At 49.7% G+C, this 115,343-nt stretch carries 91 protein-coding genes and 2 tRNA genes (2 of these 93 cut by a window edge); 41 read left to right on the top strand and 52 right to left on the bottom strand.

Going from position 1 to position 115,343, the window contains the following annotated elements:
• Positions 1–17, bottom strand: the 5' portion of a protein-coding gene (locus Pan241w_RS13520; RefSeq protein ID WP_145216484.1) for a hypothetical protein. 457 nt of this gene lie to the left of the window's left edge; only the first 17 of its 474 coding nucleotides appear in the window; its start codon is at positions 15–17; its stop codon lies beyond the left edge, outside the window.
• 66 nt (positions 18–83) lie between these two features.
• Entirely contained in the window at positions 84–233 is a 150-nt protein-coding gene (locus Pan241w_RS29405) for a hypothetical protein (RefSeq protein WP_198000511.1), read from the bottom strand.
• 315 nt (positions 234–548) lie between these two features.
• Here Pan241w_RS29405 and Pan241w_RS13515 point away from each other — a divergent pair, with 315 nt between their 5' ends.
• Complete coding sequence (locus Pan241w_RS13515) at positions 549–773, top strand: PF20097 family protein (protein WP_145216481.1); 225 nt, start codon at positions 549–551, stop codon at positions 771–773.
• A 78-nt stretch (positions 774–851) separates the two neighbouring features.
• Here the strand turns inward: Pan241w_RS13515 and Pan241w_RS13510 are convergent, their stop codons facing one another.
• The 6 genes from Pan241w_RS13510 to Pan241w_RS13485 all read right to left on the bottom strand — a co-directional run bounded on the left by Pan241w_RS13510 (position 852) and on the right by Pan241w_RS13485 (position 5,824).
• A complete protein-coding gene (locus Pan241w_RS13510; protein WP_145216478.1) occupies positions 852–1,220 on the bottom strand; it encodes a VOC family protein in 369 nt (122 codons plus the stop codon).
• 80 nt (positions 1,221–1,300) lie between these two features.
• On the bottom strand, positions 1,301–1,516 hold the full coding sequence (locus Pan241w_RS13505; protein ID WP_145216475.1) for a hypothetical protein: 216 nt from the start codon (positions 1,514–1,516) through the stop codon (positions 1,301–1,303).
• 290 nt (positions 1,517–1,806) lie between these two features.
• Positions 1,807–1,879: transfer RNA gene (locus tag Pan241w_RS13500), tRNA-Phe, on the bottom strand.
• Between the two features lie 225 nt (positions 1,880–2,104).
• Entirely contained in the window at positions 2,105–3,466 is a 1,362-nt protein-coding gene (locus Pan241w_RS13495; RefSeq protein WP_145216472.1) for an HD-GYP domain-containing protein, read from the bottom strand.
• 246 nt (positions 3,467–3,712) lie between these two features.
• Positions 3,713–4,954 (bottom strand): hypothetical protein, encoded by a 1,242-nt coding sequence (locus Pan241w_RS13490; RefSeq protein WP_145216469.1) that lies wholly within the window; start codon positions 4,952–4,954, stop codon positions 3,713–3,715.
• A gap of 21 nt (positions 4,955–4,975) precedes the next feature.
• Positions 4,976–5,824, bottom strand: coding sequence for a sugar phosphate isomerase/epimerase family protein (locus Pan241w_RS13485; protein WP_145216466.1), 849 nt, complete (start codon positions 5,822–5,824; stop codon positions 4,976–4,978).
• Between the two features lie 278 nt (positions 5,825–6,102).
• On the opposite strand from Pan241w_RS13485, the gene Pan241w_RS13480 reads away from it, so the two are divergent.
• Together Pan241w_RS13480 and Pan241w_RS13475 are read left to right on the top strand one after the other, a co-directional pair.
• A complete protein-coding gene (locus tag Pan241w_RS13480) occupies positions 6,103–6,573 on the top strand; it encodes a universal stress protein (RefSeq protein ID WP_145216463.1) in 471 nt (156 codons plus the stop codon).
• A 91-nt stretch (positions 6,574–6,664) separates the two neighbouring features.
• Positions 6,665–8,278 carry an SLC13 family permease gene (locus tag Pan241w_RS13475; RefSeq protein ID WP_145216460.1) on the top strand — a complete coding sequence of 538 codons (1,614 nt, stop codon included), beginning with the start codon at positions 6,665–6,667 and terminating at the stop codon, positions 8,276–8,278.
• Between the two features lie 9 nt (positions 8,279–8,287).
• Here Pan241w_RS13475 and Pan241w_RS13470 read toward each other — a convergent pair whose 3' ends face one another.
• The 4 genes from Pan241w_RS13470 to Pan241w_RS29735 all read right to left on the bottom strand — a co-directional run bounded on the left by Pan241w_RS13470 (position 8,288) and on the right by Pan241w_RS29735 (position 13,531).
• Positions 8,288–9,670, bottom strand: coding sequence for a tRNA modification GTPase (locus Pan241w_RS13470; RefSeq protein ID WP_145216458.1), 1,383 nt, complete (start codon positions 9,668–9,670; stop codon positions 8,288–8,290).
• A gap of 24 nt (positions 9,671–9,694) precedes the next feature.
• On the bottom strand, positions 9,695–11,821 hold the full coding sequence (locus Pan241w_RS13465; protein ID WP_145216455.1) for a YidC/Oxa1 family insertase periplasmic-domain containing protein: 2,127 nt from the start codon (positions 11,819–11,821) through the stop codon (positions 9,695–9,697).
• Positions 11,822–11,823: 2 nt separating this feature from the next.
• The gene (locus Pan241w_RS13460; RefSeq protein ID WP_145216453.1) at positions 11,824–12,570 is read right to left on the bottom strand and encodes a metallophosphoesterase family protein; all 747 of its coding nucleotides are present in this window, start codon (positions 12,568–12,570) and stop codon (positions 11,824–11,826) included.
• Between the two features lie 802 nt (positions 12,571–13,372).
• On the bottom strand, positions 13,373–13,531 hold the full coding sequence (locus Pan241w_RS29735) for a hypothetical protein (protein ID WP_232107447.1): 159 nt from the start codon (positions 13,529–13,531) through the stop codon (positions 13,373–13,375).
• A 123-nt stretch (positions 13,532–13,654) separates the two neighbouring features.
• Here Pan241w_RS29735 and Pan241w_RS13455 point away from each other — a divergent pair, with 123 nt between their 5' ends.
• Both Pan241w_RS13455 and Pan241w_RS13450 read left to right on the top strand, forming a co-directional pair.
• On the top strand, positions 13,655–15,049 hold the full coding sequence (locus Pan241w_RS13455; protein WP_145216450.1) for a sigma-54-dependent transcriptional regulator: 1,395 nt from the start codon (positions 13,655–13,657) through the stop codon (positions 15,047–15,049).
• Positions 15,050–15,282: 233 nt separating this feature from the next.
• Positions 15,283–16,449, top strand: a complete 1,167-nt coding sequence (locus tag Pan241w_RS13450; protein WP_145216447.1) for a hypothetical protein — start codon at positions 15,283–15,285, stop codon at positions 16,447–16,449.
• 21 nt (positions 16,450–16,470) lie between these two features.
• Here Pan241w_RS13450 and cmk read toward each other — a convergent pair whose 3' ends face one another.
• Positions 16,471–17,133, bottom strand: a complete 663-nt coding sequence (cmk, locus tag Pan241w_RS13445; RefSeq protein WP_145216444.1) for a (d)CMP kinase — start codon at positions 17,131–17,133, stop codon at positions 16,471–16,473.
• Between the two features lie 3 nt (positions 17,134–17,136).
• The gene (locus tag Pan241w_RS13440) at positions 17,137–20,028 is read right to left on the bottom strand and encodes a glycoside hydrolase family 38 N-terminal domain-containing protein (protein ID WP_145216440.1); all 2,892 of its coding nucleotides are present in this window, start codon (positions 20,026–20,028) and stop codon (positions 17,137–17,139) included.
• Positions 20,029–20,704: 676 nt separating this feature from the next.
• Between Pan241w_RS13440 and pilM the strand changes: the two genes are divergently transcribed.
• From pilM to Pan241w_RS13425, 3 genes are all read left to right on the top strand, one after another.
• Entirely contained in the window at positions 20,705–22,831 is a 2,127-nt protein-coding gene (gene pilM / locus Pan241w_RS13435) for a type IV pilus assembly protein PilM (RefSeq protein WP_145216436.1), read from the top strand.
• Positions 22,832–22,935: 104 nt separating this feature from the next.
• Positions 22,936–24,648: a hypothetical protein gene (locus Pan241w_RS13430; RefSeq protein WP_145216433.1), complete on the top strand. Its 1,713-nt coding sequence runs from the start codon at positions 22,936–22,938 to the stop codon at positions 24,646–24,648.
• 77 nt (positions 24,649–24,725) lie between these two features.
• The gene (locus tag Pan241w_RS13425) at positions 24,726–26,912 is read left to right on the top strand and encodes a hypothetical protein (RefSeq protein WP_145216430.1); all 2,187 of its coding nucleotides are present in this window, start codon (positions 24,726–24,728) and stop codon (positions 26,910–26,912) included.
• Between the two features lie 112 nt (positions 26,913–27,024).
• Here the strand turns inward: Pan241w_RS13425 and Pan241w_RS13420 are convergent, their stop codons facing one another.
• Complete coding sequence (locus Pan241w_RS13420) at positions 27,025–28,464, bottom strand: bifunctional folylpolyglutamate synthase/dihydrofolate synthase (RefSeq protein ID WP_145216427.1); 1,440 nt, start codon at positions 28,462–28,464, stop codon at positions 27,025–27,027.
• 207 nt (positions 28,465–28,671) lie between these two features.
• Between Pan241w_RS13420 and Pan241w_RS13415 the strand changes: the two genes are divergently transcribed.
• Positions 28,672–29,160, top strand: coding sequence for a DinB family protein (locus tag Pan241w_RS13415; protein WP_145216424.1), 489 nt, complete (start codon positions 28,672–28,674; stop codon positions 29,158–29,160).
• Between the two features lie 168 nt (positions 29,161–29,328).
• Positions 29,329–29,661, top strand: a complete 333-nt coding sequence (locus Pan241w_RS13410) for a hypothetical protein (protein ID WP_145216421.1) — start codon at positions 29,329–29,331, stop codon at positions 29,659–29,661.
• Between the two features lie 26 nt (positions 29,662–29,687).
• Here the strand turns inward: Pan241w_RS13410 and Pan241w_RS13405 are convergent, their stop codons facing one another.
• The 6 genes from Pan241w_RS13405 to Pan241w_RS13380 all read right to left on the bottom strand — a co-directional run bounded on the left by Pan241w_RS13405 (position 29,688) and on the right by Pan241w_RS13380 (position 37,615).
• Complete coding sequence (locus Pan241w_RS13405; protein WP_145216418.1) at positions 29,688–30,899, bottom strand: AAA family ATPase; 1,212 nt, start codon at positions 30,897–30,899, stop codon at positions 29,688–29,690.
• 85 nt (positions 30,900–30,984) lie between these two features.
• A complete protein-coding gene (locus Pan241w_RS13400) occupies positions 30,985–32,730 on the bottom strand; it encodes a type II and III secretion system protein family protein (protein WP_198000510.1) in 1,746 nt (581 codons plus the stop codon).
• Between the two features lie 182 nt (positions 32,731–32,912).
• A complete protein-coding gene (cpaB, locus tag Pan241w_RS13395; protein WP_145216412.1) occupies positions 32,913–33,959 on the bottom strand; it encodes a Flp pilus assembly protein CpaB in 1,047 nt (348 codons plus the stop codon).
• Positions 33,960–34,270: 311 nt separating this feature from the next.
• Positions 34,271–34,822, bottom strand: coding sequence for an A24 family peptidase (locus Pan241w_RS13390; RefSeq protein ID WP_145216409.1), 552 nt, complete (start codon positions 34,820–34,822; stop codon positions 34,271–34,273).
• 560 nt (positions 34,823–35,382) lie between these two features.
• The gene (locus tag Pan241w_RS13385; RefSeq protein WP_002649391.1) at positions 35,383–35,556 is read right to left on the bottom strand and encodes a Flp family type IVb pilin; all 174 of its coding nucleotides are present in this window, start codon (positions 35,554–35,556) and stop codon (positions 35,383–35,385) included.
• A gap of 610 nt (positions 35,557–36,166) precedes the next feature.
• Positions 36,167–37,615: a hypothetical protein gene (locus tag Pan241w_RS13380; RefSeq protein ID WP_145216406.1), complete on the bottom strand. Its 1,449-nt coding sequence runs from the start codon at positions 37,613–37,615 to the stop codon at positions 36,167–36,169.
• 309 nt (positions 37,616–37,924) lie between these two features.
• Between Pan241w_RS13380 and Pan241w_RS13375 the strand changes: the two genes are divergently transcribed.
• Positions 37,925–38,839, top strand: coding sequence for a glycosyltransferase family 2 protein (locus Pan241w_RS13375; RefSeq protein ID WP_145216403.1), 915 nt, complete (start codon positions 37,925–37,927; stop codon positions 38,837–38,839).
• Positions 38,840–38,873: 34 nt separating this feature from the next.
• On the opposite strand, the gene Pan241w_RS13370 is transcribed toward Pan241w_RS13375, so the two are convergent.
• The gene (locus Pan241w_RS13370; protein WP_145216400.1) at positions 38,874–40,667 is read right to left on the bottom strand and encodes a divalent metal cation transporter; all 1,794 of its coding nucleotides are present in this window, start codon (positions 40,665–40,667) and stop codon (positions 38,874–38,876) included.
• A gap of 279 nt (positions 40,668–40,946) precedes the next feature.
• On the opposite strand from Pan241w_RS13370, the gene Pan241w_RS13365 reads away from it, so the two are divergent.
• Positions 40,947–41,843 (top strand): hypothetical protein, encoded by an 897-nt coding sequence (locus Pan241w_RS13365; protein ID WP_145216396.1) that lies wholly within the window; start codon positions 40,947–40,949, stop codon positions 41,841–41,843.
• Between the two features lie 7 nt (positions 41,844–41,850).
• On the opposite strand, the gene Pan241w_RS13360 is transcribed toward Pan241w_RS13365, so the two are convergent.
• The 5 genes from Pan241w_RS13360 to Pan241w_RS13340 form a co-directional block, all read right to left on the bottom strand.
• The gene (locus Pan241w_RS13360; RefSeq protein WP_145216394.1) at positions 41,851–43,008 is read right to left on the bottom strand and encodes a glycosyltransferase; all 1,158 of its coding nucleotides are present in this window, start codon (positions 43,006–43,008) and stop codon (positions 41,851–41,853) included.
• A gap of 76 nt (positions 43,009–43,084) precedes the next feature.
• Positions 43,085–45,775 carry a M16 family metallopeptidase gene (locus Pan241w_RS13355; RefSeq protein ID WP_145216391.1) on the bottom strand — a complete coding sequence of 897 codons (2,691 nt, stop codon included), beginning with the start codon at positions 45,773–45,775 and terminating at the stop codon, positions 43,085–43,087.
• A 181-nt stretch (positions 45,776–45,956) separates the two neighbouring features.
• Positions 45,957–46,868, bottom strand: a complete 912-nt coding sequence (locus tag Pan241w_RS13350; RefSeq protein ID WP_145216387.1) for a rhomboid family intramembrane serine protease — start codon at positions 46,866–46,868, stop codon at positions 45,957–45,959.
• 81 nt (positions 46,869–46,949) lie between these two features.
• On the bottom strand, positions 46,950–47,966 hold the full coding sequence (locus tag Pan241w_RS13345) for a hypothetical protein (protein WP_145216384.1): 1,017 nt from the start codon (positions 47,964–47,966) through the stop codon (positions 46,950–46,952).
• Between the two features lie 45 nt (positions 47,967–48,011).
• On the bottom strand, positions 48,012–50,324 hold the full coding sequence (locus Pan241w_RS13340) for a transglutaminase family protein (RefSeq protein WP_145216381.1): 2,313 nt from the start codon (positions 50,322–50,324) through the stop codon (positions 48,012–48,014).
• 206 nt (positions 50,325–50,530) lie between these two features.
• On the opposite strand from Pan241w_RS13340, the gene Pan241w_RS13335 reads away from it, so the two are divergent.
• The 7 genes from Pan241w_RS13335 (at position 50,531) to Pan241w_RS13305 (ending at position 60,951) form a co-directional block, all read left to right on the top strand.
• A complete protein-coding gene (locus Pan241w_RS13335; RefSeq protein WP_145216377.1) occupies positions 50,531–51,970 on the top strand; it encodes a sulfatase family protein in 1,440 nt (479 codons plus the stop codon).
• Positions 51,971–52,326: 356 nt separating this feature from the next.
• Complete coding sequence (gene csrA / locus Pan241w_RS13330; protein WP_145216374.1) at positions 52,327–52,560, top strand: carbon storage regulator CsrA; 234 nt, start codon at positions 52,327–52,329, stop codon at positions 52,558–52,560.
• Between the two features lie 701 nt (positions 52,561–53,261).
• Positions 53,262–54,986 carry an ArnT family glycosyltransferase gene (locus tag Pan241w_RS13325; RefSeq protein WP_145216371.1) on the top strand — a complete coding sequence of 575 codons (1,725 nt, stop codon included), beginning with the start codon at positions 53,262–53,264 and terminating at the stop codon, positions 54,984–54,986.
• 44 nt (positions 54,987–55,030) lie between these two features.
• A complete protein-coding gene (locus Pan241w_RS13320) occupies positions 55,031–56,740 on the top strand; it encodes a glycosyltransferase (RefSeq protein ID WP_145216368.1) in 1,710 nt (569 codons plus the stop codon).
• Positions 56,741–57,079: 339 nt separating this feature from the next.
• The gene (locus tag Pan241w_RS13315; RefSeq protein WP_145216365.1) at positions 57,080–58,480 is read left to right on the top strand and encodes a DUF1501 domain-containing protein; all 1,401 of its coding nucleotides are present in this window, start codon (positions 57,080–57,082) and stop codon (positions 58,478–58,480) included.
• A 110-nt stretch (positions 58,481–58,590) separates the two neighbouring features.
• Positions 58,591–59,208, top strand: a complete 618-nt coding sequence (locus Pan241w_RS13310) for a hypothetical protein (RefSeq protein ID WP_145216362.1) — start codon at positions 58,591–58,593, stop codon at positions 59,206–59,208.
• 249 nt (positions 59,209–59,457) lie between these two features.
• The gene (locus Pan241w_RS13305; RefSeq protein WP_145216359.1) at positions 59,458–60,951 is read left to right on the top strand and encodes a protein kinase domain-containing protein; all 1,494 of its coding nucleotides are present in this window, start codon (positions 59,458–59,460) and stop codon (positions 60,949–60,951) included.
• A gap of 85 nt (positions 60,952–61,036) precedes the next feature.
• Here Pan241w_RS13305 and Pan241w_RS13300 read toward each other — a convergent pair whose 3' ends face one another.
• From Pan241w_RS13300 to Pan241w_RS13275, 6 genes are all read right to left on the bottom strand, one after another.
• Complete coding sequence (locus tag Pan241w_RS13300) at positions 61,037–63,067, bottom strand: ATP-binding protein (protein ID WP_145216356.1); 2,031 nt, start codon at positions 63,065–63,067, stop codon at positions 61,037–61,039.
• A gap of 123 nt (positions 63,068–63,190) precedes the next feature.
• Complete coding sequence (locus Pan241w_RS13295) at positions 63,191–63,766, bottom strand: hypothetical protein (RefSeq protein WP_145216353.1); 576 nt, start codon at positions 63,764–63,766, stop codon at positions 63,191–63,193.
• Positions 63,767–63,834: 68 nt separating this feature from the next.
• The gene (locus Pan241w_RS13290; RefSeq protein WP_145216350.1) at positions 63,835–64,494 is read right to left on the bottom strand and encodes a hypothetical protein; all 660 of its coding nucleotides are present in this window, start codon (positions 64,492–64,494) and stop codon (positions 63,835–63,837) included.
• 484 nt (positions 64,495–64,978) lie between these two features.
• A complete protein-coding gene (locus Pan241w_RS13285) occupies positions 64,979–65,254 on the bottom strand; it encodes a hypothetical protein (protein WP_145216347.1) in 276 nt (91 codons plus the stop codon).
• Between the two features lie 125 nt (positions 65,255–65,379).
• Positions 65,380–67,800, bottom strand: a complete 2,421-nt coding sequence (locus Pan241w_RS13280) for a fatty acid cis/trans isomerase (protein ID WP_198000509.1) — start codon at positions 67,798–67,800, stop codon at positions 65,380–65,382.
• Between the two features lie 97 nt (positions 67,801–67,897).
• On the bottom strand, positions 67,898–68,350 hold the full coding sequence (locus tag Pan241w_RS13275) for a hypothetical protein (protein ID WP_145216341.1): 453 nt from the start codon (positions 68,348–68,350) through the stop codon (positions 67,898–67,900).
• A gap of 222 nt (positions 68,351–68,572) precedes the next feature.
• On the opposite strand from Pan241w_RS13275, the gene Pan241w_RS13270 reads away from it, so the two are divergent.
• Entirely contained in the window at positions 68,573–69,940 is a 1,368-nt protein-coding gene (locus Pan241w_RS13270; protein WP_145216338.1) for a sialidase family protein, read from the top strand.
• A 215-nt stretch (positions 69,941–70,155) separates the two neighbouring features.
• Here Pan241w_RS13270 and Pan241w_RS13265 read toward each other — a convergent pair whose 3' ends face one another.
• The 3 genes from Pan241w_RS13265 to Pan241w_RS13255 all read right to left on the bottom strand — a co-directional run bounded on the left by Pan241w_RS13265 (position 70,156) and on the right by Pan241w_RS13255 (position 71,591).
• Positions 70,156–70,674 (bottom strand): barstar family protein, encoded by a 519-nt coding sequence (locus Pan241w_RS13265; protein WP_145216335.1) that lies wholly within the window; start codon positions 70,672–70,674, stop codon positions 70,156–70,158.
• 187 nt (positions 70,675–70,861) lie between these two features.
• Complete coding sequence (locus tag Pan241w_RS29890) at positions 70,862–71,173, bottom strand: NfeD family protein (RefSeq protein ID WP_261344294.1); 312 nt, start codon at positions 71,171–71,173, stop codon at positions 70,862–70,864.
• The gene (locus tag Pan241w_RS13255) at positions 71,130–71,591 is read right to left on the bottom strand and encodes a hypothetical protein (RefSeq protein ID WP_145216329.1); all 462 of its coding nucleotides are present in this window, start codon (positions 71,589–71,591) and stop codon (positions 71,130–71,132) included. The genes Pan241w_RS29890 and Pan241w_RS13255 overlap by 44 nt, the downstream gene beginning before the upstream one ends.
• A 1,135-nt stretch (positions 71,592–72,726) precedes the next feature.
• On the opposite strand from Pan241w_RS13255, the gene Pan241w_RS13250 reads away from it, so the two are divergent.
• The 7 genes from Pan241w_RS13250 to Pan241w_RS13220 all read left to right on the top strand — a co-directional run bounded on the left by Pan241w_RS13250 (position 72,727) and on the right by Pan241w_RS13220 (position 78,915).
• Positions 72,727–73,467: a hypothetical protein gene (locus tag Pan241w_RS13250; RefSeq protein ID WP_145216326.1), complete on the top strand. Its 741-nt coding sequence runs from the start codon at positions 72,727–72,729 to the stop codon at positions 73,465–73,467.
• Positions 73,467–75,542 (top strand): RiPP maturation radical SAM C-methyltransferase, encoded by a 2,076-nt coding sequence (locus Pan241w_RS13245; RefSeq protein ID WP_145216323.1) that lies wholly within the window; start codon positions 73,467–73,469, stop codon positions 75,540–75,542. Before Pan241w_RS13250 ends, Pan241w_RS13245 begins: the two co-directional genes overlap by 1 nt.
• A gap of 2 nt (positions 75,543–75,544) precedes the next feature.
• Positions 75,545–76,066 (top strand): DUF6817 domain-containing protein, encoded by a 522-nt coding sequence (locus Pan241w_RS13240; RefSeq protein ID WP_145216320.1) that lies wholly within the window; start codon positions 75,545–75,547, stop codon positions 76,064–76,066.
• Positions 76,067–76,151: 85 nt separating this feature from the next.
• The gene (locus tag Pan241w_RS13235; protein WP_145216317.1) at positions 76,152–76,484 is read left to right on the top strand and encodes a hypothetical protein; all 333 of its coding nucleotides are present in this window, start codon (positions 76,152–76,154) and stop codon (positions 76,482–76,484) included.
• A gap of 232 nt (positions 76,485–76,716) precedes the next feature.
• Positions 76,717–77,775 (top strand): hypothetical protein, encoded by a 1,059-nt coding sequence (locus tag Pan241w_RS13230; protein ID WP_145216314.1) that lies wholly within the window; start codon positions 76,717–76,719, stop codon positions 77,773–77,775.
• A 295-nt stretch (positions 77,776–78,070) separates the two neighbouring features.
• Entirely contained in the window at positions 78,071–78,517 is a 447-nt protein-coding gene (locus Pan241w_RS13225; protein WP_145209666.1) for a transposase, read from the top strand.
• Entirely contained in the window at positions 78,514–78,915 is a 402-nt protein-coding gene (locus tag Pan241w_RS13220; protein WP_145209663.1) for a transposase, read from the top strand. Before Pan241w_RS13225 ends, Pan241w_RS13220 begins: the two co-directional genes overlap by 4 nt.
• Positions 78,916–79,540: 625 nt before the next feature.
• Here Pan241w_RS13220 and Pan241w_RS13215 read toward each other — a convergent pair.
• Positions 79,541–79,984 (bottom strand): response regulator, encoded by a 444-nt coding sequence (locus Pan241w_RS13215; protein WP_145216311.1) that lies wholly within the window; start codon positions 79,982–79,984, stop codon positions 79,541–79,543.
• A gap of 1,105 nt (positions 79,985–81,089) precedes the next feature.
• A tRNA-Arg gene (locus Pan241w_RS13210) sits at positions 81,090–81,163 on the bottom strand.
• Positions 81,164–81,473: 310 nt separating this feature from the next.
• Between Pan241w_RS13210 and Pan241w_RS13205 the strand changes: the two genes are divergently transcribed.
• Positions 81,474–83,129, top strand: a complete 1,656-nt coding sequence (locus Pan241w_RS13205) for a Na/Pi cotransporter family protein (RefSeq protein ID WP_232107446.1) — start codon at positions 81,474–81,476, stop codon at positions 83,127–83,129.
• A 20-nt stretch (positions 83,130–83,149) separates the two neighbouring features.
• Here the strand turns inward: Pan241w_RS13205 and Pan241w_RS13200 are convergent, their stop codons facing one another.
• Both Pan241w_RS13200 and Pan241w_RS13195 read right to left on the bottom strand, forming a co-directional pair.
• Complete coding sequence (locus Pan241w_RS13200) at positions 83,150–84,250, bottom strand: acyl-CoA dehydrogenase family protein (RefSeq protein WP_198000507.1); 1,101 nt, start codon at positions 84,248–84,250, stop codon at positions 83,150–83,152.
• Positions 84,251–84,379: 129 nt separating this feature from the next.
• Entirely contained in the window at positions 84,380–85,690 is a 1,311-nt protein-coding gene (locus tag Pan241w_RS13195; protein WP_198000506.1) for a hypothetical protein, read from the bottom strand.
• A 217-nt stretch (positions 85,691–85,907) separates the two neighbouring features.
• Here Pan241w_RS13195 and Pan241w_RS13190 point away from each other — a divergent pair, with 217 nt between their 5' ends.
• The 3 genes from Pan241w_RS13190 to Pan241w_RS13180 all read left to right on the top strand — a co-directional run bounded on the left by Pan241w_RS13190 (position 85,908) and on the right by Pan241w_RS13180 (position 89,886).
• Complete coding sequence (locus Pan241w_RS13190) at positions 85,908–87,005, top strand: tetratricopeptide repeat protein (protein WP_145216299.1); 1,098 nt, start codon at positions 85,908–85,910, stop codon at positions 87,003–87,005.
• A gap of 266 nt (positions 87,006–87,271) precedes the next feature.
• The gene (locus tag Pan241w_RS13185; RefSeq protein ID WP_232107445.1) at positions 87,272–88,747 is read left to right on the top strand and encodes a trypsin-like peptidase domain-containing protein; all 1,476 of its coding nucleotides are present in this window, start codon (positions 87,272–87,274) and stop codon (positions 88,745–88,747) included.
• A gap of 212 nt (positions 88,748–88,959) precedes the next feature.
• Positions 88,960–89,886 (top strand): thiamine-phosphate kinase, encoded by a 927-nt coding sequence (locus tag Pan241w_RS13180; protein ID WP_145216296.1) that lies wholly within the window; start codon positions 88,960–88,962, stop codon positions 89,884–89,886.
• 22 nt (positions 89,887–89,908) lie between these two features.
• On the opposite strand, the gene rpoN is transcribed toward Pan241w_RS13180, so the two are convergent.
• The 4 genes from rpoN to dnaX form a co-directional block, all read right to left on the bottom strand.
• Positions 89,909–91,399 carry an RNA polymerase factor sigma-54 gene (gene rpoN, locus Pan241w_RS13175; RefSeq protein WP_145216293.1) on the bottom strand — a complete coding sequence of 497 codons (1,491 nt, stop codon included), beginning with the start codon at positions 91,397–91,399 and terminating at the stop codon, positions 89,909–89,911.
• A gap of 70 nt (positions 91,400–91,469) precedes the next feature.
• The gene (gene recR / locus Pan241w_RS13170; RefSeq protein ID WP_145216291.1) at positions 91,470–92,096 is read right to left on the bottom strand and encodes a recombination mediator RecR; all 627 of its coding nucleotides are present in this window, start codon (positions 92,094–92,096) and stop codon (positions 91,470–91,472) included.
• An 82-nt stretch (positions 92,097–92,178) separates the two neighbouring features.
• On the bottom strand, positions 92,179–92,532 hold the full coding sequence (locus Pan241w_RS13165; protein ID WP_145216288.1) for a YbaB/EbfC family nucleoid-associated protein: 354 nt from the start codon (positions 92,530–92,532) through the stop codon (positions 92,179–92,181).
• A gap of 2 nt (positions 92,533–92,534) precedes the next feature.
• A complete protein-coding gene (gene dnaX, locus Pan241w_RS13160; RefSeq protein WP_145216285.1) occupies positions 92,535–94,331 on the bottom strand; it encodes a DNA polymerase III subunit gamma/tau in 1,797 nt (598 codons plus the stop codon).
• A 424-nt stretch (positions 94,332–94,755) separates the two neighbouring features.
• Here dnaX and Pan241w_RS13155 point away from each other — a divergent pair, with 424 nt between their 5' ends.
• Entirely contained in the window at positions 94,756–96,081 is a 1,326-nt protein-coding gene (locus Pan241w_RS13155; protein WP_145216282.1) for an amidase, read from the top strand.
• A gap of 72 nt (positions 96,082–96,153) precedes the next feature.
• Positions 96,154–96,783, top strand: coding sequence for a hypothetical protein (locus Pan241w_RS13150; RefSeq protein ID WP_145216279.1), 630 nt, complete (start codon positions 96,154–96,156; stop codon positions 96,781–96,783).
• Positions 96,784–96,918: 135 nt separating this feature from the next.
• Here Pan241w_RS13150 and Pan241w_RS13145 read toward each other — a convergent pair whose 3' ends face one another.
• The 3 genes from Pan241w_RS13145 to Pan241w_RS13135 form a co-directional block, all read right to left on the bottom strand.
• Positions 96,919–97,971 (bottom strand): acyl-CoA desaturase, encoded by a 1,053-nt coding sequence (locus Pan241w_RS13145; protein WP_232107444.1) that lies wholly within the window; start codon positions 97,969–97,971, stop codon positions 96,919–96,921.
• Positions 97,972–98,150: 179 nt separating this feature from the next.
• Positions 98,151–98,885, bottom strand: coding sequence for a response regulator transcription factor (locus tag Pan241w_RS13140; RefSeq protein ID WP_145216274.1), 735 nt, complete (start codon positions 98,883–98,885; stop codon positions 98,151–98,153).
• Complete coding sequence (locus Pan241w_RS13135; RefSeq protein WP_145216271.1) at positions 98,882–99,889, bottom strand: sensor histidine kinase; 1,008 nt, start codon at positions 99,887–99,889, stop codon at positions 98,882–98,884. Before Pan241w_RS13135 ends, Pan241w_RS13140 begins: the two co-directional genes overlap by 4 nt.
• Before the next feature lie 343 nt (positions 99,890–100,232).
• Here Pan241w_RS13135 and Pan241w_RS13130 point away from each other — a divergent pair, with 343 nt between their 5' ends.
• The 3 genes from Pan241w_RS13130 to Pan241w_RS13120 all read left to right on the top strand — a co-directional run bounded on the left by Pan241w_RS13130 (position 100,233) and on the right by Pan241w_RS13120 (position 102,620).
• A complete protein-coding gene (locus Pan241w_RS13130) occupies positions 100,233–100,667 on the top strand; it encodes a DUF2784 domain-containing protein (protein ID WP_145216268.1) in 435 nt (144 codons plus the stop codon).
• A gap of 131 nt (positions 100,668–100,798) precedes the next feature.
• A complete protein-coding gene (locus Pan241w_RS13125; RefSeq protein ID WP_145216265.1) occupies positions 100,799–101,527 on the top strand; it encodes an SDR family oxidoreductase in 729 nt (242 codons plus the stop codon).
• Between the two features lie 37 nt (positions 101,528–101,564).
• Positions 101,565–102,620 carry a YheT family hydrolase gene (locus Pan241w_RS13120; RefSeq protein ID WP_145216263.1) on the top strand — a complete coding sequence of 352 codons (1,056 nt, stop codon included), beginning with the start codon at positions 101,565–101,567 and terminating at the stop codon, positions 102,618–102,620.
• Positions 102,621–102,649: 29 nt separating this feature from the next.
• Here the strand turns inward: Pan241w_RS13120 and Pan241w_RS13115 are convergent, their stop codons facing one another.
• Both Pan241w_RS13115 and Pan241w_RS13110 read right to left on the bottom strand, forming a co-directional pair.
• A complete protein-coding gene (locus Pan241w_RS13115) occupies positions 102,650–104,086 on the bottom strand; it encodes an aldehyde dehydrogenase family protein (protein ID WP_145216260.1) in 1,437 nt (478 codons plus the stop codon).
• Between the two features lie 134 nt (positions 104,087–104,220).
• Positions 104,221–105,324, bottom strand: a complete 1,104-nt coding sequence (locus Pan241w_RS13110) for a phenylacetate--CoA ligase family protein (protein ID WP_145216258.1) — start codon at positions 105,322–105,324, stop codon at positions 104,221–104,223.
• Positions 105,325–105,758: 434 nt separating this feature from the next.
• Between Pan241w_RS13110 and Pan241w_RS13105 the strand changes: the two genes are divergently transcribed.
• On the top strand, positions 105,759–106,334 hold the full coding sequence (locus Pan241w_RS13105) for a GNAT family N-acetyltransferase (protein WP_232107443.1): 576 nt from the start codon (positions 105,759–105,761) through the stop codon (positions 106,332–106,334).
• Positions 106,335–106,525: 191 nt separating this feature from the next.
• Here Pan241w_RS13105 and Pan241w_RS13100 read toward each other — a convergent pair whose 3' ends face one another.
• Positions 106,526–107,932, bottom strand: coding sequence for a mandelate racemase/muconate lactonizing enzyme family protein (locus tag Pan241w_RS13100; protein ID WP_145216256.1), 1,407 nt, complete (start codon positions 107,930–107,932; stop codon positions 106,526–106,528).
• Between the two features lie 630 nt (positions 107,933–108,562).
• Between Pan241w_RS13100 and Pan241w_RS13095 the strand changes: the two genes are divergently transcribed.
• Both Pan241w_RS13095 and Pan241w_RS13090 read left to right on the top strand, forming a co-directional pair.
• On the top strand, positions 108,563–109,813 hold the full coding sequence (locus tag Pan241w_RS13095) for a M16 family metallopeptidase (protein ID WP_145216253.1): 1,251 nt from the start codon (positions 108,563–108,565) through the stop codon (positions 109,811–109,813).
• Positions 109,800–111,032 (top strand): M16 family metallopeptidase, encoded by a 1,233-nt coding sequence (locus tag Pan241w_RS13090; protein ID WP_145216251.1) that lies wholly within the window; start codon positions 109,800–109,802, stop codon positions 111,030–111,032. The genes Pan241w_RS13095 and Pan241w_RS13090 overlap by 14 nt, the downstream gene beginning before the upstream one ends.
• Before the next feature lie 90 nt (positions 111,033–111,122).
• On the opposite strand, the gene fxsT is transcribed toward Pan241w_RS13090, so the two are convergent.
• Both fxsT and Pan241w_RS13080 read right to left on the bottom strand, forming a co-directional pair.
• Positions 111,123–113,441: an FxSxx-COOH system tetratricopeptide repeat protein gene (gene fxsT / locus Pan241w_RS13085; protein ID WP_261344306.1), complete on the bottom strand. Its 2,319-nt coding sequence runs from the start codon at positions 113,439–113,441 to the stop codon at positions 111,123–111,125.
• A gap of 20 nt (positions 113,442–113,461) precedes the next feature.
• Complete coding sequence (locus Pan241w_RS13080; RefSeq protein WP_198000505.1) at positions 113,462–113,947, bottom strand: toll/interleukin-1 receptor domain-containing protein; 486 nt, start codon at positions 113,945–113,947, stop codon at positions 113,462–113,464.
• Between the two features lie 336 nt (positions 113,948–114,283).
• Between Pan241w_RS13080 and Pan241w_RS13075 the strand changes: the two genes are divergently transcribed.
• Positions 114,284–114,799 carry a TlpA family protein disulfide reductase gene (locus Pan241w_RS13075; protein WP_198000504.1) on the top strand — a complete coding sequence of 172 codons (516 nt, stop codon included), beginning with the start codon at positions 114,284–114,286 and terminating at the stop codon, positions 114,797–114,799.
• A 330-nt stretch (positions 114,800–115,129) separates the two neighbouring features.
• Positions 115,130–115,343: the 5' portion of an IS481 family transposase gene (locus Pan241w_RS13070; protein WP_198000503.1), read on the top strand. It continues 923 nt past the right edge of the window; only the first 214 of its 1,137 coding nucleotides appear in the window; it begins with the start codon at positions 115,130–115,132; its stop codon lies beyond the right edge, outside the window.

Here is a 115,343-nt window from a genome sequence, read left to right as displayed (position 1 = left end):
CTTGCATAATGAGCCACTTTCCCATCTTCCTTTCAGTAACGTTCTTTAAAATAATGACCGGGTAACAACCCTTACCAGGTCATTCAAACATAAGTAAATTCAATCCGCGTCACCGGAGTCGCCGGGATCACTTTGTATTTCTTGCAAAAGCAATTCACAAATTCTGCACCGGTCAGATGCGGATACCCTTCACGAGCCGCCTCCCGCTGACCGTATTCGCGATCATGAACCATTTTGCTCAAAGCTTCTTTTCGGACAGAGACGACGCGAATGGCAACGCGGAGTAGACCTTCGCAAACTAATGTCTGAAAGACGAATATTTGGTGTTGTTACGAAGTCAGCCCGTAAAAAATGACTTTGGAATTTCTATTACCCGGCACTGTTGAATTGGTTCGCATTTCAGGCAGGTCTGATACAAGTTGCAGCGTCCCTCTTTTTTGAATCGAAATAATATTCTGGATTGTGAAAAAAGAGTCGTTTAAACTGAAGTCACATAGTCTGGTGCTATCTGGACTCTTCGTTTCCCCAAGATAAAGGAAATCGATGATATGAATTGCCCCAAATGTAATGCGGAAATGGAAAAGGGTTATCTGCTTGACTCATCTTACGGCGGAGCGAGAAAAGCAGCCTGGGTGAAAGGGGACGAGCTTCCCACCATTAAGATTACCGCCTTTCCCCCGGCAGTTGAGATTACAGGCGAACAATATGAACTAGCCGTTTACCGCTGTCCATCGTGCGGGCTGGTCGAGACCTATGCCACTGAGCAAGTTTAGTTCTCACGAAGAATAAAAGAAGGTACTCAATCAAGTTCATTGATCATAATCACCCGGTATTTACCGTTTTCAGCACATTCAGTCCGTGTTTTCTGAGATGCGCCAGAGGACGCCAGAGGGGTCGGTCAGGATGAAGTCGCGCATGTTCCAGGGGCGCTGTTCGGGTGGGGAGATCGGCACGTTGTACTTTTCGGCGATTTTTTGGTTCTGGACGTGAGCCCACCAGGCATCGACACTGGTTACCGAGAGATGCATCATGAAGTTTTCAGCGTGCTGTTTCTCGTAAAAATTTTGTAACAGGAACGTGCAGTTCCCGTGATAGAGATAAGCCAGTTCATCGGAGGACCAGGGAATCGTGAAGCCGAGGTCTTCGTAAAACTGTTTCGACAGCGCAAAGTCTTTTGCGGGAACGAACGCTTTCAGTTCGACGGTTTCCAGATCATTCATTGATTATTTCCTGGTACGGATTTAAGAGTTAGAATTTTCAGATAGTCCGTCCGTCGGCCCAACGCTAACAGAGGAACGATTCATAATTCTGTTTGATCCTGCTGAGGCCCGTTGCGGAGCGCAGGCCATTCTGCAAATGCGAGGAAAAACAAGAGGACAATATTCAGGACCGGGAATAGGACGGCGAGGCTGATCCAGCCAGGGAAGCCCGCCTTGGAACAGATCATCCAAAACGGAAATATCGCAAGTCCCACTACAAGAATCCCGATGATGAGCAGTTCAAAGAGGCCGGGCATGAAAAGATCTCCTTTTGCTAGATTGATTAAAGTCAGAATGTAGCGCCGCATAATGACCTGCTTGCCCTACACCCGTTGTGATCAGGTCAAATCTATTGTGATCGAGAGTATACCACAATTCAACAAAGACGCTTAAGCTGTCCAATTGGGATGAGTTCGTTGCAGAGCAGGGCGCACAAAAAAACGAGCAAGAACCGTGAATTCGATTCCTGCTCGTTTTTGATGTATTTGATACCAGGACTAGTGAGTCTGGAGAGAGCCTTAAAAATGCCTGCAATTTAAGACTAGAGTGGGCACGGGCGGGATCGAACCGCCGACACCAGGATTTTCAGTCCTGTGCTCTACCAACTGAGCTACATGCCCTTCGTTTCCGGCTACGGCTTCAGGAGCGTTAACTCCCTGTGAAATCGTCGCTTAATGGAAGCGAGATGGAAATATAAGCCATTCCCCGTTCAGTTTCAAGCAAAACCGGCCATTCCTCGACAGGATTCGTCAGTTTTCCTGATTCTGGTTCCATTCCACCTTAAATACAGGCTCAGAGAGGGTTTGGACCGCGAGGAATCTACGCATTGTAACGATCAGATTCACTTAAATCTGACCGTCAAACAGTTCAGACGAAAGATCAATCTCATCTTTACCGGGCGTCGGCAGAGCCTGATCGATCTCATGATGGCTCTTGTTCAGATCCAGAATATTCTCCGGATTCATGGGATCGGCTCGCTCGCCTTCTGCGGTCTGAATGATCTGCACAATCGGGCTCGTATAAAGGTTCTCATTCCTCCGAATCACGCGTGCAGCACTGCCATCGGTTAAGGTCACGAAACTTCCCACAGGAAAGAGTGACAGCAAATTGAGCAGAGCCCGCATCGCTGCGGAATCGATGGATTTGTCGTTCGTCTGTCTTAACAGATATTCCATCGCCGCATAAGGCATCAGAGCAGGGCGGTCTTCCCGAGACGTCGTCAAAGAGACATAACAATGTGCGACGTTCAGAATCCGCGCGAACATATGAATCATATTTTGTGTACGGTTTCGCGGATAACCTTTTCCGTTTGGTTGTTCATGCACCTGATAGCAGACGACAGGAACCACACTGGGAATGCCCGCGACATCTTCCAGCATTTCCAGAGAGAAAATGGGATGTTTCTGCATTTCCATGCGTTCAACGGGATTCAGCTTACGGCGCCATTTGCCAATTTTATCTTGTACGCGAACCATGCCCCAATCATGCACGAGTCCACAAAGTCCGATATTTCGGACGTTGGATTCATCTAAATTTAATTCTGCACCAATGGCCATTCCCAACAGCGACATCTGCAAACAGTGTTGCGACAGGGTTTCATCTTTACCTGCTTCTGCTGCTGCCGATATGACATTGTCAGCGTCCGCAGTCAATTGAGTCAAATAACTGGCTGCCATCCCTGCGATATCAGATCCTTTGGGAACTTCACCTTTGAGTGCCCCGCGCATCATCCCATCCAGAGATTCGCCGAACTCCTGTTGTTGCTCAAACAGCTTTTCCCGGTGCTCCTGGTCATAACCTTTACAACCATGAACCACCATCGAGTCCCGCATGGCAGGCCCGGTATTGGCCACAAACATCGACCCCGATTCGATGAGCTTATCCAGTTTCTCTGTCAGCTCAGTCGCAAAGAGTCCCTGTCCGGATTCCAGATCCTCATCACCCGAAAAAGCAGCACTCAGACTGACGGCAGCCGCATCCTGATTATGGATGTTGACATCTGGCATATTTCGATCGCGCAACAGCTGTTTAAAACGCGAATTAACGACCGAACCGGCAGCCAGCAATAATACACCGTTATTATCATAGATGGGATTATTGATTTTACGGCCAACGATCAGATCCTCGACGCGAATCGAAACGGTATCCTGATTCGCATCTTGAGATTCGTCAGTCTGCTCTAATTGTTCTTTAATTTCTGTTGTCATTCTCACAACCTGAAACGTGCCCGTTTCTTCTTACTCTAAAAGAAATGCAGGCAACGCCTTTGATGAACGGGAACACGACTTTTGGCTCCCAAGGGGTAAAGCTCACCATAAACCTAGGTTAAAAAACCTTCAAACCCAGCTATGGAGGGATATCCGATGCGAAATATCAACAACAATTTTGACGATCATTCCGATTAAGAGGATCAGTGAATCTCGATAGGAGGGGAATGACTGTTGCTTTAGATACTAAGTCCGTTTCAATAGCGCGCGGATCTCAGAGAGCACATCCGCTTCGCTGGGCAAACCTGTGGGCAAATAGCCACGTAAAGGAATCGGAGTCCCATCCAGGCGGTAAACCACTCCTGGAAAATGGATGCCCGAAACACCCGTGGGAAGAAAGACTTCCGTTTTGAATTGTTCGAAAGCAACAGGGCCGGTCAAAATCAGGGGAGTCTCTGACAGACGTTCGAGTGCCAACTCGGATAAGCCGGAGAGTGGCTGTGCTCCGACCAGAATACAAAGGTCGGTTTCAGTCTGTTCCAGCAATTGATTCGCAGAATACTCGCGAGGCGAATAGCGGGGGTAGCCTGCTGCAAAATTCACACTTGCGGCGTATCCGGTCTGCCAGGCCAACACTGTTTCAGCGCCTCTGGTCTCGCCGACTCCGGGGACATTCAGAGTATGACAACGACGTTCTGCCTGGATTTCCCGTACCAGCAGAGACAGGGCTTCGATGTTCCGATGTGCGAACGGTCCTCGTTTAAACTCTGGGCCAAAAAAGATGACGATATATTGACTCTGACGAATCAGACTCACCAGACTTTGCAGATCAGAAGTGGAAAGCCCCGCAGATTGGTTCTCTTCCAGATCAATGTCTTTCAGGAGTGCTCTCAGACTCCAGATCAGTTCGAGCTCATTTCCAGGCTCTAATGAAATCGATTGATCGACGTTGTCGCCAAAGTCAGTTTCCTCTCCGCTAATCGTCACGATCTTTCGAGGTAAATCAGCTGCGCGTCGATTCAAACTGTTTCTGTGACACTCAGTCCCCCGAAACGCATCTGCGCCCCAATAAATGATTAAATCGGCACGACTACGAACTTCTCCTAGCGTACACGACGCTTCGCCAACCTGCTGGAGTGCCCGAGTCGCGGAGGCAGCGCCCGTATCGATGGTCGCACCGATCTGATCAGCGAGACTAATGGCAGCCCGTTGGGAATCCGTGGCAGACTGATACATTCCATAGATCAGGGGAGATTGTGCCTGTTGAATCAGTTCGGCGGCCCGCTGAATCGCTTCCAAATGTGAAACTGCCACCCCCTTGACAGAAGGTTCCAGATGCTCAGACTGCGAAGACCGATCAAACCACGCCTGCCCTTGAAGGCAGGGGGTTTGTACTTCGGTAATCTGTTGTCCGTCGGTTGTCACCTGGATCTCATCGCAAACGCAACAACAACTGGCACAGGCAACGTCTTCGATCACATTTTTCACAGACGGTCTCCGAAACCGGGTTTAACCGATCCGATTTTTCAGTTCATTTAAAAGCGAAACAGCTTTTCCGATATCGGCTTTCTGCTGTTCTCGGTCTTCGGGAATTTCGCGTTCAATCGTCAATGGGCCGGTATAACCAATGTCATCAAGAGTTTGCAAGTAGGTTCCCATGCCGACATCACCTTCACCCAGGGGAACTTCTGCGCCCCACTCGATGCCTCGTTTGCCTTCTGCGGCCCAGGTCGCATCTTTGCAATGTACGCTCGCCACCAGATGACCAACACGCTTTAAGGCGGCAATGGGATCGCCCGTACCATATAGAATCATATTGGCAGGATCAAAGTTAATCTTGAGGTTATCACGTCCGACATCACTGATAAAATCGAGCAGGTGATCGGCTGATTCCTGTCCGGTTTCCAGATTCAGCTGCTGGCCATTCACTTTGACGTGATCGAGCAGATCCTGAGTGACTTTGACCAGTTCCTTATAATCGTCTGAATCACGATCTTCCGTGACGAATCCGATATGCAGGGCAACGGTATCCACGCCCAGCAGTTTGGCGAAATCGGAGATTTCTTTCATTTCTTCAACACGTGCGGCACGGGTTTCTGCAGGCACCAGACCAACGGTCTTCTTTGTGGTCGGAATATCAGCGTAGCTTTCTCCATCAAAACCACCAAAGACACAGGTAATGGTAATTCCCGCGGCGTTACAACGGTCCAGAAATTCTTTAGCGACTTCGGGAGTTCGGGTTTGCTTATGAGGCGCATGAATCTGAATCGTCGGAATTCCTAATTCCTGAACGACATCAAAATGCACTCCCAGACCTGCGTCTACTGAAGCAAATACGCCAATGGGCCACTTTTCCATTTTTCCTGCCTCCACAAAGTGTTCGTTTATGATTTTCAAGGTGATCGGATTTCAAGACTGATGTCCCATTTCCTGACAGGGACGACATTTATCATAAGGAGATTTCCTGTGTTTCACAAACGAGGGCCTCGATTTCTTTACAAAATAAAGAAACACATAACTGAATGTGTTAATGCAACTTGCCCCATCTATTGTTTCCCGCCCAACTCCTCTTATAATGGACTCTTCCTGCGAAGATCGCAATTGCAGACGGCCTTGAACGTGAAAGGGAAGACACCATGATCGAAATCAAAAAAATCCTGTTACCAACCGACTTTAGTGAACCAGCACAAGAGGCAACCCAGTATGCTGTGGAACTCGCCAAAAAGTTCAATGCCAAGCTCTATCTGCTGAACGTGATCGAAGACCCGGTCGTTTATATGCCGATGTTCGAAAGCTATGCATTGCCTCCCAAAGAAGACTTTGAGGAATTTGCCAAAACCCGACTCGATAACTGGATACTTGATGAAGACAAAGGCGACCTGGATATTGAAACCCACTGGGTTCATGGCAATCCGTTTGTCGATATTCTGAAATTTTCCAAGCGGGAAGAAGTCGATCTGATTATCGTGGGTACACACGGTCGTTCCTTAGCCGCCCATTTACTGCTCGGCAGTGTGGCAGAAAAAGTTGTCCGCAAGGCATCTTGCCCGGTGTTAACCGTTCGACCGAAAGGGCACCAGTTCATTCACCCGGAATCAGCGGAATAAGAAATTCTCGATTCGGTTCTCGTTCATCGCTCATTCTTTACTTTGCATTTTGAATGAGACACTCATTTTGTAAATCAGGAATTTCCTTTTCGTGATTGGCGACTCATCACATTCTGCAGAAAGCCGCATTCCCTTTTATGGGAAGCTGTTCAGCATCATTGCCTTCCTGGTGATCCTGAATTTGCCGACGCCGTCGGATATGACTGCGTCGGCACAACGGCTGGCCGCGGTCACCGCGCTCATGGCGATTCTGTGGATGACGCAGGCACTGCCCATCGCGGTCACGAGTCTGATTCCCCTCGCGCTGTTTCCGATTTTCGGAATCCAGGATCCCAAAACGGTCAGCCAGTCCTATATCAATCAGAATATCTTTCTGTATATGGGCGGCTTTATGATTGCCCTGGGGATCGAAAAGTGGGGCGTGCATCGACGGATTGCCCTGCATACGATTAAAGTCATCGGCTCCAGTCCCCGGCGGGTTGTCTTAGGCTTCCTGTTCGCCACCGGCTTCCTTTCCATGTGGATCAGTAATACTGCATCGACCTTACTGATGCTGCCGATCGGCATGGCCATTATAGGATCGATTTCAGAACTCACCCAACTCGAGTCTCCCGAAGATTCCTCGGAAGGCATCCGCCATTTTTCGGTGGCACTCCTGCTGGGTATCGCCTATTCCGCCAGTATTGGTGGTGTGACCACGTTAATTGGGACCCCCACCAATATCGCCTTTCAACAAATCTGGCTTTCTCAATTCCCGCAAGGCCCTCAATTATCTGCGGGCGAATGGATGGTGATGGTGGTTCCGTTTGGCATCACCTTTTTACTCATCACCTGGGTGGTGCTTTGCTGGAATATGCCACGCCTGTCGAATTCCAAAGAATCATCCCAGGCCATTATCAACGATCACATCCAGAAATTGGGGCGTGCTTCGCGCCCTGAAATTCTGATGTTACTCATTTTCGTGACGACCGCCATTTTATGGGTAACGCGGAAGCCGCTCATCTTTGGCGAATTTGAATTACTGGCCGGCTGGGAACAATTCCCGATTCACTTTCTGACCAAATGGGGCATCTCGGCCGAAAGGGCCTCGGGCTGGGTCCATGATTCGACAGTCGCGATGGGCATGGCGATTTTAATGTTCGCGATTCCCGCACAAAAAACAGAGCAGGGGACGACCGAATATTTGATGGACTGGGAAACGGCCGAACGGCTTCCCTGGGGCGTACTCTTACTGATTGGAGGCGGCTTCGCGATTGCGGGGGCTTTTCGCACTACGGATTTATCGGGCTGGGTCGGTCATGTTTTCTCACAGGTCATCGCAGACTGGCCGCCCTGGGCTCTGGTCTTTGCTGCCTGTCTGATGTTGACGTTCCTGACCGAATTTACATCGAATATCGCGACCGTGAATACCGTGCTCCCCATTCTGGCGGCGACAGCGGTCAGTCTGGAAATCGACCCACGACTGATCATGATTCCGGCGGCAATCTCTGCCAGCTGTGCGTTTACGATGCCCATTGCGACACCGCCGAATGCCATCGTGTTTGCGTCGGGGCAAATTAAAATGTCCGACATGCTGAAGTACGGGATCATTCTGAACCTGATTGGCGTCTTCCTGCTGACGGCATTCATGTTCTTCTACTTCATTCCGCAACTCGGAATTGAATTCGGAACCGTTCCCGAATGGATTCATCAGAACAAACCCTGATGAGAGTGCTTATTTGCCGATGCAGAATTTACTGAAGATGCGGTCCAGAATGTCATCGGTATAAACCTGGCCGACTATCTGTCCCAGATGCTGCAGCGCTTCGCGAATTTCAATCGCGACCAGTTCTTCTCCCAGTCGTAATGAGGCCGCTTCTTCTGCCGCGTGTAGAGAGAGTCCGGCGGCGCGCAGGCTTTCCCGACAGCGGGAAGCGGTGGAACCGATCAGCAGTTTACTTCCACGCCGGTATTCCGCCAGTCGCGATAAAACCAGCGTCTTCAGATCGTCAAGTCCTGCTCCCGTGGCAACCGACAGCTCAACCTCACAGTCTCGATACAGCTGGTTTGCTGACCGCGCAGGGGCTAGGTCGCTTTTCGTCATAATGTGCAGCAGATGTTGTGATTCCGAAATCTGATTCCGCTGCAGACGATCGATGTCTTCCCACTCCGGTTTCAGATCCGCGGCTGTGCACCAGACAACTAGATCGGCCTGGGCCACCTGTTGTGCTCGAAACTGTTGCGCACTGATAGAGATTTCATGCTCCCCCGATTCCATCCCGGCCGTATCAATTAATTGAATCGGCTGTCCGTGCCAGTTTAAAGTGGTCGCCAGATAATCGCGTGTGGTCCCCTCGACATCCGAAACCAGAGCCGCCTGCGCGTCTCCCACGAGTGCATTATATAACGTACTCTTGCCCGCATTCGGCAGGCCCGCCAGAACGAGTGACAGACTACCCGTCGATTCCATTCGTGTCGAAGAATCCTCGTAAAGCCGTTCGCAAAAAATGCGAATCTGTTGCAGGCGGGACACGAGTGTTTCGCGACTAATAAATTCGATGTCTTCTTCGACGAAATCCAGCCCCGCTTCCAGTTCGGAAAGTAACTCCAACAAATCCACGCGGGCTGCTCCGATGCGCGTTGAAACACCACCCGCGAGTTGGCTGAGCGCCAGATTGAGTTCGGCATGATCGTGCGCATCAATCACTCCGAGCACGGCTTCCGCCTGCATCAGGTCCACGCGCCCTGCAAGAAACGCCCGCAGAGTGAATTCCCCCGGCCGGGCCATGCGGGCTCCCTGGGCGGCTAAATTTTCAATCGCCGCTTCAAGCAGGGGAGGCGCACTGATGGTATGAAATTCTGCCAGCGGCTGACCGGTAAAACTGCGTGACGTCGGCCAATAGTAAAGAGCGCCCGGAAGAGACTGCGTTGATCCTGCCAGGCGTAATTGTCCCGGGTGACGTTCCGAACGGCTGGACTTCTGCCAGGCTTCCTCGGACTGAAAGCAGGCCAACAGACAAGGAACGATATCAGTACCGCTAATACGAATCATGCCGGCCGCGCCTCCACCGGGGGCTGATGCTAGTGCCACAATTGTGTCGTCAAACTGCAAATTCATGCTGAGCCTCTCAGGAAACGATCGTTACCGACGTTTCTTAGGCTTCTTCCCCGTGCCTTTGTCGCCGCGACCGTTTTGCTGCTGCTTCTTTTCATTAAGCGCTGCCTGCGCCTGTGCCTGATCAGCAATTTCCTGCAAACGGGCAAACCAACCTTTTTTCGCTGGTGTTTGTTCTTCAGAACTCTCTTTTTTGTTCTTTGTTTTTTTCGATTCTGCTTTTATTTCAATCGTCTTCGAGTCGGTTGTCTCACTTGCTTTCGGAGCGCGTTTTGACTGAAAGTCCAGCAGTTTCCGTTCGCAGATCCCCCAGAGGCTGGAAGCGATGAAGTAAACACAGAGACCAGCGGGCACACGATAGAACATGAAACCCATCGCGATCATCATGTAGTTCATGATTTTATGCTGCAGTTCCTGGTCTTTGTCAGTTGGGGGCGGCATGAATAGTTTCTGCTGTACGACAAACAAGCCTACTGTCACCAATGGCAGTAAATTGAAATTATCTCCCAGGAAGGGCAGAGAGAAAGGCAGCTTAAAGAGAGCATCTGGCGCTGCCAGGTTATCAACCCACAAGAAGGGAGTTCCCCGAAGTTGAACCGCGTTATTCAAAGCCGTATACAATCCGAAGAAAATCGGAAGCTGCAGAAAGATCGGCAGGCATCCGGCCAAGGGGTTGTAGTTGTTTTTGCTGAACAACTCCATTTGCGCCCGGCCGAGCTTTTCGCGATCATCTCCGTATTTCTTTTTGAGTTCAGCGATCTGCGGCTGCAACTCTTTCATCTTTTGGGCACCAACGGCCTGCTTGCGCGATAGCGGATACAGGCTGCCTCGCACCATAATTGTCAGACCAATAATGGCCAGGCCATAAGACAAACCGATTCCGTGCAATGTATTCAACAGCCACAGCATCAGCTTGGCGACGGGTCCGAAAAAGCCGAAATCCATGATCTCGGTCGCTTTCAATGGGGGACCAAGTAACGATTCCCGCTTGGGGCCGGCATACAAGGCGTAACCATGCTGCGCATCTTTGCCGGGCTCCAGCTCGATCTCATTGGAATTGACCTGAATCGTCGTGCGGCTCTGTGATTCGTTTTTGAGATCCTGCTGAATGAGGACGGGCTCAATACTGGCAGAATAGTTCGAACGCATTTCTCCGTTCACCAGCTTTGGCTCGTAATTTTTTCCATCCGGTGTTAACAGGGCAGCAAAATATTGAACGTCCACACCCGCAAACTGAAAGGCGCGTGTAAATTTTTCGACGTTCTTCGCCTGCACTTCTTCAATGATATCCGCTGCGTACAACGTCTCGGTATCCACGGCGAGATCATTTTGCAGAAAGCCGATACGCACATCGCGAAACTTCCGCGTGTTGTCGGCGTTCTCCAGCGGAATTCCCACGGGGCCGAGCAGATGGTAATCGAGTGTCTGTTTTTCCCCACCATGATTGATCACCTTGATATCAAAGTGAATCAGGTATCCGGCCTGTTCTTGATTTCGGAACTCGCGAAAATCCTGATCGTCTGGTTTGGGATATTTTTTAAGCGAAAATGTCTTTTGAACTTCGGTACTTCCATCAGGAGCTGTCAGCCCCAGACGAACCGCCTGGATGATTTCCTTGTTCTGGGGGTCCTTGATCTCTTCGAGGACTTTCCAGTCGACCTGACGTGTGTCAGTAAGCAGGGGCGCCAGTTTCTGATCCAGTTGGGGAATCTCGGTTTCCAGAGAACGGATGGTGGCTTTGCCACCGATAAATTCATCAAGGACTTTCAACGGCTGCTGCTGGTTCTTCAGATCACGATACAACGGATCGTTGAGAAAGGCATCGATGACCGCAGCCCCTTGCGTGGAGATGGATGCCTGCATGAAGTAGCCGGTATCAGGGTCGAGTGACCCCAGCACAATTTTCTTGTGCGGGTTCTTGAGCAAATCGGCCTGTTTTACTTTAGGCTGCTCAACCGGTTTGATTTCTGCGTCTTTGGGCTCATCCGGTTTTTTCGCTACCAGGGGCGCATCATCATCCTTGGCTTCCGCTTCTTGAGCGACCTGCTGTGGCGCAGGTTTGGGAGGAGCAATGACGGGCATGACGAACAACTGCCAGAAAAACAAAACAGTCGCAGACAGAGTGACGAAGAGTAAGAGTCGTTTTTGTTCCATTGTTATCGACCATCTCGAAGACGATCGCCCAAGAAGTTATCTAAATCAGAAATTTCGTAAATCTTTTCTGCGGTAGCTGTAAAATCGTATTCGACTCTGCAGAAGGTCACTTTTTCATCATCAATAATGACATAAGAAGATCGATTGTCCGCATCACGCGGTTGCCCGACCGAACCGACATTCACTAGAAACTTTTCCGGGCCAAACGGATAGACATTTTCCACTTCCTCTGGTGAAAGGAAATTCATGCTCTCGGTAAAGACGCCGGGAATATGCGTGTGACCTTGAAAACAGTATTGATCCACCAGACCGAAAATGCGTTCCATTTTTCGCTGGTTATAAATGTCTTCCGGAAAGACATATTCATTGAGTGGGTTTCGAGCAGAGCCATGCACAAACAGAAGCTTGTCTTCGCGAATCATGCGGGGGAGTTCCCCCAGAAAATCCCAGCGATCCTGATTTTTAGACGCATCGCCTGTCTCCAGCATGCGTCGCGTCCAGAAAATCGCCCGTTCTGCGCCTGCGTTAAACCCTTCCGGATCGAACAAGGCTGCCTGATCATGGTTTCCCAGCAGTGATTTCTTACAACGCTTTCGGACGAGATCGATACATTCCCTGGGGTTAGGCCCATAGCCAATGATGTCTCCCAGGCAATAAATCTCACTGATTTCACGGCGATCAATGTCAGCCAGAACCGCTTCCAGCGCCTCAAGATTACCGTGAATATCACTAATGATCGCTCTTAACAACGGACAACTCCCACTTTCTTTTTACCGGAACCTTCTTTTAAGCAGGCAAATACCGGCCGTAATCACTATGAGGAGCCTGAACAAGAGAGGCTATCTTCTGTAAACAAAACACCCTGAACGAAGGGAATATCACTCGATAAGTTGATTCCGGGAATCAGACTCTCTCTCTACCTCGGATCAAATACGCCCGTAGGTACAGCGACTTTTGAGCCATCCGATCGCTTTTCCGAGATCTATGACCGGCCTAATCCTGCAAGATCGGCTGGAAATGTTCTACCAAAGTCCCAATAGTAGCAGTACAAGGGCACCATCTCAAGGCTCTGTTTACAGTTATCATTCGCTATCTGCTGGTAAATCTTGGCTAGGAAAGGCGAATTTCAGTGTAAAAGCAGAGCAAGTCTCCCAATTGCCGGGCACAGACGCAATTGGGGAGCCTTGAAAGCACGTTCCCTGAATGAATCGGATCTGCACATTGACACGCAATCAATTGAGACAAATATGGGAAAACCTGGCAAAACAGCAAACCTGCTATCATTCATAGCGATCATACACCGTCTGACTTTTGTAGGGAATGGGACGATCTTTCAGCAATGCTCTGCCGTGTGATCAGGGCATCATAACCCTTGAAATCGGCAGAACCCGTTTGTGAAGTCGGTTTCGATCGGGATTCTGAGGCCTTTTTACCTCTTTGTGCAGCACGTCACGCAGAAATCAACAACATCTGATTCTCAAAAACAACAGACACAGTCATCCGCATGTTGCCTGTTTGAAACTTGTGTCCTATGTTTTCAATATCCCTTCATTAATGTTTGCCTCCCAGTTTGATTGACGGGCGAGGGCGTTTACCGATCAGGTAACAACCTTGTCTGACATGAAACGGCGGATCGGTTTCCTCATTTGTATTGAGGAAAAAACGCATCCAGCACTGCACTCTGTCAAAATCAATGATTGATTTTGTCATGAGTAAATTCGATTTTCAATTTCATAATTGTGAATCCAAGAGACACAACACTGATTATTCACAACCAACACAGCTGTACGACGATTGCAGCATTACATGGACACTTTGGGCGAGACATATTCAATGAAGACAAATTCTGGTTCATTACTGGTAGTTGACGACGATCAATATATTCTGGAAGCGATGGCCGACTATTTGCGAAGCCTGGGGCATCGCACCGAAACATCGCTCACGTGCCTGGATGCGATCGAACGGTTAAAAGAATTTCCCTTTCAGGTCGTCGTCTGCGATGTCAACCTGCCAGACCAGGACGGATTTCATCTGCTGGAATGGGTTCAACAAAACGCACCCGATACCGCCGTCATTATGCTGACTGGCTATGGTACCATCGAAAGTGCGGTCGAAGCGATTCGACTGGGCGCGTTTGAATATCTGACCAAACCAGTCATTGACGAAGAACTCAGTCTGACAATCGAGCGTTGTCTGGACCAGAGGCAGGTCGTCGAAGAAAACAAAACTCTGAAGGCACAACTTGATCAGCGTTTTGGCCTGGCGAACATTGTCGGTCAGGACTATAAAATGCAGAAAATGTTTGACCTGATCGAAAGCGTGGCCGACACCAAAACTACCGTATTAATTCTGGGTGAAAATGGAACCGGCAAAACCATGACCGCGCGGGCCATTCACCAACTCAGCGACCGTTGCAATCAACCTTTTGTGGAAGTTGCCTGCGGTGCGCTGCCTGACAGTTTACTGGAAAGCGAACTGTTCGGTCATAAAGCCGGCTCGTTTACCGGCGCAACCCACGATAAAGTTGGTAAGTTCCTGCAGGCTGACGGCGGCACGCTGTTCCTGGACGAAATTGCCACCGCTTCTCCCAGTCTGCAGGTGAAATTACTGCGGGTGTTACAGGATCATGAATTTGAAGCGGTCGGCGATAACAAAACGCACACCGTGGATATTCGTCTCATTCTGGCCACCAATCAGAACCTGGAAGAGATGGTCGCCAAAGGAGAGTTCAGACAGGACCTCTACTACCGGATTAATGTCATTACGTTGACACAGCCCGCTCTCAGAGAACGCATGAGCGACATTCCACTTCTGATTGAGCACTACCTCAAAATTTACAACGAACAAATCGGGAAATCCATCAAAGGCTTCGACGCCTCTGCCATGCAGGCCATGCTCAAATATTCCTGGCCCGGCAACGTGCGGGAACTCATCAATGTCGTCGAACGTTCTGTCGTGCTGACCAAAGGGGAGTACATCCGGGTTCACGATCTTCCAGAACAAATTCGACAGGAACAACCCTACGCTCTGGCTGCAGACAGCCGCATGGGAAGTGGTTCTCTGAAAACCGCACTGGCCAATCCCGAACGTCAAATCATCATTGAAGCACTGGAAGCCAATGGTTGGAACCGCCAGAATACGGCGAAAGCGCTGGGCATCAACCGGACCACGCTGTATAAGAAAATGAAAAAATACGATATCGATTTTGAGAAACAATTGATGCACTAATCGGCTGTTCTCAATCGGAAATCAAACTCAAATGCACGTCGACTCGGCGTGCATTTTTTATTGCTAATCCCCCCATGCAGTATTTTCACTCAATTGCGAAAAACAAATAAACTTCAGCTTATACACCTATTTTTACAATTTGGAATGGTCGATATGTATGGAGAGATGAAAGGAATCTTCTCATCACAGGCGAAATATACGCTCAATTATCTCATTTCCAGGAGGGGGAATATATGAGATTCGCATCGATTGTACTGATCACCGTTTCATGCAGCCTGATTAATTCGGCAATTTATGCCGCAGGGCCTGCAGAGCCTCAGACACTATCCGATGTCTTAGCCGATGGTGTCTATGAAGGAGAAGCAGCACCAGCGCCTCCTGTCATCGATCCTCCTGACACTCTGAATTCGGCAACTGAAAATTCCGTTTCAGAACCAGAAACTCAACTCATCCAGACGCCGACAGGCGAACAACCGATTTCGCTCTCAGGGCAGCAGCCATGTTCGTGCCCGACGTGCAGTACTCAAGCATCGGCGTGTAACTGCCAGTCATGCGAGTGCAATGCCTGTACGCTCTGTGATCGCATTCCACTCTTGAATAAATTCCCCAGCGATCGTTGTTTTGACGACTTTGTCATGCCCGTCAGTAACCCAGTCTGGTCAATTGACCCTCGCTCACTGACTTATGTCCGTGGTATTTTCATCAACCAAATGATTGACGCGCAAACTCCCGTTCTCGGAGCAGGGGACCTGCAGGTTTACGCTTTGCAACTCGGAATCGCCTTAAACGAACGTCTCTCCGTAATTGCCGTCAAGGACGGCTACAACACCCTGCAAACACGGGGCGTTGGCAATGCGACAGGTTGGTCTGACATCGGCCTGGGACTGAAATATGTTCTCATCCGCGATGTCGAAAACCAGTTCCTGCTCTCAGGCGGTCTGATTTATGAAGCCACCAATGGAAGCAGCCGCGTCTTTCAAGGCAACGGCGATAGCGTCTGGACTCCCTATCTCTCTCTGGGTAAACAGATTGGTTGCGGTCACCTGATTGCTTCCACGGGTTACCACGTTCCCGGCGACACCGCCGAAGAATCGCAGTCCATCTATTACAGCGTGCATTACGATCACCCGATCACAAGCAAGCTCTCAGCCGTCGCTGAGCTAAATGGGATCGTCTATACCAAAAGTGGTCAGGCACTGCCTCTGAATATTGAAGGGGGCGACTGGATCAACCTGGGCTCAACAAATGTCGCGGGTAACAATTTTATCTCGACTGCATTTGGAGCGAATTACCGCTTGAACCGCTGCCTGTCGGTCGCCGGTGTCTGGGAATTCCCCATCACGGGTCGCAAAGATCTGATGGACAGCCGCACGACGGTGACTTTGACACTTCAGTTCTGATCGTTCGAACTGGCACCCATCTCAGAGTGAGTCCGAGTTGATCCGTGAACGTACTAGTTGCTCCAGTTGATCAATCACTTCATCGATTGTCAAACAGGACGTATTGATCTCAACCGCATCGTCGGCCGGTTTTAACGGGGCGACGGTGCGTTGTTCATCGCGCTGATCGCGTTCATAAATTTGCTGCAAAATCGCATCAACGGTAATCTGTTTCCCCCGCGCAGTCAGCTCTTCATGCCTGCGACGCGCGCGTTCCTCAGGATCAGCGATCAGAAACACCTTGCAGAACGCATCCGGGAATACCACGGTTCCCTGATCCCGGCCTTCGCTGACAATATCCACGCCTTCGGCAGCCTGCTGTTGCAGACGAACCAGTTCCTGTCTGACAGCAGGGTACTGTGCAACCACCGAGGCGGCGTCCGTCACTTCGGGAGTCCGAATGGTCTCCGAGACATCCTCGCCATCCAGCAGCACCCGATCACCCGAAAACGTGATTTTGATCTGCTGACTGACGTGTGTCACTGCCTGTTCGTCCGCCGGATCCACATTCCGCTGCAGAACTCCCCAGGCAACGCAACGATACATGGCGCCCGTATCCAGAAACTCAAACCCCAGACGTTTGGATAAACCACGGGCTGCAGTGCTCTTTCCCGATCCTGCAGGACCATCAATCGTCACGATCATCGATTAAGCTTGCTCCTCGAACAGGATTTCAATTTCCGCAATTTCATACTGCGACACCTCGACCAGCACCGCGTCTTCTTCGATCGGAAGTTCGACGACCGTCTTCCCATGAAAATCGCGCTGACGGGCACTGACGGGAGATTTGAAACAACGTAATTTCACCGAACGATGCATGCCTTCGGTTTCAATCAGACGCACCGCGAAACCAGTTTGGCCCCCAGACGCTTCGTTCGACGAATCTCCTTCCGGAGGTAACAAATCTAACACGCGCGTAATCTGCACGTTGCTGGCTGAAACATGAAACAGCCATCCCTTTTCGCCCATTCGGGGAGGTCCAACCTGACTGGAAACCTGACCTGCCGGCACCATGACATTCCGGGCCAGCTGCATCGGGAAAATCTGGTTCACGGCGATGGAAAAGGAAAACTCCCGTTTGGTTTCGCCTTCCACGATCAGCATACTGTCCAGCATCCGTGGTCCGGTTTTGCGATGAAACGGCAGCCCATGATTCAAAATCGTGACCCGTTCTTCTCCCTCTGCAATCTCAAAATAATGCGGGCTTTCAAAGCGTTCTCCCTGGAAGGCATGCGCACTTTCCAGGAGAGATCGAGTCAAAGAAGCGGTACTGTCCCCCCAGGCAAAACGCGCTGCATAGTAATGATCCCAGGGATTCCCATCAGGCAGAGTTTGCACATCCAGCTCGATTTTCACATCCAGAATCGGTCGCCCGCGCCAAAGCTGAAACGTCTGTCGGAACGATGCCAATATCGTGTCACTGACCTGGTCATAAATCTCGCCTGTCGTCACGATTTCTCCCATGCCGGGTCCCGCACAGGTGAGTTCTGCGTTCACATTTCGAATGGCAGAGTAGGGAGTCTTGTCTTCGAGGCCGCCCAGTGCACCGGGGGTTGAAATCGTGCGTTGATAGGGGAATCGATAGGCTAACTGCTGGCTTAAACGGTTCGGCTTCCGACCGTATTCCTTGATCTGCGCAATGCCGCCCGTCTCTTCATGAATATGCACTTCAAAGAATTCATTTCGCAGTAACAAAGGCTCCGCGATCGGAACACTGCTTTTTGCTGGTGCTGACGGAGATGTGCCTGGCTGGAGCCAGACAAATCCGGCACCAGGAATTTCGACGACCGCTTTTTTCTGCCGTTCATCAAACTGCGTTGCTTTCACCGCATCCTGTGCCGGTTCATGGGGAAACTCGTGCAGATCAACGACCACTCTTCTGGGAAATGAAAGTGAGTTCAACAATAACACGCCGCTCTGCTGCGCTGCTCCCTGAAGAATGATGTCCGCGAGTTTCGCTTCTCCCGACTGGCGAAATCCTTCTAGCGCGGTGACTGCAGTTTGAACCCGTTCCGCTTCCGCATCCGGATGCCCCTGTTCCACATCCTGCTCAATTTTCAACAGCGAATCATCCGAAATGGCTTGCCCATAGATGGCTTTGGAAACCGCATGAAACCAGAGCCCGGCCGTCAATTCATCGTGCCTTTGAAAATGGTCGATAAAACGGCTGAGCGGATCGGGCTTGCGCATCGCCACAAGTTGGCTCAGAAAGGGGGACAGGTATTCCCGCGCATCATAGGAGGAATGCCGGCCTGACGATTCCGTGTTTTGAAAAAAATCATTCAACAAAACAAAGCTGCCCAACACCGGGGCATAGCGATGAATGCGTTTAAAGTCTTCAAAAAAGGGGGATTTTACATCAGGCCAATGGGCAAACATCAGCGCGCCCACCTGATCTTCTTCCATCGATTCCGCCATCCGTTGTGGAAAACGGAGATAACCGGCTGACCCTTCAGCCGACATGGGAATCCGGGAAAACGCATCCAGAATCGTGCCGTCTGCACCTTCCCAGTGAATTTTGCTCTGCTCATAATCGGGATAGATCCCATCATCCAAAACCAGATGTAGGGCGGAATGAAAGCCGAAGCGATGCAGCAACATTGGTAGAATGGAAGCCAGACCAAAACGCCGCCGGGCCCAAGTGGTTGGAGTCCGATCGGTGAGTTCCTGAATTTTGCGTGTCCCCGCATTCAACTGCCAGATCAAAGACTCCACAGGGACAACCGGCGTGGCAATTTGATCCTGCTCCCCCCCGATGACTTCGGTCTCCTGATTCTGACAACTCGTTTTCAGAATTTCTGTCAACTCAGGACGTTCTTGAGCGATCGTTTCCAGATCGTCAGCGGTGAGCAGCAAGTTAAGAGGTTGTTCGTCCGCAATCGCCGCCTTGAGCGAATCATTGGCCCACTCTGGCGCGACCAGACACAGATCGATCAGATAGCAGTCGATGGGATAAAATCGCTCCCGATTCTCCAGCAGGACCTCAAAACATCCTTTCAAATGAGCCCGCGCTGCTTCAACATCATTGGCCAGCGCCGCGTCGGCAGCGGCAATCGCCTCTCGTTGGATGGTCGCTTCATCCAGACTACTGAAATGATGCATACAACGCGTCAATAACTCTAACTGAATGTAACACAGCCCGAGTGCATAAAAGTCGGCAACCAGTTCAGCTGATAATTTCGGCTCAGAAGCTTGTTCGGTGTCGGCATGTAACGGTTCGAGTGCCGCTTCTGCCATCTCGTCACGGTGAATCTTTCCACTGACGACGGTTGCTCCGTTTGACTCCGCCTCTTCAATCCAGCCGTAAGGCAGCCAGTCTTCGGACGTCTTGGGAACCAGCAATAAGCGATCTGCCAGAAATTGAGGTGGCTCATCGGAACGATGCCAACTGGGAATCACTCGGGACGAGGCCAAAAGTTCAGGATGCCAGGCGACGGCAAAGGCATTCAGCAGGCTCTCGGCGTCTTTTTCTTCCAGCTCCGTCGGGAAATCTTCAAGACTGTGGCAGGGGATCAAGATTACTATATCATTGTATGTCATTGTGTCACAATACTTTAGAAACGTAATAACATTCAATTCGTACCTTCGAGAATGAGTCCGGTTCCTTCTCTGACTCAGATTAGCATAAGCAAACTACCGCCGAGTATCTATAGTGCGGTATCCATCACCCACGAGAAATCACAAATCACAGGCTAACTTATACTTAGTCAAATCCACTTCTGAAGCCAGAAACATAAACATACACACAGATCATCGCAAAAAAACTGATTGAAGAATCCATCAATAAAACTGATAAATTCGTAATAAAAACTGACTTATTGGGAACTCTTTGATTTTGAGCCTCGTCCAATCAATTGAATGAACCAAAAACGAAGCAACTTGCGACAGGAATTCGCAGACGATAGTCCGTTTGGCATACAAAATCATAGCGGTTGACTGATTATTTTTTATGAAGTCGTTTTCAAACATCCACTATTTCATTGACTTTATACGAAATCCTGTGATAGCCTTATGTTAGGGGATTGTTTATTCTGAAATTATTCCCTCAGCCTATCTAACTGAAACTAAGTAAATCTGATACAATTCCGCTGGTTTGAAACGATTCCGTTCAGCCAGCATGAAATAGCATCTCGTTCATTAAATTTCGGAAACATTTCCGGTTCAATCTGGTAAGCACTGATTCAGGTATTTCCAGAAAGTAGGAGTGACCAGTCACATGGCAGAAAATCAAGCTGTTTGGGGCATTGAAATTGGGCAGGCCGGCTTAAAGGCCATTCGACTTCGCTATGCAGAAGCCGCTGATCAGGTGATTGCCGTTGCATTCGATTATATTCCCCATCCCAAAATTCTGAGTCAGCCTGATGCTGATCCTGATGAATTAATCAGCCAGGCTCTGGATACTTTTCTGTCACGCAATGAAACCAAAGGAGACCTGATTGCGATCAGCGTCCCGGGACAGACTTCATTAGCGCGATTTATTCAACTACCGCCGGTTCAATCCAGCCGCGTTCCTGAAATCGTCAAGTACGAAGCCAAGCAGCAAATTCCGTTCGCACTGGAAGACGTGATCTGGGATTACCAGCCTCTGGGGGGCGGCGTGGAAGAGAGCGGTTACATGCTGGATGCCGAAGTTGGTATCTTTGCCATGAAGCGCGATCAGGTTCTGAAAACGCTGCAGCCATTCGTCGACCGAAAAATTGAAGTGGAGTTGATCCAGATCGCTCCCTTAGGTCTGTATAACACACTCTGCTACGATTCGCTGGGAATGCGGGTCGGGCAGGAATTTGAAGGCAATCCGGAAGAGTCTGCGATTGTGGTCGACATGGGTGCCGACAGCACCACATTGATGGTCACCAACGGCAGTAAAATCTGGATCCGTAATGTTCCCATCGGCGGTAACCACTTTACCCGTGCGTTAACCAAAGAAATGAAGCTCACGTTTGCGAAAGCAGAGCACCTCAAATGTAATGCGACTCGTTCCGAAGACCCCCGCGCCGTTTTCCAGGCCTTGCGACCTGTGTTCAACGAATATGTTTCTGAAATCCAGCGTTCGATCGGCTATTTTTCCAGTGTGAATCGCGATGCGAAAATTTCCAAAGTCTACGGGACCGGTAACGGCTTTAAGCTCGCCGGTCTGCAGAAATTTCTGCAACAAAACCTGCAGTACGAAGTCGAACGGCTCGATGACTTCCAGTCATTAGTGGGAGACGCCGTTCTCAACGAACCGCTGTTCCAGGACAATATCCTCACGTTTACCGTTCCCTACGGGATCGCGTTGCAGGCCTTACAACAGACTACGATTCATACCACACTTCTGCCGCCTGAAATTGCCACGGCTCGTAAAATCCGTCGTAAAAAACCCTGGGCCGTTGTTACTGCAGCAGCCTTACTGGTGGGGCTTTGCATTTCGACAGTCGGCTTTAGCAATGTCGCCAATTCGGTCAGCACAGATCGTTTCGGCAGCGTGGAAAGCAAAGTCAAGAACTTGACCACACAGGTTTCCGGATACCAGTCCAGTTACAGCGGCGCCGAAGGGGAATTCACTGCTCTCATTGAAAAGGGCGATAAACTCGTCTGGAATCTCGACACCCGAGATGACTGGCTGGAAGTTTATAAGGCCATTGATGAATGCCTGCCCCGCGACGTAGACGACCAGCTTGACAACGAACAGATTGAGAAACGCAATCGGATCAAACTGCCCGGCATCACGGTCGAGCATCAGGCCGACCTGGCGCAATGGTTTGAAAAGCTTTCCCCCCAGGCAAAGTCACTTCTCCCGAAAGTGGATCAGGAAACTCCACCCGAAGGGGAAGGCTACGTCTTCACTCTTCAGGGTGTGCACTACCATCATGATGAATCCAAACCCACCACCGACGTTGGCGTCTTGTATGTTCATGAAACGCTCTTGAAAAACCTGCAGTCCTGGACGGTGAAGAATCCGGATTCGGCCCCTGTGGATGTTCGCAAAATGGGCATCACGCATGCAACCGTTTTGGAAGACTCACGGGACACATTTGACTACTACCCCAATGGTCAACCTCGCGGAATGCGACGGGGGATGGGCGATGGAGGTTTTACTCCTGGTGGATTTGGTGGTTTTGGCGGTGGTCGCCCCGGTGTCCTGCCTGGTGAGGAAGCCGGTTTCCCCGGAGGTGCGGGAATAGCCGGTCGTCCCCGTGTCGGTGCTAAACGCCCCGAAAAAGACCCCAAAATCATACCACTTCACCGTACAAAATTTAAACTTCAATTTGTCTGGAAACCAATTCCTGTCCTGGAACGGCAGGAACAGCCACCAGAATCCTCTACCTCAGAAGGGGAGGAAGCGACGGCTGAAGCAGGCTGATAAAGGCTTGCCAGACAGACGTTACTCAACAATAAGATCGATTCACTTTAAAACGTTTTTTACGCGACTTTACATCTCTTTGGAAGAGAGCAGAGGACAACCCGATGGACAAATTAAAACCGATTCTTGTTCATAAATTCTGGATCATTCTGTTTATTGCTCTGCTGCTGCCTGTGATTGGCTGGAGTATGGCGACTGGTAGTCTTGCCAAAGAAATCGATGAGCGAAAAGCCGCGATCGATAAAGCATTCACCGACGCACAGGTTCCCCCCAATCCTCCCAATGAAACCTGGTCTTCTGCCCTGAAAGAGATCAACAAGGAAAAAGAAAAGTATATTGGTCAGTCCCACAAGTACCTCTGGGATAAACAAAAGAGCTTATTTGTCTGGCCACCAGACGTCACTCCTCTGATGAAAAATACGCCGTATCGCGGTGAAATCTCGCGTGTTCCCCGCAACCTCTATCGAAGTGCTTATAAATTTGAAATCTTGCGTGCCCATAAACTGGCCAACCCATTCAGCTTGAAAGATGGAACGGGAACGGTTGATATCAGCCCGAACACCATCCCCCATGTTCCATTAGACAAATGGAAAACACTACCTCCGACTTCGGAAGAAATGTGGGATGCTCAGGAAGATGTCTGGCTCGTCAGCTCGATCCTGGAAGCTATTGCCGAAGTCAACAAAGGCGCTGCGAATATCAGCGAGTCGCCTGTCCGCCAGATTATCCAGCTGGAACTGCGCGGGGGGACCGTTGGCGATGATGGGAGTGCTCCCGCTGGTGACGGCAGCATGGGTGACATGGATGGTATGGCGGGAATGGCAGGTATGGATAGTGGTGGATTTGGCGGCGGAGGTGGCGGTGGGCGCGCCGGCATGACGGATGCGATGGGCGGCGGCGCGATGCAAATTGATGTCGATATGGATCTGACCAAAATCTTCGGAAATGATGTTGATGGCTCTGCCGGAGGTGGAGACGATAGTGGTGACGTGATGGCAGAAAGCGCCGGTATGCTTGGTGGTGGCTTTGCAGGAGGCCAGGGCGCACAAAACCTCAAACGTTACTACCATGAAGACGAAGCACTCCCCTATAAAACCCGTGCGTTTTATATTAAAGCCGTAATCCAATCTTCAAAACTGCCTCACCTGCTTGCCCAGTTATCCAGCATGCCTTGGCCTGCAGAAATCGTCCGCGTTCAACGCGCAGACATGTTCGATGACAACCTGACCCCCATTGCCAGTCTCGGTGGTACCACAGGCCGCCGGGGCGCCAGCCCCATGGGAGGTGACGCCGGGTTCAGTGCCGATTCAGGATTTGGTGGAACGGAATTTGGTGGAGGCCGTCCCGGCGGTGGATCTGGCTTCAGTGCTGAAGCCGGAGGACAACCGGGAATGGGACAACCAGGCCTCGAAAATAAAGGCCTGCTGGATGCTGCTTTAAGTGACCCTGAGCTGTCTGTCGTCACCATTGCCGGTTTAATGACACTTTACAAACCGTATGAACCACCCGAAGGAGAGATGGTGGCTGAAGCAGAGGGGACAAACCCCAATAACCCGGGGCAACCGGCGGCCGATGCTGCCACACCAGCAGGGGATGCAGCCAATGCAACTCCTGCAGGCTCTGAAGCAAACCCAGCGCAGCCGACAGATGCTGCGGCTGCCAATACCGAAAACCAGCCCGTACCCGCGGGCGATACTCCTGAACAACCAACAGAACCTGCATCTCCGGCGACGCCAGCTGCAGATTCCGCACCGGCGGATAATAACCCACAGCCTCCTCCGACCGAATCGAATTCTGAGGAAGCTGCTAACCAGTGATACAGACTTACTAGAAACTGAATCCCATCAGCTACAGTAAACTTTAATTAAACGGAGAAAGTCCCGTGAAGAACTTGATGTCCAATCTCAAAGGAATGAACTACAAAGAATTTGCAGTGAACCATGGCGAAAAGATTGTCCTGGGCTTCGTTGCATTGTTTGTAGTCTTTGCCATCTTTACATCAAAGTGGACAACCGAAAAACGGACTCCGCTTGAGCTCTCTCAAAAGGTCGAGACGGCTGAATCCCAGGTCAAAAACAGTCAATGGCCCGAAGAACAACGCAAGGAATTTCTTAAAGATGACGATCTGCGGGAAAAAGTGTCACAGCTGATCGATAAAGGGATCGAGGTTACGAACTATCAATTCTCGCATCCTCTCTCCTGGCGGTTATACGCGAAAAAAGAGCGTGCCAAAGAAGTGGACTGGATGCCGATCGAAGATCTGGTCGCCACTTACGGTCGGTTTATAATGATGACCCGACCACTCGACGCTGCAATGGAAGAAGGAGCTGAAGGCTCGGATTCAAAGGAAACTGAAGAAGCCAAACCGGATGAACCAGAATATAACCCGTTCAAAAAAAGAACCAATGTTGCCGGCGCTGGTATGGGAGGCCCCGGCGGCTCTGCCATGGCAGGCCTGACTTTTGGTAATATGCCTAATGCTGAAGCAGACATGATGGCTGCGGGAGGTCCCGGTGGTTACGACCCAGGCGGTTATGCTCCCCCCGGTGAATTAGGAGCCGTGCCTGATGGGTCGATGATGGAAATGGGAATGAGTGGTGGTATGGCAGGTCCCGCTCGTGAAGGTCGCGGCTTACGATTTATTGCCGTCAGAGGCGTCTTCGATCTGGCCACACAGCAAGATAAGCTGGAACGATCTTTGGGTGATGCCTATTCAATGCAGAACATGCAGGCAGGCAGAATCCTGGAGTTCCTCGATTTTCAATTACAACGCCAAAAAATAGTCCCCGGAGCTAACCCTGCAGCCGGTAAATGGGAAGACGTTGATATCGAAACATCGATTGAGGTCTTAAAAGAAAGTGCCGACTTCGACCCTGAAGTCGTCAACACCGGAATCACCGACCGCGTTTTCACCATGCCGCTTCCCAGCCGAATCGCGGGGTTCTGGTATAAAGTCGCCACGCACCCACGCGTCGAAAACTTCACCCTCAGCCAGGAAGAAATTGAACAGGAACTCGAATTCAATCGACTGGTTCTGGATCAATACAAAAAATCACACGCCGGTGAAAGAGTCTTCAAAGAAAAACAAAAAGGCTTTTCGAACTTGCAGCTTGGCATGCGTGAAATTCGCAGTCAGTTTATGTCGGACGGACAACCCGAGCAAATGGATTCTGTTTTTCAAGGTATGGCAAGCTCCATGCAGCAGATCAGACCTGGTGAAGAACTGGACGAGAAGAAACTCATCCAGAAATTGAAAGCCAATGTCACAGCCGCTGGCCGACTCTTGTTATTCCGCTACTTTGATTTCGATCTGAATCCAGGCGAAACTTACAAGTATCGCGTCCGGCTTGTCGTACGAAATCCGAATTTTCAGCGTCCCATCGAAGAAGTCGTGCTGCCTGCTGTTGCGGAAGGAGAAACAAGAATGACTCCCTGGAGCAATGAGACTGCCGCTGTGACTGCCGAACAGGATGTCTACTATTATCTGCAAAATGTTCGACCTCCCCGTGGAGCCAACGGAATAACGGCACAATTTGAAGTCTTCCAGTGGTATCCCAAAACCGGAACCACGATTCACTCTTTTTTAAAAACCGCCGTTGGCGACGAGATTGGCGGAGAACAGTCTGCAGAACTTTATGATGTTGCGAAAGAAGAATACGACGAGAAAGCAACCGTCCAGTTTGATACACAAAACTATCTGGTCGATGCGATCCCATCTCCTTCTATCCGGCTGGAAGATCACCCCGATTTGAACTTGCCCAGACAAACTCGAGGGCATTTACCCATCGATGCGGAAGCAATTATTGTTGATAATCTGGGGAATCTGAAATCTTCAAAGCCCCCGGCAGCTTCCGAAACTTATACCTATGCCAAAAACATGTTCGACCGCGAGCGTCAGAGTCTGGCCTGGGTCAAAGAAGCAGCAGAAGCCAGAGCCAGTGCTCCCACCGATGCGTTTGGCTTTGGCGCTGAAGAATCGGCCTCAGCTGAATATTATGGTTTGGAGGGTGATATGATGGGTCGTCCGCAAAAAGGAAAGAAAAGCAAACGCAAAAAGAATCCCATTCGCGTGGGACCATAATTTGCTGATTTGATAACACGAGAAGGGAAGGGTAGCGGCAGTTACTCTTCCCTTTTTTTACGCATGCTACAATCAGAGCTTCGCATGCAAGCAACTGGTTTTCTGGCCCCGCTTAGCAGAATTCGGTCAGCAAGGCCTCATCTGTTGCCCCCAGCAAGAGCTCTCGCATTTCCGCGGCAATGAAAAAGGAACCTGTCACACATATCAACGTCTCTGGCGTCGAATTTGCCTTCGCCTTGAGCCAGGCATCGGCGGGACTGGCAGTGGAAATCAGATCGGTATGACTGCCAGACTCCTGCTGAATCGTTTGCGCAATGTCATTCAATTCGTTTACCGGAATTCGACGCGGATTAGAAAGGTACTGGGTCAGAATGACTGTCTCAAAATGTGGCAGCAGCGCTCCCAGCATTTCGCTCACATCTTTTTCCCGAGTCGCAGCAAAGATTAACAAACGATTTTGCTGCGAGAAGCACTCGTCGAGCGTTTTGATCAAGGCGTTGATAGAAGCACCATTGTGGGCAGTATCAATAATCACCGTCGGGTTCTTCTGTACCACTTCAATGCGTGCCGGCCATTTCAAGCCAACCATCCCTGTTCGCATTTGCCCGATCTCAATCGGAGTCCCTGTGTGACGTAAATAATCCAACAGCACAACAGCCAGCCCGGCATTCATCGCCTGATGCTGCCCCAGCAGACTGACTGGCATCTCATCAATCACGGACCACGGGCTTTTGACCTGAATTTTCTGCTGCCGATTCGCATCTAGAGAACCACTTGCGGCAGTCAGGGCGCCAGCCTTTCCTGATTCTCGGACTGTCTCATAGAAAAAGTCCCGGTTGAGCAGGTACAACGGTGCCTGTCGCTCTGCACACACTTCCTCAAGAACGGCAATTGCCTCTGGCTGTGTGACGCCACTAAAGACAGGAATCCCCGATTTGATAATCCCCGCTTTTTCACGGGTAATCTGTTCGATCGTGTCCCCCAACAGGGCCGTATGGTCATAGCTGATATTGGTTATCAAAGTTGCCAGCGGTTCACAAACATTTGTGGAATCCAGCCTGCCCCCCAGCCCCACTTCCATCACTGCATAATCGACTTGATTCTGCTTGAAATGCATCCACGCCAATGCAGTGGTCAACTCGAAAAATGTGGGGGTCATCTCCCCCTCACCAAAATCAAGTCCTAACTGATCGACCGCCTCAGAGAGCACCGTGACCTGATCGACCAACTGCTCGGGAGCGATCTGCTTTCCGTCAATCAGAATCCGTTCTTCGTATCTGGTCACGTGCGGTGAAGTAAATAATCCGGTACGGTACCCTGCGGCAGACAACATTTCAGCAATCATGGCTGAAGTGGAGCCTTTCCCTTTCGTCCCTGCGATATGAATTGTCGGCACACTGGACTGAGGATTCTCCAAGGCCTTTAGCAGTTCTTGCATTCTTCCCAATTTGAAGTCTTTGGTGGAATACTTATTACTCCCCATTCGTTCATAATTGAGGCGTCCAAAGAGAAAGTCCAGACTGTGCTGATACTGTTCTGCCGAGACTCCCATGTCAGGCAGTTCCTTTTATATAATTGACGGTAAATACGATCGGTTAACTGTCGAAACAGCCTCTGCAGAAAAAATAACGAGAGATTGAGGCTAAGTCGCGAATATTATAGCTAAGCACTTTTCGGATGTAGACCGTGAGATATACAATCAAGCAAAGATTTTCACAACTGTCAGAACCATTCGGATACTTAAAGGTGAACAGGTCATATGAGCATTGATACCGCAACCGTCGGCCAACTCCTGGAATTGAATCGAACAATGACGTTGAAACTGCTCAATGAAATCAGCCAGTTTGATGACCCACAAAGTGCGTTAGCATATCGGCCCGGCCCGGAAAGGGCACATATTGCCTGGCAAATCATGCATATCGCGATTACTGAGGAATTATTCGCGACAGATCGCCTGAGAAAGACCCCTTCCAATCTTTCCGACTGGTTTCCCCTCTTCCAGAAAGGGAGTATCGCGGATCAGAATATTCCGACTGTGGAAACGATCCAATCGGTCCTGGAAGAGTCGCGAGCGAATTTACTGAACACGATTTCTCAGATCTCCGAAGCAGAAATGGAGCAAATTCCGGAAGGGCTTCAGGAACGCGGCTGGACTAACCAAATGGCGCTGCAAATTGTCTGCTGGCATGAACCTCATCACCAGGGTCAGGCACATTTACTGCTGAATTCGTGGAAAACAGAACAGTAATAAAAGCCTCCCCCACTCCCGTGATGCTCCGGACAAGCGGATCACTCTTGACATTTTTCCCGCTTCACCCAAAATATCAGCTTCAATACAAGAATTGAGCCAGCCGCTTCAGACATTCAACCTGATTTTGAACAGCAAACAGGTAAATCAGCTGAAGGATCTCTGATTATGAGTTCGATCAATCCCGGTTCTGTGAATTTAGCGAGTTCGTTTGCCGGTGCTCAACGAAGTGATGCCAGCACCGATAAACAGAAAGCCGAAGCAGCTCAGCAAAATATGGCCATCGACAAAAAAGCGATGACCGATCACCAGCTTCACGACGTCGGCGATGCAGACAAATCGGGTGATCGGGACGCTGATGGCCGCATGCCGTTAGGTCATGATGATGAAGAGGGACGCGGCGCACAGTCTGAGACCAACGAACAGGAAACCGAAGAAGAGCATCACAAAGCACCTGATGCGGAAGGTACGTTAGGCACTCACCTGGATCTGGATGCCTGAAGCACAGAGAAATCAGATCCTGATTCTTATTTGGAATTATTCAGAAAACCAAACAGGCTCTTCTTCTTTCTTGCAGCAGAATCATCGGTAACAGAAATGGATTCGCCGCCGACACTGTTTGCCAGTTCCATAATCGTTCTGGTCAGCTTGGCCTTCGGCGCCTGCACGACCAGTGGAACGCCATTGTTTCGCGATTCGACCATCGTGGCATAGTCATTCGGAATCTGGCAGAAGATGTCGCGACCGATGGTCTCCAAGGCTTTGCTGATACTGATTTGAGTATCTTCCAGTCCCAGACGATTCATCACGACTTTGATTTTATCAGAAACATATTCATTGTTGTCAAAGAATTGTGAAAGTCGGACCACGTTCCTCAAGCAAGGCAGATCCAACTGCGCCGTCAGCAACACGGAATCCGAAAGCTCCATCGCTGCCATATCGAGACTGTTATATGATTTACTGACATCAATCACCAGGTGCGTAAAGGTTGCACGCAATAAAGCAATAATCCGCCTTAAGACTTCAGTCGTAATCTGCACCGACATATCCATTTGAACGGGGCGGGGTAGCAGGAACGCACCACAACTATGCTTGGTGAGTGATCGCTTCAATAACGAATAATCGAGCCGTGAAATATTTTCGGCGACATCCTGAATCGTATAATCTGGAATAATATCGAGCCAGACATCAGTATCACCCAACGCGAGATCCAGGTCGATCACTGCCACACTGTTACGCTCGTTGCTGGCCAGACAACAAGCCAGATTGATTGCCAGTGAAGTACAACCAACGCCACCACTGACTCCCGCGACCGTAATCACCTGGCTCGATCGAGGGGCATTCAGATCTCCCTCTGATTTCCCCGAAGTCATCTGAATTCGGTTCAACGCAGCCAGGAAGTCTTCCAGAACCAGCGGATAGCCTAAAAATTCTTTGGCCCCATTTCGCATCGCCTTTAAAATCAGGCTGCCTTCCTGCGAACTACTCACCACAATCACATTACAGGTAGGCAAATCCCGGGTTACCTGAGCGATCAGGTTCAAGGCCATCTCCGGATTGGCATCCAGGGAGATTAAAGCAATGTCGGGCTGGGTCTGTGAAACAACCTCCGTGAAGAATTCGTAACGACTACATTCTGCTTCAAGCCAAACCATATCGACGCCAATCAGCATATTCTTCAGCTCATTGCGTGTCGATTCATTTGGATCGATGATGGATAATCGAACAACTCCACTCATTAGATGTTCACTTATGCTTAAGGTTTAAGTTATTGCGATTGCATTTTACTATTATCGAATCAGCTCATGGCGAGTTTTAGTTTTTCTAGCCTCCCGGTCCAATTAAACCCGGGCGATCTCCGGCAGGCTTGCTCACACTACTGGGCTTCTTAACCGGCTTCGGACTCGTTGCTTTCTGCTTTGCCTTCCATTCCTGTTTGGGAGAACTCGACAGATCAGGCACTTTAGTATTCACTGGAGTCTGGGCAGGCACTTGATTCAGTTTCTGCTGTACCTCCAAATTTTTCACACTTTCTGGTGATAGAGAAGGCTTCCTGATCACTTCAGATTGAATCGTCGGTGCAGGAGGGGCAGGGGGAATTTGCGATGCGGAAGCAGGGGGTAAGACATTTTCCATGTTCATCATCGCTTCAGGACCGATCGGCCCGGGAATCGAATACCGGCACTCAGGGCAATCACTGCCATAGCTGGGAACTTCCAGTACGCCATCCAGATAGAGCTCGCGATCTGTTGGTGTCGCCGTAAATCGGCCAGGACCACCTGGAGGCACCTGACCTGACTTCAGCGGCGAAACCAGTTCCGGCGTCACCATGATCACCAGTTCTGTTTCTCCTTCGGTGTATCGCACACGACGGAAGGCCGCCCCAATCACAGGCAACTCTCCCAGGAAGGGTGTTTTGGAAGTCTCTGCCGTTTTTCGGCTGGAAATCAAACCGGCAATCACCATGGTTTCACCGAAATTCATTTCTACAGCAGTATTCGCACGACGCACGGTTAACCCGGGTACTGTCGTCCCGGCAACCTGTACCGCATTGGAAAAATCGCGTTCGCTGACTTCAGGTTGTACTTCTAATCGCAGACGCCCATTACCGAGCACAATCGGAACTGCTTCCATTCGGACACCAAATTCACGCCACTCGATAGTCACGGTACCTAAACTTTGAGGAACCAGAATGGGAAACTCACCACCGGACAGCAGATTGGCAGGGCGACCACTGGTTGTTACCAGTTCCGGCTCTGCCAGAATTTTCAATAACGCTTCCTGCTTCAAGGCTTCAATGAAGGCCTGAAAGATACTGGAACTGTCTACTAAACCAAAACCAAGTGAAGTCCCACTAATCAGGTTCTGTGAAGCAGTCAATGCAGGGGGTCCACCAAAGGGAACTGTAATCCCCGTGATGGGAACTAACGTCCCCGGCGTACTGTAAACATAAGAGGATTGATTCAGGAATAACCAGTTTACGCCTAACTGGCGAATCTTGGATCGCTGAACTTCCATGATTTTGACTTTGAGCAGTACCTGCTGCACACCAGCCAGTTTCATCTGATTCAACACACCATTGGGGAAGAATTGCTCAGCAATTTCTACCATTTCGGTAATCGCTTCCGGCTCTGTCACCCAGCCACGCAAGACGACAGAATCCTGAACCTTGATGGCAGTCACAGATGACTTGGGAAACAGCTCGCGAAGATAAGCCTGCAGGTGCCGTGCATCACCACTCACAAATGTCTCTACAGAAAACACTTTCCCGTTTTCGTCTGTAATGACCAGTGTGGTCACGCCCGGAACCAGAGCTTGAACCCGGATCTCATTGGGAGTCAGGGCGGTGATCCCCAATACGGTGGGATCGAAACCATCCACGCGTTTAATTTTACCGGGGAACTTAAGAATCTTGGAGAATTTTTCAGTGACTTCCAGCTTCATCTTGTCAGCTGTAACCTGAACGATCGGCTCGCTTGCTCCGGGAGGAGCAGGCGGCTCTTCCTGCGTATATCCTTTTGCATTGATGAGACTGCACACCAATGCGAAAAACAAAGGAAGACTATTCATTCTTAAGCATTTTTTTAAGGCCAGCATCCTTGCCCCTTACTTTTTAAACAGTGAAACCATTGAAACCTGGGAAAACCCCGGTTTCAATTCACTCAGTTCAATAACATGATCCCATACTGGATCGGAATATTTCTTTCTGGCCCACTCACTGCCTCTGCACTCCCTGACAGGGCAGGGCAGAATCAGTTGATCTTCTCTTTCTCTTTTTTGTTCGTAAACACTTCCCACAAATCTTTTAATGCCTCTTTTTGATCATCCAGCTCTTCTTCCAGAAGTTCGACTTCCTGAATGATTTTTTCTTCCCCGGCATAAACCTCAACTTGCCACATTGGCTTGGCTTCTTCCACCTCTGGCTCCACTTCTGCAGAGGTCATTTCCTGTGGTCCCTGTTCTTCGTCCAGAAACTTTTTGGCTGAGCCGCCTTTGCCTTTTTGAGCCAGTTTTTGAGATTTGTCTTCTTTCACATCTCCTTCTGAGTTGTCTTTTTCCTCATCCAGATACTCGCTGCCATCAATCGAAAAGACTTCCGCCAGCTCATCATCATCAAATTGAACGTCTTCTGTATCCGAATCATCAGAGGCAGCCCTCAAAGCCAGGTGAACTTCTCCTTTTTTCTCGGCCAGCTTCAGGATGGCCCCTTCTTTGGGAGAAAGTAACAAGGAAATATTCTTCGATTTCACCTGATTACTGTCTGTTCCTCCAACATCCGTTAAATTGTCTGTTGCAAATATTTTGACGCGTTCCAGAATGACCTTGGTAATCGTTGACAGACCGCCCTGTGGCTTGCGTGCCGTGAATGTCACATAGACATCCACAAAGTCACCTGGCAGGATTAACCCACTGTGAGTTTTTGTCATATCCACCGATGTCGTAAAGACTCGTTTCCCATCTGGAATTTCTACCGATGCTCCACGCACCCCTTGTTCACTGAGCTTCGCTTTCATCACGATCTCACCAGGAACTGCCCGGGTTTTAATAGAACGATCTTTATACTCTTCCAGTTTTGTAACAGAGCCTTCCGGCACCTGGTCGATTGGCCATGACTTGAATTTCACATTGGACTCAGTCAGAGGAGTCCCAGGAGCGATCTCCGCAATCGTCACCAGAACGTTTGCAGTCTTGACCGGTTCCTTATCCCCATCTTTACTGAGAACTTGCCTCACGCCCAACATCGCAACCAAACCACAGCCGATTGCGACTACCAACATCATTAATGACTTAACTTTCATATCTGTCACCCGTCAAAGAGAAACAAATCAAGTGACTCTCGTGTCTGAAAACAGCCTTGTCCCCGCTAAGAGCCAGTCGCTGTTTCCCGAAATGTCAGACCTGATTTCATCCTGAATTCACAGGTGATGCAGAAAGAAAATTCTGCCATCATGGTCAACATCGGCACTTTATGAGTACTTGCTTCAATTTATAACGATTTTATCGTTTGGAATAATAATTCTGGTTACGGCGCCCCGAAGGGCGCCCTAACCAATAACCCGCACTTGTTGTATTTTTTCTATTTTCCCATCAACCTTTTTCGATCCGAGTCTTACAGTAAGCCGGCATAGAAAAAGTAGGCGATGGATCCAATGCAAATGGGAATCCCATAAGGCAGAAGATACATGGTCGGTTTTCGCTCTTTCGCGATCCGAGATAGTTCACGTGGATTCTTGACCGAACGCCATTCATCCAGGATCAAAATGGCCTGACCTAAATGCTTGTAAAAGCTCTTGCGGTAGAGGACCATGCCGATCGCCATAATGGCACCAACGACGGTTGTGACACAGAATGCATAGAAGGTAATTTTGACACCCAACCAGGCACCGATGCCTGCCATCAACTTCACATCACCGGCTCCCATGCCCCCCACGCTGTACAAGGGGAGAAGAGTCGCCAGGCCAACTACCATTCCGAGCAATCCCCAACCCAGGCCTGCCAGTCCGCCGGTCCAGGTCATATAGACCAGTCCGGAAAGTACCATCGGGTAGGTAATCCAGTTCGGAACCCGCAGCTCTTTTCCATCGATGTAAGCAGCATAAATCAAGACGATGGAAACAAACTTAACATGCCAATTCTCGAGAAGTATCTGATGCCAATCCATCAATCTGGCCTTTCTTATTCAATCTGATTGAAATGTGTTTTTCACATTTCGTTGGGGATGTTTCTTGTTTTAAATCAAAAATTCAGAACTGGTTCCCAAAGCGGAAAGAACCTAGACGACCAGAGCTGAATCATTTTACTTTTGTATTCTTATTATTCAGTTTAGGTCACAAGCAGAGCAGAGCAGGGAATATCTTGCAAAATTATGCAGTTTTCTTACAACCCGGTTAAAGCACTCTGGGTTGTGTGTCATCCCGGCGTCATCTGTTTCAAACAGACTAGCAGCGGCTACATGTTAGAAGCGATGTAAACCAGACAATGACGGGAACGATCAGCATGATCATTTCCAAAATCGCACTCGCTGGGGCATCTATGCAGAAAGGAAACATTCTGCTCTCTCCTCGAAATTAAGAAGTAATTACAAACACGCTTCGGGTAAAACACAGGGATCAAAAGATTTCAAACGGTCTTTTAAAGAATCTATTACGCGAGAAAACGCCCAGCCGAACGGTTCGGCTGAGCGAATTACACGCAATTTTGTTGCGAGGCAACTAACCACTATTAGGTCAATGCATCACGAACAGCTTCGAATTTCGCATTCGCGTTTGTACCGACAGCCTGAATAGCAGTCAGACAAACAATCACGATCAGAGCAAGCATCACAGCGTATTCAACAGCTGTAGGACCATCTTCTGAAACCAGGAAATTCTTGATGCTCTTTGTCAGATTCTTCATTGTTGTTGCTCTCTTTCTTTCCAATTGGAGTCGATTCATGAACCACATGTCTCGACACAAAACAACCAAGCTATGGAAGAGGTAACACGGCGTGCCCGCATCTTCACACAACTCACCCGAAACATTTGCCTCTTTGAGTTACATCCTCAAATGAAGCGCCCAATATGCCCCCTCTTTAGAAGAGCAAACTTTCTGCACTCCCATCAGAAATGCAGAAAACGTATTGGAGATTTAAAGTTTCATAAAAACGGAACAGGAGTTCCGAGATAATGTCATTTAACTTGTTAGCACACTTGATTCATTGTTTCTCAATGTCTTGTGCTGACACACAAAAGTAGGTCACCGGTTGAAACAGTCAAGCAGAGATACAAAAGATTTTTTGATAAAAATGACACGTTCTGAAAAAGAAACACTCAAGTGCCCGCAAACTCTATGAAATCCGAGAACTGAAAGCATGTTGCCAAAAATCAACATCCACTTTTTTTCGCGACTTACGATTCAATGACAACAGACGGTGCACTGGATTCTGGATTGGGAGCATTCAATCAACGCTGCCTCACGAGAATTTCTGCGCGGTCAGAGTAGAAAACAGGGAAGCAACGCGGCCCGTTTATTTCTGCCGTTCCCATTCCTGAATCTTCTGCTCCATCCGCTGGCGATCCAGTTCATCAGGATTCGTATCCTGTAAGGCCTGCCTGATAATCGCGATTGCCCGCTCCGATTCCCCCTGGCTGTGATAGCTGTTCGCCAGTTGAATCTGCACGACAGGCAACTGAGGCACCTGCTGCGATGTGTAGCGCCATAACGTAAGACCATCCTTCCAGATCGTCAGATAACGCTCTGTCAGCAGGCTGTAGCGGGTTAATAAAAACAGAACCAGCACGCCGAAAATGCCCGGAACGAGGTACCCCGAAATATGTCTGGGACTCAGCAGAGGTTTCAGAATTCGTTCCCGCATTAACTCTAAAAGCTGCAGAGAGGCACTAAATAGAAGGGCAAAAAATGGGATACAGGGCAGATAGAGATAGCGATCATTCATTAATGTGGTGATCGGAAATAAGTTGAGTACCGGGATCAATAACAATACAAACGTCGCCCCGGCAAATAGAATTAAGGGCTGGCGTTTTCCCATCCGCACAAACAGCCAGGCTGCAATCAGCCAGACACCAATCGAAATCATGATATTCAAACTGATTCCCGAAGTTGGCGGATCGTAAAGGACCGATCGCGCGTCAGGCCAGAGCAGCATCTGGATGTATTTCGACATGATCACGGTATCAACCGAAAGAATTTCCAGTTTGCTCATGCCGAAATGATCGCGGACGCCCCCCAGTTCGCTGGTTTGTGCCAACATGGTAATCACCAGCAACAGCAGGGCACAGCACCCGGGAAAAATCTGTCGTTTCACTGCTTCACGGAACGGCACCTTTGCCACCCAGTAATCAAAGCAGAAGACAATCGCCGGCACGATCACCGCAAGTGCTTTGGAGAGCAACGCAAAAATAAAGCAAAGAAACCCGCAGGTATTCTGCTCCAAAGTGCGATCTTTCCGCAGCCAATACCAGAGCGACGCCAGAATAAATGCACCAGACAACAGGCCTTTGCGTGAAGAAATCCAAACCACCGTTTCGACTTGTACCGGATGTATCGCAAATACCGCTGCTGTAGCCCAGCCAATCAGACGGTTGTGAGTCAACCGGGTGACGAGCAGAAAGACCAGAACCGAATTGATCAGATGCAGTAGAATATTCGTCAGATGATACCCGCCGGCCCACATCCCGTACAAACTGTGATCCACCAGAAATGAGAACACCGTCAGCGGTGCGTAATTCCGGGTGACCACTTGAGTTGCAATCTTCTGCAGATTATCCGGGCTCCAACTTTTCACGAGCGGATTATGAATCACATACCAGGGATCATCCCAGTTGACAAAACCAAAGCTGATCGCAATTCCAAAGCTGACCAGCACCGTCAGTCCCAATGAAATAATGGGCACTTTCTGGGTCCGGATCGCCTGAAATAATTGCCAGGGCAATGTTTGCTGGTCTTGATTCGTCATCGTACCTTTTCCATTTGCTCTCAGGGCGAGATGAAAGGAGCCCTGCGTATTCTTAACATAGGTCGTGGATGGATTCCCGCTGACACTTTGCAACGTTTGATGATTAATTGAAACATCAATCAGAGAATCAGACACGACGATCGATACAATCGGTTCAATCGGAATTAACGTGAAATGAGATCAGGCTTCCCCATTCTCCAGACGGAATCAAGTGAATCGCCGTTTCATTCTGTAAGGTAAGTTTTCGATATCAAATTTAGATCGGCGACAAAGACAATCAACGACTCGATTTATTTCCTGGAGACTCACATGCTGGAATCCATCTCAACATCAAGCTCGAATTCCCATCTGGCAGAACCTGTGATTGCTCCGGATAGTGCCGAGGTCATGTCGCAGTTCCGTAATCTGGAACCCCTGCTCGAAGAAATCGAACGTGCCAGCGCACCTGTGGGAAAGACCATCGTTGTGATGCCTGCCTATAATGCGGCACCGACACTTTTAAAAACATTGGCTGATTTGCCGACAGATGTGGTGGATGAAATTATCCTGGTGGATGACGGCAGTACCGATGGCACCATCGACCTGGCTTTGCGGGAAGGGCTCACCGTCATTCAGCATAAGCAGAACCGGGGCTATGGTGGGAATCAGAAAACCTGTTATGAATATGCTCTGAATCACGGAGCAGAGTATGTTGTGATGCTGCACCCAGATTATCAGTACGACAGTCGGGTCGTAGGGATCGCTGTTCAGCTACTCAAACTGGGAATTTGCGATGTCGTCATGGGATCGCGCATTCGCACCCGCCAGGAAGCGCTGGCCGGAGGCATGCCTGCCTGGAAATATCTCGCCAACCGTTTGTTGACAATTACGGAAAACGTCGCGCTCGGCCAGAACCTGGGAGATTTTCACAGCGGATTCCGCGCTTATCGCAGAGAAGTCCTGGAAACGATCCCGTTTGAACAGAACTCAGACGACTTTGTGTTCGACAGCCAGTTTTTAGCACAATCCGTTCACTTCAAATTCCGTGTCGGCGACATTCCCGTGCCGGTCCGTTATTTCCCGGAAGCATCGAGTATCAATTTCCGGCGTTGTGTCAAATACGGGCTGGGAACCCTGTCTGTTCTGGCACGCTTCTGGGCACAACGACTCAGAATTCGGCCTTCAAAAATTTTCTTCAGTAAGAAAATCGAATCCGAAGCCGACAACCGCGTGCAACTGCAGTAATCGCAGTTACCAGCGGTATCGGGATTTTTGAATCTTAGTCTGCTTGCGTATCAGAGGAATGACTGCCGCCGGCCATCCGCATGAAATGCACGATGATCGCCAGCCCAATAAACGCGCCCAGCGCAATAAATCCATAAGTCGCAAACGGGCTGGACTTGATACTCCAGACACAACCGAATGTCGCCAGTAGTGTCGAAATCCCCATTGCCAGGTTCCAGGCAACACGCTTGCCCCCTTTGGGAATCCGATCTCCCAGAATTTTCGGCGAGTTCATCATGAAGAAGAAGGTCGCATAAGCAATCGGCAACAGCACCATGCCGAACATGGATGTCGGCACGGCCAACCAGGCCTTGGCATCCGAATCACCCCAGATAAAGGGTCCTGCAATTCCGGTCAACGCCGGCATATAGCAGCCGATGCGGTGGAAGGTTCCCCGCGGTTCGACTCCCAGCATTTCGCAGAACACGAACCCGTTGATCAGCATGAGAATGATAATTGTAGAAATAGCCATCGCGACCACGCCCATGCCGAAGACCACCTGAGACACCGTTGCCCCCGCCAACGGCTTGAGTGCTGCCGCCAGTTGGAATGCATCCCGGTTCACCAGCATGGCTGCCAGCGTTCGTTCGGGCAGAGGCAATTCGTTCCGTTTTGCCTGCAAAGCCTCCCCTTTGTCTTTACGCTGCAATTCGCTCCATTTTTTCTGCAATTCTCTCCATTCTTCAGGAGAGACTTCTGCTTTACTACGGTTGTCAAACAGCTCTTCTTTAATACGGTTGTCAAGCAGTTTGTTGTACTGGCCTAATAATCCGGGGTCGGCTTGAACAACCTGGCCTTCGGCATTTTTTTCGCCCAATAAGCCTGCCGCCGGCTTCGCATGAAACTGTGAAGCAGCTGCGATGACAACACAACTCGTTGCCAATACAAATGGGACAAACAGGCCCGTTGATAAGTCAAACATGGCCAGTCCGCGGAAATCCTTGTCCCAACCTTTGGCGCGCATCGAGTAGGGCAAGAGGAAGGTCATATTAATTCCGACTGCGGTCGCAGCTGCCGTGATCATCACCTTCTGTTGATTTCCCACAATCAGATTTTTCCAGTAATCAGCATAACTTCCTGCCTGTGACAGGACGTCAGAAAATTCCGGCGAAGGATTCGCGAACAGACTGAAATTGGGAATATAGCCGGCGAGAATCTTTCCCCAGTCCAGATCATTGGTGGAGAAACTCATTTTCAGTACGACGCCGAAGAAACAGAGTACGACGATTCCCACCAGAATTTTCAGGATCGCTTCAAACAGTTTGATGCCCCATCCACCGGAATCGTAAAACCAGATCACAATTGCTGAGATCACAAACAGGACTGCGACCGCAGAGATGAGACCGTTCTTTCCGTCACCAAAAAATTCGGGCGCCAGATTCTGCTGCAGGGCTGCTGTCCCTAACGCATACTGAGGCATAATCCAGACCAGGTTTGCCATCAGAGTCGCAATCGCCCAGCCCCAACCCAGAACCGGGTTGATGTGAGTATTGATCGATGCGAAGGGTCGTTCCTTCGTTGATAATGCCACATAACCGATGGCACTCAGCATGATCACGCCCATGATCATCGCCACGGGCTGTAACCACATCAGGTGATATCCGGAAAGAATCCCCAGATAGAGGCCACCTGCCAGCGAACCGCCACCGAGTGTAATCGCACTCTGCAACCACCCAGGGCCGGAGAGCTTTGTGTACGCGGCAATCTTTGCCCCCGTACCACGCTGTTTGGCATCCAGGATGAGTTGGCGGTCTTGTTCAATTCGGGAATTTGCTGCTTCGTCTGTCATTGCAAACTCTTGCTATACCAATAGTTATTGGATATGTTAAATAAAGATTAAGTCTGAGATACAGGAAGAACCAAGGTAACCAGTTATGGGCTGAGAATCAAGCATCGCTCCTCGATCCAGCGTGAGAATCGCTTAACTCAAAGAAAGCGTGAACGAGTGCTGCTGTTCTCGCATTCGAATGAACTGAAATCAGAGTTTGAATTCAAATGACAGTTCACATGTGCCTCTCACAATCAGCTCACAAACACTGCTAATCAAGTTCCTTTAGAAATCAAAACCATGAGCTTCAAATCGAACTTAAAAAAAGCAGTCTCCCGTATCATTCAGGTTGATTTCGTCTGGAAATTTCTGGACGCTTCATTTCTGCAACTGGCACGCTTTATGGAATGGGAACACCGCGTTCAGAAACAAAGGTTGCGCGGCATCCCGCTTGAAGTGACCGCCATCGAGCGCTTCTGCCCGGATCTGACGGTTCAGCACGGCCCGTTTCAAGGCTTAAAATACCCGGCCGATGCAATTCGCCGCGGAACCATCAAGCAGGTTGAATATGCTGAAATTAATCCGATGTGCGGCAATCTGTTCCCCAAACTGATCGGCTCGTACGAGCGCGAACTGCATCCGATTATCAACACGTTGAACAACCGGGCTTATTCGGAAATCATCAATGTCGGCTGTGCGGAAGGCTTTTATACTGTCGGCTGCGCATTGAAATTCCCCGAAGCCAAAGTTTACGCCTACGATCTGATTCCATCAAAACGAGAATATTGTTTCCAGCTGGCACAACTCAATCAGTGTGAGCAGAGAATTCAGATTCACGACTCCTGCGATCCGGAAACGCTGATCTCCATCCCAATCAAGGGCAGGGGACTCATCATCTGCGACTGTGAAGGCTACGAAGTAGAACTCTTTACCGCAGAGGTCGTCCCTCACCTGAAACAATGCGACCTGCTGATTGAATTACATGATTTCATCGACATGACGATCTCGGAAACAATTAAACAGCGGTTTGCGAATACACATGAAATCATGATGATTCAAAGTACGGACGACAATGAAAAAGCGCGAACGTATCCCATCGAAGAACTGGCAGACTACGATCTGAATCAGCGGCGAGAATTATTGCGGGAAAACCGCGCGTCCCTGATGGACTGGATCTACCTGACTCCGAAGAAGTAATGGAGTCTTATTTCGCCGCGATGCGCTCGAAGAGTGATTCGAATTTTCGCATCACTGCCCCCGCATCAAACATCGTTTCCACACGCTCCCGCGCCGCGGGCACAAGTGTTTGCCAGGCTTCATAGTCGGAAACAGCATCGGCAATCTGGTCGGCCAGCGCATCCGCATTGGCGGGAGGAACCAGACGACCATATTTTCCGTTCTCCAGAATTTCAGCAGGACCGCTGGGACAATCCGTCGAAAGTACGGGAATCCGACACGCCATCGCCTCCGCCAGCACCAGGCCAAACCCTTCATACAGGGAAGGCAGACAAAACAATTGTGCCTCGCGATAATATTGAAACGGGTTGTCCTGAAACCCTTCCAGTAAAACAGCTTCACCCAGCCGACGCTGCTTGATCTGTCGCTGTAATTCTTCCCGACTCGGACCTTCTCCCAGAATATGAAAGCGTAAATCGGTCAGACCATTCTGATAGATCAGTTTTTCAGCCGCCTCCAGCAGATAACCAAACCCTTTTTGCGGATGCAATCGCCCGCAACTGACAACATGAAATTTGTCGAGGTCCAGCCGCAAGTCCCCCTGAGCGTAGAGCGCATCGATGCGTTCCAGATTGACCGGATTATAAAACGTCTGCACGAGCGCGGGATCTAAATCGTAATATGCAATCGCCGCCTGCCTTACTCCTTCAGAAACAGCAATCACGGTATCCGCCGAATGATATGCCTGTTGCAACAGACGTTTTTTGAAGAACAGGAATCGGCTTTCACTGTTGGTAAGATCCTGTTCCGGATCACAGACAATGAGAGAGAGTCTCGGGGTCTTCGTTTTTCTCGTAGCGGGTCCTGCGATCAGTGTCATATGAAACGTATGATCGAACACCAGATCAACCTGCTGTTCTTGAATCACACGTGCCAGATCAGAAACCAGTTGGCGATGAATTCGGCCAGGCCAGTTCCAGCGCGGCGTGGCATTCCGTGAAGAGAACGCATACACAGGCACATCTTCGGGAAGCTCTTCCAAAAGCGAACCCGAGTGCGAAACCAGATATAACAGTGGCGTAAACTGGTCACGATCCAATCGGGCCAGTTGATCCAGCAGCACACGTTCGGCTCCCCCTCCTCCCAGGCTTCCAATCGCAAAAAGAATCCGTATCTTTTTAGTCATCGAATGCTCAATAGCAGGCCATCAAGAGGAACCGAACTTCTTGTACTCCATTTCACTGGAACGAACCAGCTGACTCCTATTTCTTCAAGCTGCCGGAAACAACAATAATCAGATTTTCGGGGTGAATGTACTTCGCAAACGCCTGTTGCGCTGCGTCAGTAGTCACCGCATTGATTTTCTGTTCCAGCTCTGAATAGTAGGTCATATTCCGATCGGCGAATAAATTCGTTGACAGAATCGAGGCCAGTGAAGCATCGCTGGTCCGCGAAACTTCCTGCTTCTCTAAATAACCTTTCTGAGCATTCGCCAGTTCTTCTTTCGTAATCCCTTTGGAGATCAACAGTGCCAACTCTTCTTTGATGGCAGTTTCGACTTTCTCCATATTATCGGGATTACAGCTGGCATAAAGGGAAATCGAGCCACGCATATCAATCGTGTCAGCGTGGATAAATGCACCCACACCATACGCGAGCCCTTCTTTCTGGCGCACACGATCCCCCAGTCGCGAAGAGAGTCCACTCGAACCGAGCACCGAACCAGCGACAATCAGATCCGGATAGTCGGGAGACGTGCTGTTCATCGGAAAAGTCAGACCGCCAAAATAGAAGGCATTTGCTTTATCGGGAATGATGATTTCTGTCAGCTTTCCAGGAATATCGTGTGCCTCTGCAGGAATGTGAGCATAGGCGGCTTTCGATTCCCAGTTTTCCAGAACAGACCCGAGTTGTGAATAGACTTCCTCTTCAGAAAAATCGCCGACAACCGCAATTTCACCCACCGACGCACCGAGGTAATTCTCGTACAACGATTGCAGATCACTTTGCGAAAGGGCTTTGACGCGCGCAATTTCCTGATCAATATCAGGCACGTAACGGGGGTCTTGCTCACTATATGGTCTCAATTGACGGCGTACTGACAGAATCGCCCGAGACTGCGGATCGGTTTTCTGTTTTTCCAGCATCGCGACTTGCTGGGTTTTCAAAAGTTCCAGCTCTGCTGCGGGCAGGGTTGGCTCGCGGAGAATCTCTTTGAGGATCTCTAATACTTTCCCCAGACTCTCTTTGCGGGTTTTAATGCCCACGTTCACTACGCCGGCCGATCCGGAAAGATTTAATTGCGCACGTAACTTATTCAGTTCGTCTTCAATTTCCTGACGGGTTTTATTCTTTGTTCCCCGCTTCATGATCACCGGTAGAAACTCAGAGGCAGTCCGTTTGCCTTGCAGATTTTCCAGATTTCCATATCGCAGGGTCATCGTCAGATTGACTTCTTCGCCGCGTGTTTTCTTCGAAAGCAAAGCGACTTTGACGCCGCCCGGCAATGTTTTGACGGTCGTGCGTTTGTCGATATTTTCGGGAGAGACGTCGAAGTCTTCTCCCATCGCAACCGCTTCACGTCCTTTGTAGTCGCCAATCATTTTTTCGATGTCGGCGACCTGTGGGATTGCCACTTTCTGACTTTCCTTGACCGGCTCGAAGATTCCGACCGTCCGGTTGTTGGCTCTCAGATACTCGTCTGCAACGCGTTTCACATCTTCGGGAGTGACTTTCTCCAGTGCATCCCGATACAGAAATCGGAGCCGCCAGTCTCCCATCGCCACCCATTCAGACAGTTCAACAGCCAGACGGGAACTGTTATTCTCAGCCTGTTCGTATTGCTTGAGCAGTTTTTCTTTGGCACGCGCCACATTTTCAGGGGAGATTCCTTTCTCGCGGACTTCCTGCAGCGTATCAAACAGAATCCCCAAAATGACCTGCGGATCGTTGCCTTTGACGATTTCCACCATCAGTCGCAATACGCCCGGATCATGCAGTGCAAAGATCGATCCTGAGACACTGGAGGCTTTCTTGGTTTTGACCAGTGCCTGATAGAGAACGCCCGCCGGATCATCGGTCAGCGTTGACTCCAGCACATCCAAAGCCGCCATATCTTTATGGGCGGCTGCCGGAATGTGATACACCACCCCAACGGAAGGAACTTCACCAATCCGGCGCAGCGTGATGATGCGCTCGCCTTCCTGGGCTGGCTCTTCCGTATAAGTTTTATCCAGTTTTCGCTCGGGGCGGGGGATCGTGCCGAAATATTTGTTGATCAGCTTCAGTGCTTCGGCCTGCTCGAATTTCCCCGCCACGATCAGCACGGCATTATCCGGCTGATAATATTTCTGGTAAAACCCTTTCAGGCGATCGATGGGAACCCGCTCGATGTCGGCCCGGTTACCAATGGTCGATTTCCCGTAGTTATGCCATTCAAAAGCAGACGCCATCACTTTCTGCATCAGCATGCGTGAAGGGCTGTTTTCTCCGCGTTCAAACTCGTTCCGCACGACGGTCATTTCTGATGCCAGATCTTCGGCCTTCACATAACTGTTCATCATGCGGTCGGCTTCCATCTTCAGCGCGAACTCCAGATTGTCCTCGCTGGCGGGCAGAGTTTCGTAATAATTCGTACGGTCATACCAGGTTGTCCCGTTAAACTGAGCACCACGGGCCTGCAGTTCCTTCGGGATATTTTGATGCGTAGGCGTGCCTTTGAACAACATATGCTCCAGGAGGTGCGCCATACCGGTCTCGCCGTAACCTTCATGACGGGAGCCAACCAGCAGGGTCAAATTGACCGTCACCTTGGGGCTGGAAGGATCGGGAAATAGCAGCACTTTCATGCCGTTTTCCAGTGAATACTCGGTTATGCCTTCTACGGTTCTGATTTTTTCAGGAGGAGCAGGGTCTCCCGCTGCTGAAAGAGAGGTGTGGGAAGCAAAGCTCATTACTAAAAATACCCCTGCGATTAAACTCCATTTTTGTCGATTCATCATCCGAAAATTCGCTCCACTTGAGAGGGTCAGCAATATTGATGGTCCTTAACTCAACAGTCTTTGTCGACTTCTGTGAGAATTATAGGCGATTCTCTGAACGTCAACAATCACCGTCTGTCAGAAATCGCTCAGTTCACCTTGATTTGCCGGCTTGCCTTAAAAACGACGATCCTATGCCGATTACCATGCCGGTAACCAGACCAAACCCATGTGCAAGATTGGCAACATTCCCAACCAGGCCGGTCATACAGAGAAAAAACCAGCCGATCAGAATAAACACCATATTGGGTGGAATATAAAAAGTCGATCTCGGATCAAACTGGCTCTTCATCCACATATAACCAAACATGCCATACACAACCCCCGATAAACCACCAAAGCCGGGACCAGACCAGTAAAACTGTGCGAGATTAGACGGAATCGCCGTCACTAAAACCAGCAACGCCAGCCGGGTACTGCCGCGATTCATTTCAATCGCGCCTCCCAGCTGATAGGTCATAATTGAGTTAAACAAAATGTGAAACACGCCAAAATGAATAAAGATCGGTGTCACCAGTCTCCAGACTTCGCCATCGCGCACTTCCATTAAGCGGGTATCATAGCTTATCATGTTGCCTGATGTTTTGAACGTGCAGATACTCAATGCCTGCCTGACCCGATTCTCATATTCGTTTGATTGCATGAATAAAAATACAACAATACTCACGCCGATCAGCAAAGAGGTCACCGGACAACGGCTGGTAAACGGGCGATTCCAGGTCTCGCGTACATCAACCCGCTTTTTTGCATCCTCGCGCACTTTTTTGATTCGTGCATCGCGAATTTCATTCGCCTGCAGCCGAGCACTCAGATATTTTTCGGCTTCCGGATTCCTGGAAAACTCGGCGAGCTCCGCTTTGGACTGTTCGACCTGATCTTCATCTAACACCCAGACCGACCATTGATCGCCGGATGTCTCCACATTAATGTCGACTCCCTGCGTCAGCAGATAGTCTGCAAAATGCCTTGCCTGCTGCTCGGATTCGAGCGAGCCAATTTTTCTCATTGTTTAAATCAATCCATGCTTTGGACAACAAACCTGATTTTGATCCTGAAACCAGTTTATTCCGAGAAGTTGTTGTCGAAATTATTTTTGAGTCAGAGCAGATAAATGTTTTTGAATGGTATGTTGTAATGTGTCGTGATCGGTCCAGGGTGCATAATGCGCCCGCATGACAAATCCGTAAGCCTCACCCACTTTGTAATCGGGAATAAACCATTGAAAATCCCAGGCGGGGTTCTGTTTCCCGCCTCCCGTAGGAGATTGCGCAAACCAGATCTGATCACGCTTACGAAACATCTGAGTATAGGAATATTTCTGGCGAATACCATAGAACCATGGCTGCGAATAAACATACCGCGAAGGATGGTTCACCAGGGTCAGCGGAAATTCAGCCGACACATCCGGGAAAAACGTGGCATTGTCGGGGGGATGCGTGCTGTCCACTCCATGCGCGGGCGTTCGGGCGGCAATCAGAGATTCGCCTTGATTGAGAGCCGACTTTGCTTTTCCGTAAAAATAGATCCGGCGATCTTCCGGAGCCTGCATGTAGCTGGCCCAAAACAGACCTATATAACCCTTTTTAAACAGAGCCGCACGCGGAATACATTCAAACGTATATTCAATCGTGCCGTCATCCAGCAACTGATAGCGGCCGCAACTCTCCAGTTTCCAGTTCGGGGTCGGCGACTGATACAGTTCGACCGTGTCGTCGGAAATGATCCGGAGTTGCATCGGATGTTTACGGGGCTCGAATTTTTCCTTTAGCGCGGGCGTTCCATCGTGAATGTGTTCAAAATTCAGGCCCGCCACCGCAGGCACAAACAGATTTTCAGTTTGCCCCTCGTACTTCAGCGACGCCACTCCATTATAACCGGCGCGATGACCGGGAAGCTGCGCGGTATCAATGGCCGCGTTATCCACGATGATCGTGGTGACCTTACCCCGCTTTAAAACAACCGCATGTTGATCTGTCAGCTTATACTTCACACTGGGATTGGTCAGACTGGTGACGCCGGGCGCAGAGTAGGGGTGTGCTCCCATTGAAATGGTCACATAAACCATCAAAGCCGACAAAATCAGAAACTGCTTCACCAGACTCATACGACGTCTCCACCTTTAATTTGCAACCGCCAGGAAAAACATACTCTATTCCGACTGCTTGACCGTCTCCAGATAATTTCGGAACTCATGAATCCGACGCAGGTCAAAGCCCTCGGGAGATTTTTCCAGCAGATAGTCGGCGTCCGCCATCGCTTCTGTAATCCGCCCGGTTTGATAACGCAGCACCGCCCGCAACCAGCGTTCCTGCAACAACTCGTCATCAATGGCAATCATTGTCTCAACATAGCGCAACATCGATTGAACGTCTTCACTGTCCCGCGCCAGATTCAACAGATTCCGCAACATGCGTTTGATAATTTCCCGCTTCGGCTGTGCTTCCAGAAACGATTCATCAAACTGGCCGCTGTTGGCAGAGACAATCATGACCTTGGCGGCTTCATCACTCAATATCGCGCCACTTTCAAATACATCAACCAACTCGCCTTTCTCGGCGGTCGAGTTCACGCGAACGACAAAATGGCCGGGCAGACCAACGCCTTCGATATCCAGTCCCAGGCGGCGTCCCAGTTCCATATACAGAATCGCCAGAGTAATCGGCAGCCCTTCGCGATCTTCGATCGTTTCATTAATATAACTGTTTGAGCGACTGTAATAATTGGTACGGCTGCCGTGAAAGCCGGTTTCATGAAACAGATATTGATTCAACGCCTTGAGCTTTGCTTTCGCGTTCGCATCTGCAGGCAGTGTCTTCTGAATCTCATTCACCATACTAGAGACCTGATTGAGATAGGCCTTTAATTCCACTTCAGAATTATCGAGTCGTGCCACCAGCAGGGCCGCAGACAACAAATCGATGTCTGCTTCTTTCTTATCGGTAAACAGCGCCCGCAGTTCATCCCGCACCGCACGCTCATGAATCGACTGCGCCAACTGTTGCAGACGCTCCGCCTGCTTCTTGAGCAATCGTGCCCGTTCCTGCAATGCCTGCTGTGCCCGTTTTTGATCCGTCTCTTTGACGACCTCTTCGATCAGCTCTTCTTTCGGGGGTCGATCCACTCGTAGGTCTTCGGTTAGATCCAGAATCTTCTGTGCGGTTTCTTTGGAAGGCCGATAAGGGGCAATTTCGGAGGCCACCTGAAATCCCCGGAAGGAGGCCACCGTGTTGCGAAATTTCGCCAGTCCTACTTTGCCTTGGGTATAGCGTTGGTCCTTCACCTCAAAGACTTGGTCATCATTGACATAGCATACAATACGTTCGGCTTCGAGACGAACCTTCAACTGATTCCATTCTCCGTCACGATACGAATTGCTTTTCTTCTCTTCCAGCACACGCCACAAAAACACATCGGGTCCGTCAAAACGACTGATGCGCAAACTTTTATTGCTGGGATAAAAACCGTAGTGCTTCGTATTTTCATCGGAATAAAAAATCAGGCCGGCCGCCCCCGATTCATCATCCAGCTTGACCTCGACCGCAATTTCATAAGGCAGCTCCGGCAGTGCTTCCTGTGAAACGCACAACGAACGGCTGCCCAGGCCGGAACCAAAGCCATCCACCATGATTCGGCCGGCCCGCTGTCGCCAGCGCGAACCGAACAACGGCTTCCAGAGCCGCTCATCCAGTGTTCCGATCGTGAGCCAGCGATTAATGGGCACCGGATTCGGCTTCTCCAGCAGTTGCTTCAGTGCACTGATATTGACGGCATATCCCAGGTTCCTGGTCACCGCTGATTTCAAAGTCACAATTCCCTGCACGCGTCCCAGGGAATCGAGTACGGGGCCGCCACTGTTTCCGGGTTCAATCGGAATCGCCAGTTGGATCATCGGCTTGCCGTCAATCTCCCGGGTTCCGGAATTCACCCCTTTGACGACACTGTAGCGCAGCCCCTGCGGATTTCCGAGCACGACAATATCCGCCCCTTGCTTCAATGTCTCGGGTTCCGCCAGGGGTAGCGGCGTCAAATCTTTGGCGTCGATTCGTAACACCGCCAGATCCATCTGCCGATCCGTCGCATACACTTCTTTGACGTCATATTTCTCGCCGTCGGAAAGCTGCACGGTAATCGGTCGTGCTTCTCCAATCACATGCAGGTTCGTCGCGATCAACCCGTCCGCGGAGATGACAAAACCGGTCCCCAAACCGGCCTGCTGTCCATCTCGCCCCGCAAAGGAAACGGAGGCCACCGATTCTTTGGCTTTCTCGGCTAACTCTTCCACCGTCAGAATATGATTAGAATCAGGCTGATTAACGACAGGACGCTTCGCGGCAATCGGCTGGTCCGAATCAGTCTCCGCCGCAAGGGTTATTGGAATCAAACAGAGCACAAACAAGCCAGACCATATCGAGACTCTATACCACCGTTCGTATTGCACAAACTGATTTTGCGGTTTGACCATTAGAAGAGATCCCACTGGAAGGAAAAAGAGGAAAGCGCACTTCGTAGCCAGTATTGTATTTTCTTTAGCCACAGAATGCAAAAAAGAAGCCCCGGATTCGCGTTCTTCCCCGCAGAAAACGAGAACACTTGACGCGTCCCGTATCAGATGACAAGCTGGAAGCCTGAACTGATTCGAATTCTGAAACAAAATCTGAGGCAATTCCCATGCGCTTTCTTCTGATCACATTTGTCTTTCTGCCGTTTTTCTTCCATCTGGGACCCACTCAGACAGAAGCAGCTTCCCAGCCGAACATTCTGTTCATTTTCACCGATGATCAGGCTCCCTGGGCATTGGGAAAGTCCGGGCACCCGCATGCCAAAACACCAAACATCGATCGGATCTTTCAGGAAGGCGCGTATCTGGTCAACTCCTTCACCACGACGCCGGTCTGCAGTCCTTCGCGTGCCAGTCTGGTCGCCAGCCGCTACGGATCGGAACTGGAAATCACCGATTGGATTCATCCCCGTACGGAACCGGAGCATGGCTTAAAACCTGATACCGTGACCTGGATGAAACTCCTGCAAGATGCCGGCTATCGCACCGGTCTGATTGGGAAATGGCATCTGGGCCTGCTCGACAAGCATCATCCCACGCAATTTGGCTATGACTATTTCATGGGCTTCCGCAGTGGAGGCAATGTGCCGAAAGATCCCACACTCGAAGTGAACGGCAAAGACACGAAACTGAAAGGGCTGCTCCCGGACATTCTGGTGGATGATGCGATTCGATTTATCAACAAAGAGCAGGGGACGCCGTTCATGCTGTCGCTGCACTTCAGAGCACCGCACACCCGCTGGCTGCCGGTCGCCGATGAAGACTGGGCGCCCTTTAAAGACCTCGATCCACAAATTCCCAACCCGGACTATCCCGATTTGAATGTAGAACGAGTCAAGAAAATGACGCGCGAATATCTGGCCAGTGTCGCCAGCGTAGATCGCAATGTGGGACGCCTGCTCCAGGAATTGAAACAAAAGCAGCTGGATCAGAACACGGTCATCATCTTCTCCAGTGATCACGGCTATAACATGGGACACAACGGAATCTGGCATAAAGGCAACGGACATTGGGTGCTTAACAAAAATCCCAAACCGACTCCCAATATACCAGCAGGCCAGCGCCCTAATATGTATGACAACTCGCTCAAGATTCCCACTGCGGTCCTCTGGCCGGGCGTGACGCAGCCCAATCAGATCGTCAAGCAGACCGTCTCCAATCTGGACTGGTTTCCGACACTGCTCGAAATGGCTCAGGTTTCCCAACCAGCCAATCTGACCATCCGAGGTCGCAGCATCGTTCCCTTGCTGAAAAAGGGATCACAGGCCGAGTGGGACAACGATTTCTACGCGGAATACAGCACCAAACACCAGTCAAAAACTCACATGCGGATGTATCGCACCCCGGAATGGAAGCTGATCCGGGACTTCTTAAACCCAAGGCGGGATGAACTGTATCACCTCACGGAAGATCCTGCAGAAACGACCAACCTGATCAACTCCCAGGATCCCCAGGTCATCAAAATCCGCAAGCAACTGCACCAGAAAATCCTCTCCCGGATGAAGTCAATTGACGACAAAGTCCTGTCTCAAAAGGAGCAGGGGACCTAGCTCAAAATTTTTTTGTAAAAAAGTAAAAACTGCTCTTGCCAAAAAACGCGGGGGGAGGTAAATTTCGCGCCAGCAATCAACAACTTGCCCGGCAGGAGCCGGCCGCATGCTCGCCGCTGGAGGAGCGAGCCTTTCAAAAATTGAGATACGCGACAGCAATATTTTGCTGAATTGAGCTGCACAACTAGTTCAATCGTATTTTTTGGTTGCCTTTGTTTCTGAGCCAGCATTTTGCACTGTCTGGCTAAACAACCGAATTCATCTATCCCTTGCAGAATTAGATGACTTCACCCCGCACTGGCAATCCAAAAGATTGTTCCACACACACCATCCACATTGCAAGAAGGAGTCTTCAAATGTTGGTCTTATCCCGCAAAGTCAACGAAACGATTCAAATTGGCGACAACGTCCAGGTGACCATTCTGGAAACCAGAAAAGGGACCGTCCGCATCGGCATTGCCGCCCCCCGGGAGATTCAGATTTCCCGCCCCGAGCAGGTCAAACAGACCGTGACACAGGAGCCTGCATCACAAGAAGGAACACGAGAAAATTCCCAATTCTCCCTCGCCTTCTGTGGCAGCATTTCCTGAGTAACGAACCGCAAATTCAACGACAAGAAGGAGAGCTCTTCGTAGCTCTCCTTCTTATTTCAGCGACACCAGTTTCGATCCCCTCATGTACTCCTCAAGGTCAGCTTGAAAGAATTGAGGCTGCGCATTTCTTGCCTGTGGACTCAATTTCTTTTGTGTCGCTTCACATTCTGACAGATCTCAACGAACTTTGATCACCCGAGATGTACAATCACTCGGCACCCAGTTTTCGACAGCCAGGCCGTCGAAAGTGATCTCATTAGCAGAATACCTTCATCTCTTCCCAGGCAGAGCAAAGTACAACCGCCCGTGCATCGGTCCCGGCTTTCATCAAATGTAAATGAATTTTAACAGTTTTTTCGGATTTGATAAGAATCTTAAGCTGGAACCACTAAGCACCTTACAGCCATCTACAAACGAGCGGATTCCGAATGCTGCAAGCAATTCCCTCCCTATGAGATGGGCACAAAGATTGCTGAATTCTATTGGCAAGAAACACGAGAAATAATGCCTCTTACGAGAATTTACAGATAGAACCTTGCCGTAAGCATAGGTAAGATAAAGAGAATAAGACACCCGCAAAAACAGTCAGCGGAACACGATTCACTGGGCACGAAACGTATTCACGGCAAGCGAATGCGCTCAGCGCATCACCTCAACCGACATGTGAAGCCAATAAAGATGAAAAATTAAGGGCGATAATGGACATCAGGGGAGCTGAAAGCTCGGCCACATCAACTCCACAAAGAGTGGCAGAACTTCCTACTAATGTATTGAATACCGACACCGAAGAAGCTTTTAGTACGACTGCTTCTTACTGGGTCTGGTTAGCAGTGGCGCTGATTATTCTTGGGGGGATTGTCTTCCGGGCAATGTTACTGGAAGCCTTCTTTCTTGATTTTGATGAATCAATGCACTTCCAGGCCGCCAGGGAAACCACACTGGCAGATGCCTGGCGTGCCAGCCTCATCCATACGCACCCGCCGCTGACGTTCTTAATCTATCACTTCTGGGTGAAGCTTGGTGACTCCGAACTAATGCTTCGAATGCCGGCCTTGCTGTTTAGTATTTCCGCTCTTGTTTTTGGATTCATGTGGCTCAAGGAATTAGTCGGACCACGTCCTGCACTGGTGGGCCTTGCATTTCTGACATATTCGATGCCGATGATCCATCTCGGCGCGCAAATGCGGAGTTACACACTGCTGCTGACGTTTTTCTTCGCGGCTCTCTATTTCCAGGAGCGATTTCTGCGTACTCAATCAATTGTTTCACTGGCGGGAAGCGGCTGCTGTCTGGCTCTGGCTATGCTGACGCACTATAGCGCGGCATGGATCATGCTCGTGCTCGGGCTGTTCATCACTCTGCGAATTCTATCAGGCACACTGCCTCGACGTGCGGTCATTAGCTGGGGCATTCTGCAAGTGATACTACTTGGTGTCTGTGTCGCTTTGTACTTCGGGCATGTTCGGCGATTCGTCAAAAGTGAACTCCAGACTGATATGTGGGATTTCTGGCTGATTGACAGTGCCTACGATCCGACAACGACTCACCCCGCCTACCTCGCGATGATGCGTGTTGTCGAATTTATTCAGTATAACGCTGGTCTGATGTGGCCTTTGATTACCGGGATGGTAGTATTCGGCGCGATTGTTTTACTGCGGAAAGGATATCGCGAGAGCGGGTCAAAATGGATTGCTGTCGAACGTAGTCTGCTGGTACTGCTGCCAATGATCGTAGCAATGCTGCTGTTTCACTTCCGAGTGTACCCCGTGGGTCACACGAGGCATTCGATATGGATTATTCCGTTTGTCGCACTGGGACTTTCGGCTGCGACTTTGCCCCTGCTGAAACGCCCCGGTTTTATACGTGGGGCAATCGTATCGTTGACTGTCGCTTTGTGGGTTTATTCATACGCTTACCCAAACGTCTGGAAGCTGCAGACGACACAAACTCCCGCGATGGCGCGTGAAGCAGTTGCATTATTGAAAAAGACCGTCCCTGAAGGTGGGCTCATTTTAACCGACGACAGTACGCGTAATGTCCTGGAATACTACCTCGTCGGCAATTCCATCATTCACGGGAAGCCACTCGGAAACGGTTACACTGAATATAAGATGGCAGGCTATCGAGTCGTGACAATTCCCAAATTCCAGTTTTATATGTATGACTTTCGCGCAGACTGGTCCAGCTTCAAAAAAGTCTTTGGCGAGAATGCAGTAAAACCACTCTGGGTGACATACATCGGATTTGAGGTACCCGCAAATAATCCTTCATTAATCTTTAAACGATTCCCAGCAGGACGCCTCATTAAAAAAGTAAGTTACCTGGATAACCAGATCCTGCACGTACAATTCCGTCCCCCCCGGAAAGAAACGAACGGCGATACCAGCCATCCCAAAGACACAGCCAAAAAAAACGCGTCATAGAAAAACTCTCTTCAGATAATTAAGCAAGGTTCCATTTCGAACAGATGCAAACGACTCACTCATCACACCGATTTCTTATCTATGTTGTCGCCTATGAAGCGGAGCAGCATTTGTACGACTTGTTTGAACAGATTCCATACGATTTGTTCAATCGGTCAGATATCCATTTCCTCGTCAGTGATGATGCATCCTCCGACAACGGAGCACAAGTTTTAAAAGAATGGCTGGAAGCCCACGACATCTACAATGTCACGATTCTGAAAAATCGCGTCAACCAGGGATATGGGGGAAACCAGAAAATCGGTTTCCGGGTAGCCGTTGATGAAGGATTTGACTGCTTGATCCTGTTGCACGGCGATGGACAATATACCCCCGAACGTCTGCCGGAGTTTTTAAATACCTGGAACGAGTCACAACCGGACGTGATTTTGGGCACACGAATGCATTCGAACAGCAGCGCCCGCAAAGGGGGAATGCCGCTTTACAAGCTGGTTGGCAACCGAATTCTGACCACGTTTCAGAATTGGCTGACGGGCTGGAAATTGAGCGAGTACCACACAGGCTATCGTGCGTACTCAACGAAATTCCTGGCAAGTGTCCCATTCGAAATCAATACGAACGAATTTCACTTCGATACAGAAATCCTGTTGCAGGCTGCGCATGTGGGAGCCAGCGTACGAGAAATTGAAATTCCGACTTTCTACGGCGACGAAATTTGTCGGGTACCGGGCTTGAAATACGCCTGGGATGTCGTCACTGCTACGGTACAATTCAAGATGCATCAGTGGGGCATGCTGTGCTCACTCAAGTTACGAAACTTGTCTTCAGACCGATATCGTGACAAAACCCAGGCCGAATATTCATCACACGCGCTAGCACTGAATGTGTTGCAGAAACATCATGCCCGGAAGGTACTCGACATCGGCTGTGGTCTGGGACACGTTGCTTCTCGTTGCGAACAATCCGGAATGCAGGTCACAGGCATCGACTGTGTGACGCCACTCCCCAAGACAATGACAGAATTCCATTCTGTCAATCTGGAACACGACGCGTTGCCCGTTTCCATCTCTCAATTCGACGCCATGCTGTTGCTGGACGTCATTGAGCACCTTGCGGATCCGGAAGAATTTTTGCTGTCGATCCGCAACGCAGACCATGAGAATTCAGAAGACGCGATTCAAGCACCCATGCCATCAGAACCAGACCAGAACCCTCCCTTCGTCTCGTCTGCAACCGATTCAACAAATTCATCCACACAAAACCATCGCGACAACACTCCAGCAACGAACGACGCTCCCCCAACGGACAATAACACATCTCAACCACTGCTCATCCTATCAACCCCCAACATTGCATTTGTAGCAATCAGGCTCAATTTGCTGTTCGGCCAATTCCGATACGCTGAACGGGGAATTCTGGACATCACCCACAAGCGACTATTCACAAAACGCTCACTGTTACAGATGCTACGGGTTTGTGGATATGAAATAGAGCGGGTACACGGGGTTGGTGTTCCGTTCTCAGCAGTCATGCCAGGTCGCACAGGTCGTATGCTTGGTTGGGCTGCCAACCTGCTTGCAAAATTATGGCCCTCTTTATTTGCATTTCAGATTCTGGTGGAATGTCGGCCCCGTCCCGGTGTAAACCAGGTATTAAAAAATGCAATCCGAATCCACGAGTTAACCTCAGCGAATGATTCTCAGGAAAACAAAAATGAACCGGGACACCCAGAGCCACACGAAATGTTAGAATGATTCTCTTTCGTCAATCAGGTCTCTTTGCCTGTCAGCGACTCCAGTCTCAATCCTGTTCTGTCTCATCGACCTTGGGCTTACTCATTCACTTTGAATCGTTCTAAACGTACTTTCCAATAGGACCGGATGAGACTTCTCAATCAAGCAGTCGAACCAAAACCGGACCCTTAAAACACCTCTTATAACAGTCAGCGATTCTCGCGGGTTTCGGCTTGCGATGAGATTCAACGTCAGTTACACTAAACTTAACAAAGTTACGAAATTCAGCATCCCTCCCTATGGCTTACCTATTGACCTGATACACTCCGAACGCCTGACTCTTACATAAGAGGTATCTTGATGAGTTCTGATCAGTCCGTTTTTTGTCCTGGTCCCATGTCCCGACGCAGCTTCCTGGAAGCCGGCTACCTGGCATTAGGGGGGCTCGGATTATCAGAGTTGCTACAGCAGCGGGCGCTGGCCAATGCGATCTCCGGCGGCACCAACTCAAACGACGATACCGCGGTCATCTTCATCTGGCTTTTGGGTGGCCCCAGTCATATGGAAACGTATGACATGAAACCCAACGCCCCCAGCGATTACCGGGGGCAGCTCAACCCGATCGCGACCAACGCACCGGGTATCGAGATCTGTGAACTCTTGCCGCTGCATGCGAAGGTGGCGGACAAATTTTCCATCATCCGTTCGATCTCGCATGAAGACTCACAACACGCCCGCGGCTCCGTCCGGTTTCTGAGTGGCCGGAAAACCCAGAGCGTGAATCCGATTTCCGAATTTCCTACCGTAGGACCGATCGTGGCCAAAATGCGCGAGCACCGCAGTGTCGGTGTTCCCAACTACGTCGCCAGTTCGCCCCGCGCCTATGGCGGGGGCAGTGCCTATCTTGGTGAATCGGCAATGCCGTTTGTCGTGGGCGGCAATCCCGGCGCCCCCGGTTATAAGGTGCCCAACTTGTCGTTATCCAATGGACTGAAAAACCGCCTCGATGATCGCGTGGGACTTTTAAAAGCATTCGATCAAATGCGAAAAGACACCGACCTCAACGGCTCGATGGAGTCTCTGGATGACATCAACCAGCAGGCGCTCAGCCTGTTGACCAGCGAAAAAGCGCGGCAGGCGTTTGATCTCACGCAAGAGAGTGACGCCACCCGCGACCGCTATGGTCGTCACAAATGGGGTCAGCGTGCGTTACTGGCCCGGCGTCTTGTCGAAGCCGGCACCAGCTTTGTCACCATGTATATGAACAACCCCGATGTCCCCGGCACACAGAAAAACCGCATCCATTCCAACTGGGACATCCACGCCATTAACGGCGACCTGTATTACGATCTGGGCGTCCGCATGCCGCCCTTTGATCGCGCCGTCTCGGCTCTGATTGAAGACATCTATGCACGCGTCCTCGATAAAAAAGTGATGCTGGTCGTCTCGGGCGAGTTCGGCCGCACACCACGGATTACGGTTCAGCCGGGCACCAAGAGCAAAGTCATGCAACCGGGCCGCGACCATTGGCCGGGTGCGATGTCCGTTCTCGTCTCAGGAGGCGGCGCCCCCATGGGGCAGGTGATCGGCTCCACCACCGCCAAAGGCGAATACGCGAAGGACAACAAGCTGGACCCCAACGACCTCCTGGCCACCGTCTACCGCTTCCTGGGAATCGACCAGAACCACGAATTCCTCGACCGCAGCGGCCGCCCCATGCCCATCCTGCCGCACGGTGCTCCTATCAGCGAATTAATCTGATGGGCAGGGGAGCACAACAGGAGGAAATCTGGTTCCTGAAACCGTTTTCTTGCTAGATAGATTCAAATTCACTCTATCAAAATAGATGAGGCAAGACTAAGCTTACTCTCATGGCTGATCTGCTGAATAATCTGGATTCACAGCTTTGGAATTGCGAACATGCGTTTTCCAATCTCTGTCCCAAACAATGGGCGGAACTAACTCCCACCGAGACGCCTGGCGTTCGTTTCTGCGATGTCTGCTCCGAGAACGTGACCTACTGCACGACGCCGGAGGAGTTTGTACAACTGGGGAATGCCGGCAAATGTGTCGCGATCCCCAATGGCTATACCACCGGCTCATTGAAACAAATGCTGCTCGGCAGGATCTCAGTCAAAAAAATGAAGTCCAACCGTGACCGCCAGGAGCGGACCGCAAACTGGTGGCGTACCGTGATTGAAGCGGACCCGGAGTTTGGTAAAGCAGCCCTTGAGGAAATTGCTCAACTGACGAAACGACAATGTTTGGAGCCCCGGGGCCTTTCTGACGAGCAGCGCGAAACTCTGGTTCAACTGAAGCAGGCGATTTCAACAGGCCCTGAAGCCCTCTATCGGCACCTGCGTCTCAAACCCAACGGTCAACCCGACAATCAACAAAACATTTTCCGCCAACTCCGGTCTCACTTCAAACTAACCTATCGCGAATGCAAAGAACTGGCACAGCGTGTCGAATCGACAGAAGCCGAGTAGCAGTCTCAAGAGTCTTTCGCTCTCGTACGTCGAGCAGGAAAAGACCACTAGCCGCAGGGCGTTAGCCCCGGTTAACGTCTTTGGCATAGACCGTACGTCTTCTGAAACGCGTCTTGTCAAATATTGAGGAGACCTGACGCCTCTGTTCTGTTTATTTCGTCCGATTTATGGTATCAGGGAAGGGATTTCGTTATTCAGGCCGGAATGCGAAAGACTCTTTTCTGACTAACCAGTGTTAAAGGATCGTTGATGAACTCCGAACAAAGCTGCGTCGTTGGGTCCCGGGTTCGTCCCTTTCAGTTGCACGCGGTGACTCCCCAGCTTCAACAACAGCAGATCAACTCGGAAGATTACCGGGGACGCTGGCTGGCACTCATCTTCTATCCGCATGACTTCTCGTTTGTCTGTCCCACCGAACTCACCGGGTTCAGTGCGGAGAAGCCGCAGTTTGATCAACTCAACTGCGAACTGCTCGGCGTGAGCATCGACTCGCTTGAGACACACGCGAAGTGGCTTCAAACTCCAGCCGATGACGGCGGCGTGGAAGGACTCCGCTTTCCCCTTGCAGCTGATCCCGAGGGCGCGCTGTGCCAGTATTTTGGTGTCTGGCGTGAAGCTGACGGCCTGCCCAATCGCGGCCTGTTTCTGATTGACCCGGAAGGCATCCTGCGTTTCGCCGCCAGTTACGATCTGAGCGTGGGGCGGAATGTGCAAGACGTCCTGCGTATTTTAGACGCACTGCAGGCGGGCGGCCTCTGTCCGGCCAACTGGAAACGTGCCGATGGCGTGCTGGATACCGCGTCGCTGTTGAAGTCGGGCCGGGTGCTCGGCCATTACCGCATCGTCCGCGCGTTGGGGCAGGGGGCCTTCGGTCAGGTTTTCGAAGCCGACGATTTGCGACTCGAACGCAAAGTCGCCCTCAAGGTGATTCTGAAACAGAATGATCAAACCGAAAAACAACTCCTGCGCGAAGCACGCGCGGCTGCCGGCATTAACCACCCGAATGTCTGCACGATCTATTCCGCGGATTTAATCGACACGCTGCCGACGATTGTCATGGAGTACATCGACGGCGCACCACTCACCGATCTGATTGGCAGCGGATGCGACCACCGTCGGTTCCGCCGAATCGCACAGCAGATTGCCCTGGGCCTGGCGGCCGCTCAAGAAAAGGGGATCGTCCACGGCGATCTGAAGCCGGCGAATATTCTGTTGCGCGACGGAGAAACGCCGGTCATCGTCGATTTCGGGCTGGCCCGTTCGTTTCAACAACGGGAAACCGTCACCAGCGACAGTACAGACAGTGAGCCCCCCGCCTCAGTCACAACGAACACAGACGCCACGCCGGAAGCGGACTTATCATCGCTGGATTTAGAAGAAACGATCGTGTTCGAGAACCATCCGGTGGAAACGGCGACGCTCTCGGCGGCTCACTCCAACGGCATCTCCGGCACCCCGGCGTACATGTCACCCGAACAGGCCCGCGGCGCGGCATTGAGCGAAGCCAGCGACATCTTTTCCCTGGGCTTAATTTTCGTGCAGATGCTCTCAGGCACTTCCGTCATGCGCGACATGACGGCCCTCGAAATCATCGCCACCTTATGGCGCCCCGATTTCGTCGCCTCCCTGACCGAGCAGATTCCCAGCGAATTCCGCAACGAACTGATCGACCTGTTCGCCATGGATCCGACCAACCGCCCCAGTGCGAAAGAAGTGGGCAGGAGGATGGGGGAGGGAATGTGAGTGTTTTGGGGATCGAATTTGCTTGACTGCCTCTGAACATATCGCAGTCACCACGCTTCTGTATTTTGAATTCAATGCCAATAAATTATCCCACCTTTTTTTTCTTAAGCCGAGGTATCAATCCTTGGTATTTCTTCTGAGAACGTTCTAAAGCGGTTTCAATTCTTATATTGTGGGAAAGCCTGTCTTTAAGAAACTCATGCCTTCCTTCTGCGCTTTGAATAATTGCACTCCATGGAAAAGCCCTAACTTCATATTTTCCATGTGATGGTTGAGAGATTGTATACGGAGGCATATTCTGTTGGTGCGCTCGTTCTATGGCAGCATCTGCTAATGAATCACTGACCACAACAAAGACCCACTTTGTCTTATCTTGATCTACTAAGCTAGTAGAAGACACCGCTCGAGCATAGTCTTCGATTTGATTCAATTCTCTTGTATCTAGTGAAACCCCTGGTCTTTTAATTTCGATGACCAGAAACTCATATTCATCAGCACGCCTCTCCTTAAATTTTTTCCAAATCATAAAATCAGGAACTCTTTTAAGACTTGTCTCTTTATTTTTTCTATTTTGATTATACTCTTTGATGATTTTTTTAATGTCTTGATCAGAAATTTCTGTGTCTAGATGCTGCCTACCCAAAATATCGATATGCTTCAATAGTATAGAACGAATATCTTCATCATCAGTACCTAGTGAATACTCCTCCCCAAAGATCCAGGTATTTGGTGAAATCAGCTTTTGTAATTGAGTTCGTTCATAGATAGTTTTTTCAAATATATCTAATGAGGTTACAGCTTTAAATGTTTTCAAGAACTCTAATCTTTGAGTAATAAGATGGATAGTATGAACGATTTTTGATAGAGGAGTATCTTCCAGAAGATCTGCGAATAGCTCTATGTCTTCTTCTCGTAATTTAAACAATTCACGCATTACTTTACCAACAGCAGATGGATCTTGAGTTAAAGTCTCTTTAATCATTCGCAGCAAAAAAGTTCGCCCTTGTGCATCCATTCCATCTGAAAAATTTGGTAAATGTCGATTGATACTTATTGCGCACATATCAAATGCATGTTGCTCCACCTTACCAATCGAACTCTGGGCATCTTTAGTATATGGATAACTGCCTTCAATCTTGAGGCTATTAATTGTTTCACTGTCTTTTAACTGCTTTTGTTTTCTGTAATGACTTTTTATCTTTCTTCGAACTGAATCCATCACTTCTTTGCGGTGATCGTTTGTAGTATTTTCTATAGTCTGAAGATTATTCTCTTCATCCAATATTTCAAAAAGTGAGCTTTTAATAAAAGCTGTTCCTGAATTTGAAGAGCCTAGAAAGGTGTCGCTCAACTTGTGTAAAGGTATGCCTGTTTCCCTGCAAAGAAAAGCTTCCTTTCTAAATGTTGAGGATTTCCATTCAACCATACTGATTGAAACATCATATCTTTCTCCCTCATAATCTACTCTATATTTTCGAATCTTCCGTTGATCCAAAATCATATTTTGAGGATTGATTATTCGATTGTTATATTTCAATTCAAAATCTGGATAACTCAATAGAAATTGTGCGAACCGCGCAGCTAGGTCGTTACAAGTTTTTGACTCCAACAAACTACCCAGTCTTTTATTGATTTTATTAATTGTAACTAAACACCCACAAAAGCTCCCTGGGGGCGCTTTTTTTTCTTCGCACAAATAGAATGGATCAGATCGATTGCTGGTACCAATTATTTCATATACATATAGCGTTTTCCCTTTGTAATAAGTGAATCGCCACGTGACCTGCTCGCCAATACTTAGAGCTTTATGCCTTCCTTCACCCCGGCGACCATGAAGATGCTCACCAGTACTTCGCCTTCTATTTACTTTATCACTTTGACCAAGATTGGTGAATTTTTCGGCTGCATCAAGGTAGCTTAAGCTGTGCCCATTGTCTTCGATATTGATTTCTTCAATACCATCAAGTTGATTCAGTTTGAAACTGACTTCAACCTCTTTTGCATTTTCATCGAACGAATTCCAGATCAATTCTTCAATCGCATCGAGTGGAGATGCCTGACACAAACGTTTTACAAAATCTTCTTTTGCTTCGAGTTTTAGACGTTTACCTGCCATTTCATCTTACTTTCGATCGGAAAACTGTTTTTGCTAAATGCCTGACGCAAAACATGATCAGCCAATTGGGAGGGCTATACCGATTAATTAATGGGACAGCTCTTTTTGATACCGATTATAAAATTACTCGACTTTCTTCTCATCGAGATCAACAAGAATTTTCTTACAGACGTCTCTCAGTGCTATAAGCGCAGCAACATATTCGCGTAGAATCTGATCAAATTTTGCGCGCATTCCATTATATGAGACTAGCTTCTCCCAACTCTCAATTGTTTCATGTTGCGTAATATGAGCATACTTACCATACATGAATGCATTGAATATCTCACGATTTGAAGGAGTGTGCTCATCTATTGTAATGATGGGGATCAAATTGAAGTTATCCAGAAAATCATTCAAACCATCACGAATATCTAAGAACTCATTCTTTAGTTGTTGATCAATTGTTAAGGAATCAATCTTCTTCTTCATATTTCGAAGAGATATCAAATCATTATCTTGACAAAAAAGACGAAGTGTTAAGATGAAGGCTTTAGTCTCTTCTTCACCTGGACCAATTCTTTGTGAAGATGCTATTCCACTTCTCCATTGGATATTAACCGAGAGATTCGTATTTTGAAGGTATTTCCAATAGTTTGAATTCTCAAGTTCATTTGTTTTCGTAATAAAATGGTAAATTGCTTTGTCATCAGTCGCCATTTTAGACCAATCATTTAATTAAGATAGAACAGAGAGTCCCACGTTATTCAAACTCAAATTAGTAAGTGTTATGCAGGGTTTCTTCCAATAAAAGCTCTTATACTATCTATGTTGAGAGCCACTTGTTGATTATCGTAAGCTTCATAGTGACCATGTGCGGCTTTATTTCTCTGTCCGAACCATGCTGTCACGCTCTTTTGTTCTAATTTTGAATAAACCCCTTCTTTCACCAAGCTAACATTCAATGCGTCCCCCGATTTAGGTTTACCATTCTCTAATTCAATCTCAATCTTATTTTTCTCACAAAGCATTCTAAGATGAGCTTCTAAAGTACTTCCTGCAATTACAGCTGCCGCATCCTTGAAACCGTTTTCATTTAAATGCTCCGCCATCTCAAGAAAATCACTAAATAAATCTGAGTGAATAACTTCTTCGAAAGATTTTAAGTAGCCATTTTTCATATCGTGCAGTAAAGATTTGGAAACTCCACAGACTCTTTTCAACCATCCTTCAGTATCAATAGACATCTGATAGAACTCTCTGGCATTCTCATAGTAAACTGAATTTCTGCCTGCAATTCGTTCTATCACACTAAACAAGCGAGTGTGTAAGTAACCTGATCTCTCTTCGCCAAATCCTTCATCAGCCCCAAGGGACTCTGCATGCTTAAGAGCGTCTTCACAAGCAGCAATTACATCCTCAAGTTGATCAATAAAAATATCATTCATTTTCTTAAAACTGCAGTCATCGAAATATACATAAACAACCCCTCGACACACACAAAAGAGCACTGTATACATCGAGACACATTTCGTTATTTATAAATTCCTATCCCCACAATTTCCAGTACCTAGGCTATTTTCCAGTTAGTTTTCTTGGAAGCAGTGCATCCAAGCGTCAAAGCAACATGTTCGAATTAAAACTATCGCTTCATTTTTAAGGCCGCCTTGTAATCATTACTTGTTGTGAAATACGTAAACGAACTGTTCATGAAATCATTCGCTGAGATTCAAGGTTTAAATTCCCGGAATCATTCCCACGCCCCCGAAAACACTCCTCTTTCAACCCACTGCATCCAATTCGCTAACCGGGGCTAACGCCCTGCGGCTAGTGGTTTAATCGACTTTGTCTGCGTTCTAGCGGTTTAGTCTGTTGCGGGTCTTCGTTGGTTTTTGATGCATTGCTTGTCTCTGCTTTTTAAAATCTGCTTCCTCAGTATTGTGGTTTTGGTTTGGGTTGCGACATGCCGGCGTCTAGCCAGTAGAAGATCAAGATACCGATGACCGGGAAGTAGAACTTGAAGAAGGCAACGTAGCCGATACGGTCAGGAAAAGCGGGGGCAACTCTGTGTGGTTGCCCGCGGTATCGATGTGCTTTGCGTGAAGAGGCACGAAGTTGGTTCCGTTTCGTGCGTGATACAACAACGATCATCACCAGGCGGGCAGGCACATAGGCCTGCCCCCTATGATTTGTATTCGGAAATAACATAAAATTCGCATGCTTGTGAATCATTCCACCGTGATTTCAACTCTGTCAAGCAAGCCCATCAATGGCACTCGGTGGCCGAACACACGCGGGGCTTGTCTTCTTTTCTGTCGCAAAAACCGCGGCTGTCAGTGCATGGAATCGAGCAGCATGTAGTATTTCAGGTCGAAGTAGCCGGCGTCGGGTTGGCGATTTGAAAAATTCCAGTCGGTCAGCCAGTCCAGCATTGGCCAGAAGGCGGCCGTATTGCGGAGCGTGCCGAACTTCGTTTTCCAGGCGGCCCACTCCTCAGGAGAGGAAACGGCGTTGAGCTCTGTGAGAAACGCTGCTGCGTCTTCGATTTTCAGATCGATGATCAGATTGGGAAAGTCGCCCACGAGACCGTGGTAGGCGCTCATTGTATCCAGTTCGGGCTGCCGGGCGCCGTTTTCGTCGAACACGACGTTGTTAAAAGCATACGAACGGTTCGCCACCAGCGAGTAGACGCGGCTTTCTTCCCCTTTAGTCAATCGAACAAACGTGTTGCTGGGCAAAAATCGTGTGAACTTGAGCTGTGTCCGCATGGTGAGGGTGGAGACAGCCGCATCCCAGCCGGCGAAGTCGTCGATCGGATCTGACAATTTGACTTCCGGTTTCCTGCCGGGGTTGAGCAGGTCATGCGGGCCGCTGACGGCTTCCGTGAAGCGGCGTTGAATCTTGCCCAGCACACCTGAAACAGGGTCCGTTCCTTCCACCTCGAGTCCCTTGCCGATGTCTTCTCCGGGAAAGGGCATGCGAAACAGCAGTTCCTGACCGATGCCGCGCGTCCAGAGGTCGCGATATTTCTGACGTTCATCAACGGGGAGCAGGCGAAGGAAGTTGTCTTCGAATTCCTGCCGCAGTCGGCTCATGAATTCCCAGGTGGCCAGCTTTTGTTCGACGCTGCCATAATATTCGTAGTTGACTACCAGGGAGTAGTAGAGTCGTTCGAAACCACTGTAGTCGATCAGCCAGAATGTGGGCGGAATGCCCCCCTGTCGTCCTCGCAGCACGGTGGCGTTGGTTTCATTGCGCAAAATGGTCAACCAGGCATTCGGGTTTTTCTGATTCCCGTCCCAGATGTCTTTAATCTCATAGCCCGTCGGTTTGTATTGATCGAGCATCCGGTTATAGGCATCGTTGTATTCGACGTTACCCGTAATGCCATAATCCATGAAATCATTCCACGACTTGAGACCGAGTTCCGGCTTCAAGACAGACGGATCGTGAGCAGGATCAACGAAGAAGACCCAGAAATTGTCTTTAATAGCGTAGGTCGCCAGATTCCCGACGCAGACCGGCCCGCGAATCATGCCGCTGACGATTAAATGAGAATTCTCCACCATAAAATAGGCTCGCGACCGCGCGGGAATCGCCTGAAAAACTTCGAACGGGTTGTGACTGGCGTAGTCAGACCTCAGGCTCTTCCCGGGTACCGGATCGACTTGAAAAAAGAGTTCGTCGAGTTGTTTCAGTTTGGCGTCGCTCAACTTCCACACGAACAGCGACTTCTGAGACCGCGATTCGGTGACCTTTTTCAGGCGGTAGTAAAACTTGTCGACTCCCTTGGGATACGGTGTGTCATAAGGCCGGGCCGTTTTGATCTCGTGAACCGGACTGGCATCGACGACTTGCTTGCCGTCCTCATCAGTTGTCACTTGGATCGGCGGCGTAGTGGAGCGGACCAGTCGAAAGTACTCGCCGGGCGACTCGTCGAAATGCAGCGTTGCCAGAAAGGCATGTTCAAAAATAAAACGGCTGACCAGGGGTGACAACGCCGCTTCCTGGTTCAAAAATGCTTCCCAGCGTGCGATCACTTCAGGCTGCGCCAGTTTACGAGTCTCGGCCATCACTGCGGCCGTCGGTCCCGGTGAGCCAGCGGTAATCCACTGGGAAAACAGTTGATTCTCATCGGGCGAGAGGGCTGGCATTGCGAAAGGCATCCCCGCGGTTGGTCGTTGTTTCAGATAGTCGTCGACTCCCTGTTCGCACGGGCAAATGTGTTTGTTAACGGCTTGATAGACAGGTTGCACCGACTTTAAATCAAAGGGGGGCTGATTATGCTCGGTGCCGGCGACCAGCATACGAAACAGAATACTTTTCGCAGGACGCTCTGCAGGCGGTCCCTGTTGTTCGACCACACTGCAGAAACCCTGCTCGCGCCAAGCCTCGATTGAAGGCTGGTCAGACAGACGGACCGGTTTTTCTGCAAACAGGTGGGTACCGTCGGGATTGCCTTTCCGCGCGCCGCGGAGCAGTCCTTCATAGCAGGTGAGTTTGAGCAGACAGGGCGAATCGAGACACCCATGACAGACAATGCAACGCCGGTTAAAGATCGGCTGAATTTTGCTGAGATAGAATTCACCATCGAGATCTGAGCCGGTCGAATCCGGATAGACGGGGGGAGCATAAACGAAGGGTTGCCAGTCTGATTCGACACGTGCCTGGTCCCAGAGAATGCTGCCGACGATCACGCCACCAGCAATCAGGATGAGCAACACAATGGCCGTATGGTGAACCTTAATTTTCAATGCCCTTATCCTCTACTCCATCATGAGAAACCGATTCTGGATCAAGGTTTACGCTTTCCCGTCCTGAAATTCAAGATAGGCGTGAATAAATTGGGTGTCAACCCAGAGGGCTCCCGTCCCTGACTTTCCGAGCGTTCCTTGTTGCTTCCAGTCCCTGCAGTTTCCAGTTCAAGCGGGGTTGGAATTTGCGAGGCAGCAACCAGATCAAAGTTCTCACACAAATGGTTCCGAGAATGCTGATGACAAGCCCGAACAAAAGCGGGTAGCACAGCATCATCCAGACGGGCAAGCCATGGGTTGGATTGATAATCCTGAAAGAAGGATACTGATAGACTGTTTCATAGCGGTCGGGATCCATTACAGGGGGATCGAAAAAGCCGGGAGAATATTCAGTTGAAGGTATTTTTGGATCGATGTCGGGTTTTAATCTGTATTTTGCAGGATTCACAGCGGACATCAGGAAAGAGATGAGTGCCGCTTGAATAAAAAAAATAACAGCAACTTCTAATAACGAGATCGTAAAACCTGATTTTTTGGATCGATCATTCATGAAAGTACTCAATCTATGGAATTTATTCTCCAGCATGATATCAGTTTTCACCATTGCGTGTCAGTGTTTTTTTAACGGATCGATCTCTGGTGATAAAAAGGGCAAGACTTTTTCTCCCCGCATTTCTTCTCGAGTTGAACGCGCTGAGTGGTGCAGGTACGATGGTAACATACTCTGCTACGAGCCCGTATCAATTCAAAGTCAAACAAAATGAGAACCACCATGCGCTTAACCCTTTGTTCCTTGATGTTCGTATTCGCCTGCGCGACCAGTGCAGTCGCAGAAGAAAACATCAAACTCACAATGGGAAAAGAACGTGTCATCGTGCGGGGGATTCGACCGGAGGAACAGCTCTGGGGGCCGTATCAGTTTCCGCGGCCTTTTAAGCTGGGTGATCGGCTTGTCGTTTCCGTGCACGTCAAAAATGACGACATCAGCAACTATGGGGCAAAGGCCCTCTGGTTTGAAAGCCGCGATCAGGGTCAGACCTGGAACGAGGTCGATGCTTCCATCGCGCAGGAGTGCGGTCTGTTGCTCCCAAACGGTGACCGGGTCTACCTTCCGCCGGAATCGGGCATCGACGTCAGCGACTATAAGATGACACCCTGGAACAAATACACGCCCGACTACGATTTCTCAAAACAGGCGGAAGAAGGAACATTGCCAATTCCCGACGGCATGACATTCTGGATGGGAGGCACGACCATCAATGCTTATAACGCCGATCGCCTGCCGCCCAGTCTCTCTCAGCAGGCATGGACGCTGTTTCGGATTCCCGCGAGACAGACAAAACCCGTGCTCGAACATGCCCAGGTGGATTGGCCGTACCTGACGCGCGTGGTCCACGTCAGCCGTAGTGGAAAGAAGGTCCTGAAGTCGATCTTCCCGCGCGGCAATCCGAAGCTGGGTCCCGACGGGGCAATCTGGGTCAGCGTCTTTTCCGGCGAGGGTCATCTCAATCCCGTCAACGGACAGTACAGTCCCTACTACTCTGCGGAAATCTTCCGCTCTGAAGACAACGGCCGGACTTTCAAGCGACGGGCTCACCTGGAATACGAGGCCGACGGCCACGCGTTTCCCTACAAGAGTGGCGGATTCAGCGACAGTGATTTTGAATTCATGCCGGACGGTTCCATCGTCTGGTTCCTGCGTTCCACCTGGTATTCTTCCACCGGCAAAGAGTGGGACCCGATGTATATGACGCGTTCGACAGACGGCGGCCACACCTGGTCAAAGCCCGTTAAGTTCGACAAGGTCGGCATCTTGCCACGATTGTGTAAGCTCGACAACGGCGTCACGCTGCTCTGCTATGCCCGTCCCGGCACCTTCGTGCGAGCCGCCCTCAACAACAGCGGCACAAAGTGGACCGAACCTCTGGTCGTGATGACGCCAAACGACCGGAGCGCCCTGGCCAACAAACCGGTCGCCGACCCCACCTTCCACGACTGGGACGGCTCCTGTAATAATCCGGAAATCATCCCCCTCGACAAAAACAGCGCCCTCATCTTTTACAGCGATTTTTACTACCCGGACAAAAACGGCGTGAAACGCAAGACGATTCTGTGCAGGGAGATTACTGTCGAGCGGTAGGCCTATCCACAACCTCATCAAAGCCAGCTGCAGGTGAAAATGATTAGAAACACCTCACTGAATTATCTGAAACACCGACTGTAACTAAAACCCACCAGCCGCAGGGCGTTAGCCCCGGTTCTTTCGCACACTCTAAGGCCATTCTAAAAAATGAAACAACATCGGGCGTTTGGATCTATAGACTCTTCCGATCCTTTGTGGGAATCATACATAATTTATTTCTTTGAAAAGGGGCCTTCACGAATTGTCCAATGAGGGCGAAAACCACCTACGACATCGAACTGTATTTCAGAGTCATCAGATTGCAACAACAGCAATAAACGCTGGCCAAGACACATATGATACCTGGCTGCATTCGCAAAGATATCTGCTACTTGGTGGAGGTATCCAGGCTCTTTTTCATGTAACTTTTGTATGTGTCTGGTGACCACGACGATACCTGCACGATCTTTGGGAAACACCAGATCTCCAACCAAATCATTCAGTGCATCCAGATTGGTCTGATCTTTTTGCCCTGACGGAAAGCCAAGTGTTGCTCTGATCGATTTTTCAAATGAAACACTGTCTTCAGAGGTAACCTCACAGTCATGAATCAGGTAATTCTCGGAGTGCAGTTCATTGATAATTTTCTGAAGCATTGATTCAGAATGGACTAGCGCAACACCGCCATCTCGAAACATCTGCCAAATATAAATATTACGATCAATTTCTGACTGGAAAAAGTGGGCCATCATTCACCTGCATTAACTGTATTGGATTCAACGAAGCCATCAGGGAAGCGCATTACATCATAGTTATATTACATTGGGCGCCAGCGTCAGACCAACGAGTAGCTAGCTGAGAGTCTTTAATATGAGCAATTGCATTTAGAAACCCTAACTCGCCGCAGGTATTGAACCGTGTCGGGTTAATTACGACCAATTAATTTACCGGTGTGTTCTCCAATTCGATTTGCTCCGCGACTAACAGCTTTCGATCCTGGATGCCGATCACCTTCAGTTTTGTCCCCGCTGAAATCATTGCACCGGATGCCGATGCTGCCTCGAGTCGCTGGTCCTCAAATTGAACATCCCCCTGGGGAGACAAAGTCGACACGGCGGGCGCCTCTTTCCCGAGATAGGGGCTGAGTTCTGTATCGATTTGGCAGAGGTTTAAGGGGTCAGGTCCAGAATAATTGAGACCAGACCCCTTAATTCTGACCGCCCTTAATTCTGACGGACTTATTCTCAACACCCTTGATATTTATTTCAACGTGATCATCAAAGATGTAAGTTGCGCCATCTTTTTCAGGTCGTGAGTACTTCCAATTGAAGCATTGTAATACGGCACCTGCTAATTCCCGAATACGATTCCACCGTGGATCGTCTCTTAGTGGCTCAGGGTCACACCAGAATACTTCGTTGTCAGAACCGGATAGTTCCGTAAGAAATTCGTCCAGCACTTCGATCGCCTCTAACTGCTCCGTTGTTACTTCGTGGTTCGTAACAAATTCCAGTTTATTATGATCAAAGTCAGATACTAGTTCATCACCAATACACGCCCCTTGTGGAAACAATCTGATCTGCACGTCGGCGGGTGATGCTAGAGCGAGAACTTGATTGCGATATATGATCATTGTTCTGAGTCGAGAACTTTTTGAAGAGCTATTCATAGGCCTAATCGATTCCGTCTCGATTTACCAGCGTTTTGCATGGTGTCAACTATAGTTAACCAAGGCTTGAGTCTATGGAAAAATTATTCATGTAATACTGACATGACAACGGATGTTGCCCCTCTGCTCTCTATCAGGATCACGCAATATCAATATGCCCCATGCATTTCGCGAAATGGGTGGTATTAAGACATGTACTGCAATACGTATAAGTTGATTAGATCACGAAATCACTTTTTTGGTTCGATTCTCGAAGAGATATCACTAACACCAATTTATACCAGAACTTGAGTCTAATGTGTGTGAAAAACTTATCCCGAGTATCAAAATACACGAAACGCATTTAAGCAGTCATAAAACAACGATCCCAGAAAGAAAAGTATCCGGGAAATCGTTACTGGCTGGAACAATTTCTGCGATTTTCCAGAGATGTCGCTGGCGAGTGGCGATATTCCAACTCTAACTTCTTCAAAGATTTTCAGGGCAGTATCTTAACTTCTTCATTTTTTCATAACCAGACAAAACATCTTGAGTGAGATGAAACTCTCACCGTAGCTATCGCGGGTTATCTGGGTTGCAAAAAACGTTCGTTTCACGGCTTGGTCTCAAAATCAGGGCATCTGCTCCCATGCCAGCTCAATTGGCCAGAACACCGGTATTCGATATCGAAGGATCGTTTGTATTCCCTGAGCGATGTTGTTAAAATTTTCAAGTCCAGTCCCTATGCAATCGATCCAGTCCCTATGCAGTCAATAGCGAGAATTTGGAGAGGTGAATCGTCATCTTAAAAACTAACAAGCCTGAGCACTCGGCATCTTTCGGCGGATGGGCGAACCTAGAGAAGGCTTGGGATGATGCTCTGCTCACGAACACTTCTCACCCTGACACGATTCATATCCTCAAAGCAGCTTGGAACAACATTGTTTCGCAACGGCAGAAAAGGATCCCGAACCCAGAGCATTTTCCGCTCATCAAACGTCTCTCTCAACCAACTGAGGAATCCGAGAGAGACTATCTCGTAACCCTTCTCGCCCTGCATTGTGGCCTATGCTCTCCAAGTGACATTCCGTTTCACAACGGGCAATTCGTTCGGTTGATCCATTCACATGGACGCGTTCTCCTGCAAAGTGATGGTGTGTTGAACGACCAATCTCATTTGCTCAGTCGCCTGGACACAGGTGACGACCATCACATTTGGATTTTATACCCGAGCGAGCGTTTGTTCGATGATTTTTTAGAAGCTGATGAATACCCACCTGGCTCTGAAGAATTGACCGAGACAGAACGTCGAGATATCGACTACCGAATCCATAAGGCTTTTGCACTGATCGATGAGTTTTCGAAGATTTGGGCAAACGAAATCCGATGCGTCATCGGAACGATTGCTGTGTTGCCAACCTGCCTAGGACGCACTCAACGTCATTTCAACTGCCGAACACCTTATTGCGGTGTAATTTTCGTTAACGCCTTTGGCATGAACGAAACTCAAATCGCCGAAGCAATACTTCACGAATCGATCCATCAGCTCCTTTGGCAAGGTTGGGAGCTGCACCCCGAATTCCAAGTTAGTGCAGAACACGCTGACATCCAATCTCCGGTAACGGGCAATGTTAGATCCGTGCAGGTTATGTCTCACGCAATGCTGATCTATACCGCAACTATCGAATTGTTGACTCATACAATTCGAACAAACGAATATCTTGATTATGCTGGCGAGCTTCGGTCCCGCGTTGTTGCCCTGAAGCGAGGCATACGCGTTTTGAACGCTCAATTGTCAAACCTGATAAACATGGACGCCGCGCTCGAAATTCTGTTGGATAACGCGACTCCTGAGCGAGTTGTTCAGTACGTCTACGGATTACAGGCGGTAAAGTAATGATTACGGAATCAGGCGGAATCGCTCGTACTGATGCGGCATTGGTCTCCATGCCATTCGGACCACTCTTTAGTCCTTCCATCGCCTTGGGTTTGCTTGCGGCGATTGGCCGAAACTCCGGCTACCGGATTTCCGTACACCACCTGGGGTTTCAATTTGCAGAACGAATCGGAGAAACACTCTACAATAAAATCGCATCGGGATTCCCTGCGACCCAAGATCTCGCGGGAGAATGGTTGTTTTCTGGTCTTGTCAATGATCAAAGCGACGAGGACAACTATAACTACTTGCACCAAGTAGTGCTCGGACACGCCAGGGAACACTCCAAAGATGACCTGAGCGATTGTTCTCGCCTGGATCATTTTGTTTCGGAGTTGATCGTCGCTAAGGTTCGGGCGGAGCGATTCATCCACGATGCGGCAGAAAAAGTGTTGGACGACAACCCGCAGATTGTCGGATTCACAACGGTGTTTCAACAAAACTTCGCTTCCCTTGCTCTTGCCAAAAAACTCAAGGAGCTGCAGCCGGAAATCGATATCATTTTTGGCGGTGCGAATGTCGAGTCGCCAATGGGTGAGTCACTGATGGAAATGTATGATTGTATTGACGCGGTCGTTTCCGGTGAAGGTGAGCAAGCGTTTCTTGATATCCTCGATAGAAGTCGAAATGGACATGATTTCCTGGGTATTCCTGGAGTCTCTGTCTGCTCAAAAGCGACAGGCGATTCCAAAACTTGCTCAACCGATGGGGTGGATGCGCGGTTGCCTGTGTTGGGAAATGGTCGGATTCAGGATATGGACAGCTTACCAACGCCGGACTTTGACGACTACTTTGACACTGTCGGTGCTTTGTCTTGGAAACTCAGTTTTGAACCGCGGTTGGCATTCGAAACATCACGCGGATGTTGGTGGGGGGAAAAACATCACTGCACGTTTTGTGGCTTGAACGGATCAAACATGGCGTTCCGGCAAAAATCTCACACGCGAGCGGCAACTGAACTTCAAGAGTTGATAGAAAAGTACGGGGAACGATCAGTCGATGCCGTCGACAACATTCTCAGCATGAAATATTTCGATGATTTTGTCCCCTGGCTTGGGGATCAAGCTTGGAACCTTTCGATCTTTTATGAGACGAAGGCGAATCTCACGAGAAAGCAACTGGAGAGTCTTCAACGTGCAAAAATCAACAACATCCAGCCCGGGATAGAGAGCCTCAGTGATTTAGTGCTCAAGCTGATGAAAAAGGGGGTTTCGTCGATCCAAAACATCCAACTCTTGAAGTGGGCAATTGAGCTGGGAATCAACGTGGAGTGGAATATCATTTGGGGATTTCCTTTTGAGGATCAGTTAGCCTATGAAGAAATGGCGGGCCTAACGCCTGCTTTAGAGCATTTGCAACCACCTGGTGGAGGCGCAAAGATTCGGCTGGATCGTTACAGCCCAAATTTTAACGAGGCCGACTCGCTTGGGTTTCAAAACATTCAACCCTATCCGTCGTATCGGTTCCTACATCGCTGTCGTTCAAAGTGGCAGTCGGGTGCGATGAACGACAACCACGTATTTAATTCCGCTTACTTTTTTCACTTCGACTCCGATAGCGCCTCCGAGATCACCAGATACACCAAGCCCCTCGCCGATGGGCTCAAACGGTGGCGTGACCACCATGAGCATTCGATCTTTGTAGCGATGACCAAAGGTAAGTACTTGTTGCTCTGGGACACACGTCACGTTGCGACGCGTCCACTGACGGTATTGCACGGGCTTTCTAAAGAGATTTACGAATTTTGCGATTCCTCAAAGAGCTTCGGCTCCATCCAAGCCAAATACGCTTCCGTTTTCAAAGCTCCAATGGGTGAGACAATCCTGGCTATCCTAGAAGCATTTTGCGAAAAACGCTTGATGATCCAGATAAATGGCAGGTATCTTTCACTGGCAGTGCCCCTCTCGTCCCACGCTCCGATCGGAACAGCGCTTGAAACATTCGTCGAACTCGTGCGATCTGTTTCTCAACCTACGGCCAATAATGGCTCGGAGCTGTCGTTTGATTTGTCAGATTACGCTTTTTCGGTGGTTTAATCATGGTCAACCTTGAAGCAAAGCTTGAGTTTCTTCGAACACTAGGTGCGGATTCACAGCACAGCATGGGAACTGCGCTCGAACATTTCTTAGGTACGTATGAACTTTTGCGATTCTGGCAGGAACCAGATCATGTTTGCGACGCGGGGTTGTTCCATTCCGTTTACGGACGAAAATCGATTGATCGAGACTGGCTCTCGACGGATCATCGGCAATTCGTACGGAAGATAATAGGAAAGGACGCGGAATCACTCGTCTACGCATTTTGTTCCATGTCGGATGTAAAAACCGACGAAGGTCGCGTGATTTATATCAATCGTTTCGACGGTAAGGAAACGACTCTGGATCCGTGTGATTCCACATCTTTGGCCACAGTCGCGTTCGCGAACTTTCTGGAACAATATGTCCGTCTAGGCCGTGAGTATTTTGACGGAAAATCGATGCCTTGGTTCGGGATGCATTCCGGACGTTTTTCCCCTCGTGCAAAACTAGCATTTCGAGCCAGCGGACTGCCGAATCAATGAGTCAGGACGCATGGATACATTTGACGGGTTCACAGCCATATGCTAATGTAAGGTTTATCGATACTACTAACCAAGGGGAAAATTCATGAGTGATATTCGCAAGACTCTGGAAGAAGCTAACGACGCAATCGAAAAAGCATTGCAACAGGTTGGGAAGTGTGACGGGGGCGAACTGCCGCCACAGGAGCCGGTCGTTCGGCCGCTTGAACTGAAACGAGAGTCCAGTGAAGTGAATCTACCGGTAGCTGCTGAACTGGAAGACTCCTTCGCAATCTCTGACGATGGTACGGTAACAATCAAGGACAACACGCTTTCGGAAGTTTTGACCCGTAATCTCGACCGAAACAAGGCTGGAATTGCAGGTGACGCAACTACGGCGAAAATCAAGATTCGCGTGATCATTGATAACTACACCTAGCAGCGAGTGATGGCTGCGATCTTCGTGAAGTCCGTTGCTACTCGATATCGAAGCAAACAGGTCTGTAGGTCTCTCTTGAAGTGCGAGTTTTATGTGGGTGATTCGTTCGAGTGTCTGGTGAGTAATCTTTTATTCTCGGTTGTCGACGATTTCCAAATTGTTGGTTGGCAGAATTTATCCTGAGGGCTGATTTCGCAAATGTGGTTCTTTGATCAACGTTGGAAATTACACGATGCCTGAAATCAATTACCGCAGGTGGGACTGTCGCTACAACTGGAGAGTACGTTTTCACCGTGATGGGGACCTTATCTCGGTCAGAATCAAACTCCGGCCCGACTCCTCCATCTCGTCTCACAAAATCGAGACGCTCAAGGAGGAATGGCGTCGTGGGATTCTGTCGAAATGGAATAGGAGTGACGACCAGAGGTTTCGATTCAAGGTGGAGTTCGTCGACCATGACGAACACTATGTCGTTGAAGTCACCCCATCAGTCAGCCGAAGCCATATGAAGCGTTGGGATCAGTTCGATACTGGGCACGTTGCGTCACACGAATTTGGCCACATGATTGGCTTGAAAGACGAGTACCACTATCCCTTTCCTGAGTGCTCTTTGCGGAGCCCTGTCGATACTGGCACGGTAATGGAAACGCCAACAGGCCCGGTTGTCGATCGCCTGTTGTCCTTGGTAGACGATACTGAAGGAGACACGCCTCCCGCTCGTCGGCCTAGCGATATTCGGCCATTGGACATAGAAAGGCCAATAAACATCCAGTTGATTGTCAGTGGCGGATTTCCGGAAAAGAAGTTGCACTTTGAGACACGTTTGGATGAATCGATGCGTACCGCTAAATCGATTTTGAGTGACATGCCCAACAATCAATCGCGCTCGATTGAACGCGAATTCGATGGCGATTCCGTTGCGAGACTGAAAGATCTTCTTCGTTCCCTAATTTTAGACGATTCAGCGATCGATGCGGACTCCATTCCCGAGATACTTCCAGATACACCGGTAGGGGAAATCACGTTCAAGATCGGCGAGAAGAGCCACTCAGTTTTTTACCCGATGGAAGAACTTTCAACGTTTGGGCTCCCCGAAAATCCCGATTATTTTCAGTACCGACTGCGTCCTAGAGTCGACCGAGTAGATCTATTGGAGGCTCACACGTTGATGTCTGAAATCAATCGACGAAAGCAGTTGGAATCAGAATTGCCCCCTCCAGAGCCACCTACAGAAAATAACGATCGCCCAATTGTTGTGATCATCAACAACTATCCTGACACTAAAAACTGACGTTCGATACGATAAAAGCAGTGAATCATTTTTCATAGCGTAGCTGTCAAATTATAATAAGCAGTGGGGCGTGTCGAGGGTGTTCAAAGTGAATAATTTCGAGCAGTCAGAGAAGATTCGAGCCACCAAAAGTATGAGCGACCAAGGTTGCAGTTCAGACAATGTTTCGCAAATGGTTGATTTAATCGCACGTTCCAAAGCCCGTCCAGACTAGAGGTTGTCTCATAACGTCAAAAAAAGTGAACGGTTTGGCGCGTCTTTTGCATGAAGTGTTCTCCTGAAAGGAGAATTTCTTATGTATATGACGCTGGTCTGGTGGCCCAAACGAAAACGGGTTTCCACAAAAACAGCGTCCAGGACGGAACGCCCGGTCGTTTTGACCGATAAACAATGGTCTTTAGTCGCAAAACTGTTTCCCTGGACTCCCCCTTCCAAAAAGGGAGGACGTCCAAAAGCCCATCCACGAGATTGCCTGGAAGGCATTCTCTGGATTTTGGTGACAGGAGCACGATGGAAAGATTTACCAAGAGAGTATCCCTCAAAAGCGACGTGCCATCGACGTTTCCAGCAATGGACGATCGAAGGGCGGCTCTTATCTGCCTGGCAAATCATCTTGGAACGAATGGATGATGCTGGCCAGATTGATTTCTCGGAAACCTTTGCTGATGGCACTTTTGCCTCGGCAAAAAAAGGGGTAGAAGAGTTGGCCCGACTCGTCGTGGCAAAGGCACAAAGGTCATGATTTTTGTCGATCGTCACGGGACACCTGTGGCGATCGACACAGAATCGGCCCGTCGTAGCGAAGTCAAGCTGATCGAACCGCTGCTTGAAAAAATCACATTGCAAAATCGACAACCCGAGCGACTTGTTTATGACAAAGCCGCCGATTCGGACTCGTTGCGCAAACGGCTGATGGAAAAGAATATCGATCTGATCTGCCCGCATCGAAAATCGAGAGTCAAACCGCCGACGCAAGATGGTCGAAAGCTTCCACGCTTCAAACGACGTTGGATTGTGGAACGCAGTATTGCCTGGCTCCACAACTATCGTCGCATTGTCACGCGCTGGGAATATCACGATTACCTCTACGAAAGCTTTGTAATTCTTGGGTGTTTATTTACACTATTAAAAAGGTTTTGAGATGCCCTCTAGAATTGTTTGGTCGAGTCTGAATTCGCAAAACGTACTAGTGCTTTGTAAAGCTAGAAATTGAGGGTTGGGGGTGTTGTTTACGCGCTCCGTTGTCGCACTCTGGTGATATCTATCAACCCAAAATTTAAAAATGACACTTCACTAGTTATCAGAACATGTCTTGGAGTCAGCGAGACCGGTGCTATTAAGGCATGTACTGGAATACGTAAGAGTTGATTAGATGACAAAAGCGAACGAACTCGCTATTCATTTTCGGGTACCAGTACAAAAACGTTGAAAAACGCCAGTGCCGAAAACGCAGACGACCACAGCAATGATGAGAATTTCAAAGAAGACAGGCATGGTTATTTTCCTTTTCGAGAGATCGGTTAGTTGATTAACAGCCATTCGCTGCAGGGCTAGCAACTGTTGGCAACGAAATCACTTTTTTTGTTCGATTTTCGAAGAGATATCAATAAGACAGTTTACACCCGAACTTGAGTCTAATGTGTATGAAAAACTTGTCCCGAGAATCAAAATTCACGAAACGCATTTAAGCAGTCAGAATACAGCGATCCCAGAACGAAAGGTATCCGGGAAATCGTTCTTGCTGGATCATTTCTTCGATTGAGATTCAAGCGTTGGTGACACGATCCCAAAGTTTTTCTTGCGTTTTCATATACTCTGCCAGCGTATCGACCAGAACCTCTGCGTCGACGGGTTTGGTAAAGTACTCATCACAGCCCGCTTGCATGCTTTGATCACGATTGTAAAGATCATCGTGGGCGGTCAGCGCAATGATGGGAATTCTAAGATCTGCTTCACGCAAAATTTTCGTTGCTTCATTGCCATCGAATACCGGAATTTGGATATCCATGAGTATGATATCAAACGGGAGACCGTGATCACGCGCTTCTAATGCAAGCTCTAATGCGATCAGCCCATTGTCAGCGAAGAAAACCTCCGCACCGGCCTGTTTCAAGTGGTACGAGATCAGTCTTTGACTGTCGGGAAAATCCTCTACCAATAGTACCCGACATTCCAGCAGGGGCTTTTCCTGTTTCGGTTCTTCTTCCATATCAAGTCTGAGTCCTTCTACTGAGTGAAATCGATGTGTTTCAAACCAAGTATTGCAATCGATGGTAAAACAGAACTGTAATAAAAGGATAGGTTACAATCTGGTATCTCGCAGGGAGGGATTAGACTGAAAACCAGGGACCGCCCTGGCGCTTCCATCTGTCTCAAGGGATCTCTTCAGGAATGCTGCGGAATGTTCATCTGAGTTGGGCTGGTGATATCGGGTAGGATTCGTCTGCCATTGGTTTGGCTTGTTGCCAGACATTCAAACGACGGCCAAGTAGCGTTTATTTATTGGTTTTGAATGTGATTCTCAAGATTGTACCCTTACCGAGATCGGCATTAACCGGGGCTAACGCCGTGCGGCTGATCCGGTTTTTGGTGATTTCCCATCCGGAATAACTTATTAGCCGAAGGGCGTTAGCCCCGGTTCCTTCCATTTGCAAAGAGGCATTCGAATTAAGAAACACTACCTAGCACCGTACCGCTTGTGGTTGGAACGGGCGCAATTATTTGCCTGTGTCTATTTCAGGGGTGAGTCTCTGCGGGCGGCCACATAGGGCCGCACCCTACTTTGGTAGATGAATTCATGCTCTGGTTTTGTGAGTCGATCTGTTGGTTTCCTACGTGCTGCGTTCGGCCTGGATTTGTCTCCGGGCTTACTCGTGGTTGGAATGAACAAACTCCATTTGTGATGCAGATCATCTGTAGGGGCGTGGGAAAGTCAATGGGAGGACGCTTGTTTTTCCTGCGAACGACATACGATGGGCCAGAATGTCTTTATCAAATAACGAGAAAGCGGCATGAAGCGTTGCGATGTCGTTTGATAATTGAGGTGCAGGGGAGCAGGTGTTTGGAAAATCGGGCTGAAACAAGTGGGTTTGATAGTACTGATTTTCCCAGTGCTACAGGAATCTCAACTGAACCCGTAGTGCTCACTCGCGCGCCCGACTTTATCTCCGCATGATGATGACGATGAGCACGTTGCCGTCAAGTCGGATTTTTTCAGCTGGCAGTAGAGAGAGATTCAGGAATGAAAATTGAAGAAGAGCGCTGTGTTCTGGCTTCAGAATTCGATCTGGATCGGGACGGGGTTCTTGCGAAAGTACCCCCGGCTGGGCTCGAACCAGCAACCTCTGGCTTCGGAAGCCAGCACTCTATCCAATTGAGCTACGGGGGCAAAACTCGGGACTAGATCACTTGAACAGGTTCGTTTTTTAGCCCGTTTTTCGCGTCTTCCTGCATTCCCTGATAAGTCTATGCACTGATTTACCGTGAACTGTGTAATCTCACAAGGACCAGCAGCATAATTTTAGTGCCGAGTTCCAAGAGAGTCCGGCCACAGGCTTGTATTATTAACAGATCTTCATAATAAATATGCACAATCTTAACATTTTTCAATCCAAATGAACACCATTCTATGCGGCCCTGTTTAAAAAAACTGGGGCTGAGAAATATCACAGCAGGGTCCAAAAAATACCATGTTTGAAATGACGACCACCCTCATTGGAGGTCTGGGGATCTTCCTCCTGGGAATGAAGTACATGTCTCAGGGCCTGCAATCAATTGCCGGTGCCAGCCTGAGACGCTTGATCGGGGCGGTTACCAATAATCGCGTCCTGGCAACCATGGTTGGATTCCTCGTGACCGTGCTGGTGCAGTCCAGTTCTGTGACGACGGTGATGACCGTTGGGTTCGTCAACGGTGGCTTGATGTCGCTGACGCAGGCCATCGGTGTGATCATGGGTGCGAACGTCGGCACGACGGTGACCGGCTGGATTCTAGTTCTGAAAATTGGTAAGTACGGGCTCCCCATTCTGGGCGTTTCTGCTTTCGTCTACCTGTTTTCCAAACATGAAAGAATACGTTATACGGCTCTGGCGGTCATGGGGGTCGGCATGGTCTTTTTTGGTTTACAGCTCATGAAAGAAGCCTGTAAATTCCTGAAAGATCTGCCCGAGTTTCAGGAATGGTTTCTTCACTTCCAGGCCAACAGCTATCTCGGCCTGTATCAGTGTATGCTCGTGGGTTGTATTTTAACGGTTCTCGTGCAGTCTTCCTCAGCGACACTGGGGATTACGATTTCGCTGGCGGTCACCGGGCTGATTCCCTTTGAAACGGCAGCAGCACTGGTTCTGGGAGAAAACATCGGAACCACGGTTACCGCATTACTCGCCTCACTGGGTACTACAACTAATGCCCGCCGCGCAGCTTATTTCCATGTACTGTTTAATATCAGCGGCGTGATCTGGATCTCGACCATCTTCTTCTGGTACATCAAATTTATCCCGTGGCTGATTGATGTCGACGTGACGAAAGAAGTCATCGTGAATGGTCAGGCCACGTTTCCGGAAAGCGTGAAAGCGATCGCCGCCACGCACTCGGTTTTCAATATTTTGAATACGATCGTCTTCCTGCCTTTCGCCGGGAAGATCGCGACGTTATTGACTCGCATTGTGAAAGACAAACCTCAGGAAGTTGCGCATCTGAGAAGCCTGGATATCCGCATTCTGGAAACGCCGGTGCTTGCCATTGATCAATCTCGCGGCGAAGTACTTAAGATGGGCATGATCTGCGACGAAATGGTTCAGATACTGAATCGGATTCTCTCTCAGGAAACACCAGCCACTGAGGATGTGGACAAGCTCTTTGAATACGAAGAAGAGCTGGACCGGATGCAGGATGAGATCACCACCTATATCACGCATTTGCTGGCGATGGACCTGCCTCAGGAAGTGATTTCGAAAGGGCGCTGCCAGTTGAGAATGGCAGACGAGTATGAATCGATCAGTGACTACCTGCAGCGGATTGCCAAATTCCGATTGAAGCTCAACAAACAGGGCAGGGCCTTTGACGAAGCTCATAATAATTCACTGCTGGATCTGCTCAACATGGTGGAACAGCAGTTGACCCATGTCACCACGGCTTACCAGGAGGAAAACACAGACATTGTTTCGGCGACCGTCCATTCGGGAGAAGAAATCAAAAAGAAAGTCAAAACGTTGCAGCGTGAGCATCTGGACTATCTGTCGAAAGAGAAAGTCGACCCGTATATCAATGTTTCCTATACGTCAACGTTGAACGCACTCCGCCGCGTCCGGGATCATGTCATCAACCTGGCAGAAGCACTGGCGGGCGAGAAGTAACCGGTAGAACACAAAACGGCTCAGTCGAGCACGCAGGCGAACTCTTTCATATTGGCATGGACCACCGGCTGTGGACAGGACCAGACGAGGAAGAACATCGCTTCGCGAATGGCACGCTCGGCGGGGTGCCCTTTGACAAAGCCGGCGCCTTTCACGGCTGCCAATAAGGCCTGCGAAGCGCGGAGGACCAGCGAGTTTGATTGCTGGCGAATCTTCTCGGAAATCGAACCGTTCAAGGTTCCCGCTGTAAGAGTTTCAAACATCTCATCAAAAATGCCTTGATACTCGGCCTGCAGCGGGTTGAATATTTCCTGCAGATCGGGTCGTTTTTCAGTTTCTTCTTCCAGTTTCATGATGGCGCGACTGGCAACACCCAGTGCGAGTGCGGATGTGGTGAGCGAGCCGGCGCCTCCCTGACCGTCGGGCCGCTTCATTACTTTTTCGACGGGGCCGGCGATCAGACATTCAGCGGGAATGGTCACCCGATTGAGTTTGACGGCTCCTGTCTGCGAGCCTGTCATCGAGAGCATTTCAATCGGAGGCTGTGGTTCGACGCCATCGAGGTCGGTACTGACGAGCCCCAGGATTTGCGTCGCATCTTCACAGACACCACCGGTCACAATGTAATCTGCTTTCACGGCGCCCGTTACCCAGGGAACAAAGCCATCCAGATTCCAACCGTTTGAAGTCTTCTCAGCGGTCACCGTCGGCTTGCTGAGATGCTGACGCGAGGTGGTTAAATGTGAGATGCCCACCGTAGCAAATTTGGTTCCCGAGACCAACTCGTTGAAGACCCGGGCTTTTAATGCTTGATCTTCAGACCAGTTGATCCGCTGACAGGCCGCGTTGAACTGAGTCAGCACAAACGTTGTGGTTAAACAGGCTTCGGCGAGCCTGATATAGCCGTAGGTCATCTCGACCGAATTCAAGTCGGCTCCGCCAAATTCCAGCGGCACGTTCCAGCCCAGGACTCCCGCCTGCTTGATGGCATCCCACGATTCCGCAGGCCAGAGATGCTCTGTATCGCTGCTTTCAGCCAGCTGGGAAATGTTCTTAATTAAACGCTCGAAATCGTCTGTGAAGCGAACAGGTTTATTGAACTGCGAAGAAAATTCGGACATCAGGTTTCTCATTAAAAAAGCGAAAATCAGTTTCCTCTGATAGTCAGTTTATAAAAAAAGCCTCATACCCGAAAGTATGAGGCTTGTCTCTGACTATGGAGAACGAAGAAGCGTTCTTCACATTGTTACTTATTTACACTTTGAGCAGCCTGTTTCACAAGCAGAGCAGACGGGAACCTGTACCAGGACTTTTCTGGCAACCTGCCGACAAACCTGAACAGGAACTTCTTTCTCAACGGTGTAAGGTACACAAACCGTATAATTCTGCTTGACAACCTTGGGTACCCGCTTACAAACAGTAATCTTGCGAGTACACGTTTTTTGCTCAGGCACACAAACCGTGTAGTTGACTTCACGCGTTTTTTCTTCTTTGACATAAGAGCAGACTTTGACATCGCAGGTTCGTGTTTCCTGCTTACAAAGTTTAACCTGATAGGTATACTCTTGCGGAACGCATTTGACTTCGCAGACTTTCATCGTACGCGTCCGTTTTTCGGGTTTGCAAAGCTGAACTTCATATGTGTATTTTTCAGGTACACAAACGGTCTCGCAGACTTTCACAGTGCGAGTTCGTTTTTCCGGCTTGCACAGTCGCACTTCATACGTATACGGTACCTGCTCGCACTGCTGCTGGTACGAAGTATATTCGACTTTCTTCTGTACGATTTTAGGAACCCAGACCCGCTGAGTGCAAACAGGAGCACAGGCCGTCTGGCAGCAGTCGCCACAGTTTCCGCAATTATCACAGGCTGGAGCAGGGCAGGCCGCTTTGATCGGACGATCTTCCCAGTGGCCTTGATCTTCACAAACCGTACGATAGCGTTTGACAGGAACACATTTCATTACAGTCCGTGTGCCCTGACGCTTTTCCGTGTAAGGAACATTCACACAATATTCCTGAACGACATCTTTCATGACCACCTTCTGGACCTGACGTGTTCCGGTTCGCTTTTCCGTGTAAGGAACGTTAACCGTGTATTCCTGCGTGACGTCTTTCCAGAATGTTTTTTTGACCTGACGTGTTCCGGTACGTGTTTCATAGTAAGGCACGTTGACGGTGTAAGTCTTCTGCGAAGTCTTCCAGACCGGCTTGCAGGCAATATATTTTTCCATGCGAGTGCGTGTTTCCGGACGCATCACGGTGAAGGTCTGCGTGACTTCCCGCGTTTCCGGAACGCGTTCATAAATTGTGATATCCCGCTGACGGGTTTCAGCTCGGTAAGCGGTACATTTGATCTTCCGCATTTCTGTTACCATTTCAGGAACCATCACAGTTCGCTCAACGGTCTGACAGACGGGCTTGCAGGCCATCGTCGCACACGGATTACAACCGCTCAGACAAGGTGCCGCGCTCACACAACATTGCTGAGATTTGCATTTCCCAGCCTGGACCGTGGAGCCAGCCATCACGATGGCCAACACAGCACACAGTACTCTCATCAATTGTATCACTTTCTTCCCCCTCATCGCTGTTTTGAACTTCCTGATACGAATAAATTGAAAATTTCCGTTTTCAAATTCCCTTTAGTTTGGGAAAGTGTTGTACGAGCCTATAGGATAACATGTTAACATAGGAATTCTACGAAATATATCACTTATATCGAAAAACTAACAAATCAACGAATTTTGATCGTTAGTCAATTCGGGATCTTGTCTAATGCCAACTCAATTCAAAACTCATCCACTGCTGGTTTTACTCATCTGCGAAATGGCTTTTTGTTCAGTTTCCGCTTTTGGTGCAGAAGCCCCGAAAATACAGCCCCGCATCAAAATCGTGACAGCAAAAGATGCGGAAATCAAAACCAGTGGCGGTACGCTGCAGAAAGTCAATCCTGGTGAAGTCGTTCTGATTACACAAAACAATAAGGAGTGGCTCTGGATTCCTTTACTAGGTGGCTGGATCAAACAAACCGATGTCCGATCTCCCGAAGAACTGATCCAGTTCTTAAATGAGGCTTTGAAAACAGAACCGACGGCCGAACGCTATCACCTGAGAGGGATCGCTTTTCTGGTTCTCAAAAAAAATGACCAGGCTCTCTCTGATTTTGATGCAGCGCTCAAACTCAAGACAGACAACCCACATATTTATGTAAACCGGGGAAACATCCAGCGTCTGAAAGGGGAGTACGCGAAAGCACTGGCAGACCTGAACCAGGCCATTCAGCTCAATCCCTCGAGCGCCAACGCATTTCATATCCGAGGCTTAATTTACTTTGAAAACAACCAGCCGCAGAAAGCGATCGCTGACTTTAACGAGGCAATTCGACTGAACCCCCAAATGGTCTCGGCACTGAACGCGCGAGGAATTGTGTATCGCGACCTGAATCAACTCGATCGGTCGCTCCAGGATTTTAATCAGGCGATCAAAGTCAACAAATTCGTATCCGAAGTATTCAGCAATCGGGCTTCACTCTGGGAACAGAGGCAACAGTTCGAATCAGCCATCAAGGACTATCAGAGAGCACTGGAGCTCAATCCCGTCTCAGCAACAGCGCATAATGACTTAGCCTGGCTCTTTGCCACTTGTCCTGATACGAAGTACCATGATCCCAAAGTAGCAGTGACACATGCTGAACAAGCTTGCGAGCTCACTCGGTCGGCTGACTGGAATATGCTCGATACACTGGCAACGGCCTATCGTGAAAACCAGCAAATGGATTTAGCAGTGAAAACCCTCACGCAGGCAATTCAAAAAGCACCCACAGATCAAAAAAATGAATTGAAAAAGAAACTTGAGATTTTCAAGAAACTGTAAAATTCAACTCAAGTAGCCCCTCTCAGGATGAGTTCAGGGCTCCACTTACGCAAAATTGACACTCATCACGGTTTCGCAGACTCTTCTTAACATTATTTCATGAGACATTTTCATTTGCACATTTAAATTGCTGAAATATCCAGCCGCACAATCGATACACTTTACCCATTCTGACGCCCTGTCAACTAGGTAAACTATTACAGAGAGTGCGTTCATGATTAAGCCACAAAAGAGTTCATTCCGATATCCAGTTCTACGGAGCATTGATGGATCGTCTCCGGTCGGTAGATGGAACTAGGACACGCGAGCAATCGCACCGCCACCTCGATGAACTGAGCCACCGAATGATTAAGTGCTTTTATAAACTCACACTGTGCACCATGATGCTTGTCACAGGCTTAGGTGCATTCTGCGAGAACAGTATAGCGTCCGATGTACGCAAAACACCCCTGGTTCGCGCTATTGAACGTGCTAAAACTTCTGTGGTCAATATCCACAGTGAGAAAACCGCACGTACAGAAGATTCGCTATTCGGCTCCGGAAAAAGCCGAAAAGTCAATGGCATGGGCACAGGAATCATTGTTGATCCCCGAGGGTATATTGTCACCAATCATCATGTCATTGATGGAGTCGATTCACTCCGCGTGACCATGATGGATGGCAGCACCTACAACGCGCGGATCATTTCTTCGAACCAGAGCGAAGATCTGGCGATCATCAAAATCAATCCGACGAAGAAACTCACTGTGATGCCGCCGGGAACCTCATCAGATTTAATGCTGGGGGAAACCGTCATCGCAGTCGGAAACGCATTTGGATACGAACATAGCGTGACTTCCGGAATTATCAGTTCGCTGTCTCGCGATGTCGAAGTCAACGAAAAGCAATCATACAAAAATCTAATCCAGACCGATGCCAGTATCAACCCCGGTAACAGTGGCGGCCCCTTGCTGAATCTGGACGGGGAAGTCGTCGGCATCAACGTTGCGATCCGAGCCGGTGCCCAACGAATCGGTTTTGCAATTCCCATTGATGACGCACGAAAAATCATCGCCGACTTGATCAGCACCGAGTTAATCGATCACACATACCATGGCATTTTGGCCAATGACATCAAACAGGGTGACAAGCAGATGCTGGTGCTCGGTAACCCCGCGAAAGACAGTCCTGCAGAAAAATCAGGACTCAAAAAAGACGACATCGTCATGAAAGCCGGTTCTGTGAATGTCGTAGACCGTGCCGACCTGGAACGTGCCTTCATGGGACACAAGCCAGGCGATACGATTGATCTTCTGATTCGACGCGACGAGAAAACTCAGTCAGTTCAAATCACACTGGCCGACTCCACCACGGTTGCCCGCACAACACCTGTGAGTGCTCCCATTGTACGAGCACAAAACAATGAAATCTCGAACGACCCGACTCTTGAAAAGACCTGGGAAGTCCTCGGGATTCGTATTACGAAAATTACAGAAGCTCAAAAACACATGCTCAACCCACGCTATGAGGGTGGCATGCTGATTGAAGAAGTTCGCCCACAAAGCCCTGCCGCCATGAACGGAATGCGAAGAGGCGATATTCTGGTCGGGCTTCATATTTGGGAAACAGTGAATCTCAGTAACATCTCTTATGTGCTGAGCAACTCAAAACTTCCCACTTTTAACCCGCTCAAGTTTTACATTCTCCGTAAGAACGAAACCCTTTACGGACATCTGCCGCTGAACCTCACCGGCACACCCTAGATCCATCATTCAGTTTATCAAACTGATCCATCAGCCCGACACATATCTTTTTGATGTGTGCCGGGCTCTTTCTATCTATACGAACGACTACAAAATCCAGCGACCTCTGAGACTCGCCAAAAACAAGCGTTGCCTGCTATGATACCCTTAATTATCTTACACTCCGGTAATTACATTCACCCCTGATTTCTGTCGATACAGAGACTAATCGCATGGCCCCCTCATTTCATGAATTTGATCTCATTCAATGGATTCGTGAGCAATGCCCTAACTCAAAAGCGAATCTCATCGGCATTGGTGACGACACTGCCATTCTGCAGCCACCCCTGAACAGTGAAATGTTATTTGCAACAGACATGCTGATGGAAGGCACCCACTTCACCTTCCCACCAGCAACGCCTGAACGGGCCGGTCGTAAAGCATTGGCTGTGAATTTAAGTGATATCGCCGCGATGGCAGGACAGCCTCACTCGGCTCTCATCAGCCTCGCCTTGCCGAAATCAAAAGGCCCGGAATTTGCGAAGGCCGTCATGCAGGGGATCATCAATCTCGCAAAAGAATTTCAAATCCAACTGATTGGCGGCGACACAAACAGTTGGGACGGCCCTTTGGTAATCAATGTCGCCATCATCGGGACAGCCCCTCAATCCAAGTCCGTCAAACGTCCCGGTGCCATGCCCGGCGACTGGATCTTCGTGACGGGTGAATTAGGTGGCAGTCTGCCGGACCACCATCTTTCATTTACTCCGCGTATCCATGAAGCCTCGACCCTGAACCAGACAGTCTCCCTCCATTCGATGATTGATATCAGCGATGGTCTCGCCTCTGATCTCAATCACATTCTCCGCGAATCCAACGTCGGTGCGATTCTGGATGCCACTACGATTCCGATCAGCAACAGGATCTCAGCCGATGAGCCAAAACAAACTCGCCTGCAGCATGCGCTCTCTGACGGCGAGGACTTCGAACTGCTGTTTACGGTTTCTCCCGAAGATGGAAAACAGTTACTCAATCAAAATCCGCTCTCGATCAAATTGACGCATATCGGAGAAGTCACCAGCAGACAAACCGCCTTTCTTCAACACCCCGACGGTTCTCAAACTTCCCTGGAAGACTCAGGCTGGAAACACGAGCTCTAAACAGAGCAGGGGAGCACCGGGCTTAATATTCGCGACGTTGCCGTGAGGAAGGAATATTCATTGCCTTGCGATATTTTGTCACGGTTCGACGTGCCAGATTGTAGCCTTCTTTGGACAGTGCTTCCACAAGGGCATCATCGCTGAGAGGCTTATTCTTATCTTCCGCATCGATGATCTCTTTGAGCTTCAGGCGAATGATGCCCCAGGCCACGTCTTCTCCTTCAGAGGTTTTCGTGCCTCCTCCAAAGAACCGTTTGAGCGGGTACAAGCCTCGTGGCGTCTGAATCCATTTATCATCGACGGCTCGAGAAACCGTCGTCACGTGCACGCCGACCACATCAGCAATCTGCTGCATCTTCAAAGGCACAATATGCTCGGGACCGTTATCCAGAAAATCAGTCTGAAAATCGACAATCGCCTGCGCCACACGTTTTAAGGTACTGTGACGCTGTTCAATGGCCTCGATCAACCATTTCGCGGCATCAATTTTTTTCTTGATATAGTCCTTGGTCTGATCGTCGGTTTTGTTTCGTAACAACTGGGCATACCGCCGACTGATACGCAGCGGAGGCGTATATTCATTTTCCAACTCAACGACATACTTTCCGTTTTCATCAAGTTTGACAAAAACATCCGGCGTCACTTTCAAGACCGGTTCTGATTCAAAACCACGTCCGGGAAACGGATCCAGATAACGCAAATAGGACATCGCGTTTTTGATCGTATCAATAGAATAACCGGTTTTACGCTGAATCACCGGCAACCGATTCTGTCCCAGATCTTCCAAGTGCGAGGAAATCAGAGTCACCAACACATCCCGGAACGGTGCATCCGGTTTCAACTGGAGCAGTAAGCATTCCTTCAAATCCCGGGCACCGACCCCCGGGGGATCGCATTTCTGAATCAGTTGCAAAGCCTCTTCAGCCTGCTCTTGAGTAATGTGTTTGCCGTAAACCTGCACGATCTCAGGCAAGGAACTTTGCAACCGGCCGTTATGATCCAGATTCTGAATCAGATACTCACCAAAGTCCTTAATTTCTGCAGGACAGTTGAAGTAATGAAATTGCTCCAGCAAATATTCATTCAAAGTCTGCTGACGTTCAGAAATATTTGCAATCGCGTCGTTACTGCGATCCATATCATCGCTGATGCGGTTCGAAGACGGCTTCGTGGCAGAAGTCACATTGTCTTCAGGCCACTGCTCGGCCATCTCCAGCAAGCGTTCAAAGTCCGACTCGTTATTCTGCTCGCTGCCGGCAACCATTTCTTTTTCATCGAGTTCAGAGCTGTTGGACTCCGCATTCGCCTGATCCCGCATCAACTCCGATTCGGTATCGGGCGTATTTTCGTTGTCACTAATACGCTCCAGACAGACATTCTCAGCCAGTTCCTGGTCGATCCGTTCTTCCAGCGCCTGTAAAGGGAGCTGCAAAATCTCCATCGACTGGATCATTCGGGGAGCCAGCTTCATCTGCTGGCCCAGTTTCATTTGTTGGGAAATATTCAGATGCATGTATTATCCGAATCCATACTCATCGTTGTCGTATTTATTAAAAGTGAAAACAAATGAAAACCGAGGCCTCTTAAAAACGTTGCCGTCCCTGTAGTGCATCGGACAGCATCTCTTTATTAGCAAACTCTAGCACACTTCCGGAGGCGATTCCCCGGGCCAGTCTGGTTATTTCGACATTTTCATTTTCCAGCAGGTTAGAAATATACAAGGCCGTTCCATCCCCTTCGAGCGTCGGATTCGTTGCCATGATAATTTCGGTGACACCCTCTTGCCTCACACGGCGGACCAGCGCGTCAATCGTCAGATTCTCTGGACCAACCCCTTCCAGGGGAGAGATCCGACCTTGCAAAACATGATAAACGCCTTGAAAGGAACTGGTTGCTTCCAGTGAAACCACATCGCGAGGTTGCTCCACCACGCACACCAGCTTTTTATCACGCCGGGAATCTGAGCAGATACTACAGACTTCATTTTCCGTAAGATTGTAACAAACCGAACAGGGACGCACTGACTGCTTGACCGCCAGAATGGCATCAGCCAGTAGACGTGCTTTGGGCTCCGGGACCGACAAAATATAATGCGCAAGACGCTCGGCTGATTTACGACCGATACCGGGAAGCGTAGCAAACTGATCAATCAGTTGCCCCACACTGGAACCATAAGGATGAGACTGGCTCTCTCTTCCACGTGACGACATAACATTGACTCTTTAAAAACTGAAGAACGCCAGACCCGTAGCAGCAGGTAGGTCTGAAAGCTTGAAACAGGAAAGTAACGCGCTAAGCATTCGGATTGAATTTTGACAATGCTTCTTCCAGTCCCGGAATATTCATTCCCCCCGTGATTTGTGCCATCTCTTCAGCAGCACCTTCACGAGCTTTATCCAAAGCCTGATTCGTCGCAGCAATCAGCAGATCTTCTATCATCTCCTTATCACCACTATCGAACAGAGTTTGATCGATCTTACAACCCAATATTTTCTGCTGGCCGTTCGCTTCTACATTGACCATCCCACCACCGGCAGAACCTTCAAAACGAAGCTGCCCCAGTTTGTCCTGCATTTCCTGCATTTTGCCCTGCATTTCTGAAAACTGTTTCATCATGCCGGCAATATTTCCCAGTCCTTTGAACATGGTCACGATTCCTCTTTTTTATCTTCTGTTTGCATTTTCAAAACCTCGACTCGCACGCTCTGAGCATTAAATACCGAAAGTGCTTCCTGCAAAAAAACGTCTGATTCGGGCGCTAAATCGCGTTGCTCAGCTCGTTTTTGTGCCATCGAAGGCTTGCTTGGTTTCTCTTCTGAATTGTCGGACGAAGTTGCGGGCTCTTTCACCGTCAGACGGATTTTAATCCGCTCCCCCGTCACATTCTCCAGTGAGCGTTCCAGTCGGGATAACATTTCGGGACGCTCACAATACTGTTTCGCAAAATTATAGCTCTTGGAGAATTGTAAATCCAGCTGTTTCGGCCCAGAAATTGCTATTGACTCCACTCCCTTCAAAGAGCCCTTAAGAGTATCCTCTGCATCTTCAACAAGTTGTGTCAACAATAAACTTTCCATCCCTGCACGAAATGGAACCAGCTCCCGAGGAGAAGAAGGGCTTTCAATTGAATTTGACGCTACAACCGATTGATTTTCATTTTTTTTTTCAATTTTTTTTTGATCGGGAGCGACGGGACTCGTCTCAACAGCAGGAGCAGCAGAGGGGGGCGCTGAAATCGCCGGCGGACTTGTTTGAGGTGCCTGTTGTTGAGGAGGCCGCGAGGCAGGCGCGACAGCAGGCAGCTTTCCGGCAGAAGAAATAAAGGCACATAACTGGTCCAGATCTTCCAGCAGAGAAATCCGAATTAACGCCAGTTCGACCAGCGCGCGACCATGACTGGCGCGAAACATCTTATTGCGTGATTCATTCAGAATTTGAAACGCTGCCAGACATGTCTGAATGCCCCAAGCCTCAGACTGTCTCTGCAAACTGGCGCGATTGATTTCGGAAATGGCCAGCAGAGTAACCTCATTCGCCCCGGTAGCGACCACTGATAAATCGCGTAAATAATTCAGTAATTGATCGACGAATTCGTTGAGCTGCACTCCCGAATTCAACGCCGCATCAAACAGCGACAACGCGACATCGCGTTTGCGATCGATCAGGGCATCAATTAGCTCAATCAGCCGCTCATCACTGGCGGTTCCCAAGATCCGATGCACACTTTCTGCCGTCAGATGCGATTCACCAAATGAGAGCAGTTGATCAAAAATTGACTGACTGTCCCGCATGGAACCGCCGGCACGGCGGGCGACAAGCTGAATCGCATCGTCGGCCACACTGACTTGCTCGGCTTCGGCAATCTGCTTCAGCCGATCGCAGATACTGTTCTCTTCAATATAGCCAAAATCAAAGCGCTGGCAGCGGGATAAAATCGTATCAGGCAGCTTATTCGGCTCGGTGGTACAGAAGATAAACTTCACATTCGGAGGCGGTTCTTCCAGCGTCTTTAACAGGGCATTGAACGCCTCTTTGGTCAACATATGCACTTCGTCGATGATATAAATCTTATACTTTGATCGCATCGACCGCACATTCACATTCGCTCTCAACGAACGAATATCATCGATCCCGCGGTTAGAGGCACCATCGATTTCCAGTACATCCACATCGCTGCCTACCGAGATATTCTGGCAGACTTCACACTCGCCACAGGGAATTCCATCCTGGGAATTCGGGCAGTTTAAAGCTTTCGCCAGAATGCGGGCCATCGAGGTTTTGCCTACGCCCCGTGCGCCGGTAAATAAATAAGCATGCGCCACTCGATCCGCGCGAATCGCATTTTGCAGCGCTTTGGCAACCATTTCCTGGCCCACGACTTCCGAGAAGTTTTGTGGCCGAAAGCGTCGGGCCAACACCGTGTACTGTATTGCTTTTTCAGACATGTTTGTTTTCAGACATCGAACTCAAAATGAGGCAAAAGTGATTCACAAACGACAATCGACAGATTGCATAACCATTAACAATAAGTGACTGTGGTCTGTTTATCCAGTGAGAGAGTGGTTTCGATTTGCTTCGAGATCGTCGAATGAGTCGATAGAAATAAAAAGGGGCGAAATGCTGCCTCCTCGTACACCTGAGATAAACCATTGTGGGCTGCTTCGGTTAAGATCTGACCCGGTCAACGACTACCCCACCATACTCAGAGACAGCATTTCGCCCCCTGATAAAGTGCGAATCAACGCGTGAACAATGCATTATGGAGCTAATTTTCCGAGCGTCAACCCACTGCCATTTGATTTCCGGCTGTGAATCGCCGAAAATCACAAAATACTGTCATATTCCCAACTCTCGTATCAGAAAACGATTATGAATCTGTTCCAAACGCCCCCCCAGACCATAGCCCACGTTCAGCAGGCCATCAAAGCCCGCGAACTCTCCTGTCGCGAACTTCTGGAACGCTGCTTCCAGAATATCGAAGCAAAAGAGCCTGTATTGCACGCCTGGGCCTACCTCGACCGTGAAGCCGCCTTCCAGCAGGCAGACAACCTCGATCAGGAATTACAACAAGGGCGCTGGAGAGGCCCGTTACACGGCATCCCGGTTGGCATCAAAGATATCATCGACGTCAAAGGCATGCCGACCCGGGGCGGCCTGGAGACGCGTGGCAAAACGCCAGCGTCCCAAGACGCAACCATCGTCGAAAATCTGCGTCTGGAAGGGGCCATCTTCCCCGGCAAAACCGAGACCACGCAACTCGCCTGTTTTGATCCGCCACCCACTCTGAATCCCTGGAACCAGGAGCACACACCCGGCGGCTCTTCCAGCGGTTCCGCAGCCGCCGTCGCAGCCGGCATGTGCCTGGCTGCTGTTGGAACGCAAACGGGAGGCTCAATTATCCGTCCCGCTTCGTTCTGCGGCGTCGCTGGCCTGAAACCGACCTTCGGTATGGTCGATCGCCGGGGACTAATCCTACTTTCCCAGCATCTGGATCATATCGGTCCGCTGGCGCAAACCGTCACTGATCTGGTCATTATACTCGACGGTATGACTGATCAGGCCACCTACCTGCCGCTGCTGATCGAACCGGTCACCGACGCGCCCCGCATTGGCTGGTTGACCGATTTCTTTGAGAGCAAGGCCGATGCCTCGATGCAACAGGCACTGAAAGCAGTCCGCACGAAACTGGAAACCGCCGGTGCTCCCATTAGAGACTGCCCACTGCCGACGGAATTTGAATCGATCCTCGATTACCACCTGAATCTGATGCAATATGAAATGGTACAGAATCTAGGGGAAGACTACGATCAGAACAGGGAATTCTACGGCCCCGCCATCAGCCAGGTGCTCGACGCAGGCAGGGAAGTTTCCCAGGAACGTTTTGAGGCCTGCCTGGACTACCAAAATCTGATCTCACAAGTCACGCGGCGGTGCTTCGCGCGGGCGGAAATCCTGATTTCCCCAGCGACTCTGGGACCAGCCCCCGATCTCACCACAACCGGCAACCCCAGCATGAACGCCCCCTGGAGCATGACCGGCTTCCCAACCATTTCGATCCCGGTCGCAGTCACAGAAACCGGCTTGCCGCTGGCGATTCAAATCACAGGCCACCCCGACAAATTCGACGATCTTTTGCTCGCCGCCCAATGGTGCGAAGACGTCTTACGGCCGGGTTATCTGGAACAGATTTCGTAAACGCATCTACGGTAATACAAACAACTAAAACCCCCGCATAAGATACTCAATAGTTCAAGGAAAGACTTTAGAATGAGTCGATCAACAGCTGCATATTCAGTCGATCTGGAAACAATCAGGAATCTTGATGTCAAAGAAGCGAAAGGATATGTACAACTTTATCTCGAAGATCTTAAACTGGAAAGTGGCTTAAATCCCGATGACGAAATCCCCAGTGAAGAAGTTGAGTATTATCGAGATGACGAAGAAATCATGAAAAAAATATTCAATCTCGGCGACGGCCCTGAAGAATCTAATTGCTGCCTGATAAATCCATTTCGGTGGCTATGTGATCTTTTTGGAACAGAACTAGATGGTTTAGGAGATTCGCTAACAAGTCCGCTCACAATTGACGCACTCTGGCTCAAGTCTAGCCTCTTAGACGACTACTATAATCCTCCATTTGGTTTTCCTCCACATGATGAAAACATAGGACACTTAACATTAGAAGAAATCAAGAAAGAACGAGAACTCATAGAGGGTTGCCTTGATGAAACATATGAAGAGTCATGTCCTGTACCTGTAGGACGGCTCCCCCCCGAAATGCTTGAGAGAGAACAAAAAGAATGGAATGAAATCGTCTTACCTGCAAGAAAGGACTATCTGGAGTGGCTTGATTTTTGTATCCGCGAAAAAACGGACCTCATCATTATCGAAACATAAAATAACAAACATCATCAGTCCTCTTCGGGATTTTTGCACTTCCTGTTACCCAAGTCCTGTTTTATTGAAGGCAACAAAAAAGCCATGACCGGCATTCACCGGTCATGGCTTGGAAACTTAATTCAGCGGGTCCACTTACTTGGTGACCACAATCCCGTTCTTGCCGGGCTCCGGATCGATTTCCGGTTCCGCATTTCGTTCAGGAATCCGATCGTTGACATCGTAGGCCAGTCCAACAGCTCGTAACAGCTTGATCGACCACCAGGTAATATCAAATTCCCATTTACGGTGACCGGCAGGAGCAACCGAAGGATGCGCGTGATGATTGTTGTGCCAACCTTCGCCGTAAGCGACGATCGCCACCCACCACAGATTCTTGGATTGGTCGGTCGTTTCATAGTTACGATAACCCCACAAATGAGTTGCGGAATTCACGAACCAGGTTGAGTTGTAAACGAAGGCCATCCGGGCACACAGGCCCCACAGCAGCATCGACCAGCCCATATAGTTACCGCCCATGGCATAACCGGCACCGTACATCGCAAAACCGGATGCGACCAGCCACAAGGGGTAGGTCTTTTCGAAGAACTGAATCATCGGGCGGTCTTTAAAATCGGGGATATAGTGCTCTGCAAATTTTTCGTTGATGTCTTTGCTGCGATAAACGAACAACCACAGCAAATGCGACCACCAGGTTCCCTCAAAAGGGGAGTGGGGGTCTCCGTGTTTGTCTGATTTCTGATGATGCAGGCGGTGTGTCGCAGCCCAAGTCAAAGGCGAACCTTCTCCGGACAGCACGCCACACAGCAAGACAAAGAATTCCGCTGGGGCTCGTAATTTAAATGATTTGTGTGACAGATAACGGTGGTACCCCAGACAGATGCCAATACTGGCGGTTGCCCAGTGCAAAACCAGACAGGTCACAACGGCCTGCCAGGAAATAAAGAAAAAGGCAGCCACGGCGCCGATGTGAATTCCGGCCATCCATAGCAAAACCACCCAATCCACATTACCCCAACGCAAATTCTCTTTATGGAATTTGGCCAGGATCTGCTCACGCTCTTCGCGCTTTTTTGACTTCACAGCCTGGGTTGACGAAGCTGTTTTTTTCTCAGCTGGTTGATCAAGAATGACACTCGACATGATGCCCTCATTGTAATAGTTAGGTGCCTGAATTAAGTCACTCACGGGAATCAGTGTTTCACTGACTCCCACACTTCAGCGGAATTCTATCAATGAGGTCGGAATCGGGTGTCTGGTAAGCGTCATATAATTGTCAAAGTTGTGTCAAAGTCACAAATAATCGAAAATTTAAGGCTTTTCTGGCAAAAAACACTTTAGAAATCGCCACACTTGTTCACAAAAAGCTACTCGGAAGCCTCTTCCGGCATGAAGCGATAGCCGGCGCCGCGCACAGAAACGATGTGTACAGGCTCGGCGGGATTACTCTCAACCAGCTTGCGTAGCCGTAGCACAAAATTGTCGATCGTGCGTGTCGTCACAAACGCCGATTGTTCGCCCCAGACATCCTCCAGAATCTGGCTGCGGGTCAGCACCATACCTTCATGTTCGATAAAGTATTTGAGCAACCGTAACTCGAGATTCGTCAGGCTTTTGCGTTCGCCGTCCACCTCGATTTCAAACGCTTCAAAATCCACCGTCACATTACCAAAATGATAGAGAGGCGGCAGCGCTTTCGTGGGAGCAGGAGCAGGCTGTACGAGACTTTTTCGCTTCAACAGATTTTTGACGCGGCTGAGCAATTCGGGTAACGCAAACGGCTTGGTCATATACTGATCGGTGCCACAATCAAACGCATACGCTTTGTCTTCGCTCAACTCCCGGGCACTCAGAACCAGAATCGGAACCACTTCATCGATTCGGCGAATCTCCTTGGCGATCTCATAGCCGCTCATCCCCGGCAGCATCAGATCCAGTACAACCAGATCAACGTTGTCCTTGTCCGATTCATAACAGTCGCGAAAATAATTGAGCGCGGTCGGGCCATCTTCGGCAGTCAGGACAGTATAACCTTCCTGCTCAAAGTTAAATTTCAAGCCTTGCGCCAGTGCCTGTTCATCCTCGACTACCAGCAATTTCATGATTCGGCTCTCCCTGGCAAATCGATGGCAAACACACTTCCCGGCTGATCCAGTCGATCATGAACGGTCACTTTCCCTCCCAGTAAATGCACCAGTGTCCGCACGATATACAGCCCCAGCCCCGTGCCCGTTTTGCGTCGTTCGAGTTCACTTTCTCCCCGGTAAAAGATCTTGAAAATATCCTTGCGGATTTCTGGGTCAACACCTTCACCATTATCCATCACACGGGTAATCACACGACCACCTTTACTCACGCGCACCTGTACCTGAATTTCAGGCTTACTGCCGCCATATTTGATCGCGTTATCGATCACGTTTCGAAAGATCATTTCCAGCAAAATCCGCCGCGTATGAATCACCGCCGGCTCAATATCAAACTCGAAAATTTGATCAACTTCCAGCTGTCTCCGGTTACATTCCACACGCGCACAATGCTTGATTAAAGGCTCCACCAGTATATCTTCCGGGTCCGTTTCCATCCCCAGTGCATCCAGACGTTTGACTTCCAGCAACTGGGAAATCAAGTGATCCAGACGTTCCAGTTCGGTTTTCATTGTCGAATAAAATTCGCCCCGTTTTTCCTCGGAGAGCGACCGCATCTGCAACGTTTCCAGATACAATTTCATCGAAGCAATCGGCGTTTTCAGTTCATGGGTCACACTATCAATAAAATCCGACTGTCGCTGACTTAAACGGACTTCCTTGATCGTCAACACGAGATACAAAGACAGACCAACCAGGATCAACACAAACACCACCGTACCGATCGCCAGGGCAGTCCACCAGTAAATCTGCGCTGCCAGTATGATCCAGAACACCATCAGCGCAACGTTCATGACCATCAGGACCACACTTAATGTGATCGGCAACCGTAATCGGCCACTACGTACTTTGCGCATTAAATGCAATCTGGTTTTATGATTTCCTGACCGAGACGGCGTTCCCCCAACAGAACCGCCTTCCGGGTCGTGATGATCGAGTTGTTGATGCCCTGTTGGTGACATCAGTTGTTCCTTCCCAAGGAATCGTTGTATGGCGAACGGTAGAATTTTGCGTTTGTTAACCATCGTCTTCACACACCCTCGTCCCCAATTCAAATACAGCCTGGGACATCCGGAGCGCTGGTTCTAGTATATCGAATCACAAACCGGCAGTGTATGAACAAACCGGGCAAACATCATAACTTCATTTATCTTGAGTTCCCTCGACTCATTTTTTTTCAATTTGTTGTTTAATTTAGGGAATATTACCCCTTTTTGAAGTCTCTAAAAAGCAGGAACGCAATCGAGTTCTTCAGCATCACAATTCATCTTTTTTTCAATTCATCCAACGCAACCGGACTCTGGAATGAATTTCCACGATACACAATTTCTCTATCGCCTCGGTGCGGACACGACCGTCGTCATTCATTTCGCTTTCGTGATGTTTGTCTTATTCGGCCAGATTCTGATTACGATCGGTGTCTTCTCTGGCTGGAACTGGGTACGGAATTTCAAGTTTCGGGTGATCCATCTGGTCTCAATTCTATTCGTCGTTGCTGAATCATTAACGGGAGTCATCTGCCCGTTAACCACACTGGAAAAATGGCTGCGCGACCAAGCAGGGCAGGCCAGCTATCAAGGTGATTTCATCGCCACCTGGGTCCACAACGCACTGTTCATGGAGGCCGAACCATGGGTTTTTACCCTCTGTTACTCCTTATTCGGCCTCCTCGTGCTAATTACCTTTTTTCTCGCCCCACCACGTCGAAAACCTGTACAAACACCGGAAAAAGAAGTCTGATTTTCGGCGTCATTTCCCCGAGAACCTCATTTCCTTTCTTTTCTCTATTTCGTAAAATCCGGGTAAGCCCTATACTCGCAGGCAAACAATGCGTAACCCACATTACTGACACCAGATAGAGAAACACAATCATGCCGGGATTAGAGAATAAAAACGTTGTGATCACGGGGGGAGGCACGGGCATCGGAGCCGCCTGTGCCCTGAGTCTCGCACAGGCAGGCGCCAATGTCATCATTGGTGGCAGACGCCTCGAACCGCTCGAAAAATTGGCATCCCAGGCCGAAGGCAAAGTTGCTTTCCATGCCTTGGACGTTGCAGACCGTGAAAGTGTCGCGACATTCTTCAACTGGGCACATGCCACAGCAGGGCACATCGATATCCTCGTCCACTGTGCGGGCATCAACTGCCGCGACCGTTCTATGGAACTGGTCTCCCCGGAAGACTGGGACCGCCTGATGAATGTGAACGCCACCGGTGCTTTCAACTGCATGCAAGCGGTTCTGCCTCAAATGCGAGAGCGGGAAGACGGCCTGATTATCAATATCTGCTCGATTTCCGGAATTCGCGCAGCCCTGTTAGGCGGAGTTGCCTATAATGCCTCCAAATTTGCGATGACTGCACTCGGAACGACCGTCGCTCAGGAAGAAAAAGACCGTGGCATTCGTATCTCCACGATCTACCCGGGTGAAGTTGAAACACCGATACTTGATGATCGTCCCGTACCCGTCAGCAAAGAACATCGCGCCAAAATTCTGCAACCAGAAGATGTTGCCGCTGCCGTTATGATGATTTGTCAGCTACCACCTCGTGCTCATGTTTCTGATTTAACAATTAAGCCCACCACAGCCGCTTTTGTTTAATCAGTTGATATAGAGACGTTCTGCAGGACAGAACTTAATGAAGAGTGATCTTGTTTTTCCGCCGTTCATTCCGCACCGGTTTTATCGGAATGCGCACCTCCAGACGATTGTGGGACAGTTTCACTCTCGTATCAAAGCTCCCTATCAGGCAGAGCAACATAGTTGCCGTCTACCTGATAATGATCTGTTAATCGTTCACGACGATTGCCCGGGCAGCTGGAAACCGGGTGACCGCGTCGTAATTCTGCTGCACGGTCTCTCAGGCTGTCATCGCAGTTCCTACATGGTCCGGCTTACACACAAGCTGAACCAGCGCGGCGTGCGCGTGTTTCGCATGGACCTGCGTGGCTGCGGGGCAGGGACCGGCCTGGCAAAATCTCCTTATCACGCAGGCAGCTTTCTCGATTTACAAGTCGCCTTGGATCGCGTTGAATTTTTGTGCCCCGGCTCACCCATCGGGATCGCCGGCTTCTCGCTGGGTGGCACGATTTCCCTGAACTATCTCGGCCGACCCAATGTTGTGTCCGATATGGTCGATCGGGCGTTCGTACTCAATCCACCTGTCCGATTATCTGAAAGCGTCCAGGTCTTCGGCAAGCCTCTCTTCGGGCATTATCAGCGGCACTTTATCAGCAATCTGACAAAGCACATTCGCACCTCGCACCATTTGAACGCACACACGCACAAAGTCTCCGGGGAAAATTATCCTCGCAACATGCGTGACTTTGACGATCAGTTTACAGCGCCGCTCGTCGGATACGAGTCGGCCGAAGACTATTACTCCCAGTGCAGTCCGGCGGAAGTCGTCACGCACATCAATGTCCCCACGTTGATCATTACCGCGATGGACGATCCACTGGTTCCCGCCGACACCTACTCTGAAATTCGAGACCACCTGTCCGATCACAGCAAGGTCACCCTGCATCTCACGAAGCACGGCGGTCACCTCGGCTTCATCGGTGCTCCCTCATCCGACCCTGATCCGCGCTGGTCAGACTGGCGCATTGTCGACTGGATGCTCTCAGATTCTCCCGAAGCGCTGGCAAGTCAGATCCGCGAAGACTCTCACGAACCCCTCGCACAATCTGCCTGATTGCACGAGGGAAACCCGCATTCACCGGTTTAATGAGCGGCTGGTGCTTCATTCTGAAATGCACGCGCCCGATACAGAAATTCAACGATATTTCCTTCGTGCGGCTGCAGCCAGTTCAACGCATTGGTCTTGATCGGCCCAATATTCAGCCGATCAATCTGCGTTGCATCCAGTAACTGCTGTGACCAGGCTTCGTCTTTGGTGATCGCCGTACAAACCAGCGTCGGACCAATTTTCTTCAGCATGTCTTTCTGCTCGCACTGCACCACCGATGCCATTGGGAACATGTATTCGGTGTTCGCTAGTGTGGCGTCTGTGTTCGCACAATGCACGATCGTCGGCCGCAGATAATCACAGCGTTCGAGCTCAATCAATCGCTCGCCGTCCCGATATTTTGCGGTGACTTCCGTCACACCGGACTCTTTCAGTCCCTCTTCAATCTGACCGTTCATCGCCTTGGCGGCTCCGGTCATCGTGAAGGCTGCCAATGGTGCTTCCGGGTCGGTCATCGAAGTCGGTCCTACGGGACCAATTCGTTTGGCAATCGCATCCGCAATCGCTTCCGTATGACGAGACGCCCAGACCCCCGAAGCGTTAATACAGCTGCGGCCCCCATTCTGATAAATACTGTCCACCAGCAGATCCAGGTGGTCTTCCCATTGATCAACAACGTCGTCGCCGATCAGAATCTTACTGAAACCGGGCCCGTGTGCCTGCACGTTCGGATTGCCTTTGTATTTGTCAATCGTCTGCTGGCCGCCGAATAACATGACTCGTCCACACAGTTCCGTGACCGTTGAACCGACATCGTGCGGCCCCGGATACACGGAGATACATTCACGGGGAATTCCCGCCTGGCAGAAGGCTTCGGTCATCCGGTAAGGTGTCCACGGTTCCGAAGAACCCGGCTTTAAGACCAGACCAATCTGCATCGGCAGAATCGGCATCCACAGCGTATGCACGCCGGGGGAGTTCGAAGGCAGCACCAGACCAAGCACGGGAGAATGAGCCTGATAGCTCATCATCACGCCGCGTTCTTCTTTGCCGTAACCTTTAGTAAGAATATCCAGAGGCAGCCCGCGGGTTAACGCATCGAGAATCGACTCCATGTTCTCCAGCACGAACGCCACTTTTTTCATATTGCCCGCACACATCCATTCCGGCATCCCGGTACTGGCGGACTGAATCCGGCAAAACTCTTCGGGAGTCTGCGTCCCGTTGCCCAGCGGCAGTTCCGCCGTCATATACAGGTCGGCGGCTTTCTTACAGATCTCTAGTAGTTTCGAAATCGGAATCTCTCGCAGCAGATCGCGGGCCCGTTGTGCTTTGCGCATATCCATTTTGACCAGGCCGGCATTTGCCTGATGGACTTTGGCCAAAGGCTCGCCCGTTTCAAAATGAACGACTTCCTGTTGATCAAAACTTTCGTAAGGTTTTCCCCAGCGAATCACAGGTATTTCCAACACGGCAGCGTTCCTTTATCAAGCGAATGCGAATCAAACACTCATGGTCGCATCAAGGCAAAATGGATCAAAATTTCATTACATCAGGCAGGCAAACAAGTGCTTACCGGCTCGTTCCTGCCAGTAGTGTGCGTCAATTAATAAACGCCCACGGTGGTCGAGGCGGCAATTTCATGGAACGGACGCACGCCACTCACACCATCCCAGGGATATTTCATGTGCGGCACTTCGCGTTCGCCTTCGTCGCGTTCGAGGAAGCCGGGAATGAACAATTCTTTGGTCATTGTAAACAGCTTCACGCGGCCCGTCTCACCATATCCCACGACTTTCGTGTGGTCATCAAAATCAACGACGCGAATCACAGCACGCGGCTGCGGTGCGTAATAGGTAATCTTATAATTATCAGCAGGATCAAAAGGACGACCGCAGGCCAACCCCATCAAGGTGTTCCCGTAGGTGGGGGTAATGTAAACATTCTCACCCAGCAACTCTTCGCGGGCAAAGCGATACCATTGCTGCGTGAATTCGGTCCCGCCACAGAAAATGCCTTTGATGCCGGCTTCTTCGATGCTCGAACCTTCATCCATCAACCGCATGGCGAGCGCTTCGAGCAGTTTCGGCGTCGTAAACATACACTTGATTTCATGACCGGCACTCAGAATTGTCATCGCCTGATCGATCACATGGGCACTGTATTCTTTAACTTCGTCGATCTTCCCTTTCTTGATCAACTTCACGACCCAGCGGGGATCCAGGTCAACGCAGAATGAAATCCCGCCCCGGTACTGTGCCAGATGCTCCACGGCCAATCGCAAACGTCGTGGACCCGAAGGCCCCAGCATCAGCCAGTTGGCCCCTTTCGGGAACGATTCATCGGGCAGGGTATCGCTGAAGTTTTCATAGTCGATGCGGAAATCGTCGATCACCACGCGCGACTTGGGAATCCCCGTCGTACCGCCCGTTTCAAATACATACGTCGGCTTGCCTCGCAATGCTTTGGGAATCCAACGATCAACGGGCCCGCCACGCAGTTCATCATCTTCAAACAACGGGAACTTGTTTAAGTCTTCGAAACAGTTCACATCGGTCAGTGGATCGAAGTCGAACGACTTGGCTTTTTCCAGCCAGTATGGAGACCCCGTTTCCGGATTGAAGTGCCACTGAACGTGCTCCCGGGTATGAGCATCGAGTGCTTCCTGGTTCTGTTTTACCAATTCGTCAAGGTTGCTGTTGTCGGTCACGTGAGACTCACTCCAAACAGGGAAGGAATAGTGGCGGGGAAAATTCCATGTTCACCGGGGAAACATGTACTCAAACTCTGATTTCATTCTAGAACTTTTGACCGTTTTTTCAACTAAGCGAAACCACAGCAATTTCAGAAGCTCACAATCCTTGGTATTTCCCACACATCTCCCCCAACTTGAGCAAAAACAGCCGGATTGAAAACCAAATCCCGACTTTTCCCCCCGAACCGGCTTTAACCTGTATTTTAAGCAAATTAAGTGCACTGCTTGAATCACATACAGCACACACGACAGGCCCTCAAACAAAGAAAACAGGCCGATTCCCCAGCATTCCCGCTCTCCCAATTGACAGTAGTATAGAGTATGGTAAAATTAAGTATTCTATTATTTGCCCCGTTTCTGCTCGGCTCCTCGTTTTCTGCGAGACTCTCATGGATTTCACCGACACTTATTTTCGTAGATTTCGAATGGAAATCGAGCTGGCAACGGCGCGCCTCGAAGACGCACCGCTTCCCAGCGGCTATCGCTGGTGTCCCTGGGAACTCTCCACCGTCGATCGGCATGCCGTCGCGAAATACCATAGCTTCCGCGCCGAAATGGATGCCCGCGTCTTTCCCTGTCTGGGTGAAATTGACGGCTGTCGCAAACTGATGCACGACATCTCCAGCCAACGCAACTTCCTCCCCACAGGAACCTGGCTCATCACCTGGGACGGCACCGGCAATGAAGACGCCGTCGATTGCGGCACCATTCAGGCCATCGTTCCCAGTCGCATCATGGGCGCCATTCAGAACGTCGGCATCACCCCCAAACACCGCGGTTTAGGGCTGGGCAGGGCACTCGTCACCAAATGCCTCATCGGCTTCCGCGAAGCCGGCGTCAAACGCGCCTACCTCGAAGTCACCGCCGACAATGAACCGGCCATCAACCTCTACCGATCACTGGGCTTCCGCCTGACGCGGACGCTCTACAAACCCAGCCATTACGTGGAAGCCTCATCCTATTAAGGATGGAGCCACGACGAACACCTTCCAGCGAATCTAGTGTTTGGCAGCGGGTGGCACTGGTGGCTTGCCACCAGTGAAAGGTATAGGGGGCGTTCCCGATTCTTTTGTCTGGTTGAAATTGTTTCGTAATCAACTCTCAACACTGTTGGGACGAGCCAACAGTGCCACCCCATCGCACGTCACGCGACAGCTCATCCCTGAATCAACAGCGGCCCCTGGTTCGCCCTCTGATACAGGTCTTTCCACTCCTTCGAACCATCGTTCGGAACCAGGCGTGTGTCGACGCCTCGTTCGAAGAAGGGCACGTTGCCTTCGCGGGCCGGGTTGAGGACGAAATTCACTTCGCCCGTATTGCCGAAATACATCTTCCGTCCGTCTTTCCACGTCGTTTCGATGAGACGCGGCGGTTCCGGGCGGGATGCCGGTTTTTTGACGCGGAGTTTTTCAATCAGATCACGATCCAGCTCATAACCCAGCCCCGGCTTCTCGGGGATTTTGGCAAATCCGTCTTTGACAACAATCGGTTCGGTCAACAGATTATGCTTGTAAAGCTGATGACAATTCACAGCCGGCCATGTCGCATGGCTCAGGACGGCGCCGAAATGCAGCGAGAAGGCAGCGGTAATTCCCGTGCCGACTAATTGCAACCAGAACGGTTTGTCCGCCATCGCAGCCACCGATCCCGCAGCCATCAACTCACTGGCGCCGTGACCAATCACGAAACCGTCGCAGATGTTTTCGCGAATCGCAATCAGGGGCTCTGGTGTCCCATAATGCATGGCGATGCTGACATCGGTAGCCGCCATCAACTTTTTGTTGCCGGCGATGTCGTCTTGAAAAATGGGAGACTCAAAAATATCGACCTGCGGATATTTGGCCAGGTCTTTTAGAATCGGAATCGCACGCTCTGCATCGAGCAGCGTATCGTTAAAGTCCATGTCGATTTTGAAGTTCTTGGGAACCACCTTGCTCGCTTCTTCGACCTGCGCCCAGACATCAAACCAGGGACGGCCTTTGGTTTTGTAGGACATATAGCCCTGCTTGTACGCCTCGGCACATTCCAACGCCATATCCTTGACAGAAGTGTCGATGTTCCACCAGGAGAGTGGCGTCTTCTCGTAAATTTTCTTACCCAGCAGTGCATGCACGGGAACCTCGGCTGCCTTCGCGACCGCATCGAACAATGCCATTTGCAGACCGGCCCCCAGGTCGTCGTCCCACATCAGCGCGGCAGCATTCTTGCCTTGCGCCCGTTGGACGGCCTCATCGGAAGTGGCGTTCCAGGTGTAATACAGCAACGTCTCTCCAAAGCCGACATGGCCCGATTTCAAATGCACTTCGACAATTTCGGTATACTGCCAATGTGGTAATTCGCGAGCCATGTTCCGGGCGGGCACTTCTCGAAAAGGAACTTTCACCGTGGTGCGTTCGATGCGTTCGATTTGTAAATGTTTCTTCGATGCCTTCTTTTCTGCCGCCTGCACAGAATGGGAAATCAGCCCCAGCATTCCCGTCCCTGCCGCTCCGGCGAGGCTGGTGGCCAGGAAATTTCTTCTGGAGATTCGGTTCGTTGCTCTCGACTTATTCTGTACTCGCACCTGGTGATTCCTTCGTCTGGGAGTTCATATTTAGCTCAACTGAAATGGAACCGAGTGCGTTCTCAGAACCATTATCTCTCCATCTTAACATCAACACCCCCCTATGCGTCCAGCGCCTGACGTTTTTTTCTCGCATTTATCAGCGCAGCAGAGATTGAAAACAAACTGCCGTAGGGTGCCCATCCTGTGTGCCAGTACTCGGCTTGACACCTACCGTGTGCCACTGTTCGGCTTGCCCGACAGTGCGCATCAGCTCAACATTCCCTACTTCTTGAATCCCCTTACTTCCGGCCAAGCGCAGCGAGCAGGAAACAAGCAGAACCAAACCTCAAAGGCTCTCATCAACAACTCGGCACGGGGTAGTCCCGGATGCAATCCGGGATTGCCGCAGGCAACAGGAGGTCCCAGCTCAACCATACAATCCAGAACCAGCCCACCGAGCCCGATAAGACACTAGGAATTCAGCAGCCAAATCGCTAAGATCGCCTGCATAGTATTAGAAAAGAGAGTCTTTCGCAGGCAGCCTCTCAGCCGGCAGCCCACGTCCGTTTTAAGAATCTTTCGGACATTCTGCCAGCATGACGCAGTCCTTTAAGAAATCAAACAACAAGCAGGAAGGTTGCACCCCGCATGGGTAAACAACTGATTCAAACGCATCGGTTCCCGAACGGTCTGACGCTGGTCACGGAATCGATGCTCGATGTCCAGTCGGCCGCGTTTTCCATTCTGGTTCCCGCCGGCAGTATTTATGACCCCGCCGACCGTCGCGGCACCGCCAGTATCCTCTCCGATCTCATCTCCCGCGGCGCAGGCCCCTATAACAGCGAACAGCTCTCCTGTGCCCTCGATGATCTGGGAGTCCAGCGACACGAAGGGGTCTCCAGCGGCCACATCACCTTCAGCGGTGCCACACTCGCAGACAATCTCGCCGAGACCTTAAAGCTCTACGCATTGATACTCCGTGCGCCGCATTTACCCGAAAATCAGTTCGACGCGTCCCGCGCCGGCGTGGCCCAATCACTGCTCTCCGTCGAAGACGACGCCCGGCAGAAAGCCCTCGTTGAACTCAAACGCCACGCCTTCCCGGCCCCCTGGGGACTTCCCAGCGACGGCGAACTCGATCACCTCGCACTGATCACCATTGAGGATGTCCAACAGCATTACCAGACCTCGTTCCATCCCGACGACACCATCATCGGCGTCGCCGGTAATATCGACTTCGAACAGGTCAAACAACAGATCGAAGAGATCTTCGGCGACTGGCAGCCGAGTGAGGGCAGGGAAGAGCCGGCTCTCGACTTCGAAACCGAAAAACAGTTCTTCACCGAACAGGAAACCACACAAACCCATCTCGGCATCGCTTACGACGCCGTCCCTTATGGGCATCCCGACTATTACGCCGCCTGGGCCGCCGTCGGCATCTTAAGTGGCGGCATGAGTGCCCGGCTGTTTACCGAAGTCCGCGAAAAGCGGGGCCTGTGTTACACCGTCTCCGCCTCATTAACCGGCATGCCCGGCTTAGGTCGCGTCCTCTGTTACGCCGGCACCACGTCCGAACGGGCCCAGGAAACACTCGACGTCACGCTTCAGGAGCTAACCCGTCTGGGTGAAGGCATTGAAGAATCCGAACTCGAACGCTGTAAAGCCCGCGCCAAAAGTTCGCTGATCATGTCGCAGGAATCGACGTCGTCGCGTGCCGCTTCGATTGCCCGCGACTGGTTCTACCTGAAACACATTACCACACTCGACCAGATCAACGAAGAAATTCAGCAACTCACCACCGAACGGGTGCTCGGCTATATCCACGCCCACCCCGCCGCGAATTTCACCGTCTTAACGATCGGCCCCCAACCGCTAGAGGTTCCCAGTGATATTTCATGAAGCTAAATTAGACAACGGACTGCAGATCATCGCCGAACTCAACCCCAACGCGCACAGCCTGGCGCTCGGCTACTTCGTTCGCACCGGTTCCCGCGATGAAACAGCCGAGGTCTCCGGCGTGAGCCACTTCCTCGAACACATGGCCTTCAAAGGGAACGAAAAATACACGGCCGACGATGTGAACCGCATCTTCGACGAAATCGGCGCCAACTACAACGCCTCCACCAGTGAAGAGATCACCCTGTTTTACGGCTCCTTTCTGCCGGAATACATCGACACCGCGATGGAACTTCTCTCCACATTGATCTATCCCACCTTACGGCAGGAGGATTTCGACATGGAGAAGAAAGTCATCCTCGAAGAGATCGGCATGTACGACGATCTGCACAGCTTCACCGCCTACGAAAAAGTGATGCAGGCCCACTTCCAGGGGCACCCGCTGGGGCAGAGCATCCTCGGCTCCGTGCAGTCGATCACCGATCTCACGTCCGAACAGATGCGCGATTATCACGCCAAACATTATCTGGCCGGCAACCTGACACTGGCCATCGCCGGCAATGCCGACTGGATCAAAGTCCTCGAACTGGCCGACAAGTTCTGCAAGCACTGGCCCGCCGGGAAAACCGATCGCCCCACCGACGAAGCCCAGCCAAAGACCGGCACACAGACCATCATCGAGAAAAAGACCCAGCAGCAGCACATCATGCAACTCGGCCCGGCTCCCGCCGCACAAGACCTGCTGCGTCTGCCAGCCGAAATCCTGGCGGTCGTGATCGGCGACGACTCCAACAGCCGGATGTACTGGAAGCTGGTCGACCCGGGCCTGGCCGAATCCGCCGAGATCGGCTTCAACGAATACGACGGCAGCGGCACCTGGCTGACCTACCTCTGTTCCGACCCCGAACTAACCGAAAGCAACCTGCAACTGATCCAGGAAATCTTCAACGAAGTCAACCAAAACGGCATCACCCAGGAAGAACTCGACCGCGCCAAAAACAAACTCGCCTCCCGATTAGTGCTACGCAGCGAACGCCCCATGGGCCGCCTGTCGTCCTTAGGTGGCAACTGGGTCTACCGCCAGAAATATTATTCCGTCGAAGACGACCTGGAACTCTTAAACAACATCAGCCTGGACGACATCCAGACGCTGCTGAAAAAATACCCACTGGGGCATAGCACGACCGCCGCCGTGGGGCCGATGACGAGTGTTGTTGATTGACAGTTCTAGTGAATCGCAAAATATAAGGAGTGGATCCATATGTCCGCCCGTCTAGACAAAGCAGCAATTATTTTATACATCCTATACAGGCTACGCGTCTTTCTCCTTTTCATCTTCTTTATCTTCGGTTCGCATTTCTTTAAATCGCTGGTAATTACTCATTACAATCTTCGAATTGGGATGATCTGATCCAAACGTTGACAGAAGTATTTCTATGGACTGTAGATAAAGTGCTCCAACCTCTGCGTACCGCCCCTGTATTCGATAAAAACTAGCCAAGTTGTTAAGGCTGGTTGCGAAGGATGGATGGTCTTCACCCAGCACAGCACGACGAATTTCCATTGCCTGCAGAAAGAGAGGCTCCGCCTCGGCATAACGCCCTTGGGTTCTATATAAACTTGCCAGATTGTCGAGGCTGGTTGCGAAATTAGGATGGTTTTCCCCCAATACAGCACGACATATTTTCATCGCCTGAAGATAGTATGGTTCCACCTCCACGTAACGTCTCTGCTTTAGATATAAAAGAGCCAAGTTGTTGAGACTGATCGCGAAGGAGGGATGATCTTCACCCAGCACAGCACGACGAATTTCCATCGCTTGTAGAAAGAGAGGTTCCGCCTCGGCATAACGTCCTTGGATTCTATATAAACTAGCCAGTTGGTTGAGGCTGCCCGCGAAATCCGGATGGGTTTCACCCAGCACTGCTCGACAAATTTCTATGGCATCAAGATAGAGGGGTTCCGCATCGGCGTAACGTCCTTGGTTAATATAGAGAAGAGCCAAGTTGCTTAGGCTTATCGCAAAGGAGGGATGATCTTCTCCCAACACAGCACGACGAATTTCCATCGCCTGGAGATAGAGGGGTTCCGCATCTTCGTAACGCCCCTGACTTTTATACAGACCAGCCAAATTGTTCAAGCTGGTCGCGAAATCTGGATGTGTTTCCCCCTGCACAGCACAACGAATTTCGATTGCCTGCAGAAAGAGGGGTTCCGCATCTTCGTAACGCCCCTGGCTTTTATACAGACCAGCCAGATTATTCAGAGTGGTCGCGAAATCCGGATGGGTTTCACCCAGCACAGCACGACGAATTTCTATTGCCTGCAGATAGAGAGGTTCTGCCTCTGCGTATTCACCAGCATCGAAGAAAAATCGACCTTGCTTGATCAATAAATCCCCACTGTTTTCCGTTTTGATCTTTGAATGTTTAATATATTCGATGGCGGTCTTACTTTGCGGTAATAAACGACGGCAAGTCTTCCAGTTGTTAGGTTCTGGCCAAGGATAGATCTGATTGACGGTATTTACAACCCGTTCTTCCCAGATCGGTTCCTCATCCCTGGATTGCACTTCTGCTTTCATCACTTCCTGAACCAGACGATGAATGCTGAACTCCTCTTTTCCTGGAACGATACTGATGAGCGAATATTTTAAGAGTGGTTGTAACACGTCGTTTACGGCTAACATCGGATCGTCACTCTGGCTGATCACTTCCTCAATCGCTTCCCCCAGAAAACCGGCTCCTTCTGCAATTAAATCATAAGGAATAGCATCCGGCGCCAAGAATGCACAGAAACGAAGCAAGTCAGCAGTTGTTTCCGCTTGTTGCTTGATTTCTTCGAAATTCATTGACCATGTTGTCTGTACCGATTCTGGATAATCTCCCATCACCGGCTTTTGTTTTTCTAACAGATCCAATTTCAATCGTCGATAATTCTCCAAGTATCGTTTAAATGTGATTGCGGTCTCTTGAATATACGCTCCTGCCTGCTCTAAAGCCAAAGGTAATCCATCTAGTTCTGTAGCCAGTTTTCTCGCCAGGTTTTGTTCTGAATCATCAAGCCTTTTGGAGACGCGTTTGATTAAAAACTCCGTAGCCTGATCGAGTGGAAGTTTTTGTACATCGATCGGCTCCAGAATTCCGAGTCTGGCAAAGATATTCGCCCGCGAAGTCAAGAGAATGTGTCCCTGGCTTTGCAAGGGCAAGAAAGATTCAAGACAATCTGGTTGATCCGCATTATCATAAATCATCAGCCAGTTTGGGTGCTGTTCCATCCATCTCTTCAATGCCTGCTTTACAGTCTCAGCTTTGGTTTCATCAAATGGAATTTGTAATTTCTTACAATAGTCAACATAGCTGCCCAGAATCTGCAACGAGGGATCAGAGGATATCTTTTCCTTTAGCTCTTCTGCTTCCTGGTCATCGTCAGTCAGTTGCACCCAGAAAACATGCTCGTATTCTTTCTGATAGCGATAAGCATATTCCACAGCAAGTTGCGTTTTGCCGATCCCACCCAAACCACGAATGGCTTGCGTCACAGCCGTTTTGCCGCCGGTCGTAAGACGCTCGCGAAGATCTTTCAGTTCTTCTTCGCGTCCCGTAAAAGCAGGATTTCTCCGAAATGGCAGATCAAAGATTTTACGATTCGCTACTTTAGCTGTCGTTTTTTTTTTGAAACGACAGCTCGAATACCTCTGGCAACATCCGTAAATGCTTCGTCTCTATTATGCCAAGCAGGTCCAGTAATCGGTTTTCCATCTTTAGGTAAAGCTTGAAGCTTTCCGTATAAAGCGGAGTGCCAGTCACAGTCTCTTAAGATGACAGGAATCACAACGGCTTCACCAGCGTCATGCCTTTCAAGTGCCCGATCCATCTCTTTTGTATAGCAATAATCAGAGGCATGAAAGCTGGCACTGATTAAGAGAAGAATAATATCTGCATTTTCCAGGTTTTCATCGATTTCATATTTCCATTCCTCACCACCTAGAATCTGACGATCATGCCATTCTCTGATAATTCCCTGATGTTTCAGTAATGAAAGATGCTTTTCTAACTCATTGCGTAGTTCTTCATCTTCGTGGGAGTAGGAGTAAAATAGACTCTTGGGAATTAGATTAGAGCTAGCTTCACTCATAGAAAATAAACCTCTGAACGCGATAATTATGGACATTCAATTCAGTTTATACTAAAACAGGAATCCACCTGTTTGTACAGAGGAAGATGTGAGAATTTTATCACCATCATAAATCTATACCCTACCCCCCAGAATTCCTGATAATGCATGCTCAATCAGTAGGTTGGCTCCGACGAACACAGAAAGAGAATGGTCTTGTTGCAAATAAGAATGCACTAAAGGTCCATGAACCGATTCCAATTGTGATCACCCAGCCTGGAGGTCCCAAATGAAACTCTTCCGTTTTCTCATCCTGTGTTGTGTCGGTTTTGTTTTTTTGAACCTGGCGGGGCGGAGGTGCAGGGGACGGAAGCGCGTCGTAAGCCGCGGCCGCCGTTCAAAGTCGGCGATGCTGCTCCTGAGTTCTGGGGGTATCATGCCGGGGGTGAGGCTTATGATTATGGGAAATCGTTTCGGGGTAAAACGATTCTGTTGATCTTCTGGTCGCTGGAAGATCCGGACCACGAGCAACTCAACGGGCGGCTGCGAAAGATCCGCCGGCGGTTCCTGGATCAGCAGGATTTCATCATGGTCAGTCAATGCGTTGACCAGGACTATGAAAAGTGGATCGCGTATTGCAAGCGGCAGAAACCCCTCGATGGGAATGCTTTTTACAGTGACGGGAAGTGGATCCACCAGACGCAGGGGGGATTCAATCTGGATGAATTGAATTCGGCGAAAGAATTTGGCATGACCAAAACGCCGGCCTTTTTTCTGCTGGGGCCGCAGCGGAAATTCCTGGCGGTGAAGATTCCGGAGAAACAGCTGGTGGAGCAGATTCAGGCTGTTTTGAAACAGCAGACGGGCCGGTAGAGGTGGGGTGGCACTGGTGGCTTGCCACCAGTGAAAAGCAGTGGGTTGTTCCATTTCTCTTGTCTGATTGATGAATCATCCCAAGGTTCCATTGATTGGGTATTTTCACGCACACATAAATCACTGTTTTCATTCGGTTGTGATGAAGGGCGCCCCTCTTACCCTATGTTTTTTCGTAAATTGGACGTCCACCCTCAGCACTGTTGGGCAAGTGTAAAGACCGGACACATAGGTAACACACGTTCGGACACATGGGTAACACTCATGTAAACTGTTATGCGACTTCATTTAAGGGGGGAGCATGACATGGTCTGGAAGGAGTGTAATCGAGTGTCTGAACGTAAAGAATTTGTGCTTCTGGCTTCGGTAGAAGGGGCCAATATCTCTCAGCTCTGCCAGCGTTTCGGAATCGCACGTAAGACTGGCTACAAATGGATGCAACGATATCGGGAAGAAGGGGTCGCCGGACTGGTCGATCGTTCTCGCTGCCCGCATACCTTTCGTTCTCCGACATCAAAAAAGATGGAATCTGCCGTGTTATCGA

Source organism: Gimesia alba, assembly GCF_007744675.1.
GTDB classification, from domain to species: domain Bacteria; phylum Planctomycetota; class Planctomycetia; order Planctomycetales; family Planctomycetaceae; genus Gimesia; species Gimesia alba.
The sequence above is the reverse complement of the archived record's forward strand: the minus strand, read 5'-3'. Positions and strand labels throughout refer to the sequence as shown.

What these genes read in the sequence shown, in the direction of transcription:
- Pan241w_RS13225 (WP_145209666.1), top strand. Translation starts at nt 78,071, where the DNA reads ATGTATATGACGCTGGTCTGGTGGCCCAAACGAAAACGGGTTTCCACA.
- Pan241w_RS13315 (WP_145216365.1), top strand. Translation starts at nt 57,080, where the DNA reads ATGAGTTCTGATCAGTCCGTTTTTTGTCCTGGTCCCATGTCCCGACGC.
- Pan241w_RS13205 (WP_232107446.1), top strand. Translation starts at nt 81,474, where the DNA reads ATGACGACCACCCTCATTGGAGGTCTGGGGATCTTCCTCCTGGGAATG.
- Pan241w_RS13255 (WP_145216329.1), bottom strand. Translation starts at nt 71,591, where the DNA reads ATGAATAGCTCTTCAAAAAGTTCTCGACTCAGAACAATGATCATATAT.
- Pan241w_RS13415 (WP_145216424.1), top strand. Translation starts at nt 28,672, where the DNA reads ATGAGCATTGATACCGCAACCGTCGGCCAACTCCTGGAATTGAATCGA.
- Pan241w_RS13105 (WP_232107443.1), top strand. Translation starts at nt 105,759, where the DNA reads ATGGATTTCACCGACACTTATTTTCGTAGATTTCGAATGGAAATCGAG.
- Pan241w_RS13385 (WP_002649391.1), bottom strand. Translation starts at nt 35,556, where the DNA reads ATGAAGAATCTGACAAAGAGCATCAAGAATTTCCTGGTTTCAGAAGAT.
- Pan241w_RS13355 (WP_145216391.1), bottom strand. Translation starts at nt 45,775, where the DNA reads ATGAGCTTTGCTTCCCACACCTCTCTTTCAGCAGCGGGAGACCCTGCT.
- Pan241w_RS13335 (WP_145216377.1), top strand. Translation starts at nt 50,531, where the DNA reads ATGCGCTTTCTTCTGATCACATTTGTCTTTCTGCCGTTTTTCTTCCAT.
- Pan241w_RS13430 (WP_145216433.1), top strand. Translation starts at nt 22,936, where the DNA reads ATGGACAAATTAAAACCGATTCTTGTTCATAAATTCTGGATCATTCTG.
- Pan241w_RS13365 (WP_145216396.1), top strand. Translation starts at nt 40,947, where the DNA reads ATGAGCTTCAAATCGAACTTAAAAAAAGCAGTCTCCCGTATCATTCAG.
- Pan241w_RS13420 (WP_145216427.1), bottom strand. Translation starts at nt 28,464, where the DNA reads ATGGGAGTCTCGGCAGAACAGTATCAGCACAGTCTGGACTTTCTCTTT.
- Pan241w_RS13290 (WP_145216350.1), bottom strand. Translation starts at nt 64,494, where the DNA reads ATGAATGATATTTTTATTGATCAACTTGAGGATGTAATTGCTGCTTGT.
- Pan241w_RS13095 (WP_145216253.1), top strand. Translation starts at nt 108,563, where the DNA reads ATGGGTAAACAACTGATTCAAACGCATCGGTTCCCGAACGGTCTGACG.
- Pan241w_RS13190 (WP_145216299.1), top strand. Translation starts at nt 85,908, where the DNA reads ATGCCAACTCAATTCAAAACTCATCCACTGCTGGTTTTACTCATCTGC.
- Pan241w_RS13485 (WP_145216466.1), bottom strand. Translation starts at nt 5,824, where the DNA reads ATGGAAAAGTGGCCCATTGGCGTATTTGCTTCAGTAGACGCAGGTCTG.
- Pan241w_RS13240 (WP_145216320.1), top strand. Translation starts at nt 75,545, where the DNA reads ATGGTCAACCTTGAAGCAAAGCTTGAGTTTCTTCGAACACTAGGTGCG.
- Pan241w_RS13465 (WP_145216455.1), bottom strand. Translation starts at nt 11,821, where the DNA reads ATGGAACAAAAACGACTCTTACTCTTCGTCACTCTGTCTGCGACTGTT.
- Pan241w_RS13195 (WP_198000506.1), bottom strand. Translation starts at nt 85,690, where the DNA reads ATGAGAGTACTGTGTGCTGTGTTGGCCATCGTGATGGCTGGCTCCACG.
- Pan241w_RS13425 (WP_145216430.1), top strand. Translation starts at nt 24,726, where the DNA reads ATGTCCAATCTCAAAGGAATGAACTACAAAGAATTTGCAGTGAACCAT.
- Pan241w_RS13310 (WP_145216362.1), top strand. Translation starts at nt 58,591, where the DNA reads ATGGCTGATCTGCTGAATAATCTGGATTCACAGCTTTGGAATTGCGAA.
- Pan241w_RS13200 (WP_198000507.1), bottom strand. Translation starts at nt 84,250, where the DNA reads ATGTCCGAATTTTCTTCGCAGTTCAATAAACCTGTTCGCTTCACAGAC.
- Pan241w_RS13350 (WP_145216387.1), bottom strand. Translation starts at nt 46,868, where the DNA reads ATGAGAAAAATTGGCTCGCTCGAATCCGAGCAGCAGGCAAGGCATTTT.
- rpoN (WP_145216293.1), bottom strand. Translation starts at nt 91,399, where the DNA reads ATGCATCTGAATATTTCCCAACAAATGAAACTGGGCCAGCAGATGAAG.
- Pan241w_RS29735 (WP_232107447.1), bottom strand. Translation starts at nt 13,531, where the DNA reads ATGACAAAATCAATCATTGATTTTGACAGAGTGCAGTGCTGGATGCGT.
- Pan241w_RS13305 (WP_145216359.1), top strand. Translation starts at nt 59,458, where the DNA reads ATGAACTCCGAACAAAGCTGCGTCGTTGGGTCCCGGGTTCGTCCCTTT.
- csrA (WP_145216374.1), top strand. Translation starts at nt 52,327, where the DNA reads ATGTTGGTCTTATCCCGCAAAGTCAACGAAACGATTCAAATTGGCGAC.
- Pan241w_RS13440 (WP_145216440.1), bottom strand. Translation starts at nt 20,028, where the DNA reads ATGACATACAATGATATAGTAATCTTGATCCCCTGCCACAGTCTTGAA.
- cpaB (WP_145216412.1), bottom strand. Translation starts at nt 33,959, where the DNA reads ATGAAAGTTAAGTCATTAATGATGTTGGTAGTCGCAATCGGCTGTGGT.
- Pan241w_RS13300 (WP_145216356.1), bottom strand. Translation starts at nt 63,067, where the DNA reads ATGGCAGGTAAACGTCTAAAACTCGAAGCAAAAGAAGATTTTGTAAAA.
- Pan241w_RS13515 (WP_145216481.1), top strand. Translation starts at nt 549, where the DNA reads ATGAATTGCCCCAAATGTAATGCGGAAATGGAAAAGGGTTATCTGCTT.
- pilM (WP_145216436.1), top strand. Translation starts at nt 20,705, where the DNA reads ATGGCAGAAAATCAAGCTGTTTGGGGCATTGAAATTGGGCAGGCCGGC.
- Pan241w_RS13245 (WP_145216323.1), top strand. Translation starts at nt 73,467, where the DNA reads ATGATTACGGAATCAGGCGGAATCGCTCGTACTGATGCGGCATTGGTC.
- Pan241w_RS13180 (WP_145216296.1), top strand. Translation starts at nt 88,960, where the DNA reads ATGGCCCCCTCATTTCATGAATTTGATCTCATTCAATGGATTCGTGAG.
- Pan241w_RS13375 (WP_145216403.1), top strand. Translation starts at nt 37,925, where the DNA reads ATGCTGGAATCCATCTCAACATCAAGCTCGAATTCCCATCTGGCAGAA.
- Pan241w_RS13400 (WP_198000510.1), bottom strand. Translation starts at nt 32,730, where the DNA reads ATGAATAGTCTTCCTTTGTTTTTCGCATTGGTGTGCAGTCTCATCAAT.
- Pan241w_RS13185 (WP_232107445.1), top strand. Translation starts at nt 87,272, where the DNA reads ATGGATCGTCTCCGGTCGGTAGATGGAACTAGGACACGCGAGCAATCG.
- Pan241w_RS13470 (WP_145216458.1), bottom strand. Translation starts at nt 9,670, where the DNA reads ATGAATTTGCAGTTTGACGACACAATTGTGGCACTAGCATCAGCCCCC.
- Pan241w_RS13510 (WP_145216478.1), bottom strand. Translation starts at nt 1,220, where the DNA reads ATGAATGATCTGGAAACCGTCGAACTGAAAGCGTTCGTTCCCGCAAAA.
- Pan241w_RS13380 (WP_145216406.1), bottom strand. Translation starts at nt 37,615, where the DNA reads ATGACGAATCAAGACCAGCAAACATTGCCCTGGCAATTATTTCAGGCG.
- Pan241w_RS13215 (WP_145216311.1), bottom strand. Translation starts at nt 79,984, where the DNA reads ATGGAAGAAGAACCGAAACAGGAAAAGCCCCTGCTGGAATGTCGGGTA.
- Pan241w_RS13295 (WP_145216353.1), bottom strand. Translation starts at nt 63,766, where the DNA reads ATGGCGACTGATGACAAAGCAATTTACCATTTTATTACGAAAACAAAT.
- Pan241w_RS13360 (WP_145216394.1), bottom strand. Translation starts at nt 43,008, where the DNA reads ATGACTAAAAAGATACGGATTCTTTTTGCGATTGGAAGCCTGGGAGGA.
- Pan241w_RS13390 (WP_145216409.1), bottom strand. Translation starts at nt 34,822, where the DNA reads ATGGATTGGCATCAGATACTTCTCGAGAATTGGCATGTTAAGTTTGTT.
- Pan241w_RS13140 (WP_145216274.1), bottom strand. Translation starts at nt 98,885, where the DNA reads ATGAAATTGCTGGTAGTCGAGGATGAACAGGCACTGGCGCAAGGCTTG.
- Pan241w_RS13235 (WP_145216317.1), top strand. Translation starts at nt 76,152, where the DNA reads ATGAGTGATATTCGCAAGACTCTGGAAGAAGCTAACGACGCAATCGAA.
- Pan241w_RS13270 (WP_145216338.1), top strand. Translation starts at nt 68,573, where the DNA reads ATGCGCTTAACCCTTTGTTCCTTGATGTTCGTATTCGCCTGCGCGACC.
- Pan241w_RS13410 (WP_145216421.1), top strand. Translation starts at nt 29,329, where the DNA reads ATGAGTTCGATCAATCCCGGTTCTGTGAATTTAGCGAGTTCGTTTGCC.
- Pan241w_RS13220 (WP_145209663.1), top strand. Translation starts at nt 78,514, where the DNA reads ATGATTTTTGTCGATCGTCACGGGACACCTGTGGCGATCGACACAGAA.
- Pan241w_RS13505 (WP_145216475.1), bottom strand. Translation starts at nt 1,516, where the DNA reads ATGCCCGGCCTCTTTGAACTGCTCATCATCGGGATTCTTGTAGTGGGA.
- Pan241w_RS13130 (WP_145216268.1), top strand. Translation starts at nt 100,233, where the DNA reads ATGAATTTCCACGATACACAATTTCTCTATCGCCTCGGTGCGGACACG.
- Pan241w_RS13275 (WP_145216341.1), bottom strand. Translation starts at nt 68,350, where the DNA reads ATGAATGATCGATCCAAAAAATCAGGTTTTACGATCTCGTTATTAGAA.
- recR (WP_145216291.1), bottom strand. Translation starts at nt 92,096, where the DNA reads ATGTCGTCACGTGGAAGAGAGAGCCAGTCTCATCCTTATGGTTCCAGT.
- Pan241w_RS13120 (WP_145216263.1), top strand. Translation starts at nt 101,565, where the DNA reads ATGAAGAGTGATCTTGTTTTTCCGCCGTTCATTCCGCACCGGTTTTAT.
- Pan241w_RS13405 (WP_145216418.1), bottom strand. Translation starts at nt 30,899, where the DNA reads ATGAGTGGAGTTGTTCGATTATCCATCATCGATCCAAATGAATCGACA.
- Pan241w_RS13125 (WP_145216265.1), top strand. Translation starts at nt 100,799, where the DNA reads ATGCCGGGATTAGAGAATAAAAACGTTGTGATCACGGGGGGAGGCACG.
- cmk (WP_145216444.1), bottom strand. Translation starts at nt 17,133, where the DNA reads ATGATCGTGACGATTGATGGTCCTGCAGGATCGGGAAAGAGCACTGCA.
- Pan241w_RS13285 (WP_145216347.1), bottom strand. Translation starts at nt 65,254, where the DNA reads ATGTTATTTCCGAATACAAATCATAGGGGGCAGGCCTATGTGCCTGCC.
- Pan241w_RS13155 (WP_145216282.1), top strand. Translation starts at nt 94,756, where the DNA reads ATGAATCTGTTCCAAACGCCCCCCCAGACCATAGCCCACGTTCAGCAG.
- Pan241w_RS13345 (WP_145216384.1), bottom strand. Translation starts at nt 47,966, where the DNA reads ATGAGTCTGGTGAAGCAGTTTCTGATTTTGTCGGCTTTGATGGTTTAT.
- Pan241w_RS13495 (WP_145216472.1), bottom strand. Translation starts at nt 3,466, where the DNA reads ATGACAACAGAAATTAAAGAACAATTAGAGCAGACTGACGAATCTCAA.
- Pan241w_RS29405 (WP_198000511.1), bottom strand. Translation starts at nt 233, where the DNA reads ATGGTTCATGATCGCGAATACGGTCAGCGGGAGGCGGCTCGTGAAGGG.
- Pan241w_RS13080 (WP_198000505.1), bottom strand. Translation starts at nt 113,947, where the DNA reads ATGAGTGAAGCTAGCTCTAATCTAATTCCCAAGAGTCTATTTTACTCC.
- Pan241w_RS13450 (WP_145216447.1), top strand. Translation starts at nt 15,283, where the DNA reads ATGAGATTCGCATCGATTGTACTGATCACCGTTTCATGCAGCCTGATT.
- Pan241w_RS13370 (WP_145216400.1), bottom strand. Translation starts at nt 40,667, where the DNA reads ATGACAGACGAAGCAGCAAATTCCCGAATTGAACAAGACCGCCAACTC.
- Pan241w_RS13230 (WP_145216314.1), top strand. Translation starts at nt 76,717, where the DNA reads ATGCCTGAAATCAATTACCGCAGGTGGGACTGTCGCTACAACTGGAGA.
- dnaX (WP_145216285.1), bottom strand. Translation starts at nt 94,331, where the DNA reads ATGTCTGAAAAAGCAATACAGTACACGGTGTTGGCCCGACGCTTTCGG.
- Pan241w_RS13325 (WP_145216371.1), top strand. Translation starts at nt 53,262, where the DNA reads ATGGACATCAGGGGAGCTGAAAGCTCGGCCACATCAACTCCACAAAGA.
- Pan241w_RS13265 (WP_145216335.1), bottom strand. Translation starts at nt 70,674, where the DNA reads ATGATGGCCCACTTTTTCCAGTCAGAAATTGATCGTAATATTTATATT.
- Pan241w_RS13455 (WP_145216450.1), top strand. Translation starts at nt 13,655, where the DNA reads ATGAAGACAAATTCTGGTTCATTACTGGTAGTTGACGACGATCAATAT.
- Pan241w_RS13340 (WP_145216381.1), bottom strand. Translation starts at nt 50,324, where the DNA reads ATGGTCAAACCGCAAAATCAGTTTGTGCAATACGAACGGTGGTATAGA.
- Pan241w_RS13320 (WP_145216368.1), top strand. Translation starts at nt 55,031, where the DNA reads ATGCAAACGACTCACTCATCACACCGATTTCTTATCTATGTTGTCGCC.
- Pan241w_RS13135 (WP_145216271.1), bottom strand. Translation starts at nt 99,889, where the DNA reads ATGTCACCAACAGGGCATCAACAACTCGATCATCACGACCCGGAAGGC.
- Pan241w_RS13480 (WP_145216463.1), top strand. Translation starts at nt 6,103, where the DNA reads ATGATCGAAATCAAAAAAATCCTGTTACCAACCGACTTTAGTGAACCA.
- Pan241w_RS13150 (WP_145216279.1), top strand. Translation starts at nt 96,154, where the DNA reads ATGAGTCGATCAACAGCTGCATATTCAGTCGATCTGGAAACAATCAGG.
- Pan241w_RS13165 (WP_145216288.1), bottom strand. Translation starts at nt 92,532, where the DNA reads ATGTTCAAAGGACTGGGAAATATTGCCGGCATGATGAAACAGTTTTCA.